Annotated in this window: 87 protein-coding genes, 1 tRNA gene and 1 pseudogene (1 of these 89 running past the window's edge); 39 read left to right on the forward strand and 50 right to left on the reverse strand. The window is 71.5% G+C overall.

Annotation, left to right across the window (positions count from 1 at the left end; genetic code table 11):
- On the reverse strand, positions 1–349 hold the start of the coding sequence (locus ABZV34_RS18235) for a helix-turn-helix transcriptional regulator (protein ID WP_356277112.1). 512 nt of this gene lie to the left of the window's left edge; the window shows 349 of its 861 coding nt (coding positions 1–349); the start codon lies at positions 347–349; its stop codon lies off the left edge, out of view.
- A 250-nt stretch (positions 350–599) separates the two neighbouring features.
- Here ABZV34_RS18235 and ABZV34_RS18240 point away from each other — a divergent pair, with 250 nt between their 5' ends.
- The 3 genes from ABZV34_RS18240 to ABZV34_RS18250 all read left to right on the forward strand — a co-directional run bounded on the left by ABZV34_RS18240 (position 600) and on the right by ABZV34_RS18250 (position 4,068).
- A complete protein-coding gene (locus ABZV34_RS18240; protein ID WP_356277115.1) occupies positions 600–1,247 on the forward strand; it encodes an ATP-binding protein in 648 nt (215 codons plus the stop codon).
- Positions 1,238–1,690 carry a hypothetical protein gene (locus tag ABZV34_RS18245; protein WP_356277118.1) on the forward strand — a complete coding sequence of 151 codons (453 nt, stop codon included), beginning with the start codon at positions 1,238–1,240 and terminating at the stop codon, positions 1,688–1,690. Before ABZV34_RS18240 ends, ABZV34_RS18245 begins: the two co-directional genes overlap by 10 nt.
- Positions 1,691–2,205: 515 nt before the next feature.
- Positions 2,206–4,068, forward strand: a complete 1,863-nt coding sequence (locus ABZV34_RS18250; protein ID WP_356277121.1) for an ABC transporter ATP-binding protein — start codon at positions 2,206–2,208, stop codon at positions 4,066–4,068.
- A gap of 14 nt (positions 4,069–4,082) precedes the next feature.
- Here the strand turns inward: ABZV34_RS18250 and ABZV34_RS18255 are convergent, their stop codons facing one another.
- The 5 genes from ABZV34_RS18255 to ABZV34_RS18275 form a co-directional block, all read right to left on the reverse strand.
- Entirely contained in the window at positions 4,083–4,256 is a 174-nt protein-coding gene (locus ABZV34_RS18255; RefSeq protein ID WP_153291178.1) for a hypothetical protein, read from the reverse strand.
- Between the two features lie 213 nt (positions 4,257–4,469).
- Positions 4,470–5,156 (reverse strand): DUF899 domain-containing protein, encoded by a 687-nt coding sequence (locus ABZV34_RS18260; RefSeq protein WP_356277124.1) that lies wholly within the window; start codon positions 5,154–5,156, stop codon positions 4,470–4,472.
- Between the two features lie 668 nt (positions 5,157–5,824).
- A complete protein-coding gene (locus ABZV34_RS18265) occupies positions 5,825–6,556 on the reverse strand; it encodes a hypothetical protein (RefSeq protein ID WP_153291175.1) in 732 nt (243 codons plus the stop codon).
- A gap of 41 nt (positions 6,557–6,597) precedes the next feature.
- Positions 6,598–6,822 (reverse strand): DUF397 domain-containing protein, encoded by a 225-nt coding sequence (locus tag ABZV34_RS18270; RefSeq protein ID WP_356277127.1) that lies wholly within the window; start codon positions 6,820–6,822, stop codon positions 6,598–6,600.
- Positions 6,819–7,649, reverse strand: a complete 831-nt coding sequence (locus ABZV34_RS18275; RefSeq protein WP_356277130.1) for a helix-turn-helix transcriptional regulator — start codon at positions 7,647–7,649, stop codon at positions 6,819–6,821. Before ABZV34_RS18275 ends, ABZV34_RS18270 begins: the two co-directional genes overlap by 4 nt.
- 237 nt (positions 7,650–7,886) lie before the next feature.
- Here ABZV34_RS18275 and ABZV34_RS18280 point away from each other — a divergent pair, with 237 nt between their 5' ends.
- Positions 7,887–8,288 (forward strand): ATP-binding protein, encoded by a 402-nt coding sequence (locus ABZV34_RS18280; RefSeq protein ID WP_356277133.1) that lies wholly within the window; start codon positions 7,887–7,889, stop codon positions 8,286–8,288.
- 524 nt (positions 8,289–8,812) lie between these two features.
- Here the strand turns inward: ABZV34_RS18280 and ABZV34_RS18285 are convergent.
- Positions 8,813–9,526 carry a uracil-DNA glycosylase gene (locus ABZV34_RS18285; protein WP_356277336.1) on the reverse strand — a complete coding sequence of 238 codons (714 nt, stop codon included), beginning with the start codon at positions 9,524–9,526 and terminating at the stop codon, positions 8,813–8,815.
- Between the two features lie 209 nt (positions 9,527–9,735).
- Between ABZV34_RS18285 and ABZV34_RS18290 the strand changes: the two genes are divergently transcribed.
- Positions 9,736–10,230: an RNA-binding S4 domain-containing protein gene (locus ABZV34_RS18290; protein ID WP_356277136.1), complete on the forward strand. Its 495-nt coding sequence runs from the start codon at positions 9,736–9,738 to the stop codon at positions 10,228–10,230.
- Between the two features lie 193 nt (positions 10,231–10,423).
- Here the strand turns inward: ABZV34_RS18290 and ABZV34_RS18295 are convergent, their stop codons facing one another.
- From ABZV34_RS18295 to ABZV34_RS18305, 3 genes and pseudogenes are all read right to left on the reverse strand, one after another.
- Positions 10,424–10,882, reverse strand: coding sequence for a DoxX family protein (locus ABZV34_RS18295; protein WP_356277138.1), 459 nt, complete (start codon positions 10,880–10,882; stop codon positions 10,424–10,426).
- Between the two features lie 127 nt (positions 10,883–11,009).
- Positions 11,010–11,111 (reverse strand): annotated as a pseudogene (locus ABZV34_RS18300) (SAM-dependent methyltransferase); the annotation flags it as partial.
- Between the two features lie 106 nt (positions 11,112–11,217).
- Positions 11,218–12,222, reverse strand: a complete 1,005-nt coding sequence (locus ABZV34_RS18305) for an acyltransferase domain-containing protein (protein ID WP_356277141.1) — start codon at positions 12,220–12,222, stop codon at positions 11,218–11,220.
- Between the two features lie 100 nt (positions 12,223–12,322).
- Here ABZV34_RS18305 and ABZV34_RS18310 point away from each other — a divergent pair, with 100 nt between their 5' ends.
- Positions 12,323–12,586 carry a DUF6343 family protein gene (locus tag ABZV34_RS18310; protein WP_356277144.1) on the forward strand — a complete coding sequence of 88 codons (264 nt, stop codon included), beginning with the start codon at positions 12,323–12,325 and terminating at the stop codon, positions 12,584–12,586.
- A 72-nt stretch (positions 12,587–12,658) separates the two neighbouring features.
- Here the strand turns inward: ABZV34_RS18310 and ABZV34_RS18315 are convergent, their stop codons facing one another.
- The 3 genes from ABZV34_RS18315 to ABZV34_RS18325 all read right to left on the reverse strand — a co-directional run bounded on the left by ABZV34_RS18315 (position 12,659) and on the right by ABZV34_RS18325 (position 14,806).
- A complete protein-coding gene (locus ABZV34_RS18315) occupies positions 12,659–13,039 on the reverse strand; it encodes a tetratricopeptide repeat protein (protein WP_356277147.1) in 381 nt (126 codons plus the stop codon).
- 50 nt (positions 13,040–13,089) lie between these two features.
- Positions 13,090–13,698, reverse strand: a complete 609-nt coding sequence (gene coaE, locus ABZV34_RS18320; protein WP_356277150.1) for a dephospho-CoA kinase — start codon at positions 13,696–13,698, stop codon at positions 13,090–13,092.
- Between the two features lie 169 nt (positions 13,699–13,867).
- Entirely contained in the window at positions 13,868–14,806 is a 939-nt protein-coding gene (locus ABZV34_RS18325; RefSeq protein WP_356277153.1) for a PAC2 family protein, read from the reverse strand.
- Between the two features lie 1,055 nt (positions 14,807–15,861).
- Between ABZV34_RS18325 and ABZV34_RS18330 the strand changes: the two genes are divergently transcribed.
- Entirely contained in the window at positions 15,862–16,824 is a 963-nt protein-coding gene (locus tag ABZV34_RS18330) for a right-handed parallel beta-helix repeat-containing protein (RefSeq protein ID WP_356277155.1), read from the forward strand.
- Positions 16,825–16,917: 93 nt separating this feature from the next.
- Here the strand turns inward: ABZV34_RS18330 and rpsA are convergent, their stop codons facing one another.
- Complete coding sequence (gene rpsA / locus ABZV34_RS18335; RefSeq protein ID WP_356277157.1) at positions 16,918–18,417, reverse strand: 30S ribosomal protein S1; 1,500 nt, start codon at positions 18,415–18,417, stop codon at positions 16,918–16,920.
- A gap of 336 nt (positions 18,418–18,753) precedes the next feature.
- On the opposite strand from rpsA, the gene ABZV34_RS18340 reads away from it, so the two are divergent.
- Both ABZV34_RS18340 and hrpB read left to right on the forward strand, forming a co-directional pair.
- Positions 18,754–19,623 carry a class I SAM-dependent methyltransferase gene (locus ABZV34_RS18340; protein WP_356277160.1) on the forward strand — a complete coding sequence of 290 codons (870 nt, stop codon included), beginning with the start codon at positions 18,754–18,756 and terminating at the stop codon, positions 19,621–19,623.
- Positions 19,624–19,744: 121 nt separating this feature from the next.
- Positions 19,745–22,285, forward strand: a complete 2,541-nt coding sequence (gene hrpB / locus ABZV34_RS18345) for an ATP-dependent helicase HrpB (protein ID WP_356277163.1) — start codon at positions 19,745–19,747, stop codon at positions 22,283–22,285.
- Here the strand turns inward: hrpB and ABZV34_RS18350 are convergent.
- The 3 genes from ABZV34_RS18350 to ABZV34_RS18360 all read right to left on the reverse strand — a co-directional run bounded on the left by ABZV34_RS18350 (position 22,275) and on the right by ABZV34_RS18360 (position 25,356).
- Entirely contained in the window at positions 22,275–23,267 is a 993-nt protein-coding gene (locus ABZV34_RS18350; protein WP_356277166.1) for a DUF3068 domain-containing protein, read from the reverse strand. The genes hrpB and ABZV34_RS18350 overlap by 11 nt on opposite strands.
- A 21-nt stretch (positions 23,268–23,288) precedes the next feature.
- Complete coding sequence (locus tag ABZV34_RS18355; RefSeq protein WP_356277169.1) at positions 23,289–23,423, reverse strand: SPW_0924 family protein; 135 nt, start codon at positions 23,421–23,423, stop codon at positions 23,289–23,291.
- Between the two features lie 190 nt (positions 23,424–23,613).
- Positions 23,614–25,356: a lytic transglycosylase domain-containing protein gene (locus tag ABZV34_RS18360; RefSeq protein WP_356277171.1), complete on the reverse strand. Its 1,743-nt coding sequence runs from the start codon at positions 25,354–25,356 to the stop codon at positions 23,614–23,616.
- A 255-nt stretch (positions 25,357–25,611) separates the two neighbouring features.
- On the opposite strand from ABZV34_RS18360, the gene ABZV34_RS18365 reads away from it, so the two are divergent.
- On the forward strand, positions 25,612–26,466 hold the full coding sequence (locus ABZV34_RS18365; protein ID WP_356277173.1) for a DUF4184 family protein: 855 nt from the start codon (positions 25,612–25,614) through the stop codon (positions 26,464–26,466).
- Here ABZV34_RS18365 and ABZV34_RS18370 read toward each other — a convergent pair.
- Entirely contained in the window at positions 26,387–27,232 is an 846-nt protein-coding gene (locus ABZV34_RS18370; RefSeq protein ID WP_356277175.1) for a hypothetical protein, read from the reverse strand. The genes ABZV34_RS18365 and ABZV34_RS18370 overlap by 80 nt on opposite strands.
- A gap of 359 nt (positions 27,233–27,591) precedes the next feature.
- Complete coding sequence (polA, locus tag ABZV34_RS18375; RefSeq protein ID WP_356277177.1) at positions 27,592–30,318, reverse strand: DNA polymerase I; 2,727 nt, start codon at positions 30,316–30,318, stop codon at positions 27,592–27,594.
- A 123-nt stretch (positions 30,319–30,441) separates the two neighbouring features.
- On the opposite strand from polA, the gene ABZV34_RS18380 reads away from it, so the two are divergent.
- From ABZV34_RS18380 to ABZV34_RS18410, 7 genes are all read left to right on the forward strand, one after another.
- Positions 30,442–32,721, forward strand: a complete 2,280-nt coding sequence (locus tag ABZV34_RS18380) for an FdhF/YdeP family oxidoreductase (protein ID WP_356277180.1) — start codon at positions 30,442–30,444, stop codon at positions 32,719–32,721.
- A 54-nt stretch (positions 32,722–32,775) separates the two neighbouring features.
- The gene (locus ABZV34_RS18385; protein ID WP_356277183.1) at positions 32,776–33,264 is read left to right on the forward strand and encodes a hotdog fold thioesterase; all 489 of its coding nucleotides are present in this window, start codon (positions 32,776–32,778) and stop codon (positions 33,262–33,264) included.
- A gap of 1,019 nt (positions 33,265–34,283) precedes the next feature.
- Positions 34,284–35,504, forward strand: a complete 1,221-nt coding sequence (locus ABZV34_RS18390; RefSeq protein WP_356277185.1) for a branched-chain amino acid ABC transporter substrate-binding protein — start codon at positions 34,284–34,286, stop codon at positions 35,502–35,504.
- Positions 35,505–35,634: 130 nt separating this feature from the next.
- Positions 35,635–36,567, forward strand: a complete 933-nt coding sequence (locus ABZV34_RS18395; protein WP_356277188.1) for a branched-chain amino acid ABC transporter permease — start codon at positions 35,635–35,637, stop codon at positions 36,565–36,567.
- A 5-nt stretch (positions 36,568–36,572) separates the two neighbouring features.
- Positions 36,573–38,369 carry a branched-chain amino acid ABC transporter permease gene (locus ABZV34_RS18400; protein ID WP_356277338.1) on the forward strand — a complete coding sequence of 599 codons (1,797 nt, stop codon included), beginning with the start codon at positions 36,573–36,575 and terminating at the stop codon, positions 38,367–38,369.
- Positions 38,370–38,374: 5 nt separating this feature from the next.
- Positions 38,375–39,472 carry an ABC transporter ATP-binding protein gene (locus ABZV34_RS18405; RefSeq protein WP_356277191.1) on the forward strand — a complete coding sequence of 366 codons (1,098 nt, stop codon included), beginning with the start codon at positions 38,375–38,377 and terminating at the stop codon, positions 39,470–39,472.
- A complete protein-coding gene (locus tag ABZV34_RS18410) occupies positions 39,469–40,185 on the forward strand; it encodes an ABC transporter ATP-binding protein (RefSeq protein ID WP_356277194.1) in 717 nt (238 codons plus the stop codon). Before ABZV34_RS18405 ends, ABZV34_RS18410 begins: the two co-directional genes overlap by 4 nt.
- Positions 40,186–40,261: 76 nt before the next feature.
- Here the strand turns inward: ABZV34_RS18410 and ABZV34_RS18415 are convergent, their stop codons facing one another.
- Complete coding sequence (locus tag ABZV34_RS18415; protein ID WP_356277197.1) at positions 40,262–40,918, reverse strand: response regulator; 657 nt, start codon at positions 40,916–40,918, stop codon at positions 40,262–40,264.
- Between the two features lie 98 nt (positions 40,919–41,016).
- On the opposite strand from ABZV34_RS18415, the gene ABZV34_RS18420 reads away from it, so the two are divergent.
- Together ABZV34_RS18420 and ABZV34_RS18425 are read left to right on the forward strand one after the other, a co-directional pair.
- Positions 41,017–41,091: transfer RNA gene (locus tag ABZV34_RS18420), tRNA-Leu, on the forward strand.
- A gap of 106 nt (positions 41,092–41,197) precedes the next feature.
- The gene (locus tag ABZV34_RS18425; RefSeq protein ID WP_356277200.1) at positions 41,198–41,986 is read left to right on the forward strand and encodes a helix-turn-helix domain-containing protein; all 789 of its coding nucleotides are present in this window, start codon (positions 41,198–41,200) and stop codon (positions 41,984–41,986) included.
- 10 nt (positions 41,987–41,996) lie between these two features.
- On the opposite strand, the gene pyk is transcribed toward ABZV34_RS18425, so the two are convergent.
- The gene (gene pyk / locus ABZV34_RS18430) at positions 41,997–43,433 is read right to left on the reverse strand and encodes a pyruvate kinase (protein ID WP_356277203.1); all 1,437 of its coding nucleotides are present in this window, start codon (positions 43,431–43,433) and stop codon (positions 41,997–41,999) included.
- Between the two features lie 227 nt (positions 43,434–43,660).
- Positions 43,661–44,374, reverse strand: a complete 714-nt coding sequence (locus tag ABZV34_RS18435; protein ID WP_356277206.1) for an SIMPL domain-containing protein — start codon at positions 44,372–44,374, stop codon at positions 43,661–43,663.
- A 139-nt stretch (positions 44,375–44,513) separates the two neighbouring features.
- Here ABZV34_RS18435 and ABZV34_RS18440 point away from each other — a divergent pair, with 139 nt between their 5' ends.
- Positions 44,514–46,328: a 5'-nucleotidase C-terminal domain-containing protein gene (locus ABZV34_RS18440; protein WP_356277209.1), complete on the forward strand. Its 1,815-nt coding sequence runs from the start codon at positions 44,514–44,516 to the stop codon at positions 46,326–46,328.
- A gap of 113 nt (positions 46,329–46,441) precedes the next feature.
- Here the strand turns inward: ABZV34_RS18440 and ABZV34_RS18445 are convergent, their stop codons facing one another.
- The 5 genes from ABZV34_RS18445 to ABZV34_RS18465 form a co-directional block, all read right to left on the reverse strand.
- The gene (locus ABZV34_RS18445; RefSeq protein ID WP_356277212.1) at positions 46,442–47,860 is read right to left on the reverse strand and encodes a SidA/IucD/PvdA family monooxygenase; all 1,419 of its coding nucleotides are present in this window, start codon (positions 47,858–47,860) and stop codon (positions 46,442–46,444) included.
- The gene (locus ABZV34_RS18450; RefSeq protein ID WP_356277215.1) at positions 47,857–49,242 is read right to left on the reverse strand and encodes an aminotransferase class V-fold PLP-dependent enzyme; all 1,386 of its coding nucleotides are present in this window, start codon (positions 49,240–49,242) and stop codon (positions 47,857–47,859) included. The genes ABZV34_RS18445 and ABZV34_RS18450 overlap by 4 nt, the downstream gene beginning before the upstream one ends.
- 591 nt (positions 49,243–49,833) lie before the next feature.
- Entirely contained in the window at positions 49,834–52,335 is a 2,502-nt protein-coding gene (gene pepN / locus ABZV34_RS18455; RefSeq protein WP_356277218.1) for an aminopeptidase N, read from the reverse strand.
- A 199-nt stretch (positions 52,336–52,534) separates the two neighbouring features.
- Positions 52,535–52,966 carry a chorismate mutase gene (locus tag ABZV34_RS18460; protein WP_356277221.1) on the reverse strand — a complete coding sequence of 144 codons (432 nt, stop codon included), beginning with the start codon at positions 52,964–52,966 and terminating at the stop codon, positions 52,535–52,537.
- Positions 52,967–52,977: 11 nt separating this feature from the next.
- Positions 52,978–53,862, reverse strand: coding sequence for an AraC family transcriptional regulator (locus ABZV34_RS18465; protein ID WP_356277341.1), 885 nt, complete (start codon positions 53,860–53,862; stop codon positions 52,978–52,980).
- Positions 53,863–54,107: 245 nt separating this feature from the next.
- Between ABZV34_RS18465 and ABZV34_RS18470 the strand changes: the two genes are divergently transcribed.
- Complete coding sequence (locus ABZV34_RS18470) at positions 54,108–55,910, forward strand: beta-galactosidase family protein (protein ID WP_356277223.1); 1,803 nt, start codon at positions 54,108–54,110, stop codon at positions 55,908–55,910.
- Positions 55,911–56,001: 91 nt separating this feature from the next.
- Here the strand turns inward: ABZV34_RS18470 and ABZV34_RS18475 are convergent, their stop codons facing one another.
- The gene (locus ABZV34_RS18475; protein ID WP_356277225.1) at positions 56,002–56,784 is read right to left on the reverse strand and encodes a serine protease; all 783 of its coding nucleotides are present in this window, start codon (positions 56,782–56,784) and stop codon (positions 56,002–56,004) included.
- A 311-nt stretch (positions 56,785–57,095) separates the two neighbouring features.
- Between ABZV34_RS18475 and ABZV34_RS18480 the strand changes: the two genes are divergently transcribed.
- Together ABZV34_RS18480 and ABZV34_RS18485 are read left to right on the forward strand one after the other, a co-directional pair.
- The gene (locus ABZV34_RS18480) at positions 57,096–57,992 is read left to right on the forward strand and encodes a hypothetical protein (protein WP_356277230.1); all 897 of its coding nucleotides are present in this window, start codon (positions 57,096–57,098) and stop codon (positions 57,990–57,992) included.
- A 100-nt stretch (positions 57,993–58,092) separates the two neighbouring features.
- On the forward strand, positions 58,093–59,322 hold the full coding sequence (locus ABZV34_RS18485) for an ankyrin repeat domain-containing protein (protein WP_356277233.1): 1,230 nt from the start codon (positions 58,093–58,095) through the stop codon (positions 59,320–59,322).
- Positions 59,323–59,488: 166 nt separating this feature from the next.
- Here the strand turns inward: ABZV34_RS18485 and ABZV34_RS18490 are convergent, their stop codons facing one another.
- The 3 genes from ABZV34_RS18490 to ABZV34_RS18500 all read right to left on the reverse strand — a co-directional run bounded on the left by ABZV34_RS18490 (position 59,489) and on the right by ABZV34_RS18500 (position 61,882).
- Positions 59,489–60,004, reverse strand: coding sequence for a hypothetical protein (locus tag ABZV34_RS18490; RefSeq protein ID WP_356277236.1), 516 nt, complete (start codon positions 60,002–60,004; stop codon positions 59,489–59,491).
- Between the two features lie 170 nt (positions 60,005–60,174).
- On the reverse strand, positions 60,175–61,122 hold the full coding sequence (locus tag ABZV34_RS18495; protein WP_356277239.1) for an SDR family oxidoreductase: 948 nt from the start codon (positions 61,120–61,122) through the stop codon (positions 60,175–60,177).
- A gap of 1 nt (position 61,123) precedes the next feature.
- Positions 61,124–61,882: an SDR family oxidoreductase gene (locus ABZV34_RS18500; RefSeq protein WP_356277344.1), complete on the reverse strand. Its 759-nt coding sequence runs from the start codon at positions 61,880–61,882 to the stop codon at positions 61,124–61,126.
- A 148-nt stretch (positions 61,883–62,030) separates the two neighbouring features.
- Between ABZV34_RS18500 and ABZV34_RS18505 the strand changes: the two genes are divergently transcribed.
- The 4 genes from ABZV34_RS18505 to ABZV34_RS18520 are packed head-to-tail and all read left to right on the forward strand — an operon-like array spanning position 62,031 to position 65,699.
- On the forward strand, positions 62,031–62,918 hold the full coding sequence (locus ABZV34_RS18505; RefSeq protein ID WP_356277242.1) for an enoyl-CoA hydratase family protein: 888 nt from the start codon (positions 62,031–62,033) through the stop codon (positions 62,916–62,918).
- The gene (locus ABZV34_RS18510; protein WP_356277244.1) at positions 62,915–63,772 is read left to right on the forward strand and encodes a CoA-transferase; all 858 of its coding nucleotides are present in this window, start codon (positions 62,915–62,917) and stop codon (positions 63,770–63,772) included. Before ABZV34_RS18505 ends, ABZV34_RS18510 begins: the two co-directional genes overlap by 4 nt.
- The gene (locus ABZV34_RS18515) at positions 63,769–64,542 is read left to right on the forward strand and encodes a CoA-transferase (RefSeq protein ID WP_356277246.1); all 774 of its coding nucleotides are present in this window, start codon (positions 63,769–63,771) and stop codon (positions 64,540–64,542) included. The genes ABZV34_RS18510 and ABZV34_RS18515 overlap by 4 nt, the downstream gene beginning before the upstream one ends.
- Positions 64,542–65,699, forward strand: a complete 1,158-nt coding sequence (locus tag ABZV34_RS18520; RefSeq protein WP_356277249.1) for a nitronate monooxygenase — start codon at positions 64,542–64,544, stop codon at positions 65,697–65,699. Before ABZV34_RS18515 ends, ABZV34_RS18520 begins: the two co-directional genes overlap by 1 nt.
- Before the next feature lie 172 nt (positions 65,700–65,871).
- Here ABZV34_RS18520 and ABZV34_RS18525 read toward each other — a convergent pair whose 3' ends face one another.
- The 3 genes from ABZV34_RS18525 to ABZV34_RS18535 all read right to left on the reverse strand — a co-directional run bounded on the left by ABZV34_RS18525 (position 65,872) and on the right by ABZV34_RS18535 (position 68,545).
- A complete protein-coding gene (locus ABZV34_RS18525) occupies positions 65,872–67,029 on the reverse strand; it encodes an acetyl-CoA C-acetyltransferase (protein WP_356277252.1) in 1,158 nt (385 codons plus the stop codon).
- A gap of 22 nt (positions 67,030–67,051) precedes the next feature.
- Positions 67,052–67,663, reverse strand: coding sequence for a TetR/AcrR family transcriptional regulator (locus tag ABZV34_RS18530; protein ID WP_356277255.1), 612 nt, complete (start codon positions 67,661–67,663; stop codon positions 67,052–67,054).
- A gap of 90 nt (positions 67,664–67,753) precedes the next feature.
- On the reverse strand, positions 67,754–68,545 hold the full coding sequence (locus tag ABZV34_RS18535; protein WP_356277258.1) for an SDR family oxidoreductase: 792 nt from the start codon (positions 68,543–68,545) through the stop codon (positions 67,754–67,756).
- Between the two features lie 60 nt (positions 68,546–68,605).
- Between ABZV34_RS18535 and ABZV34_RS18540 the strand changes: the two genes are divergently transcribed.
- Entirely contained in the window at positions 68,606–69,745 is a 1,140-nt protein-coding gene (locus ABZV34_RS18540; RefSeq protein WP_356277261.1) for an acyl-CoA dehydrogenase family protein, read from the forward strand.
- Positions 69,745–70,713 carry an acyl-CoA dehydrogenase family protein gene (locus ABZV34_RS18545; RefSeq protein WP_356277264.1) on the forward strand — a complete coding sequence of 323 codons (969 nt, stop codon included), beginning with the start codon at positions 69,745–69,747 and terminating at the stop codon, positions 70,711–70,713. Before ABZV34_RS18540 ends, ABZV34_RS18545 begins: the two co-directional genes overlap by 1 nt.
- Positions 70,714–70,760: 47 nt before the next feature.
- Here ABZV34_RS18545 and ABZV34_RS18550 read toward each other — a convergent pair whose 3' ends face one another.
- The gene (locus ABZV34_RS18550; RefSeq protein ID WP_356277267.1) at positions 70,761–71,345 is read right to left on the reverse strand and encodes a HutD family protein; all 585 of its coding nucleotides are present in this window, start codon (positions 71,343–71,345) and stop codon (positions 70,761–70,763) included.
- Entirely contained in the window at positions 71,342–72,061 is a 720-nt protein-coding gene (locus ABZV34_RS18555; RefSeq protein ID WP_356277270.1) for a VWA domain-containing protein, read from the reverse strand. The genes ABZV34_RS18550 and ABZV34_RS18555 overlap by 4 nt, the downstream gene beginning before the upstream one ends.
- A gap of 276 nt (positions 72,062–72,337) precedes the next feature.
- On the opposite strand from ABZV34_RS18555, the gene ABZV34_RS18560 reads away from it, so the two are divergent.
- Positions 72,338–73,213 (forward strand): rhomboid family intramembrane serine protease, encoded by an 876-nt coding sequence (locus tag ABZV34_RS18560; RefSeq protein WP_356277347.1) that lies wholly within the window; start codon positions 72,338–72,340, stop codon positions 73,211–73,213.
- Positions 73,214–73,348: 135 nt separating this feature from the next.
- On the forward strand, positions 73,349–74,197 hold the full coding sequence (locus ABZV34_RS18565; RefSeq protein WP_356277272.1) for a chitosanase: 849 nt from the start codon (positions 73,349–73,351) through the stop codon (positions 74,195–74,197).
- A gap of 111 nt (positions 74,198–74,308) precedes the next feature.
- Here ABZV34_RS18565 and ABZV34_RS18570 read toward each other — a convergent pair whose 3' ends face one another.
- The 3 genes from ABZV34_RS18570 to ABZV34_RS18580 all read right to left on the reverse strand — a co-directional run bounded on the left by ABZV34_RS18570 (position 74,309) and on the right by ABZV34_RS18580 (position 81,489).
- Positions 74,309–75,769: a glutamate synthase subunit beta gene (locus tag ABZV34_RS18570; RefSeq protein WP_356277274.1), complete on the reverse strand. Its 1,461-nt coding sequence runs from the start codon at positions 75,767–75,769 to the stop codon at positions 74,309–74,311.
- A complete protein-coding gene (gltB, locus tag ABZV34_RS18575) occupies positions 75,762–80,270 on the reverse strand; it encodes a glutamate synthase large subunit (protein ID WP_356277350.1) in 4,509 nt (1,502 codons plus the stop codon). The genes ABZV34_RS18570 and gltB overlap by 8 nt, the downstream gene beginning before the upstream one ends.
- Positions 80,271–80,757: 487 nt before the next feature.
- Positions 80,758–81,489, reverse strand: a complete 732-nt coding sequence (locus tag ABZV34_RS18580) for a VIT1/CCC1 transporter family protein (protein ID WP_356277277.1) — start codon at positions 81,487–81,489, stop codon at positions 80,758–80,760.
- Positions 81,490–81,737: 248 nt separating this feature from the next.
- On the opposite strand from ABZV34_RS18580, the gene ABZV34_RS18585 reads away from it, so the two are divergent.
- From ABZV34_RS18585 to ABZV34_RS18615, 7 genes are read left to right on the forward strand one after another with little or no spacing between them, the layout of a single operon-like run.
- Complete coding sequence (locus tag ABZV34_RS18585; protein ID WP_356277279.1) at positions 81,738–83,111, forward strand: ADP-ribosylglycohydrolase family protein; 1,374 nt, start codon at positions 81,738–81,740, stop codon at positions 83,109–83,111.
- Positions 83,108–84,319 (forward strand): ADP-ribosylglycohydrolase family protein, encoded by a 1,212-nt coding sequence (locus ABZV34_RS18590; protein ID WP_356277282.1) that lies wholly within the window; start codon positions 83,108–83,110, stop codon positions 84,317–84,319. Before ABZV34_RS18585 ends, ABZV34_RS18590 begins: the two co-directional genes overlap by 4 nt.
- A gap of 28 nt (positions 84,320–84,347) precedes the next feature.
- Positions 84,348–85,496: an ADP-ribosylglycohydrolase family protein gene (locus tag ABZV34_RS18595; protein ID WP_356277285.1), complete on the forward strand. Its 1,149-nt coding sequence runs from the start codon at positions 84,348–84,350 to the stop codon at positions 85,494–85,496.
- On the forward strand, positions 85,484–86,902 hold the full coding sequence (locus ABZV34_RS18600; RefSeq protein WP_356277287.1) for an ADP-ribosylglycohydrolase family protein: 1,419 nt from the start codon (positions 85,484–85,486) through the stop codon (positions 86,900–86,902). Before ABZV34_RS18595 ends, ABZV34_RS18600 begins: the two co-directional genes overlap by 13 nt.
- On the forward strand, positions 86,899–87,819 hold the full coding sequence (gene rbsK / locus ABZV34_RS18605) for a ribokinase (RefSeq protein ID WP_356277290.1): 921 nt from the start codon (positions 86,899–86,901) through the stop codon (positions 87,817–87,819). The genes ABZV34_RS18600 and rbsK overlap by 4 nt, the downstream gene beginning before the upstream one ends.
- On the forward strand, positions 87,816–89,018 hold the full coding sequence (locus tag ABZV34_RS18610) for a CoA transferase (RefSeq protein ID WP_356277293.1): 1,203 nt from the start codon (positions 87,816–87,818) through the stop codon (positions 89,016–89,018). The genes rbsK and ABZV34_RS18610 overlap by 4 nt, the downstream gene beginning before the upstream one ends.
- Complete coding sequence (locus ABZV34_RS18615; protein WP_356277295.1) at positions 89,015–89,863, forward strand: CoA ester lyase; 849 nt, start codon at positions 89,015–89,017, stop codon at positions 89,861–89,863. The genes ABZV34_RS18610 and ABZV34_RS18615 overlap by 4 nt, the downstream gene beginning before the upstream one ends.
- 52 nt (positions 89,864–89,915) lie before the next feature.
- On the opposite strand, the gene lgt is transcribed toward ABZV34_RS18615, so the two are convergent.
- The 11 genes from lgt to hisI all read right to left on the reverse strand — a co-directional run bounded on the left by lgt (position 89,916) and on the right by hisI (position 99,471).
- Entirely contained in the window at positions 89,916–91,061 is a 1,146-nt protein-coding gene (lgt, locus tag ABZV34_RS18620) for a prolipoprotein diacylglyceryl transferase (protein ID WP_356277297.1), read from the reverse strand.
- 132 nt (positions 91,062–91,193) lie between these two features.
- Positions 91,194–91,970 (reverse strand): thioredoxin domain-containing protein, encoded by a 777-nt coding sequence (locus tag ABZV34_RS18625; RefSeq protein ID WP_356277300.1) that lies wholly within the window; start codon positions 91,968–91,970, stop codon positions 91,194–91,196.
- A 175-nt stretch (positions 91,971–92,145) separates the two neighbouring features.
- Positions 92,146–92,961, reverse strand: coding sequence for a tryptophan synthase subunit alpha (trpA, locus tag ABZV34_RS18630; protein WP_356277303.1), 816 nt, complete (start codon positions 92,959–92,961; stop codon positions 92,146–92,148).
- On the reverse strand, positions 92,958–94,250 hold the full coding sequence (gene trpB / locus ABZV34_RS18635; protein WP_356277306.1) for a tryptophan synthase subunit beta: 1,293 nt from the start codon (positions 94,248–94,250) through the stop codon (positions 92,958–92,960). Before trpB ends, trpA begins: the two co-directional genes overlap by 4 nt.
- A 305-nt stretch (positions 94,251–94,555) precedes the next feature.
- On the reverse strand, positions 94,556–94,774 hold the full coding sequence (locus ABZV34_RS18640; protein ID WP_356277353.1) for a tryptophan synthase subunit(beta): 219 nt from the start codon (positions 94,772–94,774) through the stop codon (positions 94,556–94,558).
- A gap of 142 nt (positions 94,775–94,916) precedes the next feature.
- Positions 94,917–95,726 (reverse strand): indole-3-glycerol phosphate synthase TrpC, encoded by an 810-nt coding sequence (trpC, locus tag ABZV34_RS18645; protein ID WP_356277309.1) that lies wholly within the window; start codon positions 95,724–95,726, stop codon positions 94,917–94,919.
- A 167-nt stretch (positions 95,727–95,893) separates the two neighbouring features.
- Positions 95,894–96,340 carry a DUF2752 domain-containing protein gene (locus ABZV34_RS18650; RefSeq protein ID WP_356277312.1) on the reverse strand — a complete coding sequence of 149 codons (447 nt, stop codon included), beginning with the start codon at positions 96,338–96,340 and terminating at the stop codon, positions 95,894–95,896.
- A gap of 89 nt (positions 96,341–96,429) precedes the next feature.
- A complete protein-coding gene (locus ABZV34_RS18655; RefSeq protein ID WP_356277315.1) occupies positions 96,430–96,681 on the reverse strand; it encodes an HGxxPAAW family protein in 252 nt (83 codons plus the stop codon).
- 183 nt (positions 96,682–96,864) lie between these two features.
- On the reverse strand, positions 96,865–97,518 hold the full coding sequence (locus ABZV34_RS18660) for a TIGR02234 family membrane protein (protein ID WP_356277318.1): 654 nt from the start codon (positions 97,516–97,518) through the stop codon (positions 96,865–96,867).
- 52 nt (positions 97,519–97,570) lie between these two features.
- Positions 97,571–99,058 (reverse strand): anthranilate synthase component I, encoded by a 1,488-nt coding sequence (locus tag ABZV34_RS18665; RefSeq protein ID WP_356277321.1) that lies wholly within the window; start codon positions 99,056–99,058, stop codon positions 97,571–97,573.
- A gap of 11 nt (positions 99,059–99,069) precedes the next feature.
- Positions 99,070–99,471, reverse strand: a complete 402-nt coding sequence (gene hisI, locus ABZV34_RS18670; protein ID WP_356277324.1) for a phosphoribosyl-AMP cyclohydrolase — start codon at positions 99,469–99,471, stop codon at positions 99,070–99,072.
- A 130-nt stretch (positions 99,472–99,601) separates the two neighbouring features.
- Between hisI and ABZV34_RS18675 the strand changes: the two genes are divergently transcribed.
- Entirely contained in the window at positions 99,602–100,237 is a 636-nt protein-coding gene (locus ABZV34_RS18675) for a TIGR03085 family metal-binding protein (protein ID WP_356277327.1), read from the forward strand.
- Positions 100,238–100,327 lie beyond the last annotated feature (90 nt).

Here is a 100,327-nt window from a genome sequence, read left to right on the forward strand (position 1 = left end):
CGTACGACCGGATGAGGGTGGCCGCGCCCTCCAGGCTGACGTACATCGAGAACCAGCCCGGCAGGATGTCGTGGAAGCGCTGCCACCAGCCGGGCCGGTTGGCCTCCTCGGCCAGTTGGACGAAGGCCTCGGCCTCCTCGTCGGAGATCCCGTACGACTTCAGCAGCAGCTGGAGGTACGGGATCTTGAGGGAGACCTCGGCCATCTCCATCCGGCGGACCGTGGCCGGCGCGACACGCAGGATGCGCGCGGCCTCCTCACGCTTGAGGCCCGCGCGTTCGCGCAGGTCCAGCAGGCGCCGGCCGAGGACGACCTGACCGACCGTCGGCGCGGACCGCGGTTCGCTCACGTCCCACCTCCACTGAAGTCCTGTGAGTCCTGAACGACACTGAGCCCCGAGCGACACCGCTCCCGGGCCGGACACCGAGTCCTGACAGAACGGGCGGCGCCGTCCCGGGTTTCGTCCGTCTTCTTCGACGATCCCAACTGGCGCCGCTCGGCGTGCTGTTGCCTGCAGTGTGCCACGGCCCTTCTCGGAGTCACACGGCACTCTGCATTTTTCAGAGTGACACTTGCCAAGTGTCCACGGCGGGGCGATAGTGGCAGGCGTGACTCCGTCCGCGCCTTTAGGAACAGACACCGCCGTAGACCGTTCCGGTCTCCGTGCCATCGCAGGGCTGCGCTCGCGCGCGGCCCGCGGGCGCCGGTTCCGCTTCGAGCTGGCCGCACACCCGGCTTCCGTCGCTCAGGCGCGGCATCTGACGCGTGCCCGGCTCGCCGGCTGGGCCATGTCCGACGACACCTGTGACACGGCTGTCCTCGTCGTGTCCGAGCTGGTCACCAATGCCATCCTGCACAGCGCGAGCCGGCGGGTGGTGTGCGAACTGCACGACAACGACGACCTGGTGCGGATAGCCGTACGGGACGAGGGCCGCGCTCCGGGCGAGCCGCACCCCTCGCCGCAGCGTCCCGACGAGGAGCACGGCCGGGGCCTGCCGCTCGTCGCGGCCGTGTGCCGGGCCTGGGGCGCGCAGGACACCGGGCCGGGACTGCTGGTCTGGGCGGACCTTCCACGCTGCCCCTCGACGGGCGCCGAATCGGCCCGGTCCGACCTCGGCTGGACCGCGAAGAAGCCGGCGTCCGAAGGGCGGGGCACCGGGACCGAATCGTCGCGGGGCACGGGAACCGAAGCATCGTGGGGCACCGGGACGGAATCGTCCCGGTGCACGGGAACCGAATGGCTGTGAGGGGTACGTCAGCCGCAGGACCCGCCGCTGGGGTCCTGGGCCTGGACACACTGGTCCGCCTGAAGCGCGCGCGGGCCGCGTCCGGAGCCGTCAGACGTCTCCCCGTACCCGAGGGAATGGCCGTGCCGCTGGGGTGCGACGCGGTGGCCGTACCCGCCCCGTTCGGTCCTCTGCTGCTGTCGCGGCTGCCCCGCGTGGGTTGTGTGTACGCCGACAGGGCGCAGTGGTGGTGGCTCGTGCCCTCCGAGTCCGATGTGGCCCTGGACTGGCCCGCGCCCGCCCACTACGCCACCGGCGCGGTCGTACCGGACGCGCCGCTCGCTCCCGGACTCATCCACAGACCGCACGGCACCCTGCCGTACACCCCTCCGATCCCGCTCTATCTGGCCCTGTGCCGGATCACGGGGACGACCCCCGTCTGGTCGCGCCCGATCAGCGTGTAGACCGCCGCGGCCGGGGGCTTCCGGGCGGGTCCGAAGTGCGCCGGTCGCCACCCGCGCCCCGTCGCCGCGGTGCGTGAAGGGCGGCGTTCCTGGGGAGGGCACCGTTCGTCCGTACCCGGGGGAGGCCCATGGTGGGGAGTTCGGCAGGGGAGCCGGTGCAGAGGACGACGCACACATCGGCGCCCGAAGCAGCACAGGAAGCGGAACGGAAAGCGGAAGGAGAAGCGCCACCCGACTCGGCACGGGAAGCACCGTCCGAATCCGCGCGGAAGCCATCACCCGACTCGGCACGGAGGCCACCGCCGGACTCGGCGCATAAGCCACCGCCCGACTCGGCACAGGAGGAGCCGCCCGACTCGGCACGGGGACGCGCGCCGGGGACGGAGCCCGGGTCGACGTCGGAGCCGGACCACGGGGAGGCTCGGCGAGCGGCGCCGAAGAAGAGGCGCGACCACGAAAAGACAGCGCCCTCCGCGTCGGAACACCTGCTCTTCGGCGGCCCCTTGCGCTACGACATGGGATGGTCCCAGCACTCCGACGCGTTCCTGGAGTTGAACTTCCGCGCGATGGTGACCCGGCTGCCGGCGCTGCTCGCCTCCAGTTTCCGGCTCGCCTGGACGGCGGACCGCCGCGCCGCCCGTATCGTGCTCGTCGCCGAGCTGGCCCGGGGCGCGGCGCAGGCGGTGAGCCTGCTGGCCGTCAACAGCGTGCTGGGCAGGCTGATGACGAACGGCCCGGTCCAGGACCGGTTGCGCGGAGCCCTACCGGCGCTGGTCACGGTCGCCGTGGTGATGCTGCTGTCCGCGCTGCTGCGGGCGGCCTCCACCTACGCCACCGGACGTCTGGAACCCAAGGTGGAGCGGGTGGCGACCGAGCTCTATCTGGAACGCGCCGCGGCCGTGGAGCTGTCCGCGATCGAGGACGACGCCTTCCACAAACTTCTGGACACCGCGCAGTACGGCGCCTCGTCGGCCCGGCGCATGATCGCGATCGCCACCCGCGTCGTGAACGCGATGATCTCCCTGACCGCGGCCGCGGGCGTGCTGACCGTGCTGCACCCCGCCCTGCTCCCGCTGCTCGTGACGATGACTCTGCCGAGCGCCTGGAGCTCCCTGACCATCGCCCGCCGCCGCTACGAGTCCTTCCACACCTGGGTGCAGCACGCGCGCGCCGGGCATCTGATCAGCAACCTGCTGACCGAGCCCGAGGCGGCTCCGGAGATCCGCGTGCACGGGGTCGGCCCGTTCCTGCTGCGTCACTTCCGCTCGATGTCGGAGACCGCGGAGGCGGAACAGGCCCGGCTGGCCCGCCTCTCCGCCCGTACCGGCCTCATCGCGGCGGCCTGGACGGGGCTGGCCACGGTGGCGACGTACGCGACGCTCGGCGCGCTGCTGGTCACCGGTGCGATGGCGCTCTCGGTGGCGGGGACGGCCGTGCTCGCGATCCGCACCGGCTCCGCGAGCCTCGACACCCTCGTCCTCGAGGTCAACTCCCTGCACGAGGAGGCCCTGTTCGTAGGTGACCTGCAGCGTCTGTACGTCGAAGCGGCCGAGCGCGCGATCCCGGTGGGCGGCGATCCGCTCCCCGAGGATCCGAGCGAGATCCGCTTCGAGAACGTCACGTTCACCTATCCGGGCGCGTCGACCCGGCCCGCGCTCGTGGATGTCACCCTCCGGCTGCCGCTGGGCAGGATCGTGGCGCTCGTCGGCGAGAACGGATCGGGCAAGACGACCCTGGTGAAACTGCTCGCGGGCCTCTACGCGCCCGAGCGGGGCCGGATCCTGTGGGACGACGTCGACGTGGTGACCGTCGACCGGCAGCAACTGGCCGGGCGCATCGCGATGGTGGCCCAGGACTTCAAGCGGTGGCCGTTCACGGCCCGCGTCAACGTCGCGGTCGGACGGGCCTCGGCCCCGCTGACCGACGAGCGCGTCGCCTCGTCGGTCGCGGAGGCCGGCGCCGAGGACGTGGTCGCCGACCTGCCCCGCGGCCTGGACACGCTCCTCGCCCGGGGATTCAGCGGCGGACACGAGCTGTCGGGCGGGCAGTGGCAGCGTCTGGGCATCGCGCGGGCCGCGTACCGCCGCGGCCGCATCCTGATCGTGGACGAGCCGACCGCGGCCCTCGACGCGCGGGCCGAACTGGAGGTGTTCGAGAAGATCCGGGCGCTGGCGGGCACCGGGCAGACGGTCATCCTCATCACCCACCGGCTGGCCTCGGTCCGCCACGCCGATCTTGTACACGTACTCGAACAGGGCCGTCTCGTGGAGTCCGGCAGCCCCGACGAACTGCTCGCCTCGGGCGGCGTCTACGCCGAGCTGTACTCGCTGCAGGCGGAGCAGTTCACCTCGAAGCTGCCCGCCCCGAAGGCGGGTTGATCCGGCGCGGAACGCTACTCGACGAGTTCCCCGCCGCGCACGATCACCAGGAACGCGTCCGAGGCGAGGTCCATGACGACCTCCGCGGCCTGACCCTCCAGGCGGCACGCGTGCGCGAACTCCTCGGCGGGCCACGAACCGCGTGGTCCGCCGGCGGGAAAGCGCTCCAGCACCATTCGCCCGTTCACCCTGTACCTCCATGCAGCGCTGTACTTCAAAAGTTGAGCGACTCATAGAGTTAAACGCCAGGGGCGGGGTGAAGGGCTCGCCCAGTGACGGTACTGAGACGTAGCCGACACGAGTTCACCGCTTGCTGTGAGGGAACTCTCCTTCCACGCGTGTTTCCTGTCCGTTCTCGTACGCGACCCGATCTCGTACCCGGCTCAGTCCTCGTCCCCGGCTCAGTCCTCGTACTCGTCGTGGTAGCGGATCCGCTCGCTGCCCGCAGGCGCCCCGAGCGCGGACGCCCGTCCCGCGGGCTCCTCCCACTCCTCCTGCCGTCCGAGTGCGGTGAGATCCAGCAGGGTGGTCGTGGAGCCGAGCCCGTCGAGGCCGCGCTCGTACGTCGAGTACGTGTGGAACACCCGGTCGCGCTCCCGCAGGAAACAGCTCATCCCCGGCCGCTCGTAGGGCTCGTCGCCCCCGAAGGACGCCTGGAAGTCGTAGGTGAAGTCGCTCTCGCGGGACGAGTACCAGGGCAGGGTCCAGCCCATACGGGCCTTGAACGGCAGGATCTTCGTGTACGGCGCCCGGGAGACGGCGGCGAACTCGGTGCCGCGGGCCCGCAGATGCGCGAGATGCCCGATCTGGTCGAGGAAGGCCGAGCAGCTGCGACAGCCCGCGTCCCACTCCGGGGCGAACATGAAGTGGTAGACCACGAGTTGGTGGCGCCCCGCGAAGAGGTCGAGCAGCGTCGCCTTCCCGTCGCCGCTCTCGAACACGTACTCCTTGTCGATCTCGACCATGGGCAGGCCGCGCCGCGCCGCCGCCAGCGCGTCCCGCGCGCGCGTAGCCGCCTTCTCCTTGACCAGCAGTTCCTCGCGCGCGGTGTGCCACTCCTCGCGCGAGACGATCCGCGGAAGCGTCATGTGTCCCTCCTACCGAACGGTGCCTTCGGTGTGGTGACCGGACGCGGGGACGGAACTCATCGGCGCATCACCAAGTTCTTTCGACCGACTCGCGCGCCATCCCTCCGACAGCCGCGTCGGGCCGTCGCAGGGACGGTGTTCAGCCCGCGAGCGGCGCGGTGGCGGGGCGCCGCCCGTCCGGGCGTTTTTTACGAACGCGACTCCGCTCGCGGTGACGGGAAACAGATCGGGGAGCGTACCCGGGAAAGAGAAGCGGGTCCGAGGGCGTAGCCGGCCCCCGGACCCTGTGATGCCGCCCATGTCACACGCCGGCACGCTTGAGGACCCAGGTCAGTCGTTATGTCGCCGCGTCCTGCCTTTGGACCACCACGCATCGAGCTGCGCGGGCTGGACTTGAACCAGCATCTCGACGTACTGGGGCCTGGGCCCGGTCGATCCGGCGATCGGCGGCGAATGCTGAGTCTGGAGCAAGAGTCTGAGATTCATCACGGTCTGCCTCTGCCGATTTGGGCTACCGCGGCGCGTGGGCACTGTGGGGAGTGCCGTTGGGTGCCGCGGGGAGGGCTCGAACCTCCACTGGAACCGTGCGTTCACGACAAGCTTCAGGTTCAGCTTGCGCTCCTCGCGCGCCCCGGCCGTGGTGCGTCGTGGCCGGGGAGATTCAGAGGCTACCCGAACAGGTAGCCGAAAACGGAGTCCCCGACGCGCTGGTCGACGACATCCACGCCGTTCGCCTCCTCGCGGGCGAACTTGACGGCCTGCTGCAACTTCTCGACGCGGTCGAGGAGTTCGTTCACGCGCCGGGCGGGCAGGGCGCCGGAGAACTTCACGGTCGTCCAGTACCCGACGGGGATGTCCTCGTAGTACACCTCGACCTGCGCGGGGTGCTTCTCGGTGGCCTCGGCCTTCACATGGTTGCGCGGGACCTTCTTCGTGCGCAGGGTGCGGACGGGCTCGGTCTTCCACGCGTCGGTGGAGGGGTCCTGCACCCAGGACTCGGAGGCGTCGAGTACCGGCAGCTTCCTGACGAAGGTGTTGATGTCGGTGAGCTGCTTCTCCAGGAACAACAGGTAGGAGACGGGTACGTCGGCGACGAGCACCCGGCCGTCCACCTTCACGTCCGCCCGCGCCGCGCAGTTGGCCCAGTCCTTGGTGGCGGTCACATCGAACAGCCGCGTGAGCGTCCCCGCGGTGTCCCGGAGCACGTCCTCGGCCTGCACCTGCACCCGCGTGGACTCGGGCGGCAACTGCTCGCCCTCCTCGTCCTTCGGCTGGTAGGTCCGGGAGATACCGGCCAGCAACGCGGGCTTCTGCAGCCCGTGATGGGCCGCCGTCAGGTCCTGATGCGACTTGGACTTGACGCCCTTCTCCACTGCGATGATCTGATTGAGTTTCGCCACGTCGGTGACGGTAGCAGTGACAACGGGGCCTTTTCGAAGGGTTATTCGACGCCGCGTTCCCGGATCCCGGTCGCGAAGCCTATGAACTCCGTCCAGGCGGTGGGTGCGAGGCTCAGCGCGGGGCCGGTTCTGCGCTTCGAGTCGCGGACGTAGAGAACTCCGATCTCAGCAGCCACCTCCACGCACTGACCTCCGTCACCGGCGCTGTAGCTGCTCTTGAACCAAGCCAGGTCAACTTTCTCCGGCCCGACCGCTTCCCCGCTCATCTCTCTCCCAACAGTCTTTCGATCAATGCGAGCGATTCTGTCGGGGTGAGGGCCTGCGCGCGAAGAATTCCGTACGCGGACTCAAGCATCCTGACCTTGCCGCGGTCCGTGTGGACGCGGCTGTCACCTTGCACCTCCGTGTAGGCGATCCTGCGCTCGTCCCTGGTCTCCATCAAGGTAAACGGGCCGGCCAGTCCCGCATGTTCCAGGCGGGAGAGCGGCATCACCTGTACCTCGACATTTCGCCTCTCTCCGGCCAGCAGGAGCTGTTCCAACTGCCCCCGCCGGACGGCGTCCCCACCGAGCGGACGCATGAGTACAGCCTCCTCGATCACGAAGCTCAGGTTCGGCGCCGGACGACGCGCAAAGATCTCCTGGCGCGCCAGTCGCGCAAGGACACGCTCTTCGATGACCTGCTCCTCCAGCAGAGGCCGCCACATGGCGAACACGGCCCGCGCGTACTCCTCTGTCTGTAAAAGGCCGTTGACCAGGTGCGTGTCATACACATGCAGCTCGACCGCCTCCGCCTCCAACCTGGCCGCATCCCTGAAGAACGCCGGATACTGCGCCCGAGCCACCTCCCCCTTCCCCGCTTTCAGCACGCCGCCCGCGTCCAGCACTTCGTCGGCGGTGTCGATGAATCTCGCCGGGGGAATCCGCCGACCCTGCTCGAACGAGGCGACCGTCGACGCCGAGTACCCCGTCCGTGCCCCCAACTCGGTCCGGTCCAGACCCGCCCGTTCCCGGCACAGCTTCAGCTGACGCCCGAACACATGCAGGATGCCTGTCCCGAACTCGTACTCCCCCTCGGCCTGCTGCTCCTCCACGTCCGGCACCCTCCGTACGTACCACCGCATTCGCTCCCGCGACCAACGCGCCGCAGGGAAGGCCGGTCACGCCTCGCTCCACGTACAACCGCGGACCCGTCACGTACAAGCGGCAGCGGTCGGCGCGCCATGCCTGTTCAAAGCTACGCACGCGCCACGACCGTTGACGTCATGAAGCCCACAACTCCCCTACAAGGGCATATGCCGCAACGCCTCGCGTGCGTACACGAGTTCGCCATGCGATTCACTTCCACCCCACGCGGCGCACGACTCGCCCGCCGTCTCGTCTCCCACCGTCTGCATGCGTGGGGCCATCCCTACGCCTCACCGGCCAACGAGACGGTCACCCTCATCACGGCGGAGCTCACCGCGAACGCCGTCCGCCATGGTCACGTGCCCGGACGCGACGTCGGTCTCCGCCTCACGCAGACCGGAGGCGCGCTCCGGGTCGAAGTCACCGACACCCGCGCCGAGAAGCTCCCGAACCGGGGAACACCGTGCCCAGTCGGCGAGTCGGGCCGCGGCCTCCTCCTCGTCGACGTCCTCGCCGACACCTGGGGTGTCGCCCCGCGCCAAAGCACCCCCGGCAAGACGGTGTGGGCCGAACTGCGCCTCCCCGCGCCGGGGGCCACGGCGTGAACACGGCACGGGGAGGCTGCTCGGGTGGTGTCAGGAGGCGGGCTTGTCGGTCGAGGAGGACTCCTTGCCCTTCCCGTTCGGCTGATGCGTGAAGAAGGCCAGGTGCCACACCCCCTTCTCCTGTGTGAACAGTGAAGGTGTCGTGCAGGGACCTACCCGCGTCGCCCACGGCGAGAAGGCGGGCCGATCCGGTGTCAGGACCCATGTCGTAGTCGATCCGGACGCCCTTGATCTTCCATTCCCGTCCGCCCCTGATCGGCTTCGACGGCATGGCGCGCCCCGTCCGAGGATGCCGATCGGGAGGGCCCCGCCTCGCTGTCGTGGGCCGAGCAGCCGGTGGCGACGGTCAGGGCGGCCAGGACGGCCAGGAGTCGTCGACGTTCCACAGCGCGCTCCTTGTCCATCTGCGTTTTCTCCTGTGGGGGTGGCGGCCTGTCACGTGCGGTGGGCGAACCACTGGGCCTGAGGGTGGTCCGACAGGAGCTCGCTGAGACTTTTGTCGTGCGTGTCGCCGGTGTGATACGTCAGTCCGGCGTTCCCAGCCCCGCCGCCGAGGCCGCCGTGCGCAGCACCTCCCGCAACATGGCGGGGGTCAGCCGTCCGGTGAACGTGTTCCGTTGGCTGACATGGAAACATCCGAAGAGGTCGAGCCGCCCGGGTGACGTGAGGGTGACCCGCGTTCCGTGCGCGAACGCCGGGCGGGGGCGCGGCACCTCCCAGCCCGCCTGGGCGAATGCGGGGAGCGCGGCCTGCCAGCCGAAGGCGCCGAGGATGACGACCGCGCGGAGGGAGGGCCGCAGCAGTTCCAGTTCGCGCACCAGCCAGGGCCGGCAGGTGTCCCGCTCCTCGGGGGTGGGCTTGTTGGCGGGCGGGGCGCAGCGCACCGGCGAGGTGATCCGTACGCCGTGCAGGGACAGTCCGTCGTCCGCGCTCACGGCCGTCCCCTGGGAGGCCAGTCCCACCTCGTGCAGCGCCGCGTAGAGCACGTCGCCCGAGCGGTCGCCCGTGAACATGCGGCCGGTCCGGTTGGCGCCGTGCGCGGCGGGCGCCAGACCGACGATCAGCAGGGACGCGTCGGGCGGCCCGAAACCCGGGACGGGACGGCCCCAGTACGTCTGGTCGGCGAAGGCGGCACGTCTGGTGCGGGCCACCTCCTCACGCCACTCCACCAGCCGCGGACAGGCCCGGCACCCGGTGATCCGCCCGTCCAGTTCCGCCAGGTCGGCCAGGTCGGCCAGGTCCGCCGATGCTGTGGGATCGGCCGGGCCGACGCGACCTGCCGGGCCCTCGAGGCCGCCGCGGCCTGTGAAACCGGTGAGATCGCCGCTGCCCGGGTGGCCTCTGTCCATGTACCCACCGTACGACCGGGCGGCAGCGCCCCCCGCCGCCCGAGGGGGCGCCCAACGGAAATGCGGCCCGGCCGGGCGACGTCTTCTAGAGTCGGGGCATGGCTTCTGAGGGTGCGGACGTCGAGCGGGACGACGAGAAGAAGAACACGGACGACGGCGCGACGGCTTCCGGCGACACGGCGGCCGCCGCCGTGGCCGCGCGTCCGGCGGGCGGCGAGAGCGTCCGCGTCGACAGTTGGATCTGGTCGGTACGTCTGGTCAAGACCCGCTCGATGGGCGCGACCGCGTGCCGGGGCGGTCATGTGCGGGTGAACGGCGAGCGCGTCAAACCCGCGTACGCGGTGCGCGTGGGCGACGAGGTCCGCCTGCGGCACGACGGCCGGGAGCGGATCGTCGTGGTGAAGCGCGTGATCCGCAAGCGGGTCGGGCCGCCCGTCGCGGCCGAGTGCTTCGTGGACAACAGTCCGCCGCCGCCTCCGCGCGAGGCCGTCGCCCCGGCGGGTGTCCGCGACCGGGGCGCGGGGCGCCCCACCAAGCGGGACCGTCGCGACATGGAACGCCTCCGGGGCCTCGGCGGTCCCGAGGCGCCCTGACGCCCGGACGTCACGGGTCCCGGCCCCCTGGGGAGCGGGGCCGGTCTCGCAACGGCCGCCGGCTACCCGCGACCGGGCGCCGGACGTCAGTCGCCGGACGCCGGACGTAAGTCGTACGAGTGGCCGGTCCCCGTCCCTCACGTCGTCGAGGGCTCCCCGACCACGGCGGGGAGCCCTCGACGTGGTGCAGCGGTCACGCCCGTCGTCGTACCAGTCGGACCAGCTCGGCGTTGTGACTCCTGCGTGCCCACGCGATCAGCGCGAGCGGCAGGATCAGGATGAGCGGGGTCGCCACGTACGGTCCGTGCAGCACCGTGATGTTCACGATGAAGGCGCCGACCATCAGCGCGCTGAGCGCCACCGCCGCCACCGAGGACAGCAGCGGGATCAACAGGGCGACACCACCCGCGAGTTCCAGCGTGCCGATGAGGTACATGCCCGTGCTGCCCCAGCCGAGCTTGTCGAAGGACTCGGCCGCCGACGGGTGCGCGATGAGCTTGGGCAGGGCGCTCGCGAACACGTAGAAGAGACCGAGCACGATCTGCAGGGCGCCCAGTGTGATCCGCGCGCCCCGGGCGCGCGGGACGCGGGAGCGTGACGGGTCGGCGGAGGTGGACGCGGCCGGGGTGGCGGGGACGGTGGTGTCGGACATGAGGTCTCCTGTGCGCAGCGGTACGGGGTGCTGTCGCAGGGATAGACCGGGCGGGTATCCGGAACTCATCGCCGTGGAGCGGGACCGACCGGCCCACCGGCTCTGCCACCCCGCGGCGGGCGCCGCCTCAGGCCCTCACCGCCCGTACCCGCACGCCGTCCTCCGTCAGATACCGCTCCACCCGCAGCCCAGCCTCCCCCGACGCCTCCTCGAACCGCTCCCGCGTCAGCCGTCCGGTGTGATCGCGCCGGGTCCGGTCCCCTGGTGCCCTTCACGCATTTCCGTGCTCATACCCGTCCAACGAGCAGCCCTCATCGCCTCGTTCCTGCGTCCCCTCATCCGTTCGAGGGAGTTTGCAGCGCGAACCAGCCGTGCCCTACGTACCAGTGCCCGCCGCCCCGCAGGTGGTCCCCCACCGCCCGCTCCACCGCGCTCCGTCCCGGCAGGTCCCGGACCGGCAGCTCGGGATCGCCGAAGACGAACCCGACCGGCACCCCGTCGTCCGGGGTCGTCTCCTGGTAGGCGCCGCGGAAACGTTCCTGGAAGCGCATGATGTTCGAGTCCGCCGACAGGTACCGCCCGAGCTGCGGGTCCAGCAGCCAGGAGTGGCACTCCGCCACCTCGTAGCGCTCGTCGGGGTAGTGCCGGGCGAAGAACTCCCGTGCCAGGGCGAGCGACCGCTCGCAGGCGGCGGGCGACAGCGGTCCGCGGAAGTCGGCTATGTGCACGCTCAGGCAGGGATCGCCCGGTCCGGAGCCGAGGCCCGCCGCCGCGACGGCACGGCCGGTGCGCTGCCCGAGCCGGGCCCGCTGGAACTGCAGCCGGCCCAGCTGGAACAGCTCACCGTGGAAGTGCAGGGCGATCCACCAGGGGAACAGCAGACCCGGCGTGCCGAGCCGTCTGCTGTGCACCGCCACCTGCCGGCCGAGGTCGGCGAGGGTGCGCCGGGACACGTCGTCCGGGATGCCGCGACCATGGTGGTAGGCGCGGACGTACGGGAGCGCCGCGACGAAGACGTACAGGTGGAAGCAGCGCCCGAGGGACCCCGTCGAGGCGGGGAACGCGGGCGGCTCCCATCCCTTTCCGATCTCCCCCATGTCCCGTACGAAGCGGGCGACGCACCGCGTGAGCAGCGTCATCGCCTCCCGGTCCGCGGCGAGCCGGGAGCGTAGTGCGACGAACTCGTTGACGTGTTCGTGGGCCACGGACAGGTCGAGCAGGATGTCCGCCAGCTCGTCCGCGTCCGGAAGCACCGCCTCCGTCCGGGGCTCGGCCTCGCTCTCCAGGTCCCTCAGCCACTCGGCGAGCCTCGCGTCCGCCCGCAGCGCCTCCAGCAGCACTGTCGCCTCCCCCGTCGGTCCGGCCCTCGTCCCTTTGGTGAACGTGCACGACGAGAGTACGTTTTTCAGTGGGAATGGTGGTCCGGGAACGGTGATCCCCATGCGTACAGGCAGTGAACCGACGACAGCGCGCAGTGCCCTGCGGATGCGCTTCTGGCTGACTGCGTGGGGTCTGGTCTGGGCGATCTTCGGAACGACCGCGTTCGCGCTGGCCGGACGGCCCGGGTGGGCCGCCGCCTGCGGCGCGCTGTGGCTCGTGGCCACCGTGGACATGACCATGATCCTGTGGCACATCCATCAAGGCCCGCACTACCAGCCGAGCCGTGACATCCCGCCGTACCGGCCGCCGGAACACCACCAGTAGGGCCTCCCGCCACCCGTGGGCGGCGGCGGTCCGAGGGCTGGCCCGTACTCCCCGGTGGATCACGGGACGGCCTCAGGAGTCGAAGCGCGCGGCTTCCAGGTACTGCGGATTCGGATCGAGCGCCGCCGCCAGTCTGAAGTGCCGCTTGGCCTGCTCGGGGCGGAGCTGGCGCTCGTAGGTGCGGGCGAGCGCGAAGTGCGCGAACGCGTTGTCCGGCTCGCGCTCCAGCACGATCGTGAACTCCAGCTCGGCGGGCCGCAGTTGCGCGGCGGCGAAGAAGGCACGCGCGCGCAGCAGGCGGGCCGCCGTGTTCTCCGGGTGCGCGGCGATCACCGGGTCGAGCAGCTTCACCGCGCCCCGTGGGTCGCGCGCGGCGAGCAACTGCTCGGCGGCACGGAAGTCGATGACATGCGTCTCCGGAGTACGTCCGGTCGGTCCGCTGATCTCGGGCACGGCTCACTCCTTCCCTTACTTCATGCGTCCAACGCCCCGGACGCGGGCCGCTATTCCTCGCGGGCGTGCGCTCGGCGCACGAGATCCGCCCATACCTCGCCCACGCGCCGCTCGAGCTCTTCCAGGGGTACGTCGTTGTCGATGACGACGTCGGCGATCGCGAGGCGCTGTGCGCGGGTGGCCTGGGCGGCCATCCGGGCGCGGGCGTCCGCATCGGTCATCTTGCGCAGCCGCACCAGCCGGTCGAGCTGGGTCGCGGGGGCGGCGTCCACGACGATCACGAGGTCGTACAGCGCCGCGAGGGAGTTCTCGGCGAGGAGGGGGACGTCGTGGACGACCACGGAGCCGGGCGCGGCGGCACTCTCCAGGGCGCGGGAGCGAGCCCCCACCAGGGGGTGCACGATCGAATTCAGGACCGCGAGTTTCCCGGGGTCGGCGAAGACGATCGAGCCCAGTCCGGGACGGTCCAGACTGCCGTCCGGTGCGAGCACCTCCGTACCGAAGGCCTCGACGACGGCCGCGAGCCCGGGAGTTCCGGGTTCGACGACCTCCCGCGCGATGCGGTCCGCGTCGACCAGGACCGCGCCGTGCTCGACGAGGAGCCGCGACACCTCGCTCTTGCCGGCGCCGATACCGCCGGTCAGGCCCACCTTCAACATGCCGGAAAGCCTAGGGCCTGCCCCTGACAGCCACCGGCGCGGCCCCCACGCGCCGAGGCCGCCCCTGGTCGAGGGCGGTGCGGCGGTCCGGCGCGGTGCCGGGCCGTGCCGGACCCTTCCCACCGGTCGGGAGCGGCCCGCGGATCCGGTGCGAGGGGTCCGGCACGGCCTACGAGTCGCCTTCGCGTTCCGCGAGGAAGCGCTCGAACTCCAGCCCGATCTCGTCCGCCGACGGGATCTCCACCGGCTCCGCCAGCATGTTGCCCCGCGTCTCCGCGCCCGCCGCAGCGTCGTACTGGTGCTCAAGGCCCTGGACGAGGGAGACGAGTTCCTCGTCGCCCTCCTGGACCTGCCGGTCGATCTCGGTCTGGGTGCGGTGCGCCTCGTTGCGCAGCGAGTGCGCGATGCCGGGGAGCACCAGGCCCGTGGCGCCCGTGATGGCCTCCAGGACGGTCAGTGCGGCGTCCGGGTAGGGGGAGCGGGCGATGTAGTGCGGGACGTGCGCGGCGACGCCCAGCACGTCGTGTCCGGCCTCCATGAGGCGGTACTCGACGAGGGCCTCGGCGCTGCCGGGAACCTGCGCCTCGTCGAAGGGGCTGCGGTGGCCGGGCACCAGGTCGGTGCGGTTGCCGTGCGGTGTGAGGCCCACGGGGCGGGTGTGCGGAACGCCCATGGGGATGCCGTGGAAGTTCACCGCCAGCCGGACGCCGAGCCGCTCCACGATCTGCTCGACGGCGGCGGCGAAACGCTCCCACTCGACGTCCGGCTCGGGGCCGGAAAGCAGCAGGAAGGGCGCGCCCGTGGCGTCCTGGACGAGCCGCACGTCGAGCGCGGGCTCGTCGTAGTCCGTCCACCGGTCGTGCTTGAACGTCAGCAGCGGGCGGCGTGCCCGGTAGTCCACCAGCCGGTCGTGGTCGAACCGGGCCACGACCTGGTGGGGCAGCGAGTCGAGCAGCCGGTCGACGATCTGGTCGCCCGTTTCACCCGCGTCGATGTATCCGTCGAAGTGGTAGAGCATGACCAGTCCGGCCGACTCCTGGGCGAGCGCCATGTCCACCACGGCCAGGCCCTTCGGCTCCCATGCGTACAAACCCTGCGGATCAAGCACTGTGACCGCTCCTCCTCGTGTTCCTAGTCCACAACGTGGTGCGGAGCACAGGCATTCCCGTCCCGCGCTGCGCCCCACTGTCCCGTCGCTTCTGCCCGTCCGCCACGAGCGGCCGGGTCCCCCGCGGTGACGGGACCGAGGGCGCGGTGACGGGACCGAGGGCGGAAGCCACGGGCACGGCACGCACGCGCGTGTCGCGAGAACTCCACGCGCGCGTGGAACGTTACGACGACAGCACGCGCGCGTGGAGCGAGGTGACGGCGTCGCGGGCGGAGGTGAAGGCGCCGTGCTGCCAGGCGTCGGTGTAGCTGGGCCAGTCGCCCGCGAAGTGGACGCGTCCGGCGGGCCGGATCAGGGGCGCGCAGCGGGGGTCGTCCGGTCCGCCCGGGGGTGTCGTGCCAGGCGCGGCCTTCAGGTGGGGTGTCTGGCGTCAGTGGTGGGAGAAGGGCAAGGAGGGGTGCCAGATGTGGGTGACGTCCTGGTCGGTCTCGGTGATGCCGCCGTAGACGCGGTGGTCGTGCTCCCCCCAGCCTGAGCGGTATTTCGAGGCCGATCCTGCCCGCGGACCGCGGGGTGATCGCCTCCAGGGCGCTCTGGACGCCGCGTTCGTGTTCGTGAACACCTCGACGGGGAAGCCGAGTTCGCGGCCCGGTGAGCGTGAAATCGTCCGGCTTCGGTGCGCGGCAGGGCTGTTCACGCTGAGCGGCCCGCGCGGTGGGCGCGCGGCCGAGGGCTCCCATGGTGGCGACCATCGCGCCCCGCCGCCGGTCAGACCGACCGTGCGCAAGAACGCACGCCGGCTCGACGCGCTCGATCACTCCTGATGCTGTCACGCCTTCGGCTCCCCTCTCGATCTTGAACGACCGGGGGGATCCGGGCAACGGCCGGTCACCGCCCTGCGGTTACTCGTGTATCCGCCCCGATTCCCTCCCCGCACACCGGCCTGGTACGGACCTTGACGCGAACCCATGACCCCCTTACGTTCATATGGGCGCCCGAAGTTCATGTACAAGAACGAAAAGTCTTCTGCGGACCGACGGGAAGGTCACCCCCACATGCGTATCCGACGTACGCTCCTCCTCCCCCTGCTCGGCACGGCACTGGCCACGGGCGGGGTGCTGACGTCAGCGCCCACCGCGGCCGCGGCCCAGACCATCGAGGTCGCCACGGCCGCCCAGCTGAAGTCGGCGCTGACCTCCGCCGCGCCCGGCGACACCATCCACCTCGCGGACGGCGCGTACACCGGCAACTTCAAGACGACGACCGCCGCGGGCTCCGGCTCCCGTATCACCCTCACCGGCTCCTCGAAGGCCGTCCTCACGGCGGGCGGCGGTTACGGGCTGCACCTCAACGGCGCCTCGTACTGGACGGTCCGGGGCATCACCGTCACCGGCGGCCAGAAGGGCATCATGATCGACTCGGCGAAGGGCGTCGTCGTCGACTCGGTCACCGTCCACGGGCTCGACATGGAGGGCGTCCACTTCCGCAACTCCAGCACGGACGGCGCGATCAGGAACTCGAAGATCTACGACACCGGCAACGACGGCCGCGGCATGGGCGAGGGCGTCTACGTCGGCACGGCCGGCGGGACCTCGGACAAGAGCGACCGCGTCGAGATCAGCGGCAACACCATCGGCCCGGACGTGGGCGGCGAGAACGTCGACATCAAAGAGGGCACCACGGGTGCGCGCATCACCGGCAACACCTTCGACGGCAGTGGCCTGACCGGCGCCAACTTCGACGACTCCTGGGTCGACGTGAAGGGCAACGACGTCCTCGTCCAGAACAACAGGGGCACCGCCACCACGAACGACGGCTACGAGACCCACACCCAGCAGTCGGGCTGGGGCTGCGGCACGGTGTTCCGCGGCAACACCTCGGATCTGCGGGGCGCGTCGGGCGACAAGCAGCTGGCGGTCAACGTCACGAACTACAGCTCCTCGTGCAGGACCACCGTGTACGCGTCGAACGCGGTGACGGGCGGCAAGGGGCTCACCAACATCACGGTGACGCCCTGACCCGACCCGGAAGATCGGACCCCCCATGGAAGTGGGCCCGCACCGAATCGGTGCGGGCCCACTTCTTTCAGCTACTGCCTAGCGGGGAGCCTTTCAGCTCTGGCCGCCGGCCAGCTTCTCGCGCAGGGCAGCCAGGGCCTCGTCCGACGCCAGGGCGCCGGAGGTGTCGTCCGACTCCGAGGAGTACGAACCGCCACCGGAGGCGGCCGGAGCCGCGGTGGAGGTGCTGGCACCCTCGGCCTCGGCCTGGGCGTCCGCCTCGCGGGACTTGATGACCTGAGCCTGGTGCTGCTCGAAGCGCGTCTGCGCCTCGGCGTACTGCGTCTCCCACACCTCACGCTGGGATTCGAAGCCCTCGAGCCAGTCGTTGGTCTCGGGGTCGAAGCCCTCGGGGTAGATGTAGTTGCCCTGGTCGTCGTACGACGCGGCCATGCCGTACAGGGTCGGGTCGAACTCGACCGAGGCCGGGTCGGCACCGAAGGCCTCGTTGGCCTGCTTCAGCGAGAGGCTGATGCGGCGGCGCTCGAGGTCGATGTCGATGACCTTGACGAAGATCTCGTCGTTGACCTGGACGACCTGCTCCGGGATCTCCACGTGGCGCTCGGCCAGCTCGGAGATGTGGACCAGACCCTCGATGCCCTCGTCCACGCGGACGAACGCACCGAACGGAACGAGCTTCGTGACCTTACCCGGGACGACCTGACCGATCTGGTGCGTCCGGGCGAACTGCTGCCACGGGTCTTCCTGCGTCGCCTTGAGCGACAGGGAGACACGCTCGCGGTCCATGTCGACGTCGAGAACCTCGACGGTGACTTCCTGGCCGACCTCGACAACCTCGGAGGGGTGGTCGATGTGCTTCCAGGAGAGCTCGGAGACGTGCACCAGACCGTCGACGCCACCCAGGTCCACGAAGGCACCGAAGTTGACGATCGAGGAGACGACGCCGGAACGGACCTGACCCTTCTGGAGGGTGGTGAGGAACGTCTGGCGGACCTCGGACTGGGTCTGCTCCAGCCAGGCACGGCGGGACAGGACCACGTTGTTGCGGTTCTTGTCCAGCTCGATGATCTTGGCCTCGAGCTCCTTGCCCACGTAGGGCTGGAGGTCGCGGACACGGCGCATCTCGACGAGGGAGGCCGGCAGGAAGCCACGGAGGCCGATGTCGAGGATGAGACCACCCTTGACGACCTCGATGACGGTACCGGTGACGATGCCGTCCTCTTCCTTGATCTTCTCGATGGTGCCCCAGGCGCGCTCGTACTGGGCGCGCTTCTTCGAGAGGATCAGGCGGCCTTCCTTGTCCTCCTTCTGGAGAACAAGGGCTTCGATCTCGTCACCGACGGCGACGACCTCATGGGGGTCGACGTCGTGCTTGATCGAGAGCTCGCGGCTCGGGATGACACCTTCGGTCTTATAACCGATGTCGAGCAGGACCTCGTCCCGGTCGACCTTCACGATGACGCCGTCGACGATGTCGCCGTCGTTGAAGTACTTGATCGTCTCGTCGATCGCGGCGAGGAAGGCTTCCTCGTTACCGATGTCGTTGACCGCTACCTGCGGCGTGGTAGAGGTGGTCTCGGTGCTGCTCGTCATGTGGGAAAGGGCTCCGGTACGGACAGAGAGTCGTAGGTACTGCTTGCGCCGGGAGCCCGTTTCGCTCTGCATAAGGCCGGACAGCCAAGGAAGCGCACAGATCGGATCGTGTTCTTCCGAACACCACCGGTGGCGCCTCGAAAACCGAGGGGACATACATACAGATGCGAGCGCAGCCTGCTACGTCTGAGGTGCGCAGGCCCGCAGCGCAACTTGTAGCATACGGGGGCAGCCGGGCAGGGTCAATGCGCGAAGGCGCACACCCGGGGCGGATCGCCTCATTCCCGGCACAAGACCTGTCTCATGAGGCCACGCGGGCCCTGGTCGGCCCCTGCCGTGACACCCCCGAGTCGGGTCGAAGGGCCGAGCCCGCAGATTAATACGAGGGAGCCGATCATCCAAGAGCCCGAGCAGTCCGAGTCCGAAGCCACCCGACGCGACGCGGACGTCACGGAGAGTTCCCGCGCCAATCGCGGCTGGTGGGACCGGAACGCGGACGACTACCAGATCGAGCACGGCACGTTCCTCGGCGACGACCGCTTCGTGTGGGGCCCCGAAGGCCTCGACGAGGTGGAGGCCGAGCTGCTCGGCCCGCCGGAGGACCTCAAGGGGAAGGACGTCCTGGAGATCGGCGCCGGCGCGGCCCAGTGCTCGCGCTGGCTGGCGGCCCAGGGAGCCCGCCCGGTCGCCCTGGACCTCTCCCACCGCCAGCTCCAGCACGCGCTGCGCATCGGCGGCTCCGTGCCGCTGGTGGAGGCCGACGCGGGCGCGCTGCCCTTCGCGGACGGCTCCTTCGACCTCGCGTGCTCCGCGTACGGGGCGCTGCCGTTCGTCGCCGACCCCGTGCGGGTGCTGCGCGAGGTGCACCGCGTCCTGCGCCCCGGCGGCCGCTTCGTCTTCTCCGTGACGCATCCGCTCCGCTGGGCGTTCCCGGACGAACCGGGTCCGGAAGGGCTGTCGGTCTCCGCCTCGTACTTCGACCGCACTCCCTACGTCGAGCAGGACGACGAGGGCAGTGCGGTGTACGTCGAACACCACAGGACGGTGGGCGACCGGGTGCGTGACGTGGTGGCCGGGGGCTTCCGCCTCCTGGACCTCGTCGAGCCGGAGTGGCCCGCCTGGAACACCCAGGAGTGGGGCGGCTGGTCCCCGCTGCGCGGGAACCTGATCCCGGGGACCGCGATCTTCGTGTGTCTGCGGGACTGACGCCGCCCCTCACCGTTCGCTCCCGCCTCCCCCGTTCACAGGGGTGTCCGTATACACCGCACGCGCGCGTGCGGTGCATACGCGCGCGAGGCGTGTTTGACGCTCGTACGAGACTGGGGGCGTGATCCGTACCGACGCCCTCGACCGGCTGCCCGTCCGCTCCGCCGTGCCCGCGCTGCGCGACGCCCTGGAGGAGCACGGCGCGGCGGTGCTGTGCGCCCCGCCGGGCACCGGCAAGACGACGCTCGTGCCGTTGGTTCTCGCCGGTCTCGTCGGCGGGGGCCCGGCGCGCCGGGTGCTGGTCGCCGAACCGCGGCGGATCGCGGCCCGGGCGGCGGCCCGGCGGATGGCGTGGCTGCTCGGCGAGCAGGTCGGCGGGAACGTGGGCTACACGGTGCGCGGGGAGCGGGTCGTGGGGCCACGCGCGCGCGTGGAGGTCGTCACGACGGGAGTGCTCCTCCAGCGCCTGCAGCGGGACCAGGAGCTCGCGGGCGTCGACGTGGTGGTCCTCGACGAGTGCCACGAACGGCATCTGGACGCCGACACGGTGGCGGCCTTCCTCCTGGACGTCCGGGCCGCGCTCCGGCCCGAACTGCGGCTCGTGGCCGCGTCCGCGACGACCGACGCCGAGGGCTGGGCCCGGCTGTTGGGCGGCGCGCCGGTCGTCGAGGCGCAGGGGGTCTCGTACCCGGTGGAGGTGGTCTGGGCGCCTCCGGCCCGGCCCGTACGCCCCCCGCACGGCATGCGGGTGGACCCCGCCCTGCTGGCGCACGTGGTGTCGGTGGTGCGACGGGCGCTGGCCGAACACGACGGGGACGTGCTGTGTTTCCTGCCCGGCGTGGGCGAGATCGCGCGGGTCGCCGGTCAGTTGGGAGACCTCGGCGGGACCGACGTGCTCCAGGTGCACGGGCGGGCGCCCGCGGCGGTGCAGGACGCGGTGCTCGCGCCGGGTACCGGGCGCCGGGTGGTCCTGGCCACCTCCGTCGCCGAGTCGTCGCTGACGGTGCCCGGAGTGCGGGTGGTCGTGGACTCGGGGCTCGCGCGCGAACCCCGGGTGGACCACGCGCGCGGGCTGAGCGCGCTGACGACCGTGCGGGCCGCGCAGGCGGCGGGGCGGCAACGGGCCGGGCGGGCCGGCCGTGAGGCACCGGGACGGGTGTACCGCTGCTGGTCCGAGGCGGAGGACGCTCGTCTCCCGCGCTTTCCCGCGCCGGAGATCAAGGTGGCCGACCTGACGGCGTTCGCCCTGCAGGCGGCCTGTTGGGGCGACCCGGAGGCGACCGGGCTGGCGCTGCTGGACCCGCCGCCGGCCGGCGCGATGGCGGCGGCGCGGTCCGTCCTGTCGGCGGTGGGCGCGGTGGACCCGGCGGGCCGGGCCACGCGGCGGGGTGTGCGCATGTCCCGGCTGGGCCTGCACCCACGGCTTGCCCGGGCGCTGCTGGACGCGGCACCCGAGGTCGGCGCGGACCGGGCGGCCGACGTGGTCGCCCTGCTGAGCGAGGAGCCGCCTCGGGAGTACGGGGACGATCTGGCGGCGGCCTGGCGGACGGCCAGGCGGGGCGGTGACGCCTACGCGGCGCGCTGGCGCACCGAGGCGCGCCGACTGCGTTCGGGCACCAGGGACGCGGCGGAGAAGGCGCCGAAGGGCCTGCCGGCGGACATGGCCGCGGAGGGCCGGGCCGGTCTCGGGGACGACCGCGTCGCCGGGCTGGTCGCCGCCCTCGCGTTCCCCGAGCGCCTCGCGCGGGCGCAGGGCGGCTCGTACCTGATGGTGAACGGGACCCGTGCCGACGTCGGCGACGGCTCCGCCCTGCGGGACGCGCCCTGGCTGGCCGTCGCCGTGGCCGACCGTCCCGTCGGCGCCGGGCACGCGCGCGTGCGGCTCGGAGCGGTGGTGGACGAGGGGACGGCTCGGCGCGCCGCCGCGAGCTTCGCCGCCGAGGGCGAGGAGGTCCACTGGTCCGAGGGCGATGTCGTCGCGCGCCGGGTCGAGCGGCTCGGGGCGGTGGAACTGACGGTGCGCCCGCTCAGGAACGCCGACCCCGGGCTCGTACGGGAGGCGCTGCTCGAGGGGCTGCGGGCGGACGGACTCGGGCTGCTGCGGTGGTCCCCGGACGCCGGGGCGCTGCGCCTGCGGCTCGCCTTTCTGCGGCTGCATCTCGGCGCGCCCTGGCCCGATGTCGGCGACGACGCGCTCCACGCGCGCGCGGCGGAGTGGCTGGAGCCGGAGCTGAGCCGCGCGCGGCGGCGGGCCGATCTGTCGCGGATCGACGCCGGGCAGGCCTTGGCGCGGCTGCTGCCCTGGGCCACCGGTGAGGCCGCCCGGCTGGAGGAGCTCGCGCCCGAGCGGATCGGGGTGCCCAGCGGGTCCAGGATCCGGGTCGACTACGGCAATCCCGAACAGCCCGTCCTCGCCGTCAAGTTGCAGGAGATGTTCGGCCTCCACGAGTCACCCGCCGTGGCCGGGGTGCCGGTACTCGTCCACCTGCTGTCGCCCGCGGGGCGGCCCGCCGCGGTCACCGCCGACCTGGCCTCCTTCTGGAAGGACGGCTACCGGGCGGTCCGGGCCGAACTGCGCGGCCGCTACCCCAAGCATCCGTGGCCCGAGGATCCGGCGGCCGCGGAGCCGACCCGTCATACGAACGCGCGGCTCAGGCGCTGACCGGCTCGGACCGTTCGGCCCGGTCGGGGGCGGGATCGTCCGGGCGGCGGTAGCGCGCCTCCAGGTAGAGGGAGAGAGACAGCAGGACGGCGCCCAGGAGCAGCAGACCCCAGGGGAGATAGGAGGTCATCAGCAGGACCAGGGTGCGGTTGGACTTGACCAGGGCGACGGTGTGTTCGATGTAGTCCTCGCGCATCTTCACGTGCCCGGAGAAGGCGGTCACCTTGGCGCGGCCGCCGAGCAGGGTGCCGCCGCGCAGTTCCTCCTTGTGGATCTCCTCGCCGTAGACGGGTGCCCCGGTGACCGGTTCGACCCAGAACCTGCGGACGGTCGTGTACCAGCGTGTCGTGCCGGTCTCGGCCACCGACCGCGCGGTGATGCCCCGGACGGGCATGACCTTGGGGAACGCGACCTTCGTCCAGGGGATCGTCTGCTCGAAGTAGTAGACCTCGACGCCGCGGAAGGTCCGGGTGCCCTCGTAGTGGATGGGGGCCGAGGTACGGGTCTGCGCGTCGAAGTACTCGTAGTCGCGCTTCTCCGTCCGGAAGGGCCACTTGAACTCGATGCCGTCGCGCCGGACGGGGTCGCCGTCGACCGACTCGCCGGTCGCGTGGACGGGTTCCTGGGTGTGGGCGTCGAAGATGTAGCGCTCGGGGAGCTTGGAGACCATCTTCCCGTCGGGGCCCTGCACATAGGAGAGGGAGTCCCAGACGACGACGTCGCGGCCCGCCGTCCGCTCGATCCGGTCGGAGGCCTCGACGTTGCCCTTGAGGGTCTGCACGACGGTGACCTCGGGGACTTTCTTCGCCTTCATGGTGCCGTAGTCGAGCAGGGTCGCGTCCTTCGCCTCCAGGACCATGTCCTGGTACTGGCCGGCGGGGATCTTGGCCACCCGCGGGAAGACGTACCAGCGCAGCAGCGGGGACAGCGCCGCGCAGAACACGGCGAGGGCGAGCAGGATCAGGCTGGCCTTGCGGCGCATCTGGGCGGCCCTCCCGGCTGGTTACGGATGCTTGGGGACGGTGGTGAGCAGCGGCTTCGGTGACGTCCCGCCGGCCGGTGAGCCCATGGCGGTGATGGTGAACACCAGGACGAGCGCCACGGTGAGACCGGTCGCGGCGGCGATGAGGGCACGCATGCGGGCCTCCCGTGAGCCTGGAACTGATGCATCGTCAGGTCGGGCACCGTAGCAACGGCGGCCCGAGATGAGAACAGGTCGCGCACACGACGAGGGCGCCCCTCCGCCGGAAGCGGAGGGGCGCCCTGGTGGCGCGGGGGCCGCACATGGCCCTGGCGGCCCTGGTGGGCCCACGCGGAGTCGTGCCGGACTACGGCGTGGCCGTGCTCGACGGTGAGGCCGTGGCGGACGGCGTGGCCGTGGCGGCCGGGGCCACCGTCAGTTCGACCGTCAGCGTCGCACCGCCCGCGGTGGTGACGCGGAGCAGGAACGTGCCGGCCGTGTCGTCCGCGTACAGCTTGGGGAGCCTGAGCGTGCCGTCGGCGTCGGTCGTGAGGTCCGCGAGGGTGCGGACCGTCTTGCCGTCCGCGTCCTTGAAGTACGGGCCCTTGTCGTTCTCGGTCGCGTCGACCGCCGAGCTCACGAGCGTGGCGGTGGCCGCGACCTTCCCGGCGGCGGCACCCTTGTAGGTGGCCTTGAGCTGGACCTGGTCGGCGAACTCGCCGCCCGCCACGCAGGTCAGCGCGGTGTCGCCGGTGCGGGTCAGGGCGTCGGCCTGGCGCGGGGTGACGGTCGCCGCGTAGTCGAGGCCGCCCAGGGTGCGGCCCACGACGGTGGCGCGGACCGTGAAGCCGCCGGCCTTCTCGCCCGCCACGAGCGCGGGCGCGGTCGCCGCGCCTTTGCTGTCGGTGACGAGCGTGGCGACGCTCTCGCCGCCGGTGAAGGTGGCGTCCGTGTCCCCGACGATCAGGAACCGGACGCGGACCTTCGCGACCGCCTTGCCCGCCTTGGTCTCGGTGCGCACCGCGACCTTGGTGCCGAAGGACTGGCCCGCCGTCGCGGTGAGCTTCCCGGTGCCCGCGTCCTCCAGGTGATCCACCGTCTCGGTGGGCGTGGGCAGCGTGGGAGGCGGCGAGGTCGAGGGGGAACCGGGCGCGGACGGGCTCGAGGGGCTCGTCGGACCGCCGCCCGGCTTGGAGGTGCCCGGCTTCGAGCCGGGCCTGGAGGGCGACGGGTCCGGGCTCGCCGTGGAGTCGCCGCTGTTGTGCGAGGGCAGGGTGCCCGTGCCGTCCGGGACCTCGTGGGTGCCCTTGCGGTAGTACTCCAGCCACGACAGCACCGTGTTGAGATAGGCCGTCGAGTTGTTGTAACTGAGGATCGCCGCGTTCAGGTGCGCCTGCACGGACAGGTCACGGCCGGCCCGGCACAGGTAGTGACCGGCCGCGAGTGCCGCGTCGTAGACGTTGTTGGGGTCCTTCTTGCCGTCGCCGTTGCCGTCACGGCCCGCCCACGCCCAGGTGGAGGGGATGAACTGCATGGGGCCCACGGCACGGTCGTACGCGCTGTCGCCGTCGTACGCGCCGTTGTCGGTGTCGGCTATGAGCGCGAAGCCGTTGCCGTCGAGCTTGGGGCCGAGGATCGGCGAGTACGTCGTGCCGTTCGCGTCGACTCGGCCGCCGCGCGCCTGCCCGGACTCGACCTTGCCGATGGCCGCGAGGAGTTGCCAGGGCAGATTGCAGCCCGGCTTGGACCCGCGCAGCGAGGTCTCGGCCTTCTTGTAGGCGTCGAGCACGGTCGCCGGTATGCCGGCCTCGGCCTCACCCACGCCCACGCCCACCGAGACGGGGGCGCCGATGGTCGGCGTCGGGCTCGGGTTCGGACTCTTCAGCGGCGGCAGGTCGGTGTAGTAGGGCGAGTTACCGGTCGCCCCGCCCTCACCGCCGCCCTCACCGCTGGTGCTCGCGTCGGCCGAGGGCTGGGCGCCCGCCGCCTGTCTGCCGAGGTCCGCGGTGGCCACTCCGGGTGCCTGGGAAGCGGACAGGGCCGCGACTGCTGCCGCGGCCACGGCGGTGGACGCCGCTCCCTTGCGCAGTCTGCCGAAATGCGCCGACATTGAGTGAGCCCCTCCCGTGGACGACCGCCCGCGCTCCGCGCGTTCGCTGGCACTGTGACGCAGGTGACCCTACGACAACTTCCGTCGCCAGGGCACCCGTTCGCGCCCGATTTTCACCGGTTGGCCATGTTCGATTGTCCCCCGGGACACCTACCCCGAGCGGCCCGTCCGTGCCTTCTCACGCGTCTCTCATAATGGCCTTCGATGATCACCGAGGGCGACGCCTTCGCACGACATCAGTCACAGGGGGACGTTTTGCCTTTCACTCTCAGCCACGCGGCGGCCGTACTGCCCGCCGTGCGGGGCGACGGAAGCGGCCGGAGCCGACTGGTGCCGGCGGTCCTGGTGGCCGGCTCCTTCGCTCCCGACATGACCTACTACGCGGCGAGTGCCGTACCCGGAGCGATGGAATTCGGCGAGTTCACGCACTCGTTCACCGGTGTCCTCACCTTCGACGTCCTGGTCGCCTGGACCCTCGTGGGCGTCTGGCTGATCCTGCGCGAGCCGCTGGTGGCCCTGCTGCCGCGCACCCGTCAGGGGCGCCTCGCCGGGCTGCTGCGCTGTGGGACGGCCCGCCGGGAGCCCGGCGCGTCCCTGGCGCTGTGGTGGTACGCGTCGGCGGCGCTCGGCGCGCTGACGCACGTCGTGTGGGACGCGTTCACGCACCACGACCGGTGGGGGGTGCGACTGCTGCCCGCGCTGGGACGGGACGTCGGAGGCACACCCCTGTTCACGTACGCGCAGTACGGCACTTCGATGGCGGCGGCCGTGGTGATCACGCTCTTCGTGGTCGTCGCGCTGCGGCGGACACCGCCGGGCGAGCCGGTGGGGGTGCCGGCGCTGTCGCGTGCCGACCGGTGGCTCGCCGCCGCCGTGGTCGGCGGCTGCGCGGTCGTCGCCGCCGCGCAGCGGGCCGCGCGCTGGTGGGTCTACCAGGGCTCCGACGCGAAACCGTGGGAACTGATCCCGACGCTGTGCTTCGGCGCGGGCGCGGGTCTCGTCCTCGGCCTCGCGCTGTACGCCGTCGGTGTCAGGGTGTGGCGTCCCGCCCCGGATCGTCCCGGCCGGGCAGCCACGCGTACGGAGCCGAACCGTCCTGCACCCCGCTGAACCCGCTCCGCGGGGCCGGGCCCCGCACGCGGCCGCGCCCCTGGCCCAGGCCACGGTGGACGGCGCGGGCGAAGCGCCCGATGGTGCGGGCTCCGTGCGCCGTCGTCGGGTTGTCGTGCGACAGGACGACGATGCGGCAGGTTCTGCCGGTGCCCGTGAACGCGCCGACACTGTGCACCCGCCAGCCTTGCGCGGGCCGGGGCGGCGGGCCGTTCTCCCGGTGCGCCCCCGGCCCGCCCGGCGTCCCGCCGGGGCCGGGGCGGCGGGCCTCACCGCGGGCGTGGCCGACAAGGTCCGTGCCGAGGGCGCGGGTCCTCAGGAGGGAGCGGGAGCCCGCGACGACGTCCGGCAGACGCAGGGCCCCGAGACAGTCCGTGACGGTGACCAGGGGCCGCAGGGCGGCGATCTCCCATCGGTCCAGGGTGTGCCGGAGCCACTCCGACCGGAGCGCGGTGCGCCCCACGGCGGTGGCCTCGGAGCGGGTCTCCATGTCGTAGTCGTACTGGCACTCGCTCGCGAGGTCGCAGGTCGCGCCCGCGCCGTCGGCGCGGGGCCGCGGGGTGGGGCTGTCCGGCTGTGCGACCGGTGCCGCCCCGGCGTCACGGGACGCGGGTGCGGCGAGCCGGGGCACCCGGCCGGAGCCGCGGGCCGCCGGGGGTGTCTGAGCGGTGCTCGCGCTCACGGCCACCGCGGGCACCGGCGCGGACAGCGCGGGGACGACGCCCGTGGGGAGGACCGTGCGGCGGTGGAGTATGCGTATACCCATGCCCGCATCCTCGCGGTCCCCTCGCGCGGGGGGCGTCTTTGCGAGGGCCACGCGGGTGACGGCCCCTGCGAGGGTCGAGGAGGAGACGGCGGGGCCCTGACTCCCCGAGCCCCGTCCGGGTCCCCGGGCTCCCGGGTCTCCTGATCTCCTCCGGGCTTCCGGGCTTCCGGGCTTCCGGGCTTCCGGGATTTTGGGCTTCCGGGCTTCCGGGCTTCCGGGCTTCCGGGCTTCCGGGCTTTTGGGCCTCCAGCCGGTGTCGCGGCGGAGCGGGGCCCGGCACCAGGTGGTACCAGGCCCCGCACCGCTGACGGCGCGGCCCCCGGACCCGCGGTCACCGAGAACCCCGGTCGCCGAAGAAGCTAGTGGGCCGCCGACTCCCAGTCGGCTCCCGAGCCGACGGAGACATCGAGCGGAGCACGGAGATCGACGGCGGACGCCATCTCACGACGGAGAAGCTCCTCGGTCCTCTCGCGCTCCCCCGGGGCGATCTCCAGGACGATTTCGTCGTGGACCTGGAGAAGCATGCGGGACTTCAGACCGGCCTCGCGCAGCGCCCGGTCGACGTTCAGCATCGCGATCTTGACGATGTCCGCGGCCGTGCCCTGGATCGGTGCGTTCAGTGCCATGCGCTCGGCCGTCTCGCGACGCTGACGGTTGTCGCTGTTCAGGTCGGGCAGATAACGGCGCCGCCCGAAGAGGGTCTCCGTGTACCCGGTGGCACGCGCCTCGTCCACGACCCGGCGCAGATAGTCGCGGACACCGCCGAAGCGCTCGAAGTACGTTTCCATCAGGGCCCGTGCCTCGCCCGCGTCGATGTTCAGCTGCTGGGACAGACCGAACGCCGACAGCCCGTAGGCCAGGCCGTACGACATGGCCTTGATCTTGCGTCGCATCTCCGCGTCGACCGCCGGGCGCTCGACCGAGAACACCTGGGACGCCACCGTCGTGTGCAGGTCCTCGCCCGACGCGAACGCCTCGAGCAGGCCCTCGTCCTCGGACAGGTGGGCCATCACCCGCAGCTCGATCTGGCTGTAGTCCGCGGTCATCAGCGACTCGAAGCCCTCACCGACCACGAAGCCGCGGCGGATCGCGCGGCCCTCCTCCGTACGCACCGGGATGTTCTGCAGGTTCGGGTCCACCGACGACAGACGGCCCGTCGCCGCCACCGTCTGGTTGAAGGTGGTGTGGATCCGGCCGTCGGCGGCGATCGTCTTGATCAGGCCCTCGACGGTCACGCGCAGCTTCGCCTGCTCGCGGTGGCGGAGCATGATGACGGGCAGCTCGTGGTCGGTCCGGGTGGCCAGCCAGGCCAGCGCGTCCGCGTCCGTCGTGTAACCCGTCTTCGTCTTCTTCGTCTTGGGCAGATCGAGCTCCCCGAAGAAGACCTCCTGGAGCTGCTTGGGCGAGCCGAGGTTGAACTCGTGGCCCACGGAGGCGTGCGCCTCCTTCACCGCCTGCTGCACGGCGGCGCCGAACATCTGCTCCATGGCTTCCAGGTGCGCCCGGTCGGCCGCGATGCCGAACCGCTCCAGGCGCGCCAGCAGCGCCGACGTGGGCAGCTCCATGTCCCGCAGCAGATCGGCCGCGCCGACCTCCGGCAGCTTCTCGTCGAACGCCTCGCCGAGGTCGAGGATCGTGCGGGCCTGCGCCATCAGCGCCTCGGCCTCGGCCCCGTCGTCCGCGCCGAAGGCCAGCTGCCCGTCGGCCGCCGCGGCCGGACCCAGCTCCCGCCCCAGATACTCCAGCGACAGCGCGTCCAACGCGAAGGAACGACGGCCCGGCTTGACCAGATAGGCGGCGAGCGCGGTGTCCATGGACACGCCCCCGACGCTCCAGCCGTGCTCGGCGAAGACCCGCATCACACCCTTGGCGTTGTGCAGCACCTTGGGCTTCCCGGGATCGGCCAGCCACTTCGCGAACGCGTTCTCGTCGCCCTCGTCCAGCTCCGCGGGGTCGAACCAGGCGGCCGCCCCCTCCGCCGCGGCGAGCGCGATCTCCGTCACCGAGCCGGCGCCCAGCGCCCACGCGTCGACCGTGGCCAGACCCAGGACCGCGGTGCCGTGCTCGGCGAGCCACGGCTTCAGCTCGCCCGCGCCCAGCACCGCGCCGTCCACCTCGACACCGGCGACGACCGGCGCCGCCGCCTCGGCCTCCAGCGCCCCCGGGTCGACGGCGAACAGCCGCTCACGCAGCGAGGGGTTACGGATCTCCAGGGTGTCCAGGACCATCGTCACGGCCGTACGGTCGTACGCCGCGCGCTCCAGATCCGTGACCGCCCTCGGCAGCTCCACGTCCTTCACCATCTCCGTGAGACGGCGGTTGAGCCGCACCGCCTCCAGGTGGTCACGGAGATTCTGGCCGGCCTTGCCCTTCACCTCGTCGACGCGCTCGACCAGCTCCGCGAACGAACCGAACTGGTTGATCCACTTCGCGGCCGTCTTCTCACCGACACCGGGAATGCCCGGCAGGTTGTCCGACGGGTCGCCGCGCAGCGCCGCGAAGTCGGGGTACTGCGCCGGCGTCAACCCGTACTTCTCGACGACCTTCTCCGGGGTGAACCGGGTCAGCTCGGAGACACCCTTCGTCGGGTACAGGACCGTCGTGTGCTCCGAGACCAGCTGGAAGGAGTCACGGTCGCCGGTGACGATCAGGACCTCGAAACCCTCCGCCTCGGCCTGCGTGGCGAGCGTGGCGATGATGTCGTCGGCCTCGAAGCCGTCCACCGCGAACCGCTGCGCGTGCATCGCGTCCAGCAGCTCACCGATCAGCTCGACCTGGCCCTTGAACTCGTCCGGGGTCTTCGACCTGTTCGCCTTGTACTCCGTGAACTCCTCGGAGCGCCAGGTCTTGCGCGAGACGTCGAACGCCACCGCGAAATGCGTGGGCGCCTCGTCACGCAGCGTGTTCGCCAGCATCGACGCGAAACCGTAGATCGCGTTCGTCGGCTGGCCGCTCGCGGTCGTGAAGTTCTCCGCGGGCAGCGCGAAGAACGCGCGGTACGCCAACGAGTGCCCATCCATGAGCATCAGTCGCGGACGGCTCGTACCTGCGGTCTTCTCGGTCTTCTTCGATGCTGTTTCTGCCACGCCCCCGATCCTGCCACGCCCCACTGACAGCGCGGACCGTCCGGGACCGGCCGCACATGTCGTCGCCACCGCGTGCGAGGATCGAACAGGTACCGCACACAGGCACGCGAAAGGGGTTCGGCGATGGCCGGCAAGCCTCCCAAGAGCGATCCGGTTCAGGACGCGCCGCAGATCGCCGAACCGAAGCACACCGCGGCCGGACTGCCCGCGATCGGGCACACCCTGCGGATCGCCCAGCAGCAGATGGGCGTGCGCCGCACCGCGCTCACCCTGCTCAGGGTCAACCAGAAGGACGGCTTCGACTGCCCCGGCTGTGCCTGGCCCGAACCGGAGCACCGTCACACGGCGGAGTTCTGCGAGAACGGCGCGAAGGCGGTCGCCGAGGAGGCGACCCTGCGCCGGGTCACCCCCGAGTTCTTCGCCGAGCACCCCGTCACCGACCTCGCCGGCCGCAGCGGCTACTGGCTCGGACAGCAGGGCCGCCTCACCCACCCCATGTACCTGCCCGCGGGCGCCGACCACTACGAGCCGGTGACCTGGGAGCGCGCCTTCGACATCGTCGCCGAGGAGCTCACCGCCCTCGCCTCCCCCGACGAGGCCCTCTTCTACACCTCCGGACGCACGAGCAACGAGGCCGCCTTCCTCTACCAGCTCTTCGCCCGCGAACTCGGCACGAACAACCTTCCCGACTGCTCGAACATGTGCCACGAGTCCTCGGGATCCGCGCTCTCCGAGACCATAGGCGTCGGCAAGGGCAGCGTCCTGCTCGACGACCTCCACCAGGCGGACCTGATCATCGTCGCCGGGCAGAACCCCGGCACGAACCACCCCCGCATGCTCTCCGCCCTGGAGAAGGCCAAGGCCAACGGCGCGAAGATCATCAGCGTGAACCCGCTCCCCGAAGCGGGCCTGGAGCGCTTCAAGAACCCGCAGACCCCGCAGGGCATGCTCAAGGGCGCCGCCCTCACCGACCTGTTCCTGCAGATTCGCCTCGGCGGCGACCAGGCACTCTTCCGCCTCCTGAACAAGCTCGTCCTGGACACGGAGGGCGCCGTCGACCAGGAGTTCGTCGCCGAGCACACCCACGGGTACGAGGAGTTCGCGGCCGCCGCCCGCGCCGCCGACTGGGACGAGACGCTCACCGCGACCGGCCTCACCCGCGCGAAGATCGACGAAGCCCTAGCCATGGTCCTCGCCTCGCAGCGCACCATCGTCTGCTGGGCCATGGGCCTCACCCAGCACAAGCACTCCGTGCCGACGATCCGCGAAGTCGTCAACTTCCTGCTGCTGCGCGGCAACATCGGCCGCCCCGGCGCGGGCGTCTGCCCGGTCCGCGGCCACTCGAACGTGCAGGGCGACCGCACCATGGGCATCTTCGAGCGCCCCGCCCCGGCCTTCCTGGACGCCCTGGAGAAGGAGTTCGGCTTCGCCCCACCCCGCGAACACGGATACGACGTCGTCCGGGCCATCCGCGCCCTGCGCGACGGCGACGCCAAGGTCTTCTTCGCCATGGGCGGCAACTTCGTCTCCGCGTCCCCCGACACCGAGGTCACCGAGGCCGCCATGCGCCGCGCCCGCCTCACCGTGCACGTGTCGACGAAACTCAACCGTTCGCACGTCGTCACCGGCGCGCGCGCCCTGATCCTGCCCACCCTCGGCCGCACCGAACGCGACCTCCAGGGCGGCGGCGAGCAGTTCGTCACCGTCGAGGACTCCATGGGCATGGTCCACGCCTCACGCGGCCGCCTGCGGCCCGCGAGCACCCACCTGCTGTCCGAACCGGCCATCGTGTGCCGCCTCGCCCGCCGCGTGCTCGGCGACGACTCCCACACCCCCTGGGAGGAGTTCGAGAAGGACTACGCGACCGTCCGTGACCGCATAGCGCGCGTCATACCCGGCTTCGAGGACTTCAACGCGCGCGTGGCCGACCCCTCGGGATTCGCCCTCCCGCACGCCCCACGCGACGAACGCCGCTTCCCGACCGCCACGGGCAAGGCCAACTTCACCGCCGCGCCCGTCGAGTACCCGAAACTCCCCGAGGGCCGCCTGCTGCTGCAGACCCTGCGCTCGCACGACCAGTACAACACCACGATCTACGGCCTGGACGACCGCTACCGGGGCATCAAGAACGGCCGCCGGGTCGTCCTGGTCAACCCCGAGGACGCGCGCGCTCTCGGCGTCGCCGACGGCTCGTACGTCGATCTGGTCAGCGAGTGGCGGGACGGCGTCGAGCGGCGCGCCCCCGGCTTCCGTGTCGTGCACTACCCGACCGCCCTCGGCTGCGCGGCCTCCTACTACCCGGAGACGAACGTCCTCGTCCCGCTCGACTCCACCGCCGACACCAGCAACACCCCGGCCAGCAAGTCCGTCGTGGTCCGTCTGGAACAATCGGCCACCGACTGAGCGTTCGCTCAGGAAGTCAGCCAGAGAGATCCACGACGATCGGAGCCGGCCCCCATGGGCGAGCAGAGCCACGTGAAGTTCCCGCAAGAGATCCTCGACGAGTACGCCGCGCTCGGCGTCGACCTGCCCGCCCTCTTCTCGGCGGGCCACCTCGGCACCCGCATGGGCGTACAGATCGTCGAGGCCTCCGCGGACCGGGTCGTCGGCACCATGCCCGTGGAGGGCAACACCCAGCCGTACGGACTCCTGCACGGCGGCGCGTCCGCCGTCCTCGCCGAGACCCTCGGCTCCGTCGGCTCCATGCTGCACGGCGGCAGCACCAAGATCGCCGTCGGCGTCGACCTGAACTGCACCCACCACCGCGGGGCGCGCTCCGGCCTCGTCACGGGCGTGGCCACACCCGTCCACCGGGGGCGCTCCACGGCCACGTACGAGATCGTCATCACGGACGAGGACGGCAAGCGCGTGTGCACCGCTCGACTGACCTGTCTGCTCCGGGACGTGAGGCCCGGCGACGAACAGCACGTGCGTTCCCAGGGCTGACGCCCGACCGCGCACGAACGCCGGATCCCGCCGCCCGCCGCCGCCCGCCGCACAGGCGGACGGCGGACAGACAGGACCGGCAGAAGGACAGAACGGGCGGACAGGGCGGGCGGACAGGCAGTGGGGCCCGCCCGACACACGTACGGACGTAGCTGACAGGTACGAATGCGGCCGGCCGGCGCGACCACGGCCGAGTCGGCACGGCACGGCGGGAGTTGAACCCTCACCCCGCCGTCTCGACCAGCCCGCCCGGCCGGCCCTCCCCGGAGCCGGCCGGACGCGCGCCCCGCCCGCACCCCTGCCGCGACCACCCCCTCCACGCCCACCACTCCCCCAAGGCGCCGCCGCCTCACGGAACATGGGCCGCGCCGACGCCAAGTCAGCCCGGACGAGGCCGAGTCCAAGGCCACCCACCCCGACTCGGCCCACCCACAACCCCGTTGCGACGTATCCACCGCATACGGGACCACCACCACCTTCGCCGGACTTCAGGCCCGGACCCCACCGCACGCGCCCTTTACCGCGCACGCCGGGACAACCCACCGGATCACGGTCCACACCTCCGTGACCGAGCGTTCCGGACTCCCCCTCGACGCCGAACCTCCCGGCCCCCGACGTGACGCTGCGTAACATGCACGCAATACAGCACGGGAGTTCACCCCTCGAAGGCCAGTACTCCAAGGATCTTTCCCCGCCCCTCCGCGCGACCTGCGACGCCTTCCCACCCTGACGCTCACCCACGCACAACCGGAAGTGCGAATTCTCAACATGTGGACTTCGCCGAATCTCCGCCAAACCGGCCGAGAGCACCCTTCCTCGAAGCTCACCAACCAGCACGTCATAACAAGAAAGTCACAAGCCAGCCCACCACGATGCCGGGGCCCACAGACAGGCTTAGAGTCACGGCCAGTCACCGCGCCGCCGGGCGCGTCTGCTAGCACGGCATCTGTACCACCAGTACGGCCCGGCGAGACTCACAGCAGCTCAGCCGAGCTGTTGCGCCAGGGAGAGGAATCATCGTGCGACACCGTTCTTTGGTCATACTCACCTCCGTGCTCACCACAGGAGCACTCACGCTGACCGCCTGCGGTTCGCGCGACGACGGTGGCAACAAGGACAGCGGCAAGAAGACCGAGATCATCATCGGCGTCGACGCCCCGCTGACCGGTCAGAACTCCGCCACGGGTCTCGGCATCCAGGGCGGCGTCCAGATCGCCGTCGACGACGCCAACAAGAACAACACCGTTCCCGGCGTGACCTTCAAGGTCCAGGCGCTCGACGACAAGGCGATCCCGGCCAGCGGCCAGCAGAACGCCACCGCCCTCGTCGGCAACGACAAGGTGCTCGGCGTCGTCGGCCCGCTCAACTCCGGTGTCGCCACCCAGATGCAGCAGGTCTTCGCGACCGCCGGCCTGGTCGAGATCTCGCCGTCCAACACGGCGCCCGAACTCACCCAGGGCAAGAACTGGCAGACGTCGAAGTCCCGCCCGTTCAAGACGTACTTCCGCACCGCCACCACCGACGCCCTCCAGGGCGGCTTCGCGGCCGAGTACGCGACCACGACGCTGAAGAAGAAGAACGTCTTCGTCGTCGACGACAAGCAGACCTACGGCGCCGGCCTCGCCAAGCTGTTCAAGGCCGGCTTCACCAAGGGCGGCGGCAAGGTCGCGGGCGAGGACCACGTCAACACCGGCGACACGGACTTCTCCGCCCTCGTCACCAAGATCAAGAACTCCAAGGCCGACCTCGTCTACTACGGCGGCCAGTACGACGAGTCCGAGAAGCTCACCAAGCAGCTCAAGGACGGCGGCGCCAAGGTCCCGGTGTTCGGCGGCGACGGCATGTTCAGCGACACCTACATCCAGACCGCCGGCAAGACCTCCGAGGGCGACCTCGTCACCTCGGTCGGCCAGCCCGTCGACTCCCTGGCCTCCGCCGCGGACTTCATCAAGAAGTACAAGGCCTCCGGCCTCAAGGGCGACTACGGCACCTACGGCGGTTACTCCTACGACGCCGCCACCGCCATCATCAAGGCGATCGGCAACGTCGTGAAGGACGGCAAGATCCCCGACGGCGCCCGCGCCAAGATCGTGGACGAGGTCCAGAAGACGAAGTTCGACGGCATCGCCGGCCCCGTCTCCTTCGACGAGTTCGGTGACACCACCAACAAGCAGCTCACCGTCTACCAGGTCGTCGCCGGCAAGTGGAAGGCCGTGAAGAGCGGCACGTTCAGCGGCTGATCAGATCTGATCCCATCGGATCCGATCCGCCGTCAGCACAACCCCAGGGCCGCGCGGCCTCGACCACACGTCACCGCGCGGCCCGCTCCATACTCCCGTTCACTCTCCCCACCCACATGGAGGCCACGCGGTGAACACCCTGCCGCAGCAGCTGGCCAACGGGCTGTTCCTCGGCTCGATGTACGGGCTGATCGCCATCGGCTACACGATGGTGTACGGCATCGTCCAGCTCATCAACTTCGCCCACGGCGAGATCTTCATGACCGGAGGCTTCGGCGCACTCTCGGTCTACCTCTACGTCCTGCCCGACGGCACATCCATGTGGATAGCCCTACCGGCGATGCTCATCGGCGGAGGCCTCGTCGCCGTCCTGATCGCCGTCGGGGCGGAACGGTTCGCCTACCGTCCACTGCGCGGCGCACCACGCCTCGCACCCCTCATCACCGCCATCGGCCTCTCCCTCGCACTCCAGCAGGCCGTCTTCAACTGGTACCCGAACGCCAAGACCGACCGCAAGTTCCCCCAACTCGACTTCGGCCCCTGGCACCTCGGCTCCATCAGCGTCCAGAGCGGCTCCGTCTTCGTCATCATCGCCGCCCCCCTCTGCATGGCGGCCCTCGCCCTCTTCGTCCGCATGTCCCGCACCGGCCGCGCCATGCAGGCCACCGCCCAGGACCCGGACACCGCCCAGCTCATGGGCATCGACACCAACAAGATCATCGTGATCGCCTTCGCGATCGGCGGCTTCTTCGCCGCCGTCGCCGCCATCTCCTACGGCCTGCGCTACGGAACCATCCAGTACAACATGGGCTTCCAGATGGGCCTCAAGGCCTTCACCGCGGCCGTCCTCGGCGGCATCGGCAACATCTACGGCGCCATGATCGGCGGCCTCGTCCTCGGCCTCGCCGAAACCATGGCCACCTCCTACATCGACGGCATCCCCGGCATGCAGCAGCTCGGCGGCGGCGGCTGGTCCTCCGTCTGGGCCTTCGTCCTCCTCATCCTCGTACTGCTGTTCAGACCACAGGGTCTGGTCGGCGAACGCGTCGCGGACAGGGCGTGAGCACCATGGCAACCACCGAGAACACCGCAGAGAACACCACCGGGGCCACCGCACCCACGACCGGCCTGATCGCGCTCCCCCAGACGGCCGCCCGCGTCCTCATCGCCGTCGGCGCCATCGGCACCATCGCCAGCACCTTCATGTCGTGGACCTACACCGCCGACTTCCCCGGCGACCTCACCTACTACGGCTCCCCCGCCGGCCTCCAGGTCCTCGACCTCGTCGCGGGCGCCCTGGCACTCCTCTTCGCGCTCACCCACTACGGCATCCGCGGACTGCGCTGGCTCAACCCGGCCGCCGCCACCGCACCGGTCGTCCTCGCCACCGCCTCCGCGTTCGCCATCAGCTGGTTCAGCGCCATCGCCATCGCCGTCGACCTCAAGGGCCTCGTCGCCCTCGACCCCGGCGCCTACGTCGCGGCCATCGCCTCCCTCATCGCCCTCCTCGGCGCCCTGGCACTCCCCAAGCCCGGTGACACCTTCAAGGACTACGTCACCAAACCCGAACACCTCCCCACCGCCACGGCACTCCCCGCCTGGGGCGAACGCCTCGTCATCACCGGCGCCACCGCCGTCGCACTGATCGTCTTCACCTACGGCATCGGCGTCGACCCCGACGCCAGCGAGACCTTCATCGGCTACCTGCTGCTCGTCGTCCTCGGCGTCTGGGCCCTCCAAGCCGCCGGACTCTTCGACCGCTTCGCCCAACTCAACGCCCAGCACAAGGGATTCGCCACCTCCATGGCGTTCCTCGCCGCGGCGATCTTCCCCTTCGTCGAGAACGACGAACACAACGCCAACCTCGGCGTGAACATCCTCGTCGTCGCCACCGTCGCCCTCGGCCTCAACATCGTCGTCGGCCTCACCGGACTCCTCGACCTCGGATACGTCGCCTTCCTCGGCGTCGGCGCCTACGCCGCAGCCCTCGTCTCCGGCTCCGAGTTCTCCCGCTTCTCCGGCGTCCAGTTCCCCTTCTGGGCCGCCATGCTCACCGGCATGGCAGCGTCGCTCGTCTTCGGCGTCCTCATCGGCGCCCCCACCCTGCGACTGCGCGGCGACTACCTCGCCATCGTCACCCTCGGCTTCGGAGAGATCTTCCGCATCACCGTCAACAACCTCGACGGCTCCTCCGGACCCAACCTCACCAACGGCCCCAACGGCATCTCGATGATCCCGGACCTCGACATCTTCGGGTTCAACTTCGGCAACGCCCACGAAATCGGCTCACTCACCCTCGGCCGCTTCGCCAACTACTTCCTGCTGATGCTGATCATCACCGGCATCGTCGTGATCGTCTTCAACCGCGCCGCCGACTCCCGTATCGGACGCTCCTGGATCGCCATCCGCGAGGACGAGACCGCCGCCACCGCCATGGGCATCAACGGCTTCCGGGTCAAGCTCATCGCCTTCGCACTCGGCGCCTCCCTCGCCGGCCTCGCCGGCACCGTCAGCGCCCACGTCGGCTACAGCGTCAACCCGGCCCCGTACCAGTTCGCCGGCTCCGTACCCCCGAACTCCGCGTTCCTGCTCGCCGCGGTCGTCCTCGGCGGCATGGGCACCGTCAACGGACCCATCCTCGGCGCCACCCTGCTCTACCTCCTCCCCGAGAAGCTCGGCTTCCTGAAGGAGTACCAGCTCTTCGCCTTCGGCCTCGCGCTCGTCATCCTCATGCGCTTCCGCCCCGAGGGCATCATCGCCAACCGTCGCCGCCAACTCGAGTTCCACGAGGCCGACGAGACCATCGACATCCCCGAACAGGGCCTTCCCGACTCCACCGTCGGCGTCACCAAGGCAGGGGCGTGACCCACATGACCACCACCACAGCCCCCAGCCCCGTCCTCGAGGCCAGCGGCGTCACCATGCGCTTCGGCGGCCTCACCGCCGTACGCAGCGTCGACCTCACCGTCAACAGCGGCGAGATCGTCGGCCTCATCGGCCCCAACGGCGCCGGCAAGACCACCTTCTTCAACTGCCTCACCGGCCTCTACGTCCCCACCGAGGGCAAGGTCTCCTACAAGGGCACGGTCCTGCCGCCCAAGCCCCACCTCGTCACCAGCGCCGGCATCGCCCGCACCTTCCAGAACATCCGGCTCTTCGCCAACATGACCGTCCTGGAAAACGTGCTCGTCGGCCGCCACACCCGCACCAAGGAAGGCCTCTGGTCCGCCCTCCTGCGCGGCCCCGGCTTCCGCAAGGCCGAAGCCACCTCCCGCGAACGCGCCATGGAACTGCTGGAGTTCATCGGCCTCGCCCACAAGGCCGACCACCTCTCCCGCAACCTCCCCTACGGCGAACAGCGCAAGCTGGAGATCGCCCGCGCCATGGCCAGCGAACCCGGCCTCCTCCTCCTGGACGAGCCCACCGCCGGCATGAACCCCCAGGAGACCCGCGCCACCGAAGACCTCGTCTTCGCCATCCGCGACCGCGGCATCGCCGTCCTCGTCATCGAGCACGACATGCGCTTCATCTTCAACCTCTCCGACCGCGTCGCCTGCCTCGTCCAGGGCGAGAAGCTCGTCGAAGGCACCTCGGACGTCGTCCAGGGCGACGAACGCGTCATCGCCGCCTACCTCGGCACCCCCTTCGAAGGCGCCCCCGGCGCGGACGAACTCGCCGAGGTCGAGGCCGCCGAAGCCGGCGGGGCAGCCACCGCCACCACCACGGCGCCGGCACCGGCCGAAGCCACCGTGCCCGCACAGGCCACCGAACCGACCGAAACCGGGGAAACGGCCGAGGCAACGGAAACGGCCACAGCCACGGAGACGGCACCGGCCACGGAGACCACGGAACCGGCACCGGAAACCCCGGACGCACCGGCGACCCCGGCCACCCCCGAGACCCCGGAAGCCGCCCAGGACGACGCCTCCGCGGACAGCACCACCAGCAAGGAAGGAAACGCCCAGTGACCGCACTGCTCGAGGTCGAAGACCTCAAGGTCGCCTACGGCAAGATCGAAGCCGTCAAGGGCATCTCCTTCTCCGTCGAAGCCGGCCAGATCGTCACCCTCATCGGCACCAACGGCGCCGGCAAGACCACCACCCTGCGCACCCTCTCCGGCCTCCTCAAGCCGACCGCCGGCCGCATCACCTTCGACGGCCAACCCCTCGACGGCGTCCCCGCCCACAAGATCGTCTCCCTGGGCCTCGCCCACTCCCCCGAGGGACGCCACATCTTCCCCCGGCTGACGATCACCGAGAACCTCCAGCTCGGAGCCTTCCTCCGCACCGACAAGGCAGGCATCGAGAAGGACATCCAGCGCGCCTACGACCTCTTCCCCATCCTCGGGGAACGCCGCAAGCAGGCCGCCGGAACCCTCTCCGGCGGCGAACAGCAGATGCTCGCCATGGGCCGCGCCCTCATGTCCCAGCCCAAACTGCTCATGCTCGACGAACCCTCCATGGGCCTCTCACCGATCATGATGCAGAAGATCATGGCCACCATCGCCGAACTCAAGTCCGACGGCACGACCATCCTCCTCGTCGAACAGAACGCCCAGGCGGCGCTCTCCCTCGCCGACCAGGGACACGTCATGGAAGTCGGCAACATCGTGCTCTCCGGAACCGGACAGGACCTCCTGCACGACGAGTCCGTACGCAAGGCCTACCTCGGCGAGGACTAGAACCCCGCCCACAGCCGAAGAGGCCCGCGCCCCTCGTGGGGACGCGGGCCTCTTCGCGCGCTCACACGCGACGGCACTAACCCTTCGACGACTTCTTCTCCGCGGCGTCCGCGATGACCGCCTCCGCCACCTGCTGCATCGACATCCGCCGGTCCATCGACGTCTTCTGGATCCACCGGAAAGCCGCCGGCTCCGTCAGGCCGTACTCCGTCTGCAGCACCGACTTCGCCCGGTCCACCAGCTTCCGCGTCTCCAGCCGCAGACTCAGGTCCGCGACCTCCTGCTCCAGCTGCTTCAGCTCCGCGAACCGCGACACGGCCATCTCGATCGCCGGCACCACGTCACTCTTGCTGAACGGCTTCACCAGGTACGCCATCGCACCCGCGTCCCGCGCCCGCTCCACCAGATCGCGCTGCGAGAACGCCGTCAGCATCAGAACCGGGGCGATGCCCTCCTCCGCGATCTTCTCCGCCGCCGAGATCCCGTCCAGCTTCGGCATCTTCACGTCGAGGATCACCAGGTCGGGCTTGTGCTCACGGGCCAGCTCGACGGCCTGCACACCGTCCCCCGCCTCACCCACGACCGAATAGCCCTCTTCCTCGAGCATCTCTTTCAGATCGAGACGGATCAACGCCTCGTCCTCGGCGATGACGACACGGGTCGTCAGCGGAGGCACGTGCGACTTGTCGTCGTCGGGCGCGTCTACGGGCTGGGGCGACTCGGGGGAGGTCACGGGGGCTCCTCGTTCAGGGGCGGGTACTGCTCCCAAGAGCCTACCTAGCTGCGGTAAGGTGGTGACCCGAGGGGTGGGCGTCGCCCTTCCTTTCGAAGGCCCCAGTACTCCAACCGGTTAGAGAGGCCGCTCTCAAACAGCGGACAGTGTGGGTTCGAATCCCACCTGGGGCACTTTTCCTTCGTTTCCAAGATTGCGCCTCGAAAGCGGATGTTCCCATTCTCGTGAACATCCGCTTTTTGCTGCGTGTCGTTACGATCAGTGACGCAGAGTGGTCACGTGATTTACCACGGAACTGAGGTTCGACAGCAGGCCCTGACGCTGTTGCGCGATGGGGTGAAGAACGCGGACGTGGCGCGGCGGTTCAAACTCCCACTGGGGACAGTCAGCTACTGGAAGCATCTGGACCGCGCGAAACGCGGCGAATGCCCCGGGAAGCACGATCCGAAGTGTCCTCGCTGCGACAACCGGGAGTTGGACGAGCCCGCCTACAGCTACCTGCTCGGCCTGTACCTCGGCGACGGCCACATCAGTCAGTATTCCGAGCACCGTGTTCCCAACCTCATGGTCACCTGCGCCGAATCCTGGCCCGGCCTCATGGACGACTGCGAACGAGCCATGCGAGTGGTCTTCCCGGACAACTCCGTCTGCCGCGTCCGGAAGTCCGGCTGCCGCAATGTGAAGGTCTACTCCAAGCACCTGCTCTGCCTGTTTCCGCAACACGGCCCCGGCAGGAAACACGAGCGTCCCATCGTCCTCGAACCCTGGCAGCAGGAGATCGTCGGCGCCCACCCGTGGGAATTCGTCCGGGGTCTCATCCACTCCGACGGCTGCCGGATCACGAACTGGACGACCCGCATGGTCGGCGGTGAACGCAAGCGCTACGAATATCCCCGGTACTTCTTCACCAACGTGTCCGACGACATCCGGCGGCTCTACACCGACACCCTCGACGCGCTCGGCATCCGGTGGACACACTGCACCCGCGGCGGAAACCCGTACAATATCTCCGTCGCGCAGAAGGCCTCCGTCGCCCTCATGGACGCTCACGTCGGCCCCAAGTACTGACGAAATTGCTCTACTTGGGGCTGTCGTCCTCTCCGACGTGGTGGACGCGGACGAGGTTCGTCGTGCCGGAGACGCCGGGCGGGGAGCCGGCCGTGATGACCACGACGTCGCCCTTCTTGCAGCGGCCGTACTTCAGCAGCAGTTCGTCCACCTGGTCGACCATCGCGTCCGTGGAGCCGACGTGCGGGCCGAGGAAGGTCTCCACGCCCCAGGTCAGGCTGAGCTGGGAGCGGGTCGCCGGGTCGGAGGTGAAGGCGAGCAGCGGGATCGGGGAGCGGTAGCGGGAGAGGCGGCGGACGGTGTCGCCGGACTGGGTGAAGGCGACGAGGAACCTGGCGCCGAGGAAGTCGCCCATCTCGGCTGCGGCGCGGGCGACGGCGCCGCCCTGGGTGCGGGGTTTGTTGCGTTCGGTGAGGGGTGGCAGGCCGGTGGCGAGGAGGTCCTCTTCGGCGGCGGTGACGATGCGGGCCATGGTGCGGACGGTGGCGATGGGGTATTTGCCGACGCTGGTCTCGCCGGAGAGCATGACGGCGTCGGTGCCGTCGATGACGGCGTTGGCGACGTCGGAGGCTTCGGCGCGGGTGGGGCGGGAGTGGTCGATCATCGAGTCGAGCATCTGGGTGGCGACGATGACCGGTTTGGCGTTGCGCCTGGCGAGTTTGATGGCGCGCTTTTGGACGATGGGGACTTGTTCGAGGGGCATTTCGACGCCGAGGTCGCCGCGGGCGACCATGATGCCGTCGAAGGCGGCCACGATGCCGTCGATGTTCTCGACGGCCTGGGGCTTCTCGACCTTGGCGATGACGGGGAGGCGGCGGCCTTCCTCGTCCATGATGCGGTGGACGTCGTGGATGTCTTCGCCGGTGCGGACGAAGGAGAGGGCGATGACGTCGAAGCCCATGCGCAGGGCCCAGCGGAGGTCTGCTTCGTCCTTGTCGGAGAGGGCGGGGACGGAGACGGCGACGCCGGGGAGGTTGAGGCCCTTGTGGTCGGAGACCATGCCGCCTTCGATGACGGTGGTGTGGACGCGGGGGCCGTCGACGGTGGTGACTTCGAGGCAGACTTTGCCGTCGTCGACGAGGATGCGCTCACCGGGGGTGACGTCGGTGGCGAGTCCTGGGTAGGTGGTGCCGCAGGTGAGGCGGTCGCCTTCGGCGCCTTCTTCGACGGTGATGGTGAAGGTGTCTCCGCGTTCAAGGAGTACGGGGCCTTCGGTGAAGCGTCCGAGTCGGATCTTCGGGCCTTGAAGGTCGGCGAGGAGTCCGATGCTGCGGCCGGTTTCGTCGGCGGCCTTGCGTACGCGCTGGTAGCGGTCCTCGTGTTCGGCGTAGGTGCCGTGGCTGAGGTTGAAGCGGGCTACGTCCATTCCGGCGTCGACCAGGGCTTTGATCTGGTCGTAGGAGTCGGTGGCGGGGCCCAGAGTGCAGACGATTTTTGCTCGGCGCATGGTGTGAGCCTAGGCCTTACCCGTGGGTAGAGAATTGGCCGCGCATGACTACTCAACAACCTTTGCGTGAAGGGTTATTGACAACTGTTGAATTGTGCGTGTGGGCGCTCCTATGAGCGTATTAGGGGCTGGGTGTGTGCGTCGAGGCCCCGTGGTGCTGTGCGGATCGGCCGCCGGACGGTCCGCGCGGGGGATCGTTCGGTCACCGAGTGTGACGGTTTCGGTGGTTACAGCTGGGGTGGGGTCATCGTGAATCGGGCGTTGACCTGGGCGTGGATGTGTTGGCGTTGGGGTTCGAGGTCGAGGGCCGGGGCTTCTTCGGGGGTGGCTCCGGCGAAGGACATGGAGCGCATGGCGCGGCCGGGGGTGGCGGGGTGGGGCGGGGTGTTCTCGGCGCCGATGTCGGCGAGTTCGACGAGGGCGGCGAGGGTGGTGCCGAGGGCTTCGGCGTATTCGCGGGCGCGTTGGACGGCTTCGCGGACGGCTTGTTGGCGGGCTTGGCGGTGGGAGGGTGAGTCGGGGCGGAGGTCCCACCAGGGGCCGTCGATGCGGGTGAGGTCGAGGTCGGCCAGTCGGGTGGTGAGTTCGCCGAGTGCGGTGAAGTCGGTGAGTTGGGCGGTGATGTGGACGCGGCCGTGGTAGGCGCGGATGCGTTCGCCGCGGCCGTGTTTGGTGAGTTCGGGGCTGATGGAGTAGGTGCCGGTCTCGATGTGTTCGACGGCTTCGCCGTAGGACTTGATGAGGTCGAGGGCGGTGGTGTTGCGGCGGGTGAGGTCGGTGAGGGCTTCTCGGCGGTCGGTGCCGCGGGCGGCGACGGTGATGCCGATGCGGGCGATTTCGGGGTCGACTTCGAGGTGGGCTTCGCCGCGGACGGCGATGCGGGGTGCTTCGGGGGTGCCGTAGGGGAGGGAGGGTTGGGGGTCTTCTGTGGTGGGGGTCATGTGTTCCACTCTGTCATCGTGCGGGGGGTTGGTGGAGGTGGCTGGTCATCAGATGGAAACCTTCGGGCCCTGTTCGGGAGTGTCATGTGTAGGTCAGAATCTACGCGCGTCGTTGACCGATTCCCGAGGAGTCTGTGACATGTCTTTGAACCGCCGGAAGTTCCTGGAGAAGTCCGCTGTGACGGGTGCGGGGGTGGCGTTCGCGGGTGCGGTCGCGGCTCCGTCCGCGCAGGCCGCGACGTCGTCGGTGGCGGGGGGTAGGAAGAAGCCTGTGAAGCGGTATTCCCTGACGGTGATGGGCACGACGGACCTGCACGGGCATGTCTTCAACTGGGACTACTTCAAGAACGCGGAGTACAAGGACAGCGCGGGCAACGCGCAGGGTCTGTCGCGGATCTCGACGCTGGTGAACGCGGTCCGCAAGGAGAAGGGGCGTTGCAACACCCTGCTCCTGGACGCGGGTGACACGATCCAGGGCACTCCGCTGACGTACTACTTCGCGAAGGTGGATCCGATCACGGCCAAGCACGGTCCGGTGCATCCGATGGCGCAGGCGATGAACGCGATCGGGTATGACGCGGTGGCGCTGGGGAATCACGAGTTCAACTACGGGATCGAGACGCTGCGGAAGTTCGAGTCGCAGTGCGATTTCCCGCTGCTGGGTGCGAACGCGCTGGACGCGAAGACGCTGAAGCCGGCGTTCCCTCCGTATCTGATGAAGACGTTCCGGGTTCCGGGTGCGCCGGCGGTGAAGGTGGCGGTGCTGGGTCTGACGAACCCGGGTATCGCGATCTGGGACAAGGCTTACGTGCAGGGCAAGTTGGTGTTCCCGGGTCTTGAGGAGCAGGCGGCGAAGTGGGTGCCGAAGCTGCGTTCCATGGGCGCGGACGTGGTGGTGGTGTCGGCGCACTCGGGTGCGTCGGGTACGTCGTCGTACGGTGACCAGCTGCCGTATGTCGAGAACTCGGCGGCGTTGGTGGCGCAGCAGGTGCCGGGGATCGACGCGATTCTGGTGGGGCACGCGCATGCGGAGATCCCGGAGTTGAGGGTGACCAACGCGAAGACGGGTCGGACGGTGGTTCTTTCGGAGCCGTTGGCGTTCGCGGAGCGGTTGTCGGTGTTCGACTTCGAGTTGGTTTTCGAGAAGGGGCGGTGGCAGGTCGAGTCGGTGGCGGCGTCGGTCCGCAATTCGAACTCGGTGGCTGACGATCCGAGGATCACTCGGTTGCTGAGGGATGAGCACGCGTTGGTGGTGGAGTACGTCAATCAGGTGGTCGGTACGGCCACGGAGACGTTGACGACGGTCGAGGCGCGGTACAAGGACGCCCCGATCATCGATCTGATCACGAAGGTGCAGGAGGACGTGGTCAGGGCGGCTCTGGTGGGGACGGAGTACGCGTCGTTGCCGGTGATCGCGCAGGCGTCGCCGTTCTCGCGGACGTCGGAGATTCCGGCGGGGAAGGTGACGATCCGGGATCTGTCGAGTCTGTACGTGTATGACAACACGTTGGTGGCGAAGGTGCTGACGGGTGCGCAGGTGCGGGCGTATCTGGAGTACTCGGCGAACTATTTCGTGCGGACCGCGGTGGGTGCGGTGGTGGACGTGGAGAAGCTGACGAACGCGAACGATCGTCCGGACTACAACTACGACTATGTGTCGGGGTTGCGGTACGACATCGACATCTCGCAGGCGGAGGGTTCGCGGATCAGGAATCTGACGTTCGGCGGTGTGGCGCTGGATGACGCGCAGCAGTTCGTGTTCGCGGTGAACAACTACCGGGCGAACGGTGGGGGTGCGTTCCCGTTCGTGGCGTCGGCCAAGGAGGTGTGGTCGGAGTCGACGGAGATTCGTACGCGGATCGCCGAGTGGGTGACGGCGAAGGGCAGTCTCGATCCGAAGGAGTTCGCGTCGGTGGACTGGAGGCTCACGCGGGAGGGCACGCCGGTCTTCTAGGACCGTGCGGGGCGTGAACGGCGTCGGTTTTCCCTCTTTTTTTGGGGGGGGCCGGCGCCGTTTGGCGTGCGGGCCCGTGTGGGGGTGGCCCGCGGGGCTGGGGGTGGTCGGTTCTATCGTCCGTCGACGAGGGGGGTGAGGGTCGGGGTCTGTCGTGTGGGCGGGATCTGTGGGTGGGGTTCGAGTCCGAAGGTGGTGTAGGCCGTTCGTCGTGGGAGTGGGTAGGGGTCTTTGCCGGTGAGGGAGTTGAGGATGGTGGCGCTCCGCCAGGCGGCGAGGCCGAGGTCGGGGGCGCCGACGCCGTGGGTGTGGAGTTCGGCGTTCTGGACGTAGACGTGGCCGGTGACGGAGGGGTCGAGGTGGAGGCGGAACTGGTCGTCGATGCGGGGGCGTTCGGAGCTGTCGCGGCGTAGGTAGGGGTCGAGTCCGGCGAGGATGCGGTCGAGGGGGCGTTCGCGGTAGCCGGTGGCGAGGACGACGGCGTCGGTGGTGAGGCGGGTGCGGGTGCCCTGTTGACCGTGTTCGAGGTGGAGTTCGACTTTGGTGGTGGCGACGCGTCCGGCGGTGCGGACGGTGACGGCGGGGGTGAGGACGGCGTCGGGCCAGTCGCCGTGCAGGGTGCGGCGGTAGAGCTCGTCGTGGATGGCGGCGATGGTGTCGGCGTCGATGCCTTTGTGGAGTTGCCATTGGGCGGCGACGAGGCGGTCGCGTACGGGTTCGGTGAGGGCGTGGAAGTAGCGGGTGTAGTCGGGGGTGAAGTGTTCGAGGCCGAGTTTGGAGTACTCCATGGGGGCGAAGGCCTCGGTGCGGGCGAGCCAGTGGATCTTCTCTCGTCCGGCGGGGCGGTTTCTGAGGAGGTCGAGGAAGACTTCGGCTCCGGACTGTCCGGCGCCGATGACGGTGATGTGTTCGGCGGTGAGGAAGCGGTCGCGGTGGGCGAGGTAGTCGGCGGCGTGGATGACAGGGACGCCGGGGGCTTCCACGAGGGGTTTGAGGGCGTCGGGGATGTGGGGGGCGGTGCCGACGCCGAGGACGATGTTGCGGGTGTGGGTGCGGCCGAGGGCTTCGGCTTCCGCGTCGTGGTCGAGTTGGGTGAAGTCGACTTCGAAGAGGGCGTGTTCGGGGTTCCAGCGGACGGCGTCGACCTGGTGGCCGAAGTGGAGTCCGGGGAGGCGGTCGGCAACCCAGCGGCAGTAGGCGTCGTATTCGGCGCGCTGGATGTGGAAGCGCTCGGCGAAGTAGAAGGGGAAGAGGCGGTCGCGGTCCTTGAGGTGGTTGAGGAAGGACCAGGGGCTCGCGGGGTCGGCGAGGGTGACGAGGTCGGCGAGGAAGGGGACCTGGAGGGTGGCGCCGTCGATGAGGAGGCCGGGGTGCCAGTCGAAGCCGGGGCGCTGTTCGTAGAAGACGGTGTCGAGTTCGGGGAGGGGCTGGGCGAGGGCGGCGAGGGAGAGGTTGAAGGGGCCGATGCCGATGCCCACGAGGTCGCGGGGTGCTTCGGGTTCGTGGCGTGGGGGGAGGGGCGTCGGGCTCATCGGGGGGTGTGTCCTTCCACCAGTTTCAGGAGCGCGGCCAGGTCGTCGGGCCGGGTGTGGGGGTTGAGGAGGGTGGCTTTGAGCCAGAGGCGGTCGTCGAGCCGGGCGCGGCCGAGGACGGCGCGGCCGTCGTGGAGGAGGGTGCGGCGTACGGCGGCGACGGCTTCGTCGGAGGCTCCGGCGGGCCGGAACAGGACGGTGCTGAGGGTGGGTGGGGCGTGGAGTTCCAGGCCGGGGCGGGAGGCGATGAGGTCGGCGAGGTCGGTGGCTCGGGCGCAGACGTGGTCGACGAGTGCGCCGAGGCCGGTGCGGCCGAGGGTTTTGAGGGTGACGGCGATCTTGAGGATGTCGGGGCGCCGGGTGGTGCGCAGGGAGCGGCCGAGGAGGTCGGGGAGTCCGGCTTCGGTGTCGTCGTCGGCGTTGAGGTAGTCGGCCTGGTGTCGCAGTGCGGTGAGGTCGTGGGGGTCCCGTACGGCGAGGAGGCCGGCGGCGATGGGCTGCCAGCCGAGTTTGTGCAGGTCGAGGGTGACGGTGTGGGCGCGGTCGAGTCCGTCGAGTGCTGCTCTGCGGTGGTCGCTGAAGAGGAGGCCTCCGCCGTAGGCGGCGTCGATGTGGAGGCGGGCGCCGTGGGTGGCGCAGACGTCGGCGAGGTCGGGCAGGGGGTCGATGAGTCCGGCGTCGGTGGTGCCGGCGGTGGCGGCGACGAGGAGGGAGCCGCGGGGGCCTCGGAGCGTGGTGAGGGCTTCGTCGAGGGCTACGGGGTCCATGGTGCCGGCGGGGGCGGGGATGACGACGGGGTCGGGCAGGCCGAGCAGCCAGGCGGCGCGGGGCAGTGAGTGGTGGGCGTTGGCGCCGTGGACGAGTTGGACGCCGTTGTGTGCTTCTCGGGCGAGGAGTACGGCGAGTTGGTTGGATTCGGTGCCGCCGGTGGTGACGAGGGCGGTGGCGGTGTGCGGCTCGTTCGCCGTTCCGTAGATCTGGGCGGCGAGGGCGGTGGTCACGAGGGATTCGAGTTCCGAGGCGGCCGGTGCCTGGTCCCAGGAGTCCAGGGACGGGTTGAGGGCGGAGGCGGCGAGGTCGGCGGCGGTGGCGACGGCGAGGGGCGGGCAGTGCAGGTGGGCGGCGCACAGGGGGTCGGCGGGGTCTGCGGAGCCTTCGGCGAGGGCGTGGACGAGGGTGCGCAGGGCGTCGTCGGTTCCGTGCCGGGGCAGGATGTCGCCGGCCGCGTCCCGTAGGCGTCGGGCCACGTTCTCGGGTCCTCCGGCGGGCAGGGGTCCGCCGCGTGCGGTGCTGCCGGTGCGCAGTGCGTCGAGCACGGTGTCGAGCAGTGGCCGCAGTGCGCCGGGGCCTTCGGGACCTGAGGCGAGGGGCGGCGTGCTCATGGGTGTCCTCCGGTGGGCGCGCGGCAGGGGGTTCCAAGCCTGTACGGGATGGAGGCGGCGCGCCCACAGAGCACAACGATCTGACCCGAATGGGGGTACTGCTGTGGAGAGGAAAGGTGAGTGGAGAGGCGGGGGTGACGGGTGAGGTGTGGGGGCCGGGTGAGGTGCGGGGCGCTCCGCGCGGGGGCAGGTCGTACGGGGGCGTGTCGCTCAGGAGCAGGTCGTACGGAGGCCCTCCGCGCAGGGGCCGGTCGTGCGGGGGCGTGCCGTGAGTGTTGGGCCGGTGCCGGTGCACGCGGGGGCGAGGCGGCCGCCGGGCGCACGCGCCGGGGAGTGCGGGGCGTGCCCTGGCGGCGCGGGGCTGGGCTGGGCGGTCGGCGAGGTCAGGGCGATCGCTCCCGCTGTGTCCGGGAGGAACGATCGCCCTGCCGTGTGGTCGGGGAGGAGAAGCGGGTCCTTCCCTGCCGGATGAGGCCAGGCGGGATGAGGCCAGGCTGAATCCGGGCCCGCTGACTGCGGACCCGGTGGATCCGGACCTGGTGGATCCGGGCCCGGTGCATCCCAGGCCGGTGGATCCGGGCCCCGATGGATCTAGTTCCGGCCTGTCTCCCGTACCTTCAGTGCCCTTGCCAGGTCGTCGAGTTGGTCGACGAGCTTGCGGCGCAGCGCGGGGATGGGGTCGGCGTCGCGCAGGCAGGTCTCGCCGAGGGTGAGGGTCTCGGGTGTGACGGCGTGGGCGGGGAAGGCGTAGCGGCCTGCGGCGTCGGCGATGGCGGGGCCGCGGCGGGCGGCGAGAGCCACGGCGTCGGGCCAGTAGCGCTCGACGTACTCCCGTACGAGGTCGGCCTGTTCGGGCTGCCAGAAGCCCTGGGCGGTCGCGGTGAACAGGTAGTTGGAGAGGTGGTCGGAGGCGAACATCTCCTCCCAGGCGCGTCGTTTGGCCTCGGGGTCGGGCAGCGCGGCGCGGCAGCGGGCGGCGCCTTCCTGGCCGGTGGCGCTGGGGTCCTGGACGAGTTCGGCCTCGATGACGGCGTCGTCGATGGCGCCGAGGACGGCGAGGCGGCCGAGGACGCGCCAGCGCAGTTCGGGGTCGAGTTCCGGGCCGCCGGGGACGGTGCCCTCGGAGAACCAGGCGCTGATGGTGTCGGGGTGCGCGGCGACGGCGATGTAGTGGCGTACGGCGGTGAGGCGCAGGTCCGGGTTGTCGCCGTCCTCGGTGCGGCGCAGGAGGTCGCGGCAGAGGTCGGTGAGGGTGGCGATGGCGGTCGGGCGGTCCTCGGCGGGGAGCAGGCGGTCGGCGACCTGGGTGGCGGCGAACGTCAGGACGCCCTGGACGAGGGCGAGGTCGGTCTCGTGCGGGAGGTGGGTGCGGGCGGCGTCCACGTAGGCCATGGCGGGCAGTTCGCCGTCGCGGACGGCGTCGCGCAGGGCGTTCCAGACGACGGCGCGGGTGAGGGGTTCGGGGAGGCCGGACAGGGCGGCGTTGACGGTCTTGAAGGAGTCGGTGTCGAAGCGGATCTTGGCGTAGGTGAGGTCGCCGTCGTTGAGGAGGAGCAGGTCGGGGCGGCGGCCGGGGCCGAGGTCGACGGGGGCGGTCTGGGGTACGTCGGTCTCGAAGCGGTCCCGTGGGACGAGTCGCCGGTCCTCGCCCGGGACGGTGTCGTAGGCGCCGACGGCGATGCGGTGCGGGCGGCTGCCGTGGTGTTCGACGGTGAGGTGCCAGGAGCCCTGGGTCTCGGTGAGCGCGGGGCGGAGGGTGTCGACGCCGGTGGTGCGCAGCCAGGAGGCGGCCCAGGCGTGGACGTCGCGTTCGGTGGCGGCGGCGAGGGAGTCGATGAAGTCGGCGAGGGTGGCGTTGGCGAACTTGTGGCGGGTGAAGTGGGTGTTGATGCCGGCCAGGAAGTCCTTCTCGCCGAGCCAGGTGACGAGTTGGCGCAGGGCGGAGGCGCCCTTGGCGTAGGAGATGCCGTCGAAGTTGAGCATGGCGGAGGCCGTGTCGGGGACGGCGTCCGGGTCGGGGGCGACGGGGTGGGTGGAGGGGCGCTGGTCGGCGTCGTAGCCCCAGGGTTTGCGGGTGACGCCGAAGTCGGTCCAGGTGTCGGTGAAGCGGGTGGCTTCGGTGAGGGTCTGGTAGCCCATGTACTCGGCGAAGGACTCGTTGAGCCAGATGTCGTCCCACCAGCGCAGGGTGACGAGGTCGCCGAACCACATGTGGGCCATTTCGTGGGCGATGACCATGGCGCGGGTCTGGCGTTCGGTGTCGGTGACGGCGGAACGGTAGACGAACTCGTCGCGGAAGGTGACGAGGCCGGGGTTCTCCATGGCTCCGGCGTTGAATTCGGGGACGAACGCCTGGTCGTAGGAGTCGAAGGGGTAGGGCTCGTCGAACTTCTCGTGGTAGCGGTCGAAGCAGGCGCGGGTGATGTCGAGGATCTCGTCGGCGTCGGTGTCCAGGTGGGGGGCGAGCGAGCGGCGGCAGTGGATGCCGAAGGGGAGGCCGCGGTGCTCGGTGCGGACGGAGTGCCAGGGGCCCGCGGCGACGGCGACGAGGTAGGTGGAGATCGGTGGGGTGGGGGCGGCCTTCCAGCGGCCCTCTCCCAGGTGGTCGGTGATGCCGTTGGCGAGGACGGTCCAGCCGTCGGGCGCGGTGACGGCGAGGTCGAAGACGGCCTTCAGGTCGGGTTGGTCGAAGGCGGCGAAGACGCGCTGGACGTCTTCCATGAACAGCTGGGTGTAGAGGTAGGTCTCACCGTCGGTGGGGTCGGTGAAGCGGTGCATGCCCTCGCCGGTGCGGGAGTAGTGCATGAGGGTGTCGAGGCGCAGCTCGTGTTCGCCCTCGGTCAGGCCTTTGAGGGGCAGCCTGTTCCCGTCGAGGGTTTCGGGGTCGAGGGGTTGCCCGTCGAGGGTGACGGAGCGCAGCTCGGCGGGCTTCAGCTCGACGAAGGTGTCCGCGTCGGCGCGGGCGGTGAACCGGATGACGGTCCGGGAGTCGAAGGTCTCGTCCCCGCGGGTCAGGTCGAGTTCGATCCCGTAGTGGTGGACGTCGAGGAGCTTGGCACGGGTCTGCGCTTCGTCGCGCGTCAGTACGGACATGGGGACATGCTGCCTGATGGGTCGGGCGGGGCACAGGGGCGGCCCGTCATGCGGCTTATGTCCGGTCCGACCGGGGGGTGCGGCCCTGTTCCGGTGTGGGGTCGGCGGCGTCGGCCGCGGTGCGCGGTTCCTGTTCCGGGGCCCGGTGGCGATGGTGGGTGTGTGCTTCGCGCGGGATGCCCGCCGGGGGCACCCGGTGTCACTCCCCCGTGGCCCCGGTGGCCTGTCCCGTGCCGTCCGCGATGCTCTCGTGGTGGCGGATGACCTCGGCGATGATGAAGTTCAGCAGCTTTTCCGCGAAGGCCGGATCCAGCTTGGCGTTCTCCGCGAGCCGGCGCAGCCTGGCGATCTGCTGGGCCTCGCGGGAGGGGTCGGCGGGCGGCAGTTGGTGGGCGGCTTTGAGGTGGCCGACCTGCTGGGTGCATTTGAAGCGCTCGGCGAGCATGTGGACGACGGCGGCGTCGATGTTGTCGATGCTGTCGCGCAGCCGGGCGAGTTCGGCGCGCACCGCCGCGTCGGCCTCCGGGCCGGGGGTGTCGGTCGCGTTGCGGGTGTCGCCGGCCGGGGTGCCGCTGTCGTCGGTCGCGTTGCCGGTGGGGTCGGTCGCGTCGCCGGTGTTGCTGGTGGTCATGGTCGCCCAGCCTACGTGGCGTGCGGGCGCTGGGTCGTGGGCGGATCGTGGGGGTCGGGGGTGTGGTCGTCGCGGGTGCCGGGCGGGGTGCGGCCCTGTTGTGCGCGGAAGCGGGCGGGGGCCGTGCCGACTCGGCGGGTGAACAGGCGGGAGAAGTAGGCGGGGTCGTGGTAGCCGACGCGTCTGGCCACGGCGGCGACGGGGAGTTCGGTGGTGGCGAGGAGTTCCTTGGCGCGGCCGAGGCGGATGGCGAGGAGGTAGTCCTTGGGGCTCCGGCCGGCGGCGCGGCGGACGGCGCCGCGCAGTTCGGCGGGGGTCATGCCGTGCCGGGCCGCGTGTTCGGCGACGGTCAGCGGCTGGAAGGCGTCCCGGGCGAGGGCGTGCAGTACGGGGTCGCCGTCGGGGGTGAGGTCGGCGCGGGCGCGGCGCAGCGCGACGAGGAGTTCGTGGACGGCGGCGCCGGTCTCGACCTCCAGGAGCGGGTTGCCGTTGCGGGCGGCGCGGGCGATGCGGGCGACGGTGGCGCGGGCCGCGGTCGTGTCGGAGAGGGGGACGACGGGGCGGTCCGGTTCGATGTAGCCGAGTTCGGTGTAGGCGGTGGTCGCGGGGCCGGTGAAATCGACGAAGCACTCGTCCCAGCTGGGGGCGGGTCCGTAGTGGTGGGGTATGCCGGGGGTGAGCCAGAGCAGGGCGGGGGCGGTGACGGTGTGGCGGTGTCCGTGGGGGTCCTGGAGCCAGCCGCCGCCCGCGCTGACGACGACGGCGACGTGGTGGTCGAGGGTGCGCGGCCCGACGGGGGGCAGTTCGCCGTGCTGGAGGCCGACTCCGAGGCAGGTGAGGCCGAGCCGGTGGTGGACGGGGGCGGGGGTGAGGTACCGCATCCAGGTGTGGTGCATCCGCTGTCCTCCCGCCGGTGCGGCCGGTGTGTTCTTCGTCGGTGCGATTTCGGTGCGCATTCGGCCCGTATTCGGTGCACATTGGTCCGCATTCGGTCCGCATTCGGTCCGCATTAGTTCCGGCTTCGGTCAGCAGCCGGTCCAGCTTGGGTCCGCGTCCGTTCCGGCTTCGGTGCGCGTTCGGTCCAACCAGAGGTGATCTTTGTCCATGGACGTGGTCGCCGCCAGGGGGTGAGGGTGGGCCCATGAGCGAGTTCACGGTGGGGGACACGGATTTTCTGCTGGACGGACGGCCGGTGCGGCTGCTGTCCGGCGCCCTGCACTACTTCCGGGTGCGTGAGGAGCAGTGGGGGCACCGGCTCGGGATGCTGCGGGCGATGGGGCTCAACTGTGTGGAGACGTACGTCCCGTGGAATCTGCACGAGCCGCGGCCGGGTGTGTTCCGTGATGTGCGGGCGCTGGGCCGGTTCCTGGACGCGGCGCGGGAGGCGGGTCTGTGGGCGATCGTGCGGCCCGGCCCCTACATCTGCGCGGAGTGGGAGAACGGCGGGCTGCCGCACTGGCTGACGGGACGGCCGCGCACCAGGGACGAGGAGTACCTGCGGGACGTGGAGCGCTGGTTCCACCATCTGATGCACGAGATCGTGCCCCGGCAGATCGACCGGGGCGGTCCCGTGCTGATGGTGCAGGTCGAGAACGAGTACGGCAGTTACGGATCCGACCAGGTGTATCTGCGGCGTCTGGCCGACGTGCTGCGTGCCGAGGGGGTGAGCGTCCCGCTGTTCACCTCGGACGGTCCCGAGGACCACATGCTCAGTGGCGGCTCGGTTCCCGGGGTCCTCGCGACGGTCAATTTCGGCTCCCGCGCGCGTGAGGCGTTCGAGGTGCTGCGCCGGCACCGGTCCGAAGGCCCGCTGATGTGCATGGAGTTCTGGTGCGGCTGGTTCGACCACTGGGGCGGTGAGCACGTCGTACGGGATCCGGGGGACGCGGCGGACGCGCTGCGCGAGATCCTGGAGTGCGGGGCGTCGGTCAATCTGTACATGGCGCACGGGGGAACGAACTTCGCGGGCTGGGCGGGTGCGAACCGGGGCGGCGGCGCGCTCCACGAGGGCCCGTTGGAGCCGGATGTCACCTCGTACGACTACGACGCGCCCGTCGACGAACTCGGACGTCCCACGGAGAAGTTCTGGCGCTTCCGGGAGATCCTGGCCGGATACGCGGAGGGGCCGCTGCCGGAGGTGCCGCCGGCCCCGGCGCCGCTGGGCGCGTCCGCGGTCGTGGATCTGCGGGAGTGGGCTCCGCCGGATGCCGTGCTGGAGGCACTGGGTGGTCCGGAGGCCGAGTACGCCGCGCCTCCGACCTTCGAGGATATGGACGTGGACCGGGGCCTGGTCAGGTACGAGCTGACCGTGCCGGGGCCTCGGGGGCCGTACCCGCTGCTGCTGCGCGGGCTGCGGGATCTGGCGGTGGTGTACGTCGACGGAGCGGCGGCCGGGGTGCTGACCGAGGACGACTCCCGGCTCAAGGAGCCCGTCGCGGGGGACGCGCGGGTGGAGATGTGGGTGGAGTCGCTGGGCAGGGTCAACTACGGGCCGCGTTCGGGCGAGCCGAAGGGCATCACCGGGGGTGTACTGCACGAGCGGCAGTACCTGCACGGGGTGCGGGCTCGGGGACTGCGCCTCGACGCGTTCGACGACGGCGTGGGCGGGGTGCCCTTCGCGGGGCTGCCCGGGGAGGGTGCCCGGGGTCTGTACCGCGGCACGGTGGAGGTGCGCGGCGCCGGGGACGCCTTTCTCGATCTACCGGGCTGGACACGGGGATTCGTGTGGATCAACGGGTTCAATCTCGGCCGCTACTGGTCGGCGGGCCCGCAGCGGTCGCTGTACGTACCCGGGCCGGTGCTGCGCGAGGGAGCCAACGAGGTGTGGGTCCTGGAGTTCGAGGAGTCGGGCGGGGGATCCGCCGGGCCGGTGCCGCCGATTCTGCGCGGCCCGGCTTCGATCGGGGCGCACGATGCTGTCCCTGGTTCGCGGGGCCGGGGCTAGACCCTGCGGGGGCGGGCGTCCGCGAGCGCAGCGCGGACGCCCGCGAGCGGGTCGCGGACGCCCGCGCCGTGTCATGACGGCGACCGGTCCCCTACAGGGTGGACGCGGCCCTGGCTATGGCAGCCGCGAAGGTCGAGACCTCGCTGTAGACGCCGGGGTATCCGGGCTCGGCGCAGCCCTGGCCCCAGCTGACGATCCCGACCTGGACGAACGCGCCGGAGTCGTCCTTGCGGAACATCGGTCCGCCGGAGTCGCCCTGGCAGGTGTCGACCCCGCCCTGCTGGACGAACCCGGCGCAGATCTCGTCACCGGGCACGAGGTCGCTGCCGTACGCCTGCTGGCAGGCGGCGTCGCTGACGAAGGGGACGGTGGCCTTGAGGAGGTAGCGCTGCTGGGCGCCGCCCTCGCGGGTGGCGCCCCAGCCGGCGACGGTGAAGTTCCCGTTGTTGTAGGCGGTGTTGGTGGCGATCTTCAGGGTGGGCTGCGCGATGGGCGTGGCGAGCTTGATGAGGGCCCAGTCCTTGCCCTTGCCGTTGTAGCCGGGTGCCTGGAGTACCTTCGTCGACTTGACCTTGACGGCGCTGCCGCTCTGCAGGTCGACGACGCCGGCGGTGGCGGTGATGGAGGTGTTGGTGCCGGAGCCGTTCACACAGTGCGCGGCGGTCAGCACGATCTGCTGGGTGTAGAGGGCGCCGCCGCAGCCCATGGAGAGCCGGACCATGAAGGGGAACTCGCCCTGCGCGGCGCGGGTTCCGCCGACGACGGGCGCGGGTGCGGCCTGGGCGGAGACGGGCTGGAGCGAGACGGCGGCGAGGGCGACGGCGCCGAGGGCGAGGAGTCTTCTGAGGCCCGTGAACTTCTTCGGAGACTTCAACGTGCTTCCTCTCGTGGGGGGTCGAGGCGTGGCGGTGGCACGAACCGTGCGTCCCGCGGCATGCCGAGGCGGCGGGAGCCGTGCGGTGAACGGCACGGCGCGCGGCACGACAGGCCAGCGGAATGACATGCACCCGCCAATCCTTTGCGCATTATTGGGACGCCGGAGCGCCCCGGCAAGGACCGCGTTTCGGCCAGCCGCTCCCCGGCGCACGCCGTCGCACCTCCGCGCGCGCACGCACTCGTCCGGCCGCGCGGCGGAACCCGGCTTAGAGTGGAGTGCGGACGGCGGCGTCTTCAGGGGGTGCGGACGTGGCGAACGGCGGACCCGTCGAGCACGGCTACCCGCACCTGGACACGGTGCGGGCCTCGATCACCGCGCTCTACAGACGGCTCTCGTACGACACCCTCCATACCTTCGCGACCAGCGTGGCCCCCGTCGACGTGGCCTTCGGCGACACCGACGACCTGTACCTGGGAGCGCAGCGGGTGGCCCGCGAGATGGTGCGCCACTACCGTCTGCCGGACGCCCGGATGATCATCGGCTTCCGTGAGATGACCCATGCGGCGAACGTCGAACTCACGGCGGGCCCGGAGTACTTCGTCGAACTCAACGACCGCTTCCGCACCCATCGCAGGGACATCGGCGCCGCACTCGCCCACGAGGTGATGCATGTCTATCTGCACCGCCTCGACCTCTCCTTCACCGGCACCCGTGACAACGAGATCCTCACGGACACCGCCGCGACGTACCTCGGGGCGGGCTGGCTGCTGCTCGACGCCTACCGCGAGGACGCCGCCTCCTCGCAGAAGCTCGGCTATCTCACCCCCGAGGAGTTCGGCTACGTCCTCGCCAAACGCGCCCTGGTCTTCGGCGAGGACCCCTCCGTCTGGTTCACCAGTCCGCAGGCCTACACCGCGTACACGAAGGGCATGGCGAAGGCCCGCGGGGACGAGCAACAGCCCCCGCTGACCGCGGCCGGCTGGGCGGGCCGCCGCCGCTACGCCAAGGACCGGCGCCACGCCCAGGACCACCCCGGCCCCGGCCCGCACTCCGAAGTCCCCTACGCGTTCACCCCGGACGGCCGCGGCCCGCTGCGCGTCTCCTTCCCCTGTCCGACCTGCCACCAGCGGATCAGGGTGCCGGTACGGGGGCGGGTGCGGGCGCGCTGCACGCTGTGCGGGACGGTGCTGGAGTGCGACACGTAGGGGGATGCCGCGGCGCGAGGGGCGTGCGGTATCCGCGGGGTGAGTCAGAACACCCCAAAAGGCTTTGCCTCGCACCTCCTTCAGGAGCGAGGGTCGAAGGATGAGCACGAACGACCCCGCGGCGCGTCTCCTCACCGCTGTGTACGAGGGTGACAAGGACGCGGTGGTGCGGCTGCTGCGCGCCGGTGCGAGCCCGGAGTCGGTGGACGCGGAGGGCGAGACGGCGCTGTATCTGGCCGCGGTCAGCGACCGGCCGGACGTCGTACGGCTGTTGCTGGCCGCGGGCGCCGACCCGGACCGGCTCAGCCAGGGCACGGACGCACCGCTGTGCGGGGCTGCCTGCGGCGGCCACACGGAGGTCGTACGGGCCCTGCTCGCGGCGGGCGCGAGTCCCGACCGTGTGGAGGGGTTCGGATTCACGGCGCTGACCTGGGCGGTGCAGCAGGGCCGGGCCGCGGTGGTGACCGAACTGCTCACGGCCGGCGCGGACCCCGACCGGCCGGGACCGACGGGTGAACCCCCGATCGTGGCGGCGGCCCGCCGCGGCTCTCCGGGCTGTGTCCGCGCGCTCCTGCAGCGGGGAGCGCGGGAGCGGTCCGCGGCACTCGCCGAGGCGCATCGCTGGCTGGCCGTCGACGTGGAGGCCACGCTCCGCGCCGGCTTGGAGCGGACCTACGGTCCCGGCCACCCGACGGCCGTGCACCGCTACCCGGAGGACGGCGGTATCACCGTCGAGGTGCAACTCCTCGACCCCGCCGGGCACCCCGTGTCCGGCAACGATCAGCAGACCGGTCACGCCGCCATCGCCACCCTCCTGGAGACATCCCTGGGCATCGCCGCCCCCGCCCCGGAGCTCGCCGCCCGCGCCCTGCGCCGCGCCGACCCCGCCGACGACGACTGGACCGAGGCGGCGACGGCTCTCGGCCTGCGCGGCGACGAGGACACGTTCCGTGCGGCGGTGCTGTGGTGCCGCGGCACCGATCCGCTCCGGCAGGCATTCGGGGCCGACGTGCTGGGCCGGTCCCGCGCGCCTCGAAGCCGGCAGGTGCTGCGCGAACTCGCCCGCGAGACCGGGCATCCCGTGGTCGCGCGGGCCGCCGTCGCCGCCCTGGGCCGCCGCGCGGACCCGGCCGCGCTCCCCGAAGTCCTGCGCCACGCGGCACACCCGGAGGCCGCGGTGCGCGCGGCGGTCGCCGACGCGCTGGCCGGACTGCTGGCCGCCGGCCACACCGAAGGCATGGCACAACTCCGCACGCTCGCCGAGGACCACGACACCGAGGTCCGCGCACGGGCGGTACACGCGCTGACGGTGCCGCGCGGGGAGAGCTGACCGACAGGACGAGCGCACCAACGGACAGGACGGACCGGCGGGGAGACCCGGCCGGGGCTCGGCCCGCCCTCCGGAAGCCGGGGACAGCCGGTCCTCGCCCACGAACCGCTCGCCCGCACGCGCGAACCGCCCGTCCTCCTCGCGCGCGGCGGGGCCGCCGACGGGCTCAGGCCCCGACCGGTATCGCTGCGGGGGTAGCGACCCGGCGCGCTCTGACACGCACCACCGCGAGCCGGCACACGACCTGGGCCAGAGCCATCAGAAGCAGTGCGGCGGTCCACGCGTCGGCCCCGGTGATCAGATGGTCGCGGCTGAACCGCGCGATACCGCCGGCACCGCCGTGGGTGGCCCAGAACTCGAATCCGGCGCGGGCGGCCATGCCGACGATCCACAGGAGCGCGGCGGCCGCCCCGGCCCTGGCGATCGCGACCCCGTCGGCCGCCCGGCCGAGCCGGGTGGCCGCACCGCAGGCGAGGCCCAAGGCCGCGCCCGCGGCGACGGTGACGGCATCGAGGCGGAGGTCGTGCCCCTCGGTCGGGAAGGACTTGAGGTAGTACGCGGCCGCGGCGGCGACGGCGGCCAGCGGCGCCAGTGTGTGGAGCAGGGTCATGCGGGTGCCGCGGATCTGCGGGATCACGAGAAGGATGAGAGCCGCGGAGATGATGTAGTCGGTCGTCGTCATGTCTTCGAGACTGCCGTTCACGGCGCCGCACGTCCTCAACCACCGGGTTGAGCACGGGTGGGTTTCCGGCCTCCACCCAGGGGTTGAGACCGGTGAACGCGCAGGCCGGCGAACGTGCGAGCCGACGACGGTGCGGGCCGGCAAACGCGCGGCCCGGCGGGACGGGCCCGTCAGCGGCCTCCCGCCGGCTCCCCCGCCGCGCCGCCCGCTCCGTACACCGCGCCGGGTTCCTCCGCGCGCGCCAGGAGTTCCAGGGCCGTGTCACCGGCCTCGGAGGGGCTTCGGCGGGCTCCGCTGTCCGCACCCGGTCCCGGCCGCCAGCCCTCCATGACGGTGATGCGGCCCCCCTCGGTCTCGAAGACGCGTCCGGTGACACCGGCACTCGCGTCCGCCCCGAGCCACACGACCAGCGGCGACACGTTCTCGGGCGCCATCGCGTCGAAGGAGCCGGCGTCCGGTGCCGCCATCTCCTGGGCGAAGGCGCGTTCGGTCATCCGGGTCCGGGCCGCGGGCGCGATCGCGTTGACCTGGACGCCGTAACGCCCCAACTCGGCGGCGGCGACCAGGGTCAGCCCGATGATCCCGGCCTTGGCGGCGCTGTAGTTGCCCTGCCCGAGCGAGCCCAGCAGCCCGGCCCCGCTGCTCGTGTTGACGACCCGGGCCCGCGGCGTCCGCCCCGCCTTCGCCTCCGCCCGCCAGTGCGCCGCCGCGTGCTTCAGGGGCAGGAAGTGGCCCTTGAGGTGGACGCGCAGGACGGCGTCCCAGTCCTCCTCGTCGAGGTTGACGAGCATCCGGTCGCGCAGGAAGCCCGCGTTGTTGACGAGGGTGTCGAGGCGTCCGTACGTCTCCAGGGCGGTGCGCACCAGGGACGCGGCGCCCGCGGCGGTGGCGATGTCGCCTCCGTGGGCCACCGCCTCGCCGCCCGCCGCGCGGATCTCCGCCACGACCCGCGCGGCCGGGCCGTCCGCACCCGGCGAGCCGTCCAGCCCGACCCCGAGGTCGTTCACGACGATCCGCGCTCCCTCGGCGGCGTACGCGAGCGCGTGCGCCCGGCCGAGTCCGCGCCCCGCGCCGGTGACGATCACGACCCGTTCCCCGCACAACAGCGGTCCGCTCATCTCAGTCCTCCTGGTAGGTCGGATCGGCCCTGTTGACGGTCGCGGCGTCGAGGAAGGCGGGCCGCTCCCCTCCCCCGTGGACGAGGAGCGAGGCCCCGGTGATGTAAGCGGCGGAGTCCGACGCGAGGAAGACGGCGGCCTCGCCGACGTCGGACGGGTCGGCGAGACGGCCGAGCGGGACCGTCCGGGAGACGGCGGCGACGCCCTGCTCGCCGCCGTAGTGGAGGTGGGACAGCTCGGTGCGGACCATGCCCACGACGAGGGTGTTCACCCTGATGTCGGGGGCCCACTCGACGGCCATCGAACGGGCCAGGTTCTCCAGGCCCGCCTTGGCCGCCCCGTAGGCCGCCGAACCGGGCGACGGGCGCGTCCCGCTCACACTGCCGATCATCACGATCGATCCCCCGGCCCGCCTGAGGTGCGCGTACGCGGCGAGCGAGGCGGTCAGCGGCGCGACGAGGTTGAGCTCGATCACACGCGCGTGCCGGTCGGCGCCGGCCTCGGCCAGGGGGCGGTACGGGGCACCGCCGGCGTTGTTGACCAGGACGTCGAGCCGGGGCAGCGCGCCGAAGAAGGTGTGCACGGCGGTCGGGTCGCGCAGGTCGACCGGGACGAACTCCGTCCCGGCGACGGGCACTTCGGGGGGTCTGCGGGCACACACCAGCACCTTCGCGCCCGCCTTGACGAAGGCCCGCGCGATCCCGGCCCCGACCCCACGGGTTCCCCCGGTGACGACGACGGTCCGCCCGCCGACATCCAAGCCGTCCATGCCGTCCGAGCCGTCCGAGTCGTCCACGGTGTCCGAGCCGTCCACGTTGTCCACAGGGCCTCCCGCGCGGATGCATTCGCTGCTAGCTTCGAGACTGCGTGCCTAACAAACGTTTGGTGGGAAGGTAGCTGATGCGTCCATGGGTGTCTCCACCTCGTCCCCGGAAAAAGGGATCGTCGTCGTCACGGTCGACTTCCCGCCGGTGAACGCGCTGCCGGTGCGCGGCTGGTTCGACCTCGCCGACGCCGTGCGCGCCGCGGGCCGCGACCCAGGGACACGGTGTGTCGTGCTGACGGCCGGCGGGCGCGGTTTCAACGCGGGCGTGGACATCAAGGAGATGCAGCGGGAGGCCCGGGAGACCGGGGGCCACCACGCGCTCGTCGGGGCGAACCGCGGCTGCTTCGAGGCCTTCGCCGCGGTCTACGAGTGCGAGGTGCCGGTCGTCGCGGCGGTCCACGGATTCTGCCTGGGTGGCGGAATCGGGCTGGTGGGGAACGCGGACGCGATCGTGGCGAGCGAGGACGCCACCTTCGGGCTGCCCGAGCTGGACCGCGGCGCTCTCGGCGCGGCCACCCACCTGGCCCGTCTGGTCCCGGGGCACCTGATGCGCGCGCTGTACTACACCGCGCGCACGGCGACCGCGGCCGAGCTGCACGCGCACGGCTCGGTGTGGAAGGTCGTACGGCGCGAGGAGCTCCGGGACGCCGCCCTGGAGCTGGCACGCGAGATAGCCGCCAAGGACGGCGAGTTGATCAGGCTCGCCAAGGCCGCTCTCAACGGCATCGACCCCGTGGACGTACGCCGCAGCTACCGCTTCGAACAGGGCTTCACCTTCGAGGCGAACCTCAGCGGAGTCGCCGACCGCGTCCGCGGCACGTTCGGCCGACAGGCCGCGGAGGCCGCCACGGGGACCGCGGAAACCCCACGGCACGGGGCACACGGCGCACCCGGGGAGCACGAGAGGTACGGAACACCCGAGGATCACGGAAGGCACGGGGAGCACGGGGAGCAGGAGGCCTGCCAGTGAGTGACAAGACCATGTCGGCGGACGAGGCCGTCGCCCGCCTCGAGAGCGGAATGACGCTGGGCATCGGCGGCTGGGGTTCGCGCCGCAAGCCGATGGCCCTGGTCAGAGCGCTGCTTCGGACCGGGATCTCCGATCTCACCGTCGTGTCGTACGGAGGTCCGGACGTCGGCCTGCTCGCCGCCGCCGGACGCATCCGCAAGCTGGTCACCGCCTTCACCACCCTCGACTCCATCCCCCTCGAACCGCACTACCGCGCGGCGCGCGAGAGCGGCGCCCTCGAGCTGGCGGAGGTCGACGAGGCGATGTTCATGTGGGGGCTGCGCGCCGCCGCGAACCGCCTCCCCTTCCTGCCGGTGCGCGCGGGAATCGGCTCGGACGTGATGCGGGTCAACCCCGGGCTGCGGACCGTCACTTCCCCGTACGAGGACGGGGAGACGTTCGTCGCCATGCCCGCCCTCCGCCTGGACGCGGCCCTGGTCCACATGAACCGCGCGGACCGCGCGGGCAACGGCCAGTACCTCGGCCCGGACCCGTACTTCGACGACCTGTTCTGCGAGGCGGCCGACACGGCGTACGTCTCCTGCGAGCAGCTCGTCGACCACCTCGGCACCGCCGCGCTCAGCAAGGAGGCCGCGCCGCAGACGCTGCTGCTGAACCGGTCGAGCGTGACGGGTGTCGTCGAGACGCCGAACGGCGCGCACTTCACCTCATGCGCCCCCGACTACGCGCGCGACGAACCCTTCCAGAAGCTGTACGCCACCACACCGTACGACCGGTTCGCCGAGCGTTTCCTCGCCGGTGACGAAGAGACGTACCAGTCCGCCGTGCGGACCTGGCACAAGGAGCGGCGATGAGCCCTGTCCCCGCGGTCACCCGCGCCGAGTACTGCGTGATCGCCTGTGCCGAGGCCTGGCGGGACAACGGCGAGGTACTCGCCAGCCCCATGGGCACGATCCCGTCCATCGGCGCTCGCCTCGCCCGGCGCACCTTCTCCCCCGACCTGCTGATGACCGACGGTGAGGCCCTGCTGGTCGGCCTCGACGGCACCCCCGAGGGCTGGCTGCCGTACCGCCGGCATCTCACCGCGGTGACCGGCGGACGCCGGCACGTGATGATGGGCGCGAGCCAGATCGACCGTTTCGGCAACCAGAACATCTCCTGCGTCGGGGACTGGGCCCGGCCGCGCCGCCAACTGCTCGGCGTGCGCGGCGCGCCGGTCAACACCCTGAACAACCCGACCAGTTACTGGATCCCGAAGCACTCCCGGCGGGTCTTCGTCGAGCGGGTCGATCTGGTGTGCGGGGTGGGGTACGACCGGGCCGCCGCCGCGGGCCCGAGCGCCACCCGCTTCCACCGCATCCCGCGGGTGGTGAGCGATCTCGGCGTCCTCGACTTCGCCACACCCGACCACTCCATGCGTCTGGCCTCACTGCATCCGGGCGTCACCGTGGAGGAGGTGCGGGAGGCCACGGGCTTCGAGCTGTCCGTGCCCGCCGAGGTGCCGTACACCCGCGAACCGAGCCCGCTGGAGCTGGAGCTGATCCGTGCGGTGATCGATCCGGGCGGTGCCCGGGAGCGCGAGGTCGCGGGGCCGGCCCCGCGCGCCGGGGAGGCCGGGCACTGATGGAGACCGCGCTCACCCGTCTCGTCGGGGTCCGTCATCCGGTCGTCCAGACCGGCATGGGCTGGGTCGCGGGGCCCCGGCTGGTCTCCGCCACGGCGAACGCGGGCGCGCTGGGCGTCCTGGCCTCCGCGACGATGACCCTCGACCACCTGCGGGACGCGGTACGGGAGGTCAAGTCCCGTACGGACGCGCCGTTCGGGGTGAATCTGCGGGCCGACGCGGGGGACGCGGGCGAGCGGGTGCGGATCATCGTCGAGGAGGGGGTGCGGGTCGCGTCGTTCGCCCTCGCGCCCTCCCGGGAGCTGATCGCCGAGCTGAAGGAGGCGGGGGTGGTCGTCGTGCCCTCCGTCGGGGCGCGCCGGCACGCGGAGAAGGTGGCCGCGTGGGGCGCGGACGCGGTGATCGTGCAGGGCGGCGAGGGCGGCGGACACACCGGCGAGGTGGCGACGACGGTGCTGCTGCCGCAGGTGGTGGACGCCGTGGACATCCCGGTGGTGGCGGCGGGCGGATTCCACGACGGGCGGGGGCTGGTCGCGGCGCTGGCCTATGGCGCGGCGGGCATCGCGATGGGGACGCGTTTCCTGCTCACCTCCGACTCCACCGTCCCGGACACGGTGAAGGCGGCGTATCTGGCGGCGGCGGTCGGGGACGTCACGGTCACGAGAGCCGTCGACGGACTGCCGCACCGCATGCTGCGTACGGAGTTCGTCGGCTCCCTGGAGCGGGCCGGCCGTGCGCGGGCGCTCGTCCGGGCGGTGCGCCGGGCGGCGGTCTTCCGGCGGGTCTCCGGTCTCTCCTGGCCCGGGATGGTCCGTGACGGCCTCGCGATGAGGCACGGCAGGGACCTGACCTGGAGCCAGGTGCTGCTCGCCGCGAACACGCCGATGCTCCTCAAGGCGGCGATGGTGGACGGGCGTACGGATCTGGGGGTGATGGCGTCGGGGCAGGTCGCGGGGGTGATCGAGGATCTGCCGTCGTGCGCGGAGCTGGTCGAGGGGCTGATGTCGCAAGCGGGGGCGGTTCTCCAGGAACTTCGAGAGCTCCAGGAGTTCCAAGAGCTCCAGGGGCCCCGGGGCCGCCAGGGCCTTTCCGCGCACACCGTGCGTACACACTCCGGTACACGCTCGGCGGATGACCGAGACGCTGAGCGTCCGTGAGGCCCGTGCCCGGCCGGCCGGGATCCTGGGCGGCGCCGAGGCCGGGGAATCCCGGTGATCACCCGCAGAGGTGCACGAGTCGGCGCCGTCGTACCCGTAGAGGTTCTGGACGCGGTAGACCGGGAGCGGCGGTCAGAGGCGGTCAGAGGCGGTCAGAGGCGGTCAGAGGCGGTCAGAGGCGTTCGATGATCGTCACGTTCGCCTGGCCGCCGCCCTCGCACATGGTCTGCAGGCCGAACCGGCCGCCCGTGCGCTCCAGTTCGTGCAGAAGCGTCGTCATCAGCTTCACTCCGGTGGCGCCGAGCGGGTGACCGAGGGCGATCGCGCCGCCGTTGACGTTGACCTTCCCGGGGTCGGCTCCGGTCTCCTTCAGCCAGGCGAGGACGACCGGGGCGAAGGCCTCGTTGATCTCGACGAGGTCGATGTCCCCGAGGGACATGCCGGTCTTCTTCAGGGCGTACGCGGTGGCCGGGATGGGCGCCGACAGCATACGGATCGGGTCCTCGCCCCGCGCGGAGAGATGGTGGACGCGGGCCCGCGGGGTCAGACCGTGTTCGCGTACCGCCCGCTCCGAGGCGAGCAGCATCGCGGCGGCGCCGTCGGAGACCTGGGAGGAGCAGGCGGCGGTGATGGTGCCGCCCTCGACGACCGGTGCGAGGGCGGCCATCCTCTCCGGCGAGGTGTCACGGCGCGGGCCCTCGTCGGCCGTGACCTCGCCGTAGGGGACGGTCTCGCGTGCGAAGCGGCCCTCGTCGAGGGCGCGCAGCGCCCGCTGGTGGGAGCGGAGCGCGAACTCCTCCTGGTCGCGGCGGCTGATGCCCCATTTGGCGGCGATCAGTTCGGCGCCGTGGAACTGGTTGACGGGCCGGTCGCCGTACCGCGCCCGCCAGCCCTCGCTGCCGGCGAAGGGGCCGTCGGTGAGGCCGAGGGGCTCGGCGGCCCGCCGGGAGGCGAAGGCGATGGGGATCAGGCTCATGTTCTGGACGCCGCCCGCGACCACCAGGTCCTGGGTGCCGGACAGGACCGCCTGGGCCGCGAAGTGCACGGCCTGCTGGGAGGAGCCGCACTGCCGGTCGACGGTGACACCCGGTACCTCCTCGGGGAGTCCGGCCGCCAGCCAGCAGGTGCGGGCGATGTCCCCGGCCTGGGGTCCCACGGTGTCCAGGCAGCCGAGGACGACGTCCTCGACGGCGGCCGGGTCCACGCCGGAGCGCTCGACCAGCGCCCTGAGGACGTGCGCGCCGAGGTCGGCCGGGTGGACGGCGCTGAGGCCTCCCCCGCGCCGTCCGACGGGCGTGCGGACCGCTTCGACGATGTAGGCCTCGGCCATGACGACTCCTCCGCAGACGGGGCTAGGGACGTACGGAGATCCCGTCCAGCACCATCGACAGGTACTGCCGGGCGATCTCCTCCGGGCTGTGCTGTCCGCCGGGCCGGTACCAGGACGCGGCGACCCAGACGGTGTCGCGCACGAACCGGTAGGTGAGCCGGATGTCGAGGTCGGACCGGAAGGCCTCGGCGGCGACGCCCCGCTCCAGCGTGCTCAGCCAGGCCTTCTCGAAGTTGCGCTGCGATTCGGCGAGGAACGCGAAGCGCTGCTGGGCGGCGAGGTGCCGGGACTCCTTCTGGTAGATCGCGACGGCGGCCCGGTGCCGGTCGATCTCCCGGAAGGACTCGGTGACCAGTGCCTCCAGGGTTTCCCGGGGGCCGAGTCCGGCGGCGAGGACGGTGTCGTAGCCGTCCCAGAGCTCGTCGAGGAAGGTCCGCAGGATCTCCTCCAGCATCGATTCCTTGGAGTCGAAGTGGTAGTAGAGGCTGCCCGCGAGCATCCCGGCCTGGTCCGCGATCCTGCGTACGGTGGTGGCGTTGTAGCCCTGCTCGGCGAAGACCTCGGCGGCGAGGCCGAGGATTTCACGGCGCCGCTGGGGGGTGGCGGTCACCTGGGGCTTCTTCTTGGTAGGCACCGTTCCATTGTGGTGCTGGTGCCGCGGCGGACAGCGTTCGCCCCGTCGCGGCCCCCGGTCTTCGACGGGCCGACGTCGCCTGCCGCGGCCCTAGGCATGCTGGCTGCTGACGGCGACGACTTCACCGGTCATGTACGAGGAGTAGCCGGACGCCAGGAACACGATGACGTTGGCCACCTCCCAGGGTTGCGCGTACCGGCCGAAGGCCTCACGGCCCGTCAGTTCCTCCAGGAGTTCGGGGGTGGTCACCTTCGCGAGGTGCGGGTGCATGGCGAGGCTCGGGGACACCGCGTTGACCCGGACCCCGTAGGCGGCGGCCTCGATCGCCGCGCAGCGGGTGAGCGCCATGACCCCGGCCTTGGCGGCGGCGTAGTGCGCCTGGCCCGCCTGGGCGCGCCAGCCGACGACGGAGGCGTTGTTCACGATCACCCCGCCGCCGGACCGCTCCCTGAAGTGCCGCAGTGCGGCGCGGGTGCACCGGAAGGTGCCGCCCAGGGTCACGTCGAGGACCTTCGACCACTGTGCGTCGGTCATGTCGACCAGGGCCGAGGTGCCGCCGAGCCCGGCGTTGTTGACGACGACGTCCAGTCCGCCGTGAAGCTCGTCCGTCCGCGCGAACAGGGCCTCCACCTGTTCCTCGTCCGTCACGTCGCAGGGCAGCGCGGAGACGTTCCCGGTGCCGAACTCGGCGGCCAGGGCCGCCTCGCTCTCCTTGAGGCGGCGGACGTGCGCGTCGCTGATGACCACCCGCGCGCCCTCCTCGAGGAATCTGCGCGCCGTGGCCCCGCCGATGCCCGCGCCCGCGGCGGCCGTGACGACGGCGGTGCGCCCCTTCAGCAGCCCGTGCCCGGGTTCGTAGTCGGGAGTCTCGACGTCGCTCATACTCCCAGGCTAACCTACCAAACACTTGTTAGGGAAGCTCGCCGTCGAGAGGTGCCGTCGATGGATCTCACGCACTCCCCCGCCGACGAGGCGTTCCGCGCCGAGGTCCGGGGCTGGCTCACCGCTCATGTGCCGAGCGCCCCGCTCCCCTCCCTGGAGACCGAGGAGGGTTTCGCCGCCCACCGCGCGTGGGAGGCCGAACTGGCCGCGGACCGCTGGTCGGTGGTGTCCTGGCCCGCGGCGTACGGCGGCCGGGACGCGGACATCGTGCGCTGGCTGGTGTTCGAGGAGGAGTACTACGCGGCGGGCGCGCCGGGCCGTGTCACCCAGAACGGCATCAACCTGCTGGCGCCCTGCCTCTTCGAGCACGGCACACCGCGACAGCGCGCCCGGGTGCTGCCCTCCATGGCCACCGGTGAGGTCGTCTGGGCGCAGGCCTGGTCCGAGCCGGAGGCCGGGTCCGACCTGGCGTCCCTCACCTCCCGCGCGGTGCGCGCCGACGGGGGCTGGCTGCTGAGCGGCCAGAAGACCTGGTCGTCGCGCGCCGCGTTCGCCGACCGCGCGTTCGGGCTGTTCCGCAGCGATCCCGACACGCCGAAACCCCACCAGGGGCTGACCTATCTGATGTTCGGACTGCGGGCCCCCGGCGTCACGGTCCGGCCGATCGGGCGGCTCGACGGGAAGCCCGCCTTCGCCGAGATCTTCCTGGACGAGGTCTTCGTCCCCGACGAGGACGTGATCGGCGAGCCCGGCCAGGGCTGGCGGATCGCCATGTCGACGGCCGGAGACGAACGCGGGCTGCGGCTCCGCTCCCCGGGCCGCTTCCTGGCCGCCGCGGACCGGCTGTTCGCCCTGTGGCGAAGCCGGGACAGCCCGGCGTGGGCCGCCGAGCGGGTGGCGGACGCGGTGATCGGCGCCCGCGCCTACCAGTTGTTCGCCTACGCCCTCGCCTCCCGCTTCCTCGACGGCGAGGCCATCGGCCCGGAGGCCAGCCTGAACAAGGTCTTCTGGTCCGAGTACGACATCGCGCTGCACGAGACCGCGCTCGATCTCCTGGGCCAGGAGGGCGAGACGGCGGACACGGACTGGTCCGAGGGCTACGTGTTCTCCCTGGCCGGCCCGATCTACGCCGGTACCAACGAGATCCAGCGCGACATCGTCGCCGAGCGTCTGCTCGGCCTGCCGAAGGGCCGCCGCTGATGCGCTTCCTCCTCGATGCCGAACAGCGGGCGTTCGCCGGTTCCCTCGACGCGATGCTGACGGCCGCGGACACGCCGTCGGTCGTACGGGACTGGAGCCGGGGCGAGCACGGCAGCGGCCGTGCGCTGTGGTCCCGTCTCGGCGCGGCAGGCGTGTTCGCGCTGGCGGTACCGGCCGCCCACGCGGGAATGGGCCCGCTCCCGGTGGAACTGGCGGTGGGCTTCGTCGAGCTGGGCCGGCACGCGGTGCCGGGCCCGTTGGCGGAGACGGTCGCGGCGACCGCCCTGCTGGCGCAACTGGCGGACCCCGGCCCCGCCGGGCGGCTGCTTCCGGCACTGGTCTCGGGCGAGGCGTCGGCGACCGTGGCCCTCGACGGTTCGTACGCGCTGGACGGCGACACGGCGGACGTCCGCCTCGCCCTGACGGCCGGCGAACTGCGGCTGGCCCCCGGCCACGGCCCGGTGCGCGGCTGTCTGGACCCGGCCCGCCGCCTCACCCCGCTGACGACGGGCGGCGCACTCCTGTCCGCCGCGCCTCCCGTGGAGCACGCCCTCACCTGGGCCCGGCTCGCCACCGCCGCCCAGGCCCTCGGCGTCGGTCTCGCGCTCCTCGACCGGACGGTCGCCCACGTCGGGCGCCGCACCCAGTTCGGTGTCCCCATCGGCTCCTTCCAGGCCGTCAAGCACCGGCTCGCCGACGCGAGGAAGGCCCTGGAGTTCGCGCGCCCGCTGCTCTTCGGAGCGGCCCTGACCATGGCGCCCGCCGAGGTCGCCGCCGCCAAGGTCACCGCCTGCGAGGCGGCGTACACCACCGCGCGCGCCGCACTCCAACTGCACGGCGCGATCGGCTACACCGCCGAGTACGACCTGTCGCTGTGGCTGGCCAGGGCCCGCGCCCTGCGCACCGCATGGGGCGGCCCCGCCGAGTGCCGGGCGGCCGTCCTCGCCGGTCGTGCCGCCCGGCCGTGATCACCCGGCACTCCTCCGGTTCTTCCCGGCGACCAGGCGACCCGGTGTCACGGGCCTGCCGGTGCGGGAAGCGGGGCCCGTCCGGCGAGCCGGACGACGGCGGTGCGGCCGGCCGGCCGCAGCACGGCGTCCTCGCCGGTCAGCAGCGCGGCGTCGTACCGGCCCAGGGTCAGCCCGGCCACCTCCGCGCTCCCGTCGAGCGCCACGATCAGCACCGCCGGGGCCGCCGGCACGGCGACCTCCGCACCGCCGTGCACGACCGTGACGGCGGGGGTCGCCCCCTCGCCCCTGCGCCACATGACGTTGAGGTTCACGACCGGGCCCCCGAGCAGACGACAGTCGGTGGGCAGGTCGCCGGGGAACGACCGGGGCACGAAGGGCGTGTCCACCCGGCGGTGTTCGCCGCCGACGGTCAGGTCCATCCCCGCGCCCTCGACCATCGTGAGGGTCCGGTCCACCCCGGCGAACGACGAGAACGGGCCGTCGGCGCCGACGTCGGCGAGGCTCACCCGCCACCGGAAGTCGTCCATGCCGGCGTCCTCGGGCCCCGCGGCGATCTCCCGCGTCACCCCGCCGCCGTTCTTCCAGGGCACCGCCACACGCCCGGCGGCGGCCAGCAGCCGTACGGTCACCGCACGATCCCCAGGGCCCGCGCCGCCGCCAGCCACTGCGGGAACTCGCCGACGATCCGGTCGTAGAGCTCTTCGTCGCCCAGCTCCAGGGGATCCGCACCTGCGTGGAAGAAACCGGCGTTGTCGACCGCCCGTTTCTTCGGGACGGCCAACTCGTCGAGCTTGCGCAGGAAGTCGAACTGCTTGCTGTCCGGGTCACCGAACCCTATGAACTGCCAGAACAGCGGAAGCTTCGCCGCCTTGCACAAGTACCGTTCGGCGGCGGGCTTGTCGACCGGTCCGCCGTCGGTCTGGAAGACCACGAGGGCGGGGTCCTCGGAGCCGCTGTCGAGGTAGTGGTCGATGACCGCGTCCATGGCCAGGTGGTAACTGGTCCTGCCCATGTGCCCGAGCCCGGCGACGATCCGCGCCACCCGCCCCTGGTGGTCCTCGAGCGCGATGTCGGTGACCGCGTCGATGTCGGTGGAGAAGAAGACCACCGGAACCGTGCCGTCGTCGTCGAGATGCGCCGACAGGCCGAGCACCCGGTCGGCGAGCGCCTGCACACTGCCGTCGAGGTAGTACGGCTTCATCGACCCGGAGTAGTCGACCACCAGGTACACCGCGGCCCGCTGCCCGCCCAGTCCGTGCCGGGCGAGGGAGACACCGGCGGTCTTGTACAGACTGACCAGCGCGGGCGCGGTCTCCGCCACCTTGCTGAGACTGATCCCGGGCATTCGGGCTCTCTTCCGTCGGGCTTCGGTGCGGTGAGCTGGGCGGGAGTGCCGAGATTACGTCACCACAACGGCCCCCTGCCGTCCCACCCGTACCCCCGTGTTCGCTATTTTGTTCGCCGCCGACCCCACCGGCTCACCGTTCCCCTCCCGCATGTCCGTACCGCCAAGGAGCCGGCCGTGGAATCCGAGTCCACCGAACCCACCGCGTCAGCCCAACCCGCCGCGTCAGCCGGCCCGGCCGAGCCCGCCGTCACCACCTGCTACCGCCACCCCAGGGTGGAGTCGTACGTACGCTGCACCCGCTGCGACCGCTACATCTGCCCCGCCTGCATGCGCGAGGCGGCCGTCGGCCACCAGTGCGTGGAGTGCGTGAAGGAGGGCGCCCGCTCCGTCCGGCAGACCCGCACGGCGTTCGGCGGCCGGATCTCGACGGTTCCCGTGGTGACGTACGTCCTGATCGCGCTGAACGTGCTGGCCTACCTGGGCGAGCTGGTGCGCCCGGCGATCGTGGACCGGTTCGAGATGCTGGGCGCGGGGCTGACGGGACCGGACGGCGGACACTACCTCTGGCAGGCACAGCACTCCGCCGGCTTCCGTCCCGAAGGCGTGGTCGACGGCGAGTGGTACCGGATGCTGACCAGTGCCTTTCTCCATCTGCCGCCCACCGAGGGCACGTTCGGGATCCTGCACATCGTGATGAACATGGTCTCGCTGTGGAACCTGGGCCGGGTGGTGGAGGCCCAGCTCGGCCGGGTCCGCTACGTCGCCCTGTACCTGCTGTCGGCGCTCGGCGGCTCCGTCCTGGTGCTGCTGATCGCGCCGGACCAGCCCACGCTCGGCGCGTCGGGTGCGATCTTCGGACTGGGCGCCGCCTACTACGTCATGGCCCGGCGCCTGGGCGCGGACATGAACGCCGTCAACCGGTTCATGGCGGGCCTGCTGTTGTGGCTGCTGATCTCGGCGGGACTCACCTCCTGGCAGGGCCACCTCGGCGGACTGCTGGCCGGCGGTGTGGTCACCCTCGCCTACGCGTACGCACCCCGTGACAGCCGGCGCGCCCTCGTCCAAGGCGCCGTGTGCGCCGGGCTGTTGGTGCTGCTGGTGGTTCTGGCCGTCGGAAAGGCTTCCGCGCTGAGGAACGGGGCGGGCTGAGGAACGCGGCCGGCTGAGGAACCGAGCGGTCCGGGGCCGCTACGGGCCACGGGGCACGGGGCACGGGGCACGGGGCGAACGCCGACCGTGGCGACACCGGGCCGGGTCCGTCCCGGCGGTCTCTACGCTGGGGGCATGAAACGCGCACGTCTCCTTCTGCTCGCGGTCCTTCCCCTGGTCGCGGTGGCGCTCTACTTCGTCGTCCCCGGGCTGCCGGGCTCGGGCGAAGCGGCCGGGTCCCCTGGCCGGCAGGGCGCCGGGCGGCCGGGAGGCGCCGGCCTCGCCGCGCCGGACAAGAAGGAGCTGGCCCAGGAGATCGTGGCGAGCGCCGAGAACTCCACGCTGGACTGGCGCAGCGCGTACGGCTACATCCAGGACATCGGCGACGGCCAGGGTTACACGGCGGGCCTTATCGGCTTCTGCACCGGCACCCACGACCTGCTCGTCCTGGTCGAGCGCTACACGAAGGACCACCCGGACAACGGCCTCGCCCGTTATCTGCCCGCGCTGCGCGGGGTCGACGGCACCGACTCCCACGAGGGACTCGACCCGGGCTTCCCGGCGGCCTGGCGCGCGGAGGCCGCGGTGGCCGCCTTCCGGAAGGCCCAGGACGCCGAGCGCGACCGCGTCTACTTCGATCCCGCGGTCCGCCGCGCCAAGCTCGACGGCCTGGGCACGCTGGGGCAGTTCGTCTACTACGACGCGATGGTCATGCACGGCCCGGGCACCGGCCCCGACAGCTTCTACGGGCTGCGCAGACGCGCCATGGCCCAGGCCGACACCCCTGCCGAGGGCGGCTCCGAGAAGTCCTACCTCGACATCTTCCTGGACATCCGCCGCACCACGATGAAGTCCGAGAGCGCCCACCACGACACGACCCGCGTCGACACGGCCCAGCGGAAGTTCCTGTACGACGGCAACCTCGGCCTGGACACACCGCTCGAGTGGAAGGTGTACGGGGAGACGTACAGGGTCGCGCGGTAGCCGGCCGGGCCGGGACGCACCACGGCGCCCACCACAGTCCGGTCGGGGACAAGGCGGGCGCCGCGTTCAGTTCCGTACGCCTTTGTACGGGACGTCTGTTGGGGTGGAGCGTCAGACCATCAGGGAACGGTCCGTGGGGCGGATCGGGGCCGGCAGGTCGCTGGCGCCCGTCAGGAAGCGGTCGACCCCGCGGGCGGCCGAACGGCCCTCCGCGATGGCCCACACGATCAGGGACTGGCCGCGGCCCGCGTCACCGGCAACGTACACGCCGGGCACGTTGGTCGCGAAGTCGGCGTCGCGGGCGATGTTACCGCGCGCGTCCAGTTCCAGGCCGAACTGCGCGACCACGCCGTTCTCGACGTCGGTGCCGGTGAAGCCCATCGCCAGGGTGACCAGCTGGGCGGGGATCCTGCGCTCCGTGCCGGGCTTCTGGTTCAGCCTGCCGTCGGCGAACTCGACCTCGGAGAGGTGCAGCCACTGGACGTTGCCGTCCTCGTCGCCCTCGAAGTGGGTGGTGGAGACCGCGTAGACACGGTCGCCGCCCTCCTCGTGCGCGGAGGTGACCTTGTAGAGCATGGGGAACGTCGGCCAGGGCTGGCCGGGGCTGCGCTCCTCGCCCGGACGGGGCATGATCTCGAGCTGCGTGACCGAGGCCGCGCCCTGGCGGTGGGCGGTGCCCACACAGTCCGCGCCCGTGTCGCCGCCGCCGATGACCACGACGTGCTTGCCCTCGGCCGTGATCGGGGGCGCCACGTAGTCGCCCTCCTGGACCTTGTTGGCCAGCGGCAGGTACTCCATGGCCTGGTGGATGCCCTTGAGTTCGCGGCCGGGCACCGGCAGGTCCCGCGCGGTCGTGGCACCGGCGGCGATGACCACCGCGTCGTACCGCTTGCGCAGGTCGGTCGCCTTGAGGTCGCGGCCGATCTCGATGCCCGTGCGGAAGCGGGTGCCCTCCGCGCGCATCTGCTCGATACGGCGGTTGATGTGCCGCTTCTCCATCTTGAACTCGGGGATGCCGTAGCGCAGCAGGCCGCCGACGCGGTCGGCGCGCTCGTAGACGGCGACCGTGTGGCCGGCCCGGGTCAGCTGCTGGGCGGCGGCCAGGCCCGACGGGCCGGAGCCGATGACCGCGACGGTCTTGCCCGACAGTCGCTGGGGGATCTGCGGGGCGACGTCCCCGCTGTCCCACGCCTTGTCGATGATCGAGACCTCGACGTTCTTGATGGTCACGGCGGGCTGGTTGATGCCGAGCACACACGCCGACTCGCACGGGGCGGGGCACAGCCGGCCCGTGAACTCCGGGAAGTTGTTCGTGGCGTGCAGACGCTCGGACGCGGCCCCCCAGTCCTCGCGGTAGGCGTAGTCGTTCCACTCGGGGATCAGGTTCCCCAGCGGACAGCCGTTGTGGCAGAACGGGATACCGCAGTCCATGCAGCGGCCGGCCTGCTGGGAGATGATCGGGAGCAGCGCGCCCGGGACGTAGACCTCGTTCCAGTCCCTGACGCGTTCCTCGACGGGGCGGGTCCTGGCGACCTCGCGGCCGTGGTTCAAAAAGCCCTTGGGATCAGCCATTGGTCGCCGCCTCCATCATCTTCTCGGTGATCTCGGACTCGGTGAGTCCGGCTCGCTCGGCGGCGTCCTTGGCGGCGAGCACTGCCTTGTACGCGCGGGGGATGATCTTGCTGAAGCGGCCGGCCGCGGTGTCCCACTCGGCCAGGAGCTTCCCGGCGACCGTCGAGCCGGTCTCCTCCTGGTGGCGGCGCACCACGGCGCGCAGCCACTGCTTGTCGGTGTCGTCGAGTTCCTCGACGGCGCCCGCGTTGCCGGCGTTGACGTTGTCGCGGTCGAGGTCGACGACGTAGGCGATGCCGCCGGACATGCCGGCCGCGAAGTTGCGTCCCGTCTCGCCGAGGACGACGGCGTGGCCGCCGGTCATGTACTCGCAGCCGTGGTCGCCCACGCCCTCGGAGACCACCGTCGCGCCGGAGTTGCGGACGCAGAAGCGCTCGCCGGTGCGGCCGCGCAGGAAGAGTTCGCCGCCCGTCGCGCCGTACGCGATGGTGTTGCCCGCGATCGTCGAGTACTCGGCGAGGTGGTCGGCGCCCCGGTCGGGACGGACGACGATCCGGCCGCCGGAGAGGCCCTTGCCGACGTAGTCGTTGGCGTCGCCCTCCAGGCGCAGGGTGACGCCGCGCGGCAGGAAGGCGCCGAAGGACTGGCCCGCCGATCCCGTGAAGGTAATGTCGATGGTGTCGTCGGGCAGGCCCGCGCCGCCGAACTTCTTCGTCACCTCGTGGCCGAGCATGGTGCCGACCGTGCGGTTGATGTTGCGGATCGCGACCTGGGCGCGGACCGGCTGGGCGTCGGCCTGGGAGTTGGCGGCCAGGGCGTCGGCGGCAAGCTTGATCAGCTCGTTGTCGAGAGCCTTCTCCAGGCCGTGGTCCTGCGCGATGACCTGGTGGCGCACCGCGCCCTCGGGCAGCTCGGGCACGTGGAAGAGCGGGGACAGGTCCAGGCCCTGCGCCTTCCAGTGGTCGACGGCCCGGGTGACGTCGAGGTGCTCGGCGTGGCCGACGGCCTCCTCGATGGTGCGGAAGCCCAGCTCGGCGAGGATCTCGCGGACCTCTTCGGCGATGAACTTGAAGAAGTTCACGATGTACTCGGCCTTGCCGGCGAACCGGTCACGCAGTACCGGGTTCTGGGTGGCGATGCCGACCGGGCAGGTGTCCAGGTGGCAGACGCGCATCATGACGCAGCCGGAGACGACGAGCGGCGCGGTCGCGAAACCGAACTCCTCGGCGCCGAGCAGCGCGGCGATGACGACGTCGCGGCCGGTCTTCAGCTGGCCGTCGGTCTGGACGACGATGCGGTCGCGCAGGCCGTTGAGCAGCAGGGTCTGCTGGGTCTCGGCGAGACCGAGCTCCCAGGGGCCGCCCGCGTGCTTGAGCGAGGTGAGCGGGGAGGCGCCGGTGCCGCCGTCGTGGCCGGAGATGAGGACCACGTCCGCGTGGGCTTTGGAGACACCCGCCGCGACCGTGCCGACGCCGACCTCGGAGACCAGCTTCACGTGGATGCGGGCCTGCGGGTTGGCGTTCTTGAGGTCGTGGATCAGCTGGGCCAGGTCCTCGATGGAGTAGATGTCGTGGTGCGGCGGCGGGGAGATGAGGCCCACGCCGGGGGTGCTGTGCCGGGTCTTGGCGACCCAGGGGTACACCTTGTGGCCGGGCAGCTGGCCGCCCTCGCCGGGCTTGGCGCCCTGCGCCATCTTGATCTGGATGTCGTCGGCGTTGACCAGGTACTCCGACGTCACACCGAAGCGGCCGGAGGCGACCTGCTTGATGGACGAGCGGCGCGCCGGGTCGTACAGCCGGTCCGCGTCCTCGCCGCCCTCGCCGGTGTTGGACTTGCCGCCCAGCTGGTTCATGGCGATGGCGAGGGTCTCGTGCGCCTCCTTGGAGATGGAGCCGTACGACATGGCGCCGGTGGAGAAGCGCTTGACGATCTCGCTGACGGGCTCGACCTCGTCGACCGGGATCGACGCGCGGCCGGAGGTGAAGCCGAACAGGCCGCGGAGCGTCATCAGGCGCTCGGACTGCTCGTTCACCCGGTCCGTGTACTTCTTGAAGATGTCGTAGTCGCCGGAGCGCGTCGAGTGCTGGAGGCGGAAGACCGTCTCCGGGTCGAACAGGTGCGGCTCGCCCTCGCGGCGCCACTGGTACTCGCCGCCTATGTCGAGGGCGCGGTGCGCGGGCGCGATGCCGGAGGCCGGGTAGGCCTTGGCGTGCCGGGCGGCGACCTCCTTGGCGATGACGTCGAGACCGGCGCCGCCGATCTTCGTCGCGGTGCCGCTGAAGTACCTGCCGACGAACTCGGCGTCCAGCCCGACGGCCTCGAAGACCTGCGCGCCGCGGTAGGAGGCGACGGTGGAGATGCCCATCTTGGACATGACCTTGAGGACGCCCTTGCCGAGCGCGTAGATCAGGTTGCGGATGGCCTGCTCGGCCTCGATGCCCCGCAGGAAGGTGCCGGCGCGGACCAGGTCCTCGACCGACTCCATCGCCAGGTACGGGTTGACCGCGGCGGCGCCGAAGCCGATGAGGAGGGCCACGTGGTGGACCTCGCGGACGTCGCCCGCCTCGACCAGCAGACCCACCTGGGTGCGCTGCTTGGTACGGATGAGGTGGTGGTGGACGGCCGCGGTCAGCAGCAGCGAGGGGATCGGGGCGTGCTCGGCGTCCGAGTGCCGGTCCGAGAGCACGATCAGGCGGGCGCCGTTGTCTATGGCGGCGTCGGTCTCGGAGCAGATCTCCTCGATCCGCGCGGCCAGCGAGTCGCCGCCGCCGGAGACGCGGTAGAGGCCGGAGAGCGTGGCGGCCTTCATGCCGGGCATGTCGCCGTCGGCGTTGATGTGGATGAGCTTGGCCAGCTCGTCGTTGTCGATCACCGGGAAGGGCAGGGTGACGCTGCGACAGGAGGCGGCCGTGGGCTCCAGGAGATTGCCCGCGGGACCGAGTGAGGAGCGCAGGGAGGTGACCAGCTCTTCACGGATCGCGTCCAGCGGCGGGTTGGTGACCTGCGCGAAGAGCTGGGTGAAGTAGTCGAAGAGGAGGCGGGGGCGCTGCGACAGGGCGGCGATCGGCGTGTCCGTGCCCATCGAGCCGATCGGCTCGGCGCCGGCGGCGGCCATCGGCGCGAGGATGATCCGCAGCTCCTCCTCGGTGTAGCCGAAGGTCTGCTGGCGGCGGGTGACCGAGGCGTGGGTGTGCACGATGTGCTCGCGCTCGGGGAGGTCGGAGAGCTCGATCTCGCCGGCCTCCAGCCACTCCGCGTAGGGGAGGTCGGCGGCGAGGCCCGCCTTGATCTCGTCGTCCTCGATGATGCGGTGCTCGGCGGTGTCGACGAGGAACATGCGGCCGGGCTGGAGGCGGCCCTTGCGGACGACCTTCGCGGGGTCGATGTCGAGGACGCCGACCTCTGAGCCGAGGACGACGAGGCCGTCGTCGGTGACCCAGTAGCGGCCGGGGCGCAGACCGTTGCGGTCGAGGACCGCGCCGACCTGGGTGCCGTCGGTGAAGGTGACGCAGGCCGGGCCGTCCCAGGGCTCCATCATCGTGGAGTGGAACTGGTAGAAGGCGCGCCGGGCCGGGTCCATGGAGGCGTGGTTCTCCCACGCCTCGGGGATCATCATCAGCACGGAGTGCGGGAGCGAGCGGCCGCCGAGGTGGAGGAGTTCGAGCACCTCGTCGAAGGAGGCCGAGTCGGAGGCGTCCGGCGTGCAGACGGGGAAGATCCGCTCCAGGCCCTTGTCGCCGAACAGGTCGGAGACCAGCTGGGACTCGCGGGCCTTCATCCAGTTGCGGTTGCCCTTGACCGTGTTGATCTCGCCGTTGTGCGCGACGAAGCGGTACGGGTGGGCGAGCGGCCAGCTCGGGAAGGTGTTGGTGGAGAACCGGGAGTGCACGAGCGCGATCGCGGAGGCGAAGCGGCGGTCGGACAGGTCCGGGAAGAAGGGTTCGAGCTGGCCGGTGGTCAGCATGCCCTTGTAGACGATGGTGCGCGCGGAGAGCGACGGGAAGTAGACGCCGGCCTCGCGTTCGGCGCGCTTGCGCAGCACGAACGCCTTGCGGTCGAGGTCGATGCCCTCGCTGACGCCGTCGGTCACGAAGATCTGGCGGAAGACGGGCATCGTGGAGCGGGCGGTCGCGCCGAGGAGTCCGGGGGCGACGGGTACCTGGCGCCAGCCGACGACGGTCAGGTTCTCTTCGGCGGCGATCGTCTCGATCCGTGAGACGGCGTCCTCGGTGCCGTCGCCGGGAAGGAAGGCGATGCCGACCGCGTAGGCACCGGCCCCGGGCAGCTCGAATCCGGCCACCTCGCGGAGGAACGCGTCCGGGACCTGGGACAGGATGCCCGCGCCGTCGCCCGAGTCGGGCTCGGCGCCGGTGGCACCACGGTGTTCCAGGTTGCGCAGCACGGTGAGCGCCTGCTCGACCAGCGCGTAGCTCGCCTCGCCGGTGAGGGTGGCCACGAAGCCGACGCCGCAGGCGTCGTGCTCGTTGCGGGGGTCGTACATACCCTGAGCAGCAGGGCGAGCATCCATGAAGGACCAGTTCTGGCCATGCGTGGAGTGCTGGGACGGCTGGCGCGGCGAACGCATCGGCTCTCCCGTCGTCGTCGTGGCTGGGGGCACCTCCCAGCGCTTCGAAGGCGTCTGGGGGAGCGTGTGCCGAGGGACGACGTTGGCCCTCTGCTGGGGGGATGCAAAATTTCGTGCAGGTTACATGATGGAGCGGTTCTCGGGAACCGGATACTGCGTTCCAACATGCGGACACCGGGGGTCGCGGCGGGGGGTACCGCGCACGGCACTGGAGGTAAGGGGACCCAGGGGGACAGATCGGTGTCCGTGGGGCCGGAAGCGCGGCAGGCGACGTCGCCCGCCACGGTGGTGCGGAGCAGGCTTCATTGCCCGCAGCGCTTACGGCTCATGCCCAGTGGTTAACTATTCGAAACCAGCGAGTAACCGGCTACTTATGCAGTCCTTTGCATAGCTCCGCCATACATCATCCTACGGCGGTACCGAACAGACTGCCCAGGACGTACGTCACACCCGCCGCGGCACCCCCGAGTGCGAGCTGCCGGATTCCGCTGTACAGCCAGGACCGCGCCGTCACCCGGGCCACGACGGCGCCGCACGCGAAGAGCCCGGTCCCCGCGAGCAGCAGCGCGGGCCACAGGACGGTCGCGCCGAGCAGGTACGGGAGCAGGGGCAGCAGGGCACCCAGGGCGAAGGAGCCGAAGCTCGACACGGCGGCGACCGTGGGCGAGGGCAGGTCGCCGGGGTCTATGCCCAGCTCCTCGCGCGCGTGGATCTCCAGGGCCTGCTCGGGGTCGCGGGACAGCTGCCTGGCGACCTCACGGGCCAGCGCGGGCTCGACCCCGCGGGTCTCGTAGAGCGCGGCGAGCTCACGCTCCTCGTCCTTCGGGTGCTTTCTCAGCTCCCGGCGCTCCACGTCGAGTTCGGCCTCGACGAGTTCGCGCTGCGAGGCGACGGAGGTGTACTCGCCGGCGGCCATGGAGAAGGCTCCGGCGGCCAGGCCCACGAGGCCGGTGATGACGATCGTCCGATGGGAGACGGACCCGCCGGCGACACCGGTCATCAGGGCGAGGTTGGAGACGAGCCCGTCCATCGCGCCGAAGACCGCGGGGCGCAGCCAGCCACCGTTCACATCACGGTGGGTGTGGTTGTCCCGGTGCGCCTCATGCAGCGCGGCTTCGGTCTCGATGATGGACATACGGGTCCCCCAGAACGCGCGATTGGACTGTTTCTACTTTTCGACAACCCCAAAAGTACGCCTGGAATTTCCTCCCCGCCAGCAAGGAAAGGCTCGGCTAACCTGCGCCTTTACCCTTTCTCGCTCATCCGTGGATGGTCCCGCACAGATGTCGACCGGGTGAATACGGGGCCGTGCGAGGCTCTGCGCGCCTCCTCCGGTGGGACACATCCCCAAAGGGCTCTGGGCCCTGAGAGGAGTGGCACCGAATGGCTTCCATCGCCTGCATCCCCTCCGTCCCGGCGCCCGGGGACGCCACCGGTCTGCGCGAACGGGCACGAGGCGCGCTGCTCGGACTCGCCGTAGGGGACGCGCTGGGCGCGCCCGCCGAGAACATGCGGCCGTCGGAGATCCGCGCGAAGTGGGGCCGGATCACGGGCTACGTCGCCGAGCATCCGGCCGGCACGGACGACACGGAGTACGCGATCTTCTCCGGACTGCTGCTGGCCCGGCACGGCTCGGCGCTCACCGTGGCGCACGTCGAGGCGGCCTGGCACGAGTGGATCGCGGACCGTGACGAGGGACCGTTCCGCGGCGCCGGCTTCAGCGAGCGCGGCACCCTGGAGAACCTCCGCCGGGGACTGGCGGCCCCCATCTCGGCCCAGCACCGGCACGCCTGGAGCGACGGCCTGGCGATGCGCGCGGCGCCTTTCGGCGTGTTCGCGGCGGGGCGTCCCGCGGAGGCCGCGCGCCTGGTGGCGATCGACGGTTCGGTGAGCCACGACGGCGAGGGCATCTACGGCGGCCAGGCGGTCGCGGCAGGTGTCGCGGCGGCGATGGCGGGCGCCTCGACGATCGCCGTGGCCGCCTCCGCGCTCGCGGTGATCCCGGACGACTCCTGGACGGCCCGCTCGCTGCGCCGCGCGATCGCGGTCGCGCACCGAGGCGAACGAGCGGTGCGTTCGGCGGTCGTCATCGGCGGTTACCCCTGGACGGACCTGGCCCCCGAGGCCGTCGCCCTGGCCTTCGGCGCGTACGCCGCCGCCGACGGCGACTTCACCGAGTCCGTCCTCACCGCCGTCAACATGGGCCGCGACGCCGACACCACGGCGGCGGTGGCGGGAGCGCTGGCCGGGGCGACCCGGGGCGCCCGCGCGATCCCGGCCGCGTGGGCGGCGGCCATCGGTCCGGCGCGCGGCAGCTGCCTCCCCTCGATGGAGGGCCACCACGTACTGGACGTGGCGGAACTGCTGACCCCCGGGGACGACAGAAAGTGGCGGTCGGGTGCCGCACGGGAGCCGGTCCCGGACGGCGCGCTCCCCGTACGGAAGCCCGGCCCGGACGACGCACCCCCCGCACGGGACCGGAGACGGCACGCACGCGATCCGCACCGCACGAGAGCGGCCCCGCATCCGGAACCGGCCGCCACCCCCGGCCCCCACGCCCTCGCCACCAGTCCCGCCCTCCCCGTGGACCCCGTCCTCACCATGGACCAGATCCCCGCCACCGACCCCGTCCTCACCATGGACCGGACCCCCGCCACCCCCGCCACCCACGCCGTCACCGCCGCGGACCACCCCGTCACCGCGGACCTCGCCACCGCCCACGCCCTTGCCACCGCCGACCAGGAGGTACGCCCATGAGACCCGGCCTCGTGGGAGACGAAGCCGGCGCGGGAGCGGCCTCGGCGCCGGACGTCCTCGTCACGGAGGTCGCCGACCCGGCGCCCGGCCCGCGCCTCCGCCGTATCGAGGGCCTCCTGCTCGGCCTCGCCGCGGGCGACGCCGCCGGCTGGCCCGCGGCCCGCCACCGCGCCGCCCGGATGCCCGAGTGGACACGGCGGCTGACCAGGGAACTGGACACGTTCGCCGAACAGAACGCCACGACGACCCTGCCGGTGCCCATCGCCCTGAACCAGCCACCGGAGCCCCTGCGGCTCGGCCCCTCGGACGACGCCGAGTGGGCGGCGTTCGCCGCCGAGGCCGTGCTGCGGGCCGGCGACGCCGCCGCGCTCGGCGATCTCAGCCGGGCACGGCGGATGCGGGCGTCCATCGACCTGTCCTGGAACGCCGTCGCCAGCGAGGTCGCCGCGGCCGCCGAGCGCGCCCCCGAGGTCGAGTCCGCGCTGCTGCCGCTGCGCGCCCGGATCTCCGTACGGGCCGGGCTCGGCAACCTCGCCACCGGTCTGCGGCCGCCCGCCACCGGCCACGACAATCCGCACTACTTCGACGACGCGGCCTGCGTACGGGCCTGTGTGCTCGCCATCGCCCACCCGGGCGATGCCACGCTCGCCGCGGAACTGGCCGAGTTCGACGCCCGCTACACCCAGGACGGTGACGGCGTGCACGGCGCCCGCGCCATGGCCGCCGCCCTCGCGCTCGCCCTCGCCGGGGCCGACGTCGAGGCCTGCGCGGAAGCCGCCCTCGCCGAACTGCCCAGGGAGACCGAGATCGGCCGCAACGCGCGCCACGCGCTGCGGCTCGCCCGCGACAGTGAGGGCACCTTCGCCCTGGTCCCCCTCCTGGAACACCAGATCGTCGACCACGTCTACAGCTACGGCGTCGCGGCGGCGGAAACCGTTCCGGTCGCCCTGGCCCTCGCGACCGCGGCGCGCGGCCGGATCGCGGAGGCGGTGCCCGCCGCCGCCTGCCTCTCCCGTGTCGCCGACTCCGCCCCGGCCCTGGCGGGGGCGCTGACCGGCGCGCTCGGCGGCGGCGCCGCGATCCCGGCCACCTGGCGCGACGCCTGCCGGATCCTCTCGGGCTGCGCGCTTCCCCGCCTCACCGGTACGGATCTCGTCGGACTCGCCGATCTGCTCGAAGCGACGGAACTGGCCCTCCCAGAGGGATGATTCGGGCATGACGCCCAAAAATGTAGAAATGGGAACCCTCGACGAACGGATCACGGGAGCCCTCGTCGGAGCCGCCGTCGGCGACGCGCTCGGCGGCCCCGTCGAGGGCTACACCCCCGAACAGATCACCGAACGGCACGGCGGTCGCGTGCACGGCGTCGTCGGCCCCTGGAACGGCGACGCCTGGCGCACCGCCCGCCCCATCGCCCCGTACCACAAGGGCGACGGACACGTCACCGACGACACCCTGATGACCCACGCGCTGATTCGCGTGTACACCACGGTCCGCGACCACCTCGACGCCTACGCCGTCGCCGGACACCTGGTCCCCGACCTGATGACGGCACCCCGCTGGATCCCGGAACTGGAGGCGGAGGCGCTCCCCCTCCAGCGGATCTTCCTCGCCGAGAAGTGGCTGGTCGCCAGGCTCCACTACGGCCATGTGGACCCCCGGGAGGCGGGCGCGGGCAACATCGTCAACTGCGGCGCCGCGATGTACATGGCACCGGTCGGACTGGTGAACGCGGCCAACCCGGCGGGCGCGTACACCGAGGCGCTGGACGTCGCGGGCGCGCACCAGTCCTCCTACGGCAGGGAGGCGGCGGGCGTGCTGGCGGCGGGGGTGGCCGCGGCCTGCACGCCGGGGGCGACCCCGGACTCGGTCGTCACGGCCTGCCTGGCGCTGGCCAAGGACGGCACCCGGGACGCGATCGAGGCGGTCTGCGAAGTCGCCGCCCGGCATTCGGACTTCGAGTCGGCGCTGCGCCCGCTGCGGGAGGCGGTGGCCCCCTACGACACGGTGGGACCGGACTACCGCGCCCCGTCGCTCGGTGCCCGCCGCCCCTCCCGTCTGCACTCCATCGAGGAACTCCCCGTCGCGCTCGGCATGCTGCTCGTCTCCGGCGGCGACTTCCGGCACGCGGTCCTCGGTTCGGTGAACTACGGCCGCGACTGCGACTCCATCGCCACGATGGCCGGGGCCCTCGCCGGCGCGCTCGGCTCCGAGGTCCCGCGCGACTGGGCCAAGACGGTCGAGGAGTCGAGCCGTCTCGACCTGCACGCCCCGGCGACGGCCCTCGCGGAGGTGACCCGCGAGATCTTCCACCGGGACGTACACCGCCGGCGCGCGCACGAGGCGGCGTACGCCGCGCTTGCGGGGCTCCCATGCTCCGACTGACCTGGGTCCAGCCCGAGGACCTGCTCGGGCACGAGCTCCACCAAGCCGCCCAGGACGGCCGCGAAGCCGATCCGGTCGCGGCACGCTGGCATGCGGCCGGCGGCCCCCGGGCCCCTCTGCGGGCCGGCGCCTCCGCCACTCCCGCCTCACCGTACCTGCGGGCCCTCGCGACCGATCTGCTGGACGAACTCGCCGACCTCCCAGGCGAGTTGGCGGAACATGAGCCGACGGACCTGGCCTCGATCATGACCCGCTGCCCGGACTGGCCCGCACGGCAGCCCGACCCGCCGGACGTCGGCGACGGCGGCACACCCACCGCCGCGCCCAAGGTCCCGGGCGCCTCCGCGGCCGTCGCCGTACCCCGCCTGGAGGCCGCGTGGCTGGGCCGGGCCGCGGGCTGCCTGCTGGGCAAACCCGTCGAGAAACTCCCCCTCCACGGCCTCCGCGCCCTGGCGAAGGCCACCGGGAACTGGCCCCTCCACACCTGGTTCACGGCCCGCGGCCTGCCCACGGAACTGACCGAGGCGTACCCCTGGAACAGGCGCTCGGCGTCCACCTCGCTCGCCGAGAACATCGACGGCATGCCCGAGGACGACGACCTCAACTACCCCCTCCTCAACCTGCTGTTGCTCCAGCGCCACGGCAGGAGGTTCACCACCGCGGACGTGGCCCGCCTCTGGCTGGACGAACTCCCCGCCGGCCGCACCTTCACCGCGGAACGCGTCGCCTACCGCAACCTCCTCGCCGGCGTCGAACCCCCGCACACGGCCCACCACCGCAACCCCTTCCGCGAATGGATCGGCGCCCTCATCCGCGCGGACGTCCACGGCTGGACGAACCCCGGCGACCCGGCCGCCGCCGCGGCACAGGCCCACCGCGACGCCACCCTCACCCACACCGCGAACGGCGTGTACGCCGCCATGTTCACCGCCGCCACCATCGCCGAGGCCGCCACCGGCCACAGCGACATCCACGCCTGCCTGCGCACCGGCCTGACCGTCGTACCCCCCGCCTCCCGGCTGGCGAAGGCGGTCCACCACGCCGTCCGGCTCGCCCACTCGACCGTCGACTTCGAGAAGGTCGTCGACGTCCTGCACACCACCTACGGCGACTACCACTGGGTGCACGCCCTCCCCAACACCGCCCTGATCGCGGCCGCCCTCACCCACGCGGACGGCGACTTCGGCGGATCCGTCTGCCGCGCGGTGTCCGGCGGCTGGGACACCGACTCCAACGGCGCCACGGCGGGCAGCGTCGCGGGCCTGCTCGCCGGCGCCCCCGCCGCCCTGCCGGAGCGCTGGACCACCCCGCTCAAGAACCGCCTGGCCACCTCCCTCGCCGACTTCAACGGCATCGGCTTCGACACCCTCGCCCAGCTCACGCACCGGGAGACCCGTCACCCATGACCCATATCGCCGTGCTCGGCAGCACGAACATGGACCTCGTCACGTACGTCGCCAAGGCCCCCCAGCGCGGTGAGACCGTGACGGGACGGGAGTTCCGTACGATCCCCGGCGGCAAGGGCGCCAACCAGGCGGTCGCCGCGGCCCACGCGGGCGCCGACGTCACGTTGATCGGCGCGGTCGGCGTCGACTCCTTCGGCTCCCAGCTCCGCTCCGCCCTGGAGCACTCCGGCGTGGACACCGACCACCTGCGCACCACCGAGGGCCCCTCCGGCACCGCGCACATCGTGGTGGACGACGAGGGCGGCAACGCGATCGTCGTCATCCCCGGCGCCAACGGCACCGTCGACCACCTCGCCCCCGGTGACGAGGGCCTCATCACCACCGCCGACGCGCTCCTGCTCCAGCTGGAGATCCCGCTCGCCGCCGTCGTCGCGGGCGCCGAGGCGGCCCGCCGCCACGGCGTCCGCACCCTTCTGACCCCATCCCCCGCGCAACCCCTGCCGTCCCAGCTCCTCGCCTCCATCGACCTGCTGGTGCCCAACGAGTACGAGGCCGCCGCGCTGACCGGCACCCCCGATCCCCGCGAGGCCGCCACCGCGCTGCTCGACCTGGTGCCGGAGGTCGTCGTCACCCTGGGTGCCGCGGGCAGCCTGTACGCGGCCCGGGGCGCCGCCCCCCTCACGGTCCCCGCGCCCCGCGTCAGCGCCGTGGACTCGACCGGCGCGGGTGACACCTTCGTCGGCACCCTCGCGGTCGCGCTCGCGGAGGGCCGGCCGATGCCCGAGGCCCTCGCCTGGGCGTCGGCCGCCGCCGCGCTGTCGGTCCAGCGGATCGGGGCCACGTCCTCGATGCCGTTCCGCTCCGAGATCGACGCCGAGGCCGCGTCGCACGCACACCACGCGCAGTCCACGTCATGAGCGCGCGCCCCGGGCCCGGCCCGCTCACCGGATTGCGCGTCCTCGACCTCGCCACCCTCTTCGCCGGACCGCTCGCCGCCACCCTGCTCGGCGACTTCGGCGCCGAGGTCGTCAAGGTCGAGCACCCGGCCAAGCCCGACCCGTCCCGGGGCCACGGCCCGTCGAAGGACGGGATCGGCCTGTGGTGGAAACTCCTCGGCCGCAACAAGCGCGCGATCACCCTCGACCTGTCGAAACGCGGTGGCCGCGCCACCCTGCTGCGGCTCGCCGCGGAGGCCGACGTGATCATCGAGAACTTCCGCCCCGGCACCCTGGAGAAATGGGACCTGGGCTGGGAGGAACTGTCGGCCGCCAACCCCCGGCTCGTACTCGCCCGCGTCACCGCCTTCGGCCAGTTCGGCCCCTACGCGCACCGCCCCGGCTTCGGCACGCTCGCGGAGGCCATGAGCGGCTTCGCGGCGATCACCGGCGAACCCGGCACACCCCCGGTCCTGCCCCCTTTCGGCCTGGCCGACTCGATCGCGGGGCTGACGACGGCGTACGCCGTGATGACCGCCCTGCGCGCCCGCGAGACCTCGGGCCTCGGCCAGGTGGTCGACATGGCGATCATCGAGCCCATCCTCACCGTGCTGGGCCCGCAGCCGCTCTGGTACGACCAGCTCGGCCACGTCCAGCCCCGCACCGGCAACCGGTCCGCGAACAACGCGCCCCGCAACACCTACCGCACGGCGGACGGATCGTGGGTCGCCGTCTCGACCTCGGCGCAGTCGATCGCCGAGCGGGTGATGCGGCTGGTCGGACGCCCGGACCTGATCGACGAACCCTGGTTCGCGACCGGGGCCGACCGGGCACTCCACGCGGACGTCCTCGACGAGGCGGTGGGCGCCTGGATCGCCCGCCGCGACCGTGCGGAGGTGCTGGAGGCCTTCGAGAAGGCGGAGGCGGCGGCGGCCCCGATCCAGGACGTCACCGATGTCATGGAGGACGCCCAGTACGAGGCGCTGGACACGATCACCACCGTCGCCGACCCGGAACTCGGTCCCCTGCGCATGCAGAACGTCCTGTTCCGGCTCTCCTCCACCCCCGGCTCGATCCGCTGGGCGGGCCGGCCGCACGGCGCCGACACGGACGCCGTCCTCACCGAGCTCGGACTGTCCGGCACCGAGATCACGGCCCTCAGATCGGAAGGCGCCCTGTGACGAACCCGGCCTTCCCGCTCACCTGGCTGTACGCCCCCGGAGACCGTCCGGACGTGGTCGTCAAGGCCCTCGCCTCGGGCGCGGACATCGTCCTGATCGATCTGGAGGACGCGGTCGCGCCGGACCGCAAGGAGTATGCCCGCGACGCCACCGCGGAACTGCTCTCGGACCCTCCCCCGGTCCCGGTCCACGTCCGGGTGAACACGCTGGACGGCCCCCTGGCCGAGGCCGACCTGAAGACGCTCTCCCCGCTCCCGGGCCTCTCCGGCCTGCGGCTGCCCAAAGTGGCCTCGTCCACCGACGTCGTCCACGTCGCGGAGCACGCCGTGTCCGCCGAGGGCAGCGGGATCCCGCTGTACGCCCTGCTGGAAACGGCCCTCGGCGTCGAACACGCCTTCGCCATCGCCTCGGCCCACCCGACCGTGCGCGGCATCGGGCTCGGCGAGGCGGATCTCCGGGCCGACCTGGGCGTACGTGAGGACGCGGGCCTGGACTGGTCCCGTGCCCGGATCGTGCTCGCCGCCCGGGCCGCCGGACTCCCACCCCCCGTGCAGTCCATCCACCCCGACATCCGGGACCTGGAGGGGCTGGCGGCCTCCTGCGCCCACGGGCGCACCCTCGGCTTCCTCGGCCGTGCGGCCATCCACCCGCGCCAGCTCCCGGTGATCGAACGCGCCTACCTTCCGACACCGGCCGAGGTGGAGAGCGCCGAGGCCGTCGTCGAGGCGGCCGGCATCGAGCCCGGGGCCCAGGCCCTGCCCGACGGCCGTTTCGTGGACGCGGCGGTCGTGGCGTGCGCCCGCCGCACTCTGGCGCTGGCCCGGCGCGACGCCCTGACCGCATGACGGAGGGGGCGCCGCGTCGTCGGACGCGGCGCCCCCTCGGTGTACCCGGTCGTCAGCCCTTCTTGGCCGACTCCGCCTCGCTCTTCACGGCGCCGGCGGAATCCGCGGACGCCTCCGCGGCCCCGGCGTCGGCCGAGACCCCGGACGTCGCACCCGCGCCGGGCTCCGCGTCCGCGTCGCCGGCACCCTCGCCTGCGGCCTTCTCGTCGGCCTTCTCGTCGACGCCGTTCTTCCCGCCCGACTCGCCGTCGGTCTTCTTCTCGGCCTTCGTCCCGGCCTTCTCGCCGGACTTCTCGTCCGACTTCTCGCCGGACTTCTTGTCCAGGCCGACCGAAGCCCCGGCCCCGGCCTCACCGTCGCCCTCGTCCTCGCCGGAGGCGTCCGCACCCGGCTCGACGATCTCCTCACGACCGGGCCGCAGCCGGGCCGACACCACGATGTAGGTCACCGCGAGCACGAAGACCACCATCGCGGTCCAGTCGTTGAGACGCAGGCCCAGGAAGTGGTGGGCGTCGTCCACGCGCATGTACTCGATCCAGCCGCGGCCGACGCAGTACGCGGCGACGTACAGCGCGAACGCCCGTCCGTGGCCCAGGGTGAAGCGGCGGTCGGCCCAGATGACCAGGAAGCCGACACCGACGCACCACAGCGACTCGTACAGGAAGGTCGGGTGGTAGTACCCCGGCACCCGCCCGTCCGTGGCGGACGTGATGTGCAGCGCCCAGGGCAGGTCCGTGGCCTTGCCGTACAGCTCCTGGTTGAACCAGTTGCCCCACCGCCCGATGGCCTGCGCGAAGACGATGCCGGGCGCGAGCGCGTCGGCCCAGGCGGGCAGCGGGATACCGCGCCGGCGGCAGCCGATCCACGCGCCCACCGCACCGAGCGCGATCGCGCCCCAGATGCCGAGGCCGCCCTGCCACACCTTGAAGGCGTCCACCCAGTCGCGGCCCTCGCTGAAGTACAGCTCGTAGTCCGTGATCACGTGGTAGAGACGGCCGCCGACGAGACCGAACGGCACGGCCCACACCGCGATGTCGGCCACCGTGCCGGCCCGCCCTCCCCGGGCGATCCAGCGCTTGTTGCCGAGCCAGACGGCTACGAAGACGCCGATGATGATGCAGAACGCGTAGCCGCGCAGCGGAATGGGGCCGAGGTGCAGCACACCGTGCGACGGGCTGGGAATGTAGGCAATATCCATGGCAGGGTCGACGCTACCGTGCCGGACGGGACCCGCGACGGGTGCCTCGGCAACGGGTCCATAACGGGCAGCGCCCCCGGACCCTTCGCAGGCCGGGGGCGTCACGGGTCGGGGGGCTCGCGGATCCGGGGCTCAGCCCTTGTTCTCCGCCTGCACCAGCTGCTTGAGCTTCGCGGGGGTCATGCTCTGGTCCGCGTAGATGTTCTTGCTGCCCAGCAGCACCGTCGGGGTGCCACTGAAGCTGCCGCTCTGGAAGGCCGCGTTCGACTTCGTCACCCAGCTGTCGTGCCTGCCGTCGTTGACGCACGCGCGAAAGCCCGGGGTGTCGAGGCCGTCGACCTTGCCCGCCAGCCCGATGAGCTTGCCGTTGTCCGCGAACGTGTCCTCGGTCTCCTTGGGCTGGTTCGCGTACAGCACGTCGTGGTAGGCGGCGAACTTGCCCGCGTCCTGGGCGCAGGCCGCCGCGTTGGCCGCGTGCCGGGAGCCGCTGCCTCCCATGTTTCCGTCGATCAGCGTGACCAGGTGGTATTCGACCTTCAGCTGACCGGCGTCCACCAACTGGCGGATCGTCGGGCGGTACACCGTCTCGAAGGACTCGCACGCCGGGCAGCGGAAGTCCTCCCAGACCGTGAGGGTCGACTTGGCGCCGTCCTTGCCGACGGGAATCGCCAGACCGTCCTTGCCGGTCGCCCCCGAGGGCGCCACGGCCGGTCCCGCCGCGGTGTTCTTCTTGTCCTTGCCCGCGCCGGCGGCCAGCACGCCCACCACCGCGGCGAGGGCGAGAACGCACACCACCGACGCGCCCACGATCAGCGCCCGGCGGCGCTTCTCCGCACCCTTCTGCTTCTGTCGCTCGACCGCCAGCCGCTCACGGGCGGTGCTCTTTCCCTCACGGTTCTTCTCGCTCACATCCGGCAGAACGAACCGGGGAGGCGCAGCGCGCCTCCCCGGTCCCAGGTCCACCCGTTCGAGTGAGCGGATTGTCCCTTACGTGCCTGGACGGCCGCCCGTCACGGGTCCGGACCGCCGTCCCGCGTCACAGGTCCGGACCGCCGTCCCGCGTCACGGGTCCGGACCGCTGCCGTCACAGCCTTCCGCGCACGCCCTTCGCCAGCTCGCCCGCGAGCGCCCGTACGGCCTCCAGGCCGGCCGTCTCGTCCGGCGCGTCCAGCATCCGCTTCACGAAGGCCGAGCCGACGATGACCCCGTCGGCGAAGCCGGCCACCTCGGCCGCCTGGACCGCGTTGGAGACACCGAGGCCGACACAGACCGGCAGACCGGTGGTGGCCTTGGTGCGCCGCACCAGGTCCTGGGCCTGGGCCCCCACCGACTCCCGGGTTCCGGTGACGCCCATCAGCGAAGCCGCGTAGACGAAACCGGACCCCGCCGCGGTGATCTCGGCGAGCCGGGCGTCCTTGCTGCTGGGCGCGACGACGAAGACGGTCGCGAGCCCGTGCTTCTCGGCGTGCTCCCGCCACAGCGCCGACTCCTGCACGGGCAGGTCGGGCAGGATGCAGCCCGCGCCGCCCGCCTCCGCCAGTTCGGCGGTGAAGCGCTCGACGCCGTAGCGGTCGATCGGATTCCAGTACGTCATCACGAGCACGGGCTTGCCGGTGGCCTCGAAGGCCTCCCGGACGGTCCGCATGACGTCGGCGATCTTGACTCCGCCACGCAGGGCGATGTCGTCGGCGGTCTGGATGACGGGACCGTCGAGGACCGGGTCGCTGTGCGGCAGACCGACCTCGACGACGTCCGCACCGCCCTCGAAGACGGCCTTGACCGCCGCGATGCCACCGTCGACGGTCGGGAAGCCGGCCGGCAGGTACGCGATGAGGGCGGACCGCCCCTCCGCCCTGGCACCGGCGAGGGTGTCGCTCAACAGCCGGATGTTGCCGCTCACTTCGCGTCCCCCTCGATCTCGGCGTTCTCGTTGTCCGCGTCCGCGGGGACGGCCGCGTCGGCGCCCTCGTCGTACAGGCCGAAGTAGCGGGCTGCCGTGTCCATGTCCTTGTCGCCACGGCCGGACAGGTTGATGACGATCAGCCCGCCCTCGCCCAGTTCCCTGCCGACCTCCAGGGCCCCGGCGAGCGCGTGGGCGCTCTCGATCGCCGGGATGATGCCCTCGGTACGGGAGAGCAGGCGCAGTGCCTGCATGGCCGCGTCGTCGGTGACCGCGCGGTACTCGCCGCGGCCGCTGTCCTTGAGGTAGGCGTGCTCGGGGCCGATGCCCGGGTAGTCCAGACCGGCCGAGATGGAGTAGGGCTCGGTGATCTGTCCCTCCTCGTCCTGGAGGACGTAGGACCGCGAGCCGTGCAGGATGCCGGGCTCGCCGGCGGTCAGGGTCGCGGCGTGCTCACCGGTCTCGATGCCGTGGCCCGCGGGCTCGCATCCGATGAGGCGCACACCGGCGTCCGGGATGAAGGCGTGGAAGAGCCCGATGGCGTTGGAGCCGCCGCCGACGCACGCGATGGCGGCGTCCGGGAGACGCCCGGCACGCTCCAGGATCTGCCGCCGGGCCTCGACCCCGATCACCCGGTGGAAGTCGCGGACCATGACCGGGAAGGGGTGCGGACCCGCGACGGTCCCGAAGAGGTAGTGGGTGTGGTCGACGTTGGCGACCCAGTCCCGGAACGCCTCGTTGATGGCGTCCTTGAGGGTGCGGCTGCCCGACTTCACGGAGATGACCTCGGCGCCGAGCATCCGCATACGGGCGACGTTGAGGGCCTGCCGCCGGGTGTCGATCTCACCCATGTAGATGGTGCACTCGAGGCCGAACAGCGCACAGGCGGTGGCGGTGGCCACCCCGTGCTGCCCCGCCCCGGTCTCGGCGATGACCCGCGTCTTGCCCATCCGCCTGGTGAGGAGGGCCTGGCCGAGAACGTTGTTGATCTTGTGGGAGCCGGTGTGGTTGAGGTCCTCGCGCTTGAGGAACACCCGGGCGCCACCGGCGTGTTCGGCGAAGCGCGACACCTCGGTCAGCGCACTCGGGCGTCCCGTGTAGTGGACGAGGAGATCGTCGAGTTCACGCGCGAACTCGGGATCCGCCTTCGCCTTGTCGTACTCGACGGCGACCTCGTCCACGGCGGCGACCAGCGCCTCCGGGATGAACTTGCCGCCGAACGCGCCGAAGTACCCCTCGGCGCTGGGAACCTGACCCTCGGGGTCGGGAATGAAGAACTCGCTGGGCATGCGGTTACCTCGCAGGGGCGAAAGCCCCGGTTGAAGGTCGGACATGGGATCACATCAGCCATGTACGCACGCACACACACCGTGTCACCTTCAGGCCCGCCGGACCTGGGACCGGCACGGCCGGCGAACCGTCGGGGCCAGCCGGCGTACAACCCCCGGGCTGTCTCACCGGTGCCAGGGCGCTCCCTGAGCGGTCCTCGCGGGTGCCGGAACGGTCGCGGCCGCCTGGGACGTCCGGCGGGCCGGAGCGGTTTCCACCCGAGGGCGGCCGACCGCCGCCGGACGGACCGGCGGTCCTGACCCGCTCAGCCCGTCCGCGGGACGGAGCCGGTCGGGGACGACGCGTGTGCGCGTGCGCCGGGGCGCCATCGCATGCCGTTGACCTGGCCCGGTTCGTCACCGATGACATAGCGGACCCGGCGTCCGTGGACGCGGCGGGCCGGCGCCCGGCAGCCGCGCGGACGGCAGCCACGGGCGAGTCGGGCGTACGGGTCCCGGGCCGCCGAGGCGGGCGGGAGCGTCACGGCGGACCGCGCGCGGAGCCGGTCCGCGTTCACGTCGTGGGCCGGGCCGGGAGCGACCGACCGCACGCGCACCGGACCGCCGTCCGGGCGCGGGCCCGGACGGGGAACGGCGAGGGCGTGGGTCGGGGTGGCCATCGGTCCGTCAGTTCCGTCCGTGCCGCAGCGCGGGGTGGGCCCCGGCCGCGACGAGGTCGGAGACCGCGGTCCTCGGGTCGCGCCCGGTGACGAGGGACTCGCCCACCAGGACCGCGTCGGCGCCCGCGTTGGCGTACGCGATGAGGTCGTGCGGCCCGCGGACGCCGGACTCGGCGACCTTGATGACGCCGGCCGGGATCTCGGGGGCGACCCGCTCGAAGGTGGTGCGGTCCACCTTGAGGGTCTTCAGATTGCGCGCGTTGACGCCGATGACCTTCGCGCCGGCGTCCACCGCCCGCTCGGCCTCGTCCTCGTCGTGCACCTCGACGAGCGGTGTGAGCCCGATGGACTCGGCACGCTCGATGAGGGACTCCAGGGCCGACTGGTCGAGGGCGGCCACGATCAGCAGAGCGAGGTCGGCACCGTACGCGCGGGCCTCCCAGAGCTGGTACGACGTGACGATGAAGTCCTTGCGCAGCACGGGGATGTCGACCTTGGCGCGGACGGCCTCCAGGTCGGCCAGCGAGCCGCCGAAGCGGCGCTGCTCGGTCAGGACCGAGATGACGGACGCGCCGCCCGCCTCGTAGTCCGCGGCCAGTCCGGCCGGGTCGGCGATCGCGGCGAGCGCGCCCTTGGACGGGCTGGAGCGCTTGACTTCGCAGATGACCTTGACGCCGTCACCCCGCAGGGCTGCCACGCCGTCCTTGGCCGCAGGAGCCTTCGCCGCGCGCTCCTTGAGCTCGTCGAGGCTGACGCGCGCCTGCCGCTCCGCGAGGTCGGCACGGACTCCGTCGATGATCTCGTCGAGCACACTCACGCGAGCGGCCCCCTTCCCTGACGGTGAACGGTTGAAGCGGTTGAGCCTGTCGACCCGGCACCGCCGTCCCGGCGGTCCCTATGGGTCACTCCGATGGTATCCGGAGGAGGAGCCATGCCTCACATCCGGTTGACGCCGGTCCCACTACCTGGACATTTGTCATTTGATCAAGGGTGCAGCCAGCCACCGAAGGGCAGGTTCCGGACAACCGTGAAAATCAGCGCCACGGCGCCGACGCTCCACAGATGCACGGGTCCCAGATCGGTCCGCGATGGCCGGCCACGTGCCGAACGGACCACCCAGACGGTCCACAGCGCCGCGAAGGCCACATAGCCCACGACGGCGAGCGCGTTGTCCGTGAGCGCCGTGGCGAGGTCCCCGTGCACGAAGGCGTGCGCACTGCGCAGACCGCCGCAGCCGGGGCAGTACACGCCCGTGAGGCGCAGCAGCGGGCAGACGGGGTAGTGCCCCGGCTGATTGGGGTCCACCGCCCCGACGTACGCGAAGGCGGCCGCGACGGTCCCGAGCACGCCGGCCGGGACGCCGAGCCGCCGCAGCGCGAGCGGGACGCGCGTGCGCGGTGCCCTCTGGGTTTCGGCGTTCACGTCACGCATTCTGCCCCTCCCGCGCGCGGGGCGCGCGGCACGGACACGCGAGAGGCGGTCCCGGGGGTCGGGACCGCCTCTCGGGAAGCTTCTCGGGGTCAGCTCTCGGCGCCGACGGCCTCACGGACGGGCCGGGTGGGAACGGACGCGGTGCCGGCCTTCGGCTGGCCAAGACCCGCCGCCCGCATCGCCATGCCGACGACACCGCCGAGCAGAACGATGACCATGCCGGCCCAGAAGCCCAGCGGGTCGGCCATCACCATGAAGGCACCGGAGACGCAGAAACCGATGAAGGCGATGATGACACCGGTCCAGGCGGCCGGGGTGTGACCGTGGCTACTGCCCGCCATGACTTGCTCCTCGTTGCTGTGTGCGTGTGTGAGTCGGACGCTCACCGTCCATTGTCCCGTACTCGGACGTCCATCGTGAGCGCGGGGGTCGCTCCTCACACGTCTGATGCGTCACGTCGTGACGGAGGTCCGGGTCCCAGGGCCCGCTGAGGACCCTGGGAGGGAGTCCGTAGGACCCGGGACCTAGGTCCCTGCCGGATCCGGCCCCGTGGGGTCCTCGCCGCGGTCGAGGGCCTTCCAGAGGTCCTCGGGCCGGTCGGGGTCGACAGGTGTGGCCTTGCGCGGCCGGGGCGTCCCGTCGCGCTCGTAGCGTCCGGACATCGCGGGCCACAGCCGTCCGTAGCGCAGGGCGAGCAGCCCGGCGACGAGGATGAGGGCACCGCCCGCCGCGGCGACGTACGGCCAGGCGGTGTGGCTGAGGGCGTCCGCGGTGGCGGCGGTGTCGCCGGACGCGGCCGCGGCCTTCTCGTCGAGGGCGGAGTCGTCGCCGGCGCCGAGCACGGCCGCGACGGCCGCGCCCGCGCCGGAGAGCGCGAGCAGCGCGGAGACCAGCAGGCGTCCGGAGCGGCGGACGGCGAAGACGGCGACGAGCGCGGCGAGGCCCACCACGGCGAGCGCCGCGGGCACTCCCGTGACGTCGCTGCCCCTCGCGGTCAGCGGGAAGGCGCCGCCGGCGACCGTCGCCGTGCCCTGCGACCAGGTCTGCCGGGTGGCGAGCAGGGCCACTGCCGCGCCGAGGGCGCCGCAGAGCAGGGCGATGCCAAGGCTGCGGCGGCCGGCCCGGGCGGGGCCGGCGGCTTCGGATCGGGGGGGAGGTACGGCAGTCACGTACCCCACTATCGCCTGAACCCCGGGCGAACCGTCACCCGGGGTTCACGTGAGCCTTGTCCTACTGCCCGAGCCGGTTGGCCGTGTGCACCGCGCGCAGGACGGCGGCCGCCTTGTTGCGGCACTCGTCGTCCTCCGCGACGGGGTCCGAGTCCGCGACGATTCCCGCTCCCGCCTGCACGTACGCGGTGCCGTCGCGCAGCAGGGCCGTACGGATGGCGATGGCCGTGTCGGAGTCGCCCGCGAAGTCGAGGTAGCCGACGCAGCCGCCGTACACCCCGCGCCGGGAGGGCTCCAGCTCGTCGATGATCTGCATCGCGCGCGGCTTGGGGGCGCCGGAGAGGGTGCCCGCGGGGAAGCAGGCGGTGAGGACGTCGAAGGCCGTGCGGCCCGCCGCGACCCGGCCGGTGACGGTGGAGACGATGTGCATGACGTGCGAGTACCGCTCGATGGACATGAAGTCGACGACCTCGACCGAGCCGGGCTCGCAGACCCGTCCGAGGTCGTTGCGTCCGAGGTCGACGAGCATCAGGTGCTCGGCGCGCTCCTTGGGGTCGGCGATCAGCTCGTCGGCGAGGGCCTGGTCCTCCTGGACGGTGGCGCCGCGCGGCCGGGTCCCCGCGATGGGGTGCACCATGGCCTGCCCGTCCTCGACCTTCACCAGGGCCTCCGGGGACGACCCGACGACGTCGAACCCGTCGAAGCGGAAGAGGTACATGTACGGGGACGGGTTGGTCGCCCGCAGCACCCGGTACACGTCCAGCGCGCTGGCCGCGCACGGTGTCTCGAAGCGCTGGGACGGCACGACCTGGAAGGCCTCGCCCGCCCTGATGCGTTCCTTGACGTCCTCGACGGCGCGCTGGAAGTCGGGGCCGCCCCACAGCGCGGTGTACTCGGGCAGCTCGGAGGGCGGCAGCGCGGCGGGGGGCTGCGAGACGGCGCGCGAGAGGTCGGCCTCCATGGCGTCGAGGCGCGCGATCGCGTCGGCCCAGGCCTCGTCGACGCCCGTGTCGAGGTCGTTGTGGTTGATCGCGTTGGCGATCAGCTGGACCGAGCCGTCCCAGTGGTCCATGACCGCGAGGTCGCTGGTGAGCAGCATGGTCAGCTCGGGGAGTTTCAGGTCGTCGTGCTCGCCGGGGCCGATCTTCTCCAGGCGGCGGACGATGTCGTAGCCCAGGTAGCCGACCATGCCGCCGGTGAACGGGGGCAGGCCCTCGCCGCGCGGGGTGTGGAGCGCCTCGACGGTGGCGCGCAGGGCGGCGAGCGGATCGCCCTCGACGGGGACGCCGACGGGCGGGGTGCCCTGCCAGTGGGCGTGCCCGTCGCGCTCCGTGAGGGTGGCGTGGCTGCGGACGCCCACGAAGGAGTAGCGGGACCAGGCGAAGGAGGCGCGGCCGTTCTCCGCTGACTCCAGGAGGAAGGTGCCGGGACGCTCCGCGGCCAGCTTGCGGTAGAGCGCGACCGGCGTGTCGCCGTCCGCGAGGAGCTTGCGGCTGACGGGGATGACACGGCGGTCGGTGGCCAGCTTGCGGAAGGTCTCGAGGTCCATGGCGGATGACCTTACTGACCTGGTGACGGCACGTCGGTGACGGCGTCCTTGAGCAGTACGTCGGCGTCGAAGCAGGTGCGCTCCCCGGTGTGGCAGGCGGCGCCGACCTGGTCGACCCGGACCAGGAGGGTGTCGGCGTCGCAGTCGAGCGCCACGGACTTCACCCACTGGAAGTGGCCGGAGGTGTCGCCCTTCACCCAGTACTCCCCGCGGCTGCGCGACCAGTACGTGCAGCGGCCCGTGGTGAGCGTGCGGTGCAGTGCCTCGTCATCCATCCAGCCGAGCATCAGCACCTCGCCGGTGTCGTACTGCTGGGCGATGGCGGGGACGAGTCCGTCGGCGCTGCGCTTGAGGCGCGCGGTGATCTGCGGGTCGAGGCCGCTGGGCCCGCTGGGCGGGGGCGTGCTGGTCATGGAGACCATTGTGCCGCGCCGGTGGGACGCGTCCGGCAGTTGTCCACAGGCCGGACCTCGTGTCCCCCGGTGTCCCCGGTTCGCCTCCCTCCACTGGGCGGAGTGCCGGGGCGGTCGTAGGCTTGCTGCCATGTCGACCCATGCCAAGCGTGAACGGCTCCTGCTCGCCGACCTGTTGGAGACCGCGGGCCCCGACGCCCCCACTCTGTGCGAGGGCTGGAACACCCGTGATCTCGCCGCGCACGTGGTGGTGCGCGAGCGCCGTGCCGACGCGGCGGGCGGGCTGCTGATCAAGCAGCTCGCGCCGCGCCTGGAGCGGGTGCAGGCGGAGTTCGCGGAGAAGCCGTACGAGGAGCTGATCCAGCTGATCCGTACGGGACCGCCGCGGCTGTCGCCCTTCTCGCTGAAGCAGATCGACGAGGCGTCGAACACGGTGGAGTTCTACGTCCACACCGAGGACGTGCGGCGGGCGCGGCCCGGCTGGACGCCGCGTGAGCTGGACCCGGTCTTCCAGGACGCCCTGTGGTCCCGGCTGGAGCGCACGGCGCGGCTGGCCGGGCGGGGCGCCCCGACCGGACTGGTGCTGCGCCGCCCGGACGGGCAGACGGCGGTCGCGCACAAGGGCGCGCCGGTCGTGACCGTGACCGGTGAGCCCTCGGAGCTGCTGATGTTCGCGCTCGGGCGGCAGAAGGCGGCGGACGTGGAGCAGGACGGCGACGCGGACGCGATCGCGAAGCTGAACGAGACGAAGAAGCTCGGTATGTGACCCCGGGGCGCGCCGCCGCGCCGCCGCACGGCCGCCCCCGGCCGCTCCGCACCACCGGCCACCGGGTCACGGCCGCGGGACCGGGGGGGT

This window comes from Streptomyces sp. NPDC005195, from assembly GCF_040608315.1.
Taxonomy (GTDB): Bacteria; Actinomycetota; Actinomycetes; order Streptomycetales; family Streptomycetaceae; genus Streptomyces; species Streptomyces kaempferi.

Coding starts and splice junctions, on each gene's coding strand:
- ABZV34_RS18465 (WP_356277341.1), bottom strand. CDS start 53,862: ATGCACCACACCTGGATGCGGTACCTCACCCCCGCCCCCGTCCACCAC.
- hisI (WP_356277324.1), bottom strand. CDS start 99,471: ATGACCAGCACGCCCCCGCCCAGCGGGCCCAGCGGCCTCGACCCGCAG.
- ABZV34_RS18540 (WP_356277261.1), top strand. CDS start 68,606: ATGGATCTCACGCACTCCCCCGCCGACGAGGCGTTCCGCGCCGAGGTC.
- ABZV34_RS18245 (WP_356277118.1), top strand. CDS start 1,238: ATGGCTGTGAGGGGTACGTCAGCCGCAGGACCCGCCGCTGGGGTCCTG.
- ABZV34_RS18310 (WP_356277144.1), top strand. CDS start 12,323: ATGCGTACAGGCAGTGAACCGACGACAGCGCGCAGTGCCCTGCGGATG.
- ABZV34_RS18485 (WP_356277233.1), top strand. CDS start 58,093: ATGAGCACGAACGACCCCGCGGCGCGTCTCCTCACCGCTGTGTACGAG.
- ABZV34_RS18290 (WP_356277136.1), top strand. CDS start 9,736: ATGGCTTCTGAGGGTGCGGACGTCGAGCGGGACGACGAGAAGAAGAAC.
- ABZV34_RS18250 (WP_356277121.1), top strand. CDS start 2,206: ATGGGATGGTCCCAGCACTCCGACGCGTTCCTGGAGTTGAACTTCCGC.
- ABZV34_RS18370 (WP_356277175.1), bottom strand. CDS start 27,232: ATGGGTATACGCATACTCCACCGCCGCACGGTCCTCCCCACGGGCGTC.
- ABZV34_RS18385 (WP_356277183.1), top strand. CDS start 32,776: ATGGGCGAGCAGAGCCACGTGAAGTTCCCGCAAGAGATCCTCGACGAG.
- ABZV34_RS18260 (WP_356277124.1), bottom strand. CDS start 5,156: ATGACGCTTCCGCGGATCGTCTCGCGCGAGGAGTGGCACACCGCGCGC.
- ABZV34_RS18495 (WP_356277239.1), bottom strand. CDS start 61,122: ATGAGCGGACCGCTGTTGTGCGGGGAACGGGTCGTGATCGTCACCGGC.
- ABZV34_RS18450 (WP_356277215.1), bottom strand. CDS start 49,242: ATGAGCACGCCGCCCCTCGCCTCAGGTCCCGAAGGCCCCGGCGCACTG.
- trpB (WP_356277306.1), bottom strand. CDS start 94,250: ATGCCCAGCGAGTTCTTCATTCCCGACCCCGAGGGTCAGGTTCCCAGC.
- ABZV34_RS18445 (WP_356277212.1), bottom strand. CDS start 47,860: ATGAGCCCGACGCCCCTCCCCCCACGCCACGAACCCGAAGCACCCCGC.
- ABZV34_RS18545 (WP_356277264.1), top strand. CDS start 69,745: ATGCGCTTCCTCCTCGATGCCGAACAGCGGGCGTTCGCCGGTTCCCTC.
- ABZV34_RS18350 (WP_356277166.1), bottom strand. CDS start 23,267: ATGCGCCGCAAGGCCAGCCTGATCCTGCTCGCCCTCGCCGTGTTCTGC.
- ABZV34_RS18470 (WP_356277223.1), top strand. CDS start 54,108: ATGAGCGAGTTCACGGTGGGGGACACGGATTTTCTGCTGGACGGACGG.
- ABZV34_RS18585 (WP_356277279.1), top strand. CDS start 81,738: ATGGCTTCCATCGCCTGCATCCCCTCCGTCCCGGCGCCCGGGGACGCC.
- ABZV34_RS18380 (WP_356277180.1), top strand. CDS start 30,442: ATGGCCGGCAAGCCTCCCAAGAGCGATCCGGTTCAGGACGCGCCGCAG.
- ABZV34_RS18610 (WP_356277293.1), top strand. CDS start 87,816: ATGAGCGCGCGCCCCGGGCCCGGCCCGCTCACCGGATTGCGCGTCCTC.
- ABZV34_RS18460 (WP_356277221.1), bottom strand. CDS start 52,966: ATGACCACCAGCAACACCGGCGACGCGACCGACCCCACCGGCAACGCG.
- ABZV34_RS18570 (WP_356277274.1), bottom strand. CDS start 75,769: ATGGCTGATCCCAAGGGCTTTTTGAACCACGGCCGCGAGGTCGCCAGG.
- ABZV34_RS18580 (WP_356277277.1), bottom strand. CDS start 81,489: ATGTCCATCATCGAGACCGAAGCCGCGCTGCATGAGGCGCACCGGGAC.
- ABZV34_RS18555 (WP_356277270.1), bottom strand. CDS start 72,061: ATGCCCGGGATCAGTCTCAGCAAGGTGGCGGAGACCGCGCCCGCGCTG.
- ABZV34_RS18590 (WP_356277282.1), top strand. CDS start 83,108: ATGAGACCCGGCCTCGTGGGAGACGAAGCCGGCGCGGGAGCGGCCTCG.
- ABZV34_RS18665 (WP_356277321.1), bottom strand. CDS start 99,058: ATGGACCTCGAGACCTTCCGCAAGCTGGCCACCGACCGCCGTGTCATC.
- ABZV34_RS18525 (WP_356277252.1), bottom strand. CDS start 67,029: ATGGCCGAGGCCTACATCGTCGAAGCGGTCCGCACGCCCGTCGGACGG.
- ABZV34_RS18490 (WP_356277236.1), bottom strand. CDS start 60,004: ATGACGACGACCGACTACATCATCTCCGCGGCTCTCATCCTTCTCGTG.
- ABZV34_RS18330 (WP_356277155.1), top strand. CDS start 15,862: ATGCGTATCCGACGTACGCTCCTCCTCCCCCTGCTCGGCACGGCACTG.
- pyk (WP_356277203.1), bottom strand. CDS start 43,433: ATGCGCCGAGCAAAAATCGTCTGCACTCTGGGCCCCGCCACCGACTCC.
- coaE (WP_356277150.1), bottom strand. CDS start 13,698: ATGTTGAAGGTGGGCCTGACCGGCGGTATCGGCGCCGGCAAGAGCGAG.
- ABZV34_RS18650 (WP_356277312.1), bottom strand. CDS start 96,340: ATGCGTGACGTGAACGCCGAAACCCAGAGGGCACCGCGCACGCGCGTC.
- ABZV34_RS18565 (WP_356277272.1), top strand. CDS start 73,349: ATGAAACGCGCACGTCTCCTTCTGCTCGCGGTCCTTCCCCTGGTCGCG.
- ABZV34_RS18400 (WP_356277338.1), top strand. CDS start 36,573: ATGGCAACCACCGAGAACACCGCAGAGAACACCACCGGGGCCACCGCA.
- ABZV34_RS18280 (WP_356277133.1), top strand. CDS start 7,887: ATGCGATTCACTTCCACCCCACGCGGCGCACGACTCGCCCGCCGTCTC.
- ABZV34_RS18405 (WP_356277191.1), top strand. CDS start 38,375: ATGACCACCACCACAGCCCCCAGCCCCGTCCTCGAGGCCAGCGGCGTC.
- rbsK (WP_356277290.1), top strand. CDS start 86,899: ATGACCCATATCGCCGTGCTCGGCAGCACGAACATGGACCTCGTCACG.
- rpsA (WP_356277157.1), bottom strand. CDS start 18,417: ATGACGAGCAGCACCGAGACCACCTCTACCACGCCGCAGGTAGCGGTC.
- ABZV34_RS18600 (WP_356277287.1), top strand. CDS start 85,484: ATGCTCCGACTGACCTGGGTCCAGCCCGAGGACCTGCTCGGGCACGAG.
- ABZV34_RS18655 (WP_356277315.1), bottom strand. CDS start 96,681: ATGGCGGGCAGTAGCCACGGTCACACCCCGGCCGCCTGGACCGGTGTC.
- ABZV34_RS18440 (WP_356277209.1), top strand. CDS start 44,514: ATGTCTTTGAACCGCCGGAAGTTCCTGGAGAAGTCCGCTGTGACGGGT.
- ABZV34_RS18355 (WP_356277169.1), bottom strand. CDS start 23,423: ATGCGTGCCCTCATCGCCGCCGCGACCGGTCTCACCGTGGCGCTCGTC.
- ABZV34_RS18435 (WP_356277206.1), bottom strand. CDS start 44,374: ATGACCCCCACCACAGAAGACCCCCAACCCTCCCTCCCCTACGGCACC.
- ABZV34_RS18595 (WP_356277285.1), top strand. CDS start 84,348: ATGGGAACCCTCGACGAACGGATCACGGGAGCCCTCGTCGGAGCCGCC.
- ABZV34_RS18360 (WP_356277171.1), bottom strand. CDS start 25,356: ATGTCGGCGCATTTCGGCAGACTGCGCAAGGGAGCGGCGTCCACCGCC.
- pepN (WP_356277218.1), bottom strand. CDS start 52,335: ATGTCCGTACTGACGCGCGACGAAGCGCAGACCCGTGCCAAGCTCCTC.
- lgt (WP_356277297.1), bottom strand. CDS start 91,061: ATGGATATTGCCTACATTCCCAGCCCGTCGCACGGTGTGCTGCACCTC.
- ABZV34_RS18535 (WP_356277258.1), bottom strand. CDS start 68,545: ATGAGCGACGTCGAGACTCCCGACTACGAACCCGGGCACGGGCTGCTG.
- ABZV34_RS18505 (WP_356277242.1), top strand. CDS start 62,031: ATGGGTGTCTCCACCTCGTCCCCGGAAAAAGGGATCGTCGTCGTCACG.
- gltB (WP_356277350.1), bottom strand. CDS start 80,270: ATGTACGACCCCCGCAACGAGCACGACGCCTGCGGCGTCGGCTTCGTG.
- ABZV34_RS18515 (WP_356277246.1), top strand. CDS start 63,769: ATGAGCCCTGTCCCCGCGGTCACCCGCGCCGAGTACTGCGTGATCGCC.
- ABZV34_RS18295 (WP_356277138.1), bottom strand. CDS start 10,882: ATGTCCGACACCACCGTCCCCGCCACCCCGGCCGCGTCCACCTCCGCC.
- ABZV34_RS18675 (WP_356277327.1), top strand. CDS start 99,602: ATGTCGACCCATGCCAAGCGTGAACGGCTCCTGCTCGCCGACCTGTTG.
- ABZV34_RS18270 (WP_356277127.1), bottom strand. CDS start 6,822: ATGAGCGGGGAAGCGGTCGGGCCGGAGAAAGTTGACCTGGCTTGGTTC.
- ABZV34_RS18520 (WP_356277249.1), top strand. CDS start 64,542: ATGGAGACCGCGCTCACCCGTCTCGTCGGGGTCCGTCATCCGGTCGTC.